The organism is Aureimonas endophytica (assembly GCF_014642635.1).
GTDB lineage: Bacteria > Pseudomonadota > Alphaproteobacteria > Rhizobiales > Rhizobiaceae > Plantimonas > Plantimonas endophytica.
In genome coordinates, this window is the sequence record NZ_BMIQ01000002.1 from 724986 (window position 1) to 811092 (window position 86107).

At 67.5% G+C, this 86107-nt stretch carries 74 protein-coding genes and 1 tRNA gene (1 of these 75 running past the window's edge); 37 read left to right on the forward strand and 38 right to left on the reverse strand.

All coding sequences use genetic code 11. The features are described 5' to 3' along the window. On the reverse strand, nt 1–355 hold the 5' portion of the coding sequence (locus tag IEY14_RS09760; protein WP_188907999.1) for a polysaccharide deacetylase family protein. The gene continues 479 nt to the left of window position 1, outside the view; 355 of the gene's 834 nt are visible here — the first part of the coding sequence; the start codon lies at nt 353–355; the stop codon falls past the left edge of the window. A 228-nt stretch (nt 356–583) separates the two neighbouring features. On the opposite strand from IEY14_RS09760, the gene IEY14_RS09765 reads away from it, so the two are divergent. Continuing rightward, nucleotides 584–1921 (forward strand): MATE family efflux transporter, encoded by a 1338-nt coding sequence (locus IEY14_RS09765; protein WP_188908000.1) that lies wholly within the window; start codon nt 584–586, stop codon nt 1919–1921. On the opposite strand, the gene IEY14_RS09770 is transcribed toward IEY14_RS09765, so the two are convergent. Both IEY14_RS09770 and IEY14_RS09775 read right to left on the reverse strand, forming a co-directional pair. Further along, on the reverse strand, nt 1918–3015 hold the full coding sequence (locus IEY14_RS09770; protein ID WP_188908001.1) for a quinone-dependent dihydroorotate dehydrogenase: 1098 nt from the start codon (nt 3013–3015) through the stop codon (nt 1918–1920). The two genes, IEY14_RS09765 and IEY14_RS09770, sit on opposite strands and share 4 nt — an antisense overlap. Beyond that, the gene (locus IEY14_RS09775) at nt 3012–3359 is read right to left on the reverse strand and encodes a DUF952 domain-containing protein (protein WP_188908002.1); all 348 of its coding nucleotides are present in this window, start codon (nt 3357–3359) and stop codon (nt 3012–3014) included. Before IEY14_RS09775 ends, IEY14_RS09770 begins: the two co-directional genes overlap by 4 nt. A gap of 137 nt (nt 3360–3496) precedes the next feature. Between IEY14_RS09775 and IEY14_RS09780 the strand changes: the two genes are divergently transcribed. From IEY14_RS09780 to IEY14_RS09795, 4 genes are all read left to right on the forward strand, one after another. Next, nucleotides 3497–3934: a hypothetical protein gene (locus IEY14_RS09780; protein WP_188908003.1), complete on the forward strand. Its 438-nt coding sequence runs from the start codon at nt 3497–3499 to the stop codon at nt 3932–3934. A gap of 125 nt (nt 3935–4059) precedes the next feature. Beyond that, nucleotides 4060–4515, forward strand: a complete 456-nt coding sequence (locus tag IEY14_RS09785; RefSeq protein ID WP_188908004.1) for a secondary thiamine-phosphate synthase enzyme YjbQ — start codon at nt 4060–4062, stop codon at nt 4513–4515. A gap of 144 nt (nt 4516–4659) precedes the next feature. Continuing rightward, the gene (mscL, locus tag IEY14_RS09790; protein WP_188908005.1) at nt 4660–5121 is read left to right on the forward strand and encodes a large conductance mechanosensitive channel protein MscL; all 462 of its coding nucleotides are present in this window, start codon (nt 4660–4662) and stop codon (nt 5119–5121) included. A 65-nt stretch (nt 5122–5186) separates the two neighbouring features. Next, complete coding sequence (locus IEY14_RS09795; RefSeq protein ID WP_188908006.1) at nt 5187–6353, forward strand: pyridoxal phosphate-dependent aminotransferase; 1167 nt, start codon at nt 5187–5189, stop codon at nt 6351–6353. A 24-nt stretch (nt 6354–6377) separates the two neighbouring features. On the opposite strand, the gene hemA is transcribed toward IEY14_RS09795, so the two are convergent. Beyond that, a complete protein-coding gene (gene hemA / locus IEY14_RS09800; RefSeq protein ID WP_188908007.1) occupies nt 6378–7661 on the reverse strand; it encodes a 5-aminolevulinate synthase in 1284 nt (427 codons plus the stop codon). 145 nt (nt 7662–7806) lie between these two features. On the opposite strand from hemA, the gene galE reads away from it, so the two are divergent. Then, entirely contained in the window at nt 7807–8796 is a 990-nt protein-coding gene (gene galE / locus IEY14_RS09805; RefSeq protein ID WP_188908008.1) for a UDP-glucose 4-epimerase GalE, read from the forward strand. A 3-nt stretch (nt 8797–8799) separates the two neighbouring features. Here galE and IEY14_RS09810 read toward each other — a convergent pair whose 3' ends face one another. Continuing rightward, nucleotides 8800–8973, reverse strand: a complete 174-nt coding sequence (locus tag IEY14_RS09810) for a hypothetical protein (protein ID WP_188908009.1) — start codon at nt 8971–8973, stop codon at nt 8800–8802. 37 nt (nt 8974–9010) lie between these two features. Between IEY14_RS09810 and IEY14_RS09815 the strand changes: the two genes are divergently transcribed. Beyond that, a complete protein-coding gene (locus IEY14_RS09815; protein ID WP_188908010.1) occupies nt 9011–9574 on the forward strand; it encodes a sugar transferase in 564 nt (187 codons plus the stop codon). Continuing rightward, a complete protein-coding gene (locus tag IEY14_RS09820; RefSeq protein WP_188908011.1) occupies nt 9564–10283 on the forward strand; it encodes an endonuclease/exonuclease/phosphatase family protein in 720 nt (239 codons plus the stop codon). Before IEY14_RS09815 ends, IEY14_RS09820 begins: the two co-directional genes overlap by 11 nt. A gap of 8 nt (nt 10284–10291) precedes the next feature. Here IEY14_RS09820 and IEY14_RS09825 read toward each other — a convergent pair whose 3' ends face one another. The 3 genes from IEY14_RS09825 to IEY14_RS09835 form a co-directional block, all read right to left on the reverse strand. Further along, complete coding sequence (locus tag IEY14_RS09825) at nt 10292–10690, reverse strand: response regulator (RefSeq protein ID WP_188908012.1); 399 nt, start codon at nt 10688–10690, stop codon at nt 10292–10294. After that, nucleotides 10647–12947 carry an ATP-binding protein gene (locus IEY14_RS09830; protein ID WP_188908013.1) on the reverse strand — a complete coding sequence of 767 codons (2301 nt, stop codon included), beginning with the start codon at nt 12945–12947 and terminating at the stop codon, nt 10647–10649. Before IEY14_RS09830 ends, IEY14_RS09825 begins: the two co-directional genes overlap by 44 nt. A 104-nt stretch (nt 12948–13051) precedes the next feature. Next, nucleotides 13052–13486 (reverse strand): MarR family winged helix-turn-helix transcriptional regulator, encoded by a 435-nt coding sequence (locus tag IEY14_RS09835; protein WP_188908014.1) that lies wholly within the window; start codon nt 13484–13486, stop codon nt 13052–13054. Between the two features lie 294 nt (nt 13487–13780). On the opposite strand from IEY14_RS09835, the gene IEY14_RS09840 reads away from it, so the two are divergent. From IEY14_RS09840 to IEY14_RS09855, 4 genes are all read left to right on the forward strand, one after another. Beyond that, nucleotides 13781–14899, forward strand: coding sequence for an ABC transporter substrate-binding protein (locus IEY14_RS09840; RefSeq protein ID WP_188908015.1), 1119 nt, complete (start codon nt 13781–13783; stop codon nt 14897–14899). A gap of 108 nt (nt 14900–15007) precedes the next feature. After that, nucleotides 15008–15901: an ABC transporter permease gene (locus IEY14_RS09845; protein WP_188908133.1), complete on the forward strand. Its 894-nt coding sequence runs from the start codon at nt 15008–15010 to the stop codon at nt 15899–15901. Next, complete coding sequence (locus tag IEY14_RS09850) at nt 15898–16680, forward strand: ABC transporter permease (RefSeq protein WP_188908016.1); 783 nt, start codon at nt 15898–15900, stop codon at nt 16678–16680. Before IEY14_RS09845 ends, IEY14_RS09850 begins: the two co-directional genes overlap by 4 nt. 31 nt (nt 16681–16711) lie before the next feature. Next, nucleotides 16712–17782: an ABC transporter ATP-binding protein gene (locus IEY14_RS09855; protein ID WP_188908017.1), complete on the forward strand. Its 1071-nt coding sequence runs from the start codon at nt 16712–16714 to the stop codon at nt 17780–17782. 4 nt (nt 17783–17786) lie between these two features. Here the strand turns inward: IEY14_RS09855 and gloA2 are convergent, their stop codons facing one another. After that, nucleotides 17787–18170, reverse strand: coding sequence for an SMU1112c/YaeR family gloxylase I-like metalloprotein (gloA2, locus tag IEY14_RS09860; RefSeq protein WP_188908018.1), 384 nt, complete (start codon nt 18168–18170; stop codon nt 17787–17789). Between the two features lie 153 nt (nt 18171–18323). Between gloA2 and IEY14_RS09865 the strand changes: the two genes are divergently transcribed. Then, on the forward strand, nt 18324–19967 hold the full coding sequence (locus IEY14_RS09865) for a peptide chain release factor 3 (RefSeq protein ID WP_188908019.1): 1644 nt from the start codon (nt 18324–18326) through the stop codon (nt 19965–19967). A 14-nt stretch (nt 19968–19981) separates the two neighbouring features. On the opposite strand, the gene IEY14_RS09870 is transcribed toward IEY14_RS09865, so the two are convergent. Further along, entirely contained in the window at nt 19982–20779 is a 798-nt protein-coding gene (locus tag IEY14_RS09870; protein WP_188908020.1) for an NAD(P)H-dependent oxidoreductase, read from the reverse strand. Between the two features lie 94 nt (nt 20780–20873). Here IEY14_RS09870 and IEY14_RS09875 point away from each other — a divergent pair, with 94 nt between their 5' ends. Further along, a complete protein-coding gene (locus IEY14_RS09875; RefSeq protein ID WP_188908021.1) occupies nt 20874–21791 on the forward strand; it encodes a LysR family transcriptional regulator in 918 nt (305 codons plus the stop codon). A 135-nt stretch (nt 21792–21926) separates the two neighbouring features. Here IEY14_RS09875 and IEY14_RS09880 read toward each other — a convergent pair whose 3' ends face one another. After that, complete coding sequence (locus IEY14_RS09880) at nt 21927–22370, reverse strand: DUF6481 family protein (protein WP_244639404.1); 444 nt, start codon at nt 22368–22370, stop codon at nt 21927–21929. Between the two features lie 197 nt (nt 22371–22567). Between IEY14_RS09880 and IEY14_RS09885 the strand changes: the two genes are divergently transcribed. The 7 genes from IEY14_RS09885 (at nt 22568) to IEY14_RS09915 (ending at nt 30899) form a co-directional block, all read left to right on the forward strand. Beyond that, nucleotides 22568–23044 carry an RrF2 family transcriptional regulator gene (locus IEY14_RS09885; protein WP_188908022.1) on the forward strand — a complete coding sequence of 159 codons (477 nt, stop codon included), beginning with the start codon at nt 22568–22570 and terminating at the stop codon, nt 23042–23044. 63 nt (nt 23045–23107) lie between these two features. Then, a complete protein-coding gene (locus IEY14_RS09890; RefSeq protein WP_188908023.1) occupies nt 23108–24124 on the forward strand; it encodes a sulfate ABC transporter substrate-binding protein in 1017 nt (338 codons plus the stop codon). A gap of 51 nt (nt 24125–24175) precedes the next feature. Beyond that, entirely contained in the window at nt 24176–25030 is an 855-nt protein-coding gene (gene cysT, locus IEY14_RS09895) for a sulfate ABC transporter permease subunit CysT (RefSeq protein ID WP_188908024.1), read from the forward strand. Beyond that, the gene (cysW, locus tag IEY14_RS09900; protein WP_188908025.1) at nt 25020–25916 is read left to right on the forward strand and encodes a sulfate ABC transporter permease subunit CysW; all 897 of its coding nucleotides are present in this window, start codon (nt 25020–25022) and stop codon (nt 25914–25916) included. Before cysT ends, cysW begins: the two co-directional genes overlap by 11 nt. A gap of 14 nt (nt 25917–25930) precedes the next feature. After that, the gene (locus IEY14_RS09905) at nt 25931–26971 is read left to right on the forward strand and encodes a sulfate/molybdate ABC transporter ATP-binding protein (protein WP_188908026.1); all 1041 of its coding nucleotides are present in this window, start codon (nt 25931–25933) and stop codon (nt 26969–26971) included. Nucleotides 26972–27101: 130 nt separating this feature from the next. Further along, nucleotides 27102–28073 carry a nucleoside hydrolase gene (locus IEY14_RS09910; protein WP_188908027.1) on the forward strand — a complete coding sequence of 324 codons (972 nt, stop codon included), beginning with the start codon at nt 27102–27104 and terminating at the stop codon, nt 28071–28073. 333 nt (nt 28074–28406) lie between these two features. Next, the gene (locus tag IEY14_RS09915) at nt 28407–30899 is read left to right on the forward strand and encodes a cation:proton antiporter (protein WP_188908028.1); all 2493 of its coding nucleotides are present in this window, start codon (nt 28407–28409) and stop codon (nt 30897–30899) included. Nucleotides 30900–31103: 204 nt separating this feature from the next. Here the strand turns inward: IEY14_RS09915 and efeO (IEY14_RS09920) are convergent, their stop codons facing one another. The 5 genes from efeO (IEY14_RS09920) to IEY14_RS09940 form a co-directional block, all read right to left on the reverse strand. Beyond that, nucleotides 31104–31925, reverse strand: coding sequence for an iron uptake system protein EfeO (efeO, locus tag IEY14_RS09920; protein WP_188908029.1), 822 nt, complete (start codon nt 31923–31925; stop codon nt 31104–31106). A gap of 15 nt (nt 31926–31940) precedes the next feature. Beyond that, on the reverse strand, nt 31941–33233 hold the full coding sequence (gene efeB, locus IEY14_RS09925; RefSeq protein WP_188908030.1) for an iron uptake transporter deferrochelatase/peroxidase subunit: 1293 nt from the start codon (nt 33231–33233) through the stop codon (nt 31941–31943). A gap of 2 nt (nt 33234–33235) precedes the next feature. Next, nucleotides 33236–34444, reverse strand: coding sequence for an iron uptake system protein EfeO (efeO, locus tag IEY14_RS09930; protein WP_188908031.1), 1209 nt, complete (start codon nt 34442–34444; stop codon nt 33236–33238). A 12-nt stretch (nt 34445–34456) separates the two neighbouring features. Then, nucleotides 34457–35308: an iron uptake transporter permease EfeU gene (efeU, locus tag IEY14_RS09935; protein ID WP_188908032.1), complete on the reverse strand. Its 852-nt coding sequence runs from the start codon at nt 35306–35308 to the stop codon at nt 34457–34459. A 577-nt stretch (nt 35309–35885) separates the two neighbouring features. Next, nucleotides 35886–36371 carry an acyltransferase gene (locus IEY14_RS09940; RefSeq protein WP_188908033.1) on the reverse strand — a complete coding sequence of 162 codons (486 nt, stop codon included), beginning with the start codon at nt 36369–36371 and terminating at the stop codon, nt 35886–35888. Between the two features lie 181 nt (nt 36372–36552). Between IEY14_RS09940 and IEY14_RS09945 the strand changes: the two genes are divergently transcribed. The 6 genes from IEY14_RS09945 (at nt 36553) to IEY14_RS09970 (ending at nt 44164) form a co-directional block, all read left to right on the forward strand. Next, a complete protein-coding gene (locus tag IEY14_RS09945; RefSeq protein WP_210318331.1) occupies nt 36553–37980 on the forward strand; it encodes an O-antigen ligase family protein in 1428 nt (475 codons plus the stop codon). A gap of 231 nt (nt 37981–38211) precedes the next feature. Then, a complete protein-coding gene (locus IEY14_RS09950) occupies nt 38212–38712 on the forward strand; it encodes a transglutaminase-like cysteine peptidase (protein ID WP_188908035.1) in 501 nt (166 codons plus the stop codon). Between the two features lie 173 nt (nt 38713–38885). Then, entirely contained in the window at nt 38886–40085 is a 1200-nt protein-coding gene (locus IEY14_RS09955) for a polysaccharide biosynthesis/export family protein (protein WP_188908036.1), read from the forward strand. A 70-nt stretch (nt 40086–40155) separates the two neighbouring features. Next, the gene (locus tag IEY14_RS09960; protein WP_188908037.1) at nt 40156–41034 is read left to right on the forward strand and encodes a hypothetical protein; all 879 of its coding nucleotides are present in this window, start codon (nt 40156–40158) and stop codon (nt 41032–41034) included. Between the two features lie 48 nt (nt 41035–41082). Further along, nucleotides 41083–43386 carry a polysaccharide biosynthesis tyrosine autokinase gene (locus IEY14_RS09965; RefSeq protein ID WP_188908038.1) on the forward strand — a complete coding sequence of 768 codons (2304 nt, stop codon included), beginning with the start codon at nt 41083–41085 and terminating at the stop codon, nt 43384–43386. An 85-nt stretch (nt 43387–43471) separates the two neighbouring features. Continuing rightward, complete coding sequence (locus IEY14_RS09970; RefSeq protein WP_210318333.1) at nt 43472–44164, forward strand: hypothetical protein; 693 nt, start codon at nt 43472–43474, stop codon at nt 44162–44164. A gap of 232 nt (nt 44165–44396) precedes the next feature. Here the strand turns inward: IEY14_RS09970 and IEY14_RS09975 are convergent, their stop codons facing one another. The 6 genes from IEY14_RS09975 to IEY14_RS10000 all read right to left on the reverse strand — a co-directional run bounded on the left by IEY14_RS09975 (nt 44397) and on the right by IEY14_RS10000 (nt 52556). Next, on the reverse strand, nt 44397–45431 hold the full coding sequence (locus IEY14_RS09975; protein WP_244639426.1) for a glycosyltransferase family 4 protein: 1035 nt from the start codon (nt 45429–45431) through the stop codon (nt 44397–44399). Between the two features lie 257 nt (nt 45432–45688). Continuing rightward, nucleotides 45689–46477, reverse strand: coding sequence for a metallophosphoesterase family protein (locus tag IEY14_RS09980; RefSeq protein WP_244639405.1), 789 nt, complete (start codon nt 46475–46477; stop codon nt 45689–45691). A gap of 193 nt (nt 46478–46670) precedes the next feature. After that, entirely contained in the window at nt 46671–47666 is a 996-nt protein-coding gene (locus tag IEY14_RS09985) for a glycosyltransferase family 2 protein (protein WP_188908042.1), read from the reverse strand. Nucleotides 47667–48180: 514 nt separating this feature from the next. Then, nucleotides 48181–49506 carry an HlyD family type I secretion periplasmic adaptor subunit gene (locus IEY14_RS09990; RefSeq protein WP_188908043.1) on the reverse strand — a complete coding sequence of 442 codons (1326 nt, stop codon included), beginning with the start codon at nt 49504–49506 and terminating at the stop codon, nt 48181–48183. Continuing rightward, the gene (locus IEY14_RS09995) at nt 49506–51263 is read right to left on the reverse strand and encodes a type I secretion system permease/ATPase (RefSeq protein ID WP_188908135.1); all 1758 of its coding nucleotides are present in this window, start codon (nt 51261–51263) and stop codon (nt 49506–49508) included. The genes IEY14_RS09990 and IEY14_RS09995 overlap by 1 nt, the downstream gene beginning before the upstream one ends. A 327-nt stretch (nt 51264–51590) precedes the next feature. After that, nucleotides 51591–52556, reverse strand: coding sequence for an NAD-dependent epimerase/dehydratase family protein (locus tag IEY14_RS10000; protein WP_188908044.1), 966 nt, complete (start codon nt 52554–52556; stop codon nt 51591–51593). 615 nt (nt 52557–53171) lie between these two features. Between IEY14_RS10000 and IEY14_RS10005 the strand changes: the two genes are divergently transcribed. After that, the gene (locus tag IEY14_RS10005; RefSeq protein WP_280515033.1) at nt 53172–53843 is read left to right on the forward strand and encodes a sugar transferase; all 672 of its coding nucleotides are present in this window, start codon (nt 53172–53174) and stop codon (nt 53841–53843) included. A 273-nt stretch (nt 53844–54116) separates the two neighbouring features. Here IEY14_RS10005 and IEY14_RS10010 read toward each other — a convergent pair whose 3' ends face one another. From IEY14_RS10010 to IEY14_RS10030, 5 genes are read right to left on the reverse strand one after another with little or no spacing between them, the layout of a single operon-like run. Continuing rightward, a complete protein-coding gene (locus IEY14_RS10010; RefSeq protein ID WP_188908046.1) occupies nt 54117–55922 on the reverse strand; it encodes a hypothetical protein in 1806 nt (601 codons plus the stop codon). 36 nt (nt 55923–55958) lie between these two features. Then, nucleotides 55959–56354, reverse strand: coding sequence for a hypothetical protein (locus tag IEY14_RS10015; protein WP_188908047.1), 396 nt, complete (start codon nt 56352–56354; stop codon nt 55959–55961). Nucleotides 56355–56392: 38 nt separating this feature from the next. After that, complete coding sequence (locus IEY14_RS10020) at nt 56393–57490, reverse strand: acyltransferase family protein (RefSeq protein WP_188908048.1); 1098 nt, start codon at nt 57488–57490, stop codon at nt 56393–56395. After that, nucleotides 57483–58631, reverse strand: coding sequence for a glycosyltransferase (locus IEY14_RS10025; RefSeq protein ID WP_188908049.1), 1149 nt, complete (start codon nt 58629–58631; stop codon nt 57483–57485). Before IEY14_RS10025 ends, IEY14_RS10020 begins: the two co-directional genes overlap by 8 nt. Further along, entirely contained in the window at nt 58631–59692 is a 1062-nt protein-coding gene (locus IEY14_RS10030) for a glycosyltransferase (protein ID WP_188908050.1), read from the reverse strand. Before IEY14_RS10030 ends, IEY14_RS10025 begins: the two co-directional genes overlap by 1 nt. Nucleotides 59693–59980: 288 nt before the next feature. On the opposite strand from IEY14_RS10030, the gene IEY14_RS10035 reads away from it, so the two are divergent. Further along, complete coding sequence (locus IEY14_RS10035; RefSeq protein ID WP_188908051.1) at nt 59981–60334, forward strand: hypothetical protein; 354 nt, start codon at nt 59981–59983, stop codon at nt 60332–60334. Beyond that, nucleotides 60331–61983 carry an SGNH/GDSL hydrolase family protein gene (locus IEY14_RS10040; RefSeq protein WP_188908052.1) on the forward strand — a complete coding sequence of 551 codons (1653 nt, stop codon included), beginning with the start codon at nt 60331–60333 and terminating at the stop codon, nt 61981–61983. Before IEY14_RS10035 ends, IEY14_RS10040 begins: the two co-directional genes overlap by 4 nt. Here the strand turns inward: IEY14_RS10040 and IEY14_RS10045 are convergent. After that, nucleotides 61977–62729, reverse strand: a complete 753-nt coding sequence (locus tag IEY14_RS10045; RefSeq protein ID WP_188908053.1) for an SGNH/GDSL hydrolase family protein — start codon at nt 62727–62729, stop codon at nt 61977–61979. The two genes, IEY14_RS10040 and IEY14_RS10045, sit on opposite strands and share 7 nt — an antisense overlap. Before the next feature lie 30 nt (nt 62730–62759). Beyond that, nucleotides 62760–63527 carry a polysaccharide deacetylase family protein gene (locus IEY14_RS10050; RefSeq protein ID WP_188908054.1) on the reverse strand — a complete coding sequence of 256 codons (768 nt, stop codon included), beginning with the start codon at nt 63525–63527 and terminating at the stop codon, nt 62760–62762. 168 nt (nt 63528–63695) lie between these two features. Between IEY14_RS10050 and IEY14_RS10055 the strand changes: the two genes are divergently transcribed. Next, nucleotides 63696–64793: an endo-1,4-beta-xylanase gene (locus IEY14_RS10055; protein WP_244639407.1), complete on the forward strand. Its 1098-nt coding sequence runs from the start codon at nt 63696–63698 to the stop codon at nt 64791–64793. Nucleotides 64794–64872: 79 nt separating this feature from the next. Here IEY14_RS10055 and IEY14_RS10060 read toward each other — a convergent pair whose 3' ends face one another. Then, a complete protein-coding gene (locus tag IEY14_RS10060; protein ID WP_188908056.1) occupies nt 64873–68349 on the reverse strand; it encodes a heparin lyase I family protein in 3477 nt (1158 codons plus the stop codon). A 393-nt stretch (nt 68350–68742) separates the two neighbouring features. Here IEY14_RS10060 and IEY14_RS10065 point away from each other — a divergent pair, with 393 nt between their 5' ends. Beyond that, entirely contained in the window at nt 68743–69294 is a 552-nt protein-coding gene (locus IEY14_RS10065) for an acyltransferase (RefSeq protein ID WP_373288941.1), read from the forward strand. Then, complete coding sequence (locus tag IEY14_RS10070; RefSeq protein ID WP_188908057.1) at nt 69291–70400, forward strand: glycosyltransferase family 4 protein; 1110 nt, start codon at nt 69291–69293, stop codon at nt 70398–70400. The genes IEY14_RS10065 and IEY14_RS10070 overlap by 4 nt, the downstream gene beginning before the upstream one ends. A gap of 87 nt (nt 70401–70487) precedes the next feature. Here IEY14_RS10070 and IEY14_RS10075 read toward each other — a convergent pair whose 3' ends face one another. Then, nucleotides 70488–74732: a heparin lyase I family protein gene (locus IEY14_RS10075; protein ID WP_188908058.1), complete on the reverse strand. Its 4245-nt coding sequence runs from the start codon at nt 74730–74732 to the stop codon at nt 70488–70490. Between the two features lie 552 nt (nt 74733–75284). On the opposite strand from IEY14_RS10075, the gene IEY14_RS10080 reads away from it, so the two are divergent. Both IEY14_RS10080 and IEY14_RS10085 read left to right on the forward strand, forming a co-directional pair. Beyond that, nucleotides 75285–76382 carry a hypothetical protein gene (locus tag IEY14_RS10080; protein WP_188908059.1) on the forward strand — a complete coding sequence of 366 codons (1098 nt, stop codon included), beginning with the start codon at nt 75285–75287 and terminating at the stop codon, nt 76380–76382. A 405-nt stretch (nt 76383–76787) separates the two neighbouring features. Next, the gene (locus tag IEY14_RS10085; protein ID WP_188908060.1) at nt 76788–78131 is read left to right on the forward strand and encodes an O-antigen ligase family protein; all 1344 of its coding nucleotides are present in this window, start codon (nt 76788–76790) and stop codon (nt 78129–78131) included. Nucleotides 78132–78449: 318 nt separating this feature from the next. On the opposite strand, the gene IEY14_RS10090 is transcribed toward IEY14_RS10085, so the two are convergent. The 7 genes from IEY14_RS10090 to cpdR form a co-directional block, all read right to left on the reverse strand. Then, entirely contained in the window at nt 78450–79916 is a 1467-nt protein-coding gene (locus IEY14_RS10090) for an oligosaccharide flippase family protein (protein ID WP_188908061.1), read from the reverse strand. Between the two features lie 352 nt (nt 79917–80268). After that, nucleotides 80269–80739, reverse strand: a complete 471-nt coding sequence (locus tag IEY14_RS10095; RefSeq protein WP_188908062.1) for a glycosyltransferase — start codon at nt 80737–80739, stop codon at nt 80269–80271. Further along, complete coding sequence (locus IEY14_RS10100) at nt 80736–81191, reverse strand: glycosyltransferase family protein (protein WP_188908063.1); 456 nt, start codon at nt 81189–81191, stop codon at nt 80736–80738. Before IEY14_RS10100 ends, IEY14_RS10095 begins: the two co-directional genes overlap by 4 nt. 1 nt (nt 81192) lies before the next feature. After that, nucleotides 81193–82359: a nucleotide sugar dehydrogenase gene (locus IEY14_RS10105; protein ID WP_188908064.1), complete on the reverse strand. Its 1167-nt coding sequence runs from the start codon at nt 82357–82359 to the stop codon at nt 81193–81195. 645 nt (nt 82360–83004) lie between these two features. Next, nucleotides 83005–83127, reverse strand: coding sequence for a hypothetical protein (locus tag IEY14_RS26125; RefSeq protein WP_280515034.1), 123 nt, complete (start codon nt 83125–83127; stop codon nt 83005–83007). A 502-nt stretch (nt 83128–83629) separates the two neighbouring features. Then, nucleotides 83630–83704, reverse strand: a tRNA-Val gene (locus IEY14_RS10110). A 95-nt stretch (nt 83705–83799) separates the two neighbouring features. Beyond that, nucleotides 83800–84165, reverse strand: a complete 366-nt coding sequence (cpdR, locus tag IEY14_RS10115) for a cell cycle two-component system response regulator CpdR (protein WP_188908065.1) — start codon at nt 84163–84165, stop codon at nt 83800–83802. 161 nt (nt 84166–84326) lie between these two features. Here cpdR and IEY14_RS10120 point away from each other — a divergent pair, with 161 nt between their 5' ends. Together IEY14_RS10120 and hisN are read left to right on the forward strand one after the other, a co-directional pair. After that, on the forward strand, nt 84327–85226 hold the full coding sequence (locus IEY14_RS10120) for an N-formylglutamate amidohydrolase (RefSeq protein WP_244639409.1): 900 nt from the start codon (nt 84327–84329) through the stop codon (nt 85224–85226). A 21-nt stretch (nt 85227–85247) separates the two neighbouring features. Further along, complete coding sequence (gene hisN, locus IEY14_RS10125) at nt 85248–86027, forward strand: histidinol-phosphatase (RefSeq protein WP_188908066.1); 780 nt, start codon at nt 85248–85250, stop codon at nt 86025–86027. Nucleotides 86028–86107: the final 80 nt, after the last annotated feature.

Sequence of the window (86107 nt, forward strand, 5' to 3'; positions counted from 1 at the left end):
TCGTCCACGGCATCGGGCCGTCGTCGAAGGTCAGGGCATATTCGTTCGGGCCGAGCCGGAAGTCGGTCGGCAGGTCGCCGCCGATGGTGGACAGCGTCCCGGTATCGACGGGGACGACCGCCTCGCTCGGCGGGCAGGCGATCGCCGACAGGTCGTCGCCGCCGATCGTCAGCGTCACGATATTGCCGGAAGGCGCCGGATCGACGGCGAGGAACAGCGCGAAGGGCACGGCGAGAACCACCGGGGCGAGAGCCACGACGATCCATCGTCGCCTGCCGCCGCCCTTCGGCGACGCCTCCACCGGCCGGCTCAGAAAGGCGAAAAGCGTTCGCGCGATCTTGGAAATCGGTTGCATGGAGCGAGTCGCATAAGTTGTAATCTTGCGGGCCGATGCATCCTATAGTGGTGGTGCCGCCGACGTAAAGGCAGTTCCGCCGGCGGCGGCGATCCTTCGCCGGCGGGGCGCGATACGCGGCTTCGTTCCGTTTTCCCGAAGCGCGTCCTTGGCCTCTCCCTCCGCCGTTGAAACGGGGATAAGGAAATCGGCGCCGCGAGCCTCGCCGCGCAGGAGTCCGGGCCGATCATGACCGACGCATCCCTCAGTCCGCCGCGCCCCTTCGAGGTGACGAATCGCGAGGTGCTGCGCATCGCCCTGCCGATGACGCTCGCCTTTCTCACCCAGCCGCTGCTCGGGCTCACCGACACGGCGGTGATCGGCCGGGTGGGGGACGCGACCATGCTGGGCGGCCTCGTGGTCGGCGCGCTCGTCTTCGACTTCGCCTTCCAGACCTTCAACTTCGTCCGGGCCGGCACGACCGGCCTCACGGCGCAGGCCTTCGGCGCCGGTGACGAGACGGAGATGCAGGCCGTGTTCTGGCGCGCCTTCCTGCTCGCCATCGGCATCGGCCTCGCGTTGGTTCTCGCCGAGCCGCTGGTCATGGCGCTCGGTCTCCTTGCCATCGCCCCGGAGCCGGGGGTGGCTGACGCGACGCGGATCTATGTCTTCTGGCGCATGCTGGCGGCGCCGGTCTCGCTGCTGAACTTCGCGATCCTCGGCTATGTCCTGGGGCGCGGGCGCAGCACGCTGGGGCTCCTGCTTCAGATCGTGATCAACGGCGCCAATATCCTGTTCTCGATCCTCTTCGGCCTCGTGCTCGAAGGCGGCATCGCGGGCGTCGCGCTCGGTACAGTGACGGGCGAGGCGATCGGCGCCCTGGTCGGCCTCGCCACCGTCCTCTCCGGCTTCGACCGCGCCCACCGTCCGGCGCTGCGGCGCGTCCTCGACCGGCGGGCCTTCGGCCGGATGATCGGCGTCAATCGCGACATCATGATCCGCTCCTTCTGCCTGCTCGGCGCCTACGCCCTGTTCACGCGGCTCGGCGCCGGGCTCGGCGCGCTGACGCTGGCGGCGAACGGCGTGCTCCTCAACCTCTTCATGGTCGGCGGCTATTTCCTCGACGGGCTCGCCAATGCCTCGGAACAGCTGGTCGGACGGGCGGTCGGCGCACGCTGGCGGCCGGCCTTCGACCGCGCCCTGGTGCTGAGCATCCGCTGGGGTCTGATCCTCGCCGGGGCGCTGACGCTGTTCTTCCTCGTCTATGGCGAGGCGCTGGTGGCGCTGCTCACCACCGACGCGGCGGTGCGGGCCGGCGCCGTGCCCTATCTCGGCTGGGCGGCCTCGGCCTGTCTTGCGGGAGCGCTCGCCTTCCTGATGGACGGCGTCTTCATCGGCGCCACCTGGTCGGCGACGATGCGCAACATGATGCTGGTCTCGACGGCGCTCTTCGCGGCGCTGGCGCTGATCCTGGTGCCGCGCTTCGGCAATCACGGCCTCTGGCTGGCGCTCGAAATCTTCCTGGCCGCGCGCGGCGTGACGCTTTTCGCCGCCATGCCGGCCCGGCGGCGCCGGACCTTTTCCTAGCCCGGCCCGTCGGCGAGCACGGCGTCGGTCCGCCGGTCGCGCAGCTCGGCGATATGCCCGGCGCCGTCGCGGTCCAGATAGGCGCTCATGCCGGCGAGGATGCGGGAGGGCAGCGTCCAGCCGCCATAGACGAGCCCGGTATAGAGCTGGAGGAGATCGGCGCCCGCCTCGATCTTGGCGATCGCCCGCTCGGCGCTGTCGATCCCGCCGACGCCGATCAGCGTCACGTCCGGGCCGAGCGCCCGGCGGAAGGCGGCCAGAACATAGGTCGAGCGGCGGAAGAGCGGCCGGCCGGACAGCCCGCCCGCCTCGTCGCGATGGGCGAGGTCCGCCGGCAACCCGTCGCGGGTGATCGTCGTGTTCGAGACGATGAGCCCGTCGATCCGGTGATTGGCGACCGCATGCGCGATCTCGGCGATGTCGTCGCGCTTCAGATCCGGCGCCACCTTGACGAAGAGCGGCTTCTTCGCCGTCGCGGTCAGGGCCGCGAAGCCGTTGCGCGCCGCGATGGCCGCCGCCAGCAGGCGGTCGAGATCCTCGCCGGTCTGGAGCTTGCGCAGGCCGGGCGTGTTCGGCGACGAGATGTTGATGGTGAGATAGCTCGCCACCGATTCGAAGCGGTTGATGCCGGCGACATAGTCGGCGACGCGGTCGGCCGAATCCTTGTTGGCGCCGATATTGACGCCGACGATGCCGGCTTTGCGCCGCCGCGCGTCGAGCCGCTCATAGGCGTCGGCATGGCCGTCATTGTTGAAGCCGAGCCGGTTGATCAGCGCCCGTTCCTCGACCAGCCGGAAGACGCGCGGCTGCGGATTGCCCTTCTGCGGCAGGGGGGTGAGCGTGCCGACCTCGGCGAAGCCGAAGCCGAGGCGCAGCACCGCGTCCGGCACCTCGGCATCCTTGTCGTAGCCGGCGGCGAGACCCAAGGGGTTGGGCAGCGACAGGCCCGCCGTCGCGACGCGCAGGCGCCCGTCGATCGGGGCGTCGACGCGCGGCACCAGCCCGTGCTTCAGCGCATGGATCGACAGGCGATGCGCCTTTTCCGGCTCCATGCGGAAGAGCAGCGGGCGGGCGAGCGAATAGGCGCGGCTCATGCGATCTCGTCCGGGAAGACATGGGCGCCGTCGGCGCCGAGCGGCAGCGGCCGGACGCTCGATGCCGCGGCGGTGGCAAGGGGCGCGTAGAGATGGGGAAAGAGGTCGCCGCCGCGCGAGGGCTCCCAGCGCAGCGCCGCGCCGAGCGCCGCTGGATCGACCGCGACGAGGAGGAGCCCGTCCTGGCCGGCGAAGTGGCGCCGCGCCGTCTCGCGCGCCTGCCGGGCCGTCGAGAAATGGATATAGCCGTCCGCGAGATCGACGGGCGCGCCCAGGAATTGCCCGGACCGCTCGGCGTCGCGCCAGAGTTCGGCCGGGACGATCTTATAGATCGGCGAAGTCATGGGCCGAGCCGTGCCAGAGGCCCCGCGCCCCGTCAATCGCCGGCCGTGCGGAAGCTGTGAGTCGCGGGAAGCGGCCCGATTGTCGCCGTTCTCCTCCGGCAGGAAGGAGCCTCTTCTCTCCAGCGAACGAGGCCGAGATGAGAACCGCCGCGACCCTCTTCCTTCTCTGCCTGGCCGCGCCGGCCGGCGCGCAGAGCCTGATGCCGGGCCCGGCCTCGCCCGGCCGCTACGAGATGCAGCCGATCGAGGGCGGCGTCGCCCGGCTCGACACCGTCACGGGCGAGGTGAGCCTCTGCCGGCTGGAGCGCGGCAACCTGAACTGCCGCCCGGCCGACGAGAGCGACGAGGCCGCGCCGTCCTCGCCGGAAGGCCGTCAGGCCGCGCCGTTGGAGGACAGCCGCCGCGACGACGAGGGCGACGATGCGAGGGATGCGAGGACCGACGCGGAGCTCGACCGCGCCATCGGCTGCGTGAAGCGGGTTTTCCGGGCCTTCCGCGATCTCGCCCACGAATTCGAGGACGAGGATCGAGACCGCCGGGGGACGGCGGACGAGCCGGGGCCGGATCGCACCTGAGCGAATTTAACGCGGCGGAACGGCGGCTTGCGCATTGTCGTGCGGGGAGGGGCGTGCCAATTGGCCCCTGGGGCGTTGGCGCGCGCGAACACCCCCCGAACCCGCTCTACCGTCCCGAGAGGCCGATGCAGTTCATCGAAACGCTGTCGATCCGCACCAAGCCGCGCTCGATGCTCGACATCTCCTCGACCGCGCAGGAACGGCTGACGGCCTTCGGCGCGGGCGACGGACTGCTCACCGCCTTCATCCGCCACACCTCGGCCTCGCTCACCATCCAGGAAAACGCCGATCCCGACGTCCAGGCCGATCTCCTCGACGCGATGGACCGCCTCGCGCCGGCGGGGCCGTTCTATCGCCATTCGGTGGAAGGGCCGGACGACATGCCGGCCCATATCAAGACCGTCCTGATGCAGACGAGCCTCGCGATCCCCGTGCTGCACGGACGGCTGATGCTCGGCACCTGGCAGGGCCTCTATGTGGTGGAGCATCGCGGCCGGCCGCATACGCGCGAGGTGCTCCTACATTTCTCCGGCACGCGGGCGCCGCAGCCGGGCAAGCCCTATCTGCCGAGCCGGGACTGAGCGACGGGCGCAAGTTTTCGCCCGGCCTTTCTGCTTCGCCCGCCGCCATCCACAACTTACCCGCCGCGCGGCGTTGCCGGACGGCGAATGTTTCCTATTCCTTGAACCTTGCGTCATCCGGCGCGGGCGACGGAGGAATTCTTCATGCTGAAGGAATTCAAGGAATTTGCCCTGAAGGGCAACATGGTCGATCTGGCGATCGGCATCATCATCGGCGCGGCCTTCTCGGGCCTCGTCCAGTCCCTCGTGCAGGACATCATCATGCCGATCGTCGGTCTGCTCACCGGCGGCTTCGACTTCACCAATCTGTTCTATCCGCTGTCGAGCCGGGTGAACGCCACGACCCTGACCACGGCGCGCGAGCAGGGCGCGGTGCTCGCCTATGGCAACTTCATCACCCTGGCGATCAATTTCATCATCGTCGCCTTCGTCCTCTTCCTCGTCGTCAAGGCGATGAACGCCCTGAAGCGCAAGGAGGAGGCCAAGCCCGACGAGGTGAAGGAAGTGCCGAACGAGGAGAAGCTGCTCGGCGAGATCCGCGACCTTCTCGCCAGCGGCCGGGGCGCCGTGCCGCGTGGGCCGACGCCGGGCGGCAGCCCGATCTGACCGATCCGGGTTGACGAGGCGGCGCCGACGGGCGACGTGCGGGGAAGAAGCTTCGGAGACCCCGCATGTCCCCTCTCGACCGTCTGCACGCGCGGGCGCTCTCGGCGCCCGAAAGCGGCATCGTCGCCGTGATGAACTATGGCCGCGGCCTCGACGGCGTCATCCCGCTCTGGGCCGGCGAGGGCGACCTGCCGACGCCGGCCTTCATCCGCGACGCGGCGGCGGCGAGCCTCGCGGAAGGCGAGACCTTCTACACCTGGCAGCGCGGCATTCCCGAACTGCGCGAGGCCCTGGCGCGCTATACCGAGACGCTCTACGGCCGGCCGAACCGGTTCGACCGCTTCTTCGTCACCGGCTCCGGCATGCAGGCGATCCAGATCGCCATCGCGGCGCTGGCGGGCGAGGGCGACGAGGTGCTGTTCATCGGGCCGGCCTGGCCGAACTTCGCTGCCGCGGTCGGCGTCGCGGGCGCGACGGCCCGCGAGGTGACGCTGGACTGGACGGAGGCCGGCTGGACGCTCGATCTCGACAAGCTCCGCGCCGCGATCGGCCCGAAGACGCGGGTGCTCTTCGTCAACACGCCCTCGAACCCGACCGGCTGGACCGCCTCCCTGGAGACGCTGCGGGCGATCATGGGCATCGTGCGCGAGGCCGGGCTGACGCTGATCGCCGACGAGATCTACAGCCGCTTCCACTATGCCGGCGGCCGGGCACCCTCCTTCCACGACGTGATGGAGGAGGACGAGCCGATCTTCTTCGTGAATTCCTTCTCGAAGAACTGGGCGATGACCGGCTGGCGCGTCGGCTGGATCGAAGCGCCGCCGCTCTTCGGCGGGGTGATCGAGAACCTCATCCAATATTCGACCTCGGGTGTCGCCGCCTTCATGCAGCGCGGCGCGGTCGCGGCGCTCGAAGGGGGCGAGAGCTTCGTCGCCGAGCAGGTGGAGCGAGCGCACCGGGCGCGCGACATCTTCGCCGGCCGGCTCATCGAGACGAACCGCGTGTCGCTCGTGCCGCCGGCGGGCGCCTTCTATGCCTTCTTCGCCATCGACGGGGTCGAGGACACGACGGCGGCGGCCTTCCGGCTCCTCGACGAGACGCGCGTCGGCCTCGCGCCCGGCACCGCCTTCGGCCAAGCGGCGCCGCGCTTCATGCGCGCCTGTTTCCACCGCCGCCTCGACCAGGTCGAGGATGCGGCGGACCGGCTGGCGGATTGGATCGGCAAGCTCTGAAGGCGAAGGGCCTTCGGCCGGCGGTCAGCCGCCGGCCGGCGAGACGAGCAGCGACAGGACCGTGTTCTCCGCCTCGCGCTTCAGCCGCGACTCGGCGCTGCCGAAGGGAATGCCGAGCGCCTGCCAGGTTTCCACCAGCGCGGCGCGCAGCGACTCCAGAAGGCGATCGTCATGAAGCGGCGTCGGCGTGATCCGCAGCCGCTCCGTGCCGCGCGGCACGGTCGGATAGTTGATCGGCTGGATATAGATGCCGTGCCGCTCCAGGAGCCGGTCGCTCGCCCGCTTGCAGAGATCGGCATCGCCGACGAGAAGCGGCACGATATGGGTGGCGGACGTCATGACCGGCAGGCCGGCCTCGGCGAGCACGGTCTTGGCGCGGGCGGCCTGCCGCTGCTGGCCCTCGCGCTCGGTCGCGCTCGCCTTCAGATGCCGGATCGAGGCCGTCGCGGCGGCGGCGAGCGCCGGCGGCAGGGCCGTGGTGAAGATGAAGCCCGGCGCATAGGAGCGCACGGCGTCGATCACCGCGCGCGAGCCGGTGATATAGCCGCCGAGCACGCCGAAGGCCTTGGCCAGCGTGCCCTCGATCACGTCGAGCCGGTGGGCGACGCCGTCCCGCTCGGAAATGCCGCCGCCGCGCGCGCCGTACATGCCGACGGCATGGACCTCGTCGATATAGGTCATGGCGTTGTAGCGTTCGGCGAGATCGCAGATCGCCGCGATCGGCGCGATGTCGCCATCCATCGAATAGACGCTCTCGAAGGCGATGAGTTTGGCGCGCTCGCGCCCCGCCGCCTTCAGGAGGTCCTCGAGATGGGCGAGATCGTTGTGGCGGAAGATCTGCTTCTGCGCGCCGGACTTGCGGATGCCCTCGATCATCGAGGCGTGGTTCAGCTCGTCCGACAGGATCAGGCAGTTCGGCAGGAGCTTGGCGATGGTCGAGATCGCCGCCTCGTTCGAGACGAAGCCGGAGGTGAAGACGAGGCCCGCTTCCTTGCCGTGCAGGTCGGCGAGCTCGCCTTCCAGCTCGACCAGCGGATGATTCGTGCCGGAGATGTTGCGGGTGCCGCCGGCGCCCGAGCCCATGCCGGCGGCGGCGGCGCACATCGCGCCGATCACGGCCGGATGCTGGCCCATGCCGAGATAGTCGTTGGAACACCAGACGGTGATTTCGCGGATGTCGCCGTCATGGCGCCAAAGCGCCTGTGGAAAACGGCCGGCGATGCGTTCCAGGTCGGCGAAAACGCGGTAGCGCCTTTCGGCGTGCAGAGCTTCGATGGCGGTTTCGAAGTGGCTCTGATAATCGGTCATATGCAACTCCTGACGAGAAGAATTCTAAAGTCTCGTCCAGGACAAGTCCATGCGTGTCGGCGACCGCCAGGTGCCGGCCGCGATTGATCGGCGGGCCGGCCATCTCGCGACCCGCGACGACGATCGTACGAAGGAGAGCAATCGGATGAGCGTGCTTGTGACGGGGGGCGCCGGCTATATCGGCAGCCATATGGTACTCGGTCTGGTTGATCGCGGCGAGGATGTCGTCGTTCTGGACAATTTCACCACCGGCTTCGACTGGCTGATCTCGCCGGCCGCCACCGTCGTCACCGGCGACATCGCCGATGGCGAACTGGTGGGCCGGATCGTCAAGGAGCATGCCGTCGACGCGATCGTGCATTTCGCCGGCTCGGTCGTGGTGCCGGATTCGGTGCGCGATCCGCTCGGCTACTACTTCAACAACACGGCGAAGACGCGCGATCTCATCGAGACGGCGGTGCGCCACGGCGTGCCGAACTTCATCTTCTCCTCCACCGCCGCCGTCTATGGCGAGGCGGGAACCGAGCCGGTCTCGGAGGACAGCCGGCTGGAGCCGCTCTCGCCCTATGGCCGCTCCAAGCTGATGAGCGAGATGATGCTGGCCGACGCCGCCGCCGCCCATCCGCTCTCCTATGCGGCGCTGCGCTATTTCAACGTCGCCGGGGCCGATCCGCAGGGCCGCACCGGCCAGTCGACCAGGGGCGCCACCCATCTCATCAAGGTCGCCAACGAGACGGCGATCGGCAAGCGCGCCGCGATCGAGATCTTCGGCACCGATTACGACACGCCGGACGGCACGGCGGTGCGCGACTATATCCATGTGACGGACCTGATCGGCGCCCATCTCGCCGCGCTCGACCATCTGCGGCGGGGCGCCGGCAATCTCGTCGCCAATGTCGGCTACAGCCGGGGCTTCTCCGTACGCCAGGTGCTCGACGTCGTGCGCGAGGTCTCGGGCGTCGACTTCGCCATCCGCGAGAGCGGCCGGCGCGCCGGCGACAGCCCGAGCGTCGTCGCCAATTCCACCAAGCTGCGCCAGACGGTCGGCTGGGTGCCGAAGCACGACGATCTGCCGGAGATCGTGCGCCACGCGCTCGACTGGGAAAAGCATCTCCTGAAACGCAATGCCGGCTGAGGCTCAGTCCTCGCGCGCCGCGTCCGCATCCGGATCGCCGGCCTCGGCCGGCGCGTCCTCGCCCGGCCTCGCGCGCCGGGCGCGGGCCTGTTCCTTCCGCCGGCGCAGGTTCTCGCGCAGCTCCTCCTCCAGCCGGGCGCGGCGCGCCTCGGCCCTGGACGGGGGCTCGCCGCTCACGTCCACCCTCCCGCCCCGTCAAGACGGCTGACCGCCCATGTCGCTCGCGCTGAAGCGGCTTCTCGATATCGTCGCAAGCCTGTTCGGGCTCCTCGTCCTCGGTTGGCTGGTGCTGCTGTTCGCCTGGATGATTCGGCGCGAAACGCCGGGCCCCGGCATTTTTCGCCAGGAGCGCGTCGGACGCAACCGCGTGCCCTTCACCTGCCTGAAGCTGCGCACCATGGCGGCGGGCACGGTCTCCGCCGCGACGCATGACACGCCGGCCAGCGCGGTGACGCCGCTCGGCGAAAAACTGCGCCGCACCAAGCTCGACGAGCTGCCGCAGCTCTGGAACGTCCTGAAGGGCGAGATGAGCCTCGTCGGTCCGCGCCCGAGCCTGCCGATCCAGACCGAGCTCGTCGCGGCGCGGTCGCGGCGCGGCGTCTTCGCGCTGCGGCCGGGCATCACCGGCCTCGCCCAGATCGAGGGCGTCGACATGTCCACGCCCGAACGGCTCGCCGAGCGCGACGCCCATTATCTGGCGACGCGCAGCTTCCTCGGCGATCTGCGCATCATCCTCGCCACCGTCTTCGGCGCCGGCCAGGGCGATCATGTCGCCTGACGGCGCCGGGCGGGAGGAAGGGGGAACCCTCCGTCTCGTCACCTGGAACCTTCATGGCGGCGTCGGCGCCGACCGGCGCTGCGACCTCGAACGGGCGCTCCGCGCGCTCCAGGGCTTCGACCCCACCGTCGCGGCCCTTCAGGAGGTCGACGGCCGCACCCATCTCGGCCGGCGCTCCCATGCCTTCGAGCGCGCGCGGGATCTTCTCGGCGGCCATTTCGCCGAGGCGCGGCTGACGGGCCGGGGCGCGACGGCCTATGGCCATGCGCTCTGGAGCCGCTGGCCCTTCGCGCGGCTCGACATCCTGCGGCTGCCCGGCGGCCGGATCGAGCCGCGCGCCGCGATCGACGCGCTCGTGGAAACGCCTTTCGGGCCCTTGCGCCTCATCGCCACCCATCTCGGCCTCGTGCCGGCCGACCGGCGGCGCCAGGCGGGCTTTCTCGCCGAACTTGTCGCCGCGCGCGCCGAGCCGACCGTCGTCCTCGGCGATTTCAACGACTGGCGGCTCGACAGGGGAGCGGTGCATCGCGCGCTGGCGCCGATCCTGCCGCGCGTCGCGGCGCCGAAAACATGGCCGGCGCGGCGCCCTTTCGTGCGGATGGACCGGATCTACGCCGCCGCCGCGCTCGGCCTCGAAGCGTCGCGGACGGCGGATGAGGCCGCCGGCCTGTCCGACCATCGCGCCCTCGTCGCGGAGCTTCGCCTGTAGAGCGTCCGTCAGGCCCCCTTGGCCGGACGCGGCGCCAGGATGGCGGCGATGAGTTCGTCGTCGTCGAAAGGCTTCAGGAAGACGCGCTCGGCGCCCCAGACCTCGGCGAGCGAGCTCATCGTCTCGATCGTCAGGCGCGGGCCGCCGCCGGTGACGCCGAAGACGCGCATCTTCGGCCGCGTGCCGCGAATCTCCTTCAGGAGCCGCAACCCGTCCATTTCCGGCATCCACATATCGGTCACGAGCACGTCGAATTCCCGCTGGCCGAGGAGGTCCAGCGCCTCGCGGCCATTGCCGGCGCTCGCCACCTCGAAGCCGGCATCCTCCAGCGCGATGGCGAGCGATTCGCGTACGGTCGGCACGTCATCCACGACCAGAACCGTCGGCTTCGGGCGGGAATTCTCCATTGTCTTCCTTTCGGATCGGAAACAGGATCGTGAAGGTCGTTCCAAGACCTGGGGTCGAATCGATCGCGATCCAGCCTCCATAATCCTGAACGATCTTCTGGACCACATAGAGGCCGACGCCGCTGCCGCGCCCGTCGGTCTTCGTGGTGAAGAAAGGTTGCAGGGCCCGGCGGCGCACATCCTCCGCCATGCCGGCGCCGTCGTCCGAGACGGTGAGGCGCGCCCCTTCCGGCGCGCCGGCCAGGGCGACGGTGACATGGCCCCGGCCGTCCATCGCATGAACGGCATTGGACAGGAGATTGCCGACGACCTGAAGGATGTCGCCGACCTTCACCGTCGGCTGCTCGACCTCGTCGGTCACGACATCGATGCGCACGCTCGCCGGCAGCGCCGGGCGCACCGCCTCGACGCTATATTCGACGGCGAGCGAGATCGGTCGCTGGATGTCACTCCAGCGCTGGTCGCGCGTCGAGCGCAGGAGTTCCGACACGACCTTGGCGGCCTGCCGGCTCGACAGGTCGATCAGTTCCACCAGCCGCATCGATTCGGCGTCGGCGATGCCGGCGAAGCGGTTGCGCAACCGCTTGGTGAGATTGACGATCGGGTGGAGGAGGTTGTTCACCTCGTGGGCGACGCTGCCGACGAGCTGGCCGAGCGCCAGGATCTGCTGCTCGACGGCGCGTCGGCTCTCGCGCTCGATCTCCTCGGTGACGTCGCGAATCACCCCGCGATAGGCGACGGCGTTCTTCGCGCCGGCATCGCCGATCGCCCGGCCGCTGAGACTGACCCAGACGTCGCGCTCGCCATTGGCGATTTTGATGCGCCGCTCGTCGAAGGGCAGCCCGTCGGCGACCATCTGGCGGATCGGCCGCGTGTAGTCGGCCGAGGAGAGCTCGGCGAGACGGTCGAGCAGCACGTCGCCGACCGCGAGGCGGGCGGGGCCCACCACCTGGCCGGACAGGAAGGTCAGGCGGCCGCTGGAGTCGATCTCCCAGAAGCCGTCGATCCCGATCTCGGCGAAGCGGCGGAAGCGCTCGGCCTCGTCCGCCACCTGGCGCAGCAGGCCGCGTTCGCGCTGGCGGATGTCGAGGGAGGCGAAGGCGGCGAACAGCGCGAAGGAGGCGCAAAGGCCGAAGAGGCTGCCATTGCCTTCCGCCAGATTGTCCGAGAAGGCGCGCGGCACGCCGATGCCGAAGCCTTCGAGCGCCATCGGCACCAGCGCCGGCAGCCAGCAGAGGGTGAAGGCGGTGGCGCGGCCGTTGCGCCGCGTCGCCGCCTTCGCCGCGAGAAGGGCGATGCAGGCGAAGCTCGCCACGGCGGCCGGCGCCGCGAAGCGGAGCGCCGGATCGCGATCGAACAGCGCGACGACGGCGAGCGCGCCGAAGAAGCCGATCGGCAGCCAGACGAGGCGGCCCCACCCTTCCGCGCAGCCGCGGATGCGCAGGAAATCGGTGGTGAAGCCGATCAGTGCCGCCTGGAGGGCGAAATCGGCGGCGAGACCGAGGCCGAGCGAGAGATGCACGGCGCCGGGCATGATCTGCGTCTCGAAGACCGCGCTGGCGCAGGCGATCTGCACGAGCTGCGCCCCGATCGCGGCGGCGAACCAGAGATTGGTCCCGTCCTCCAGCGTCGAGCCGAGGGCGAGCATGTAGATCAGCACCGCCAGAAGGAAGCCGATGGTGAGCGACAGGGTCGTCGTCTCGGCATTGTAGCCGCCGAAGAAGCTCTGGAAGTCCGACAGCCAGACCCGGCCCGTGAAGCTCCGCTCCGGCACGATGCGCATGAGAAGGGCCTTGCCGGCGATCGTCGCGGGCTCGACCACCACGAGCGGGAAGCGATAGCCGTTGCCGCCGAGCCGCCGGCTGTCCTGCCAGTCCCAGCTGCGGATCTCCAGACTGTCCGCGCCGAGGACGAAGAGATCGACGTGATGCACGGCGGCCTCCTTCACGACGAGCGAGAAGGTGCGCTGCCAGCCGGCCGACAGGAGCGTATCGACATCGGGCGTCGGGATGCGCAGCCAGAGCGCCGCGCCTTCGGGCAGGGACCCGATCGCCGCCGGCGGGGAGGGGGCGAAGAGGCTGTCGGCCCGGGCCCGCACCTCGTCGATGCCGAGCGCGCCCGTCGCGTCGACGAAGCTCGCCGTGCCCTTGCCGATGAAGAGCGCGTTGTCGTCCGTGCGTCCCGTGCAGCCGGACAGGAGCGCCGCCGCCAGAAGGGCGACGACGAGAAATAGCGTTCTCGGAGCGTCGCCGAACACCCTGTCGATCCCGAAAGCCCGTCGCGAAACCTCGCCTCGGCCTGATGCCGACGCGGTCCGCCGCCTCTTAAAGGCAAACGCGGTCGCTGAGAACGCCCCGGCGCCTATTCCTTCTGCGTTTCCGCCATCGTGGCGCGGATCGCGATCTCGAGACCGGTGGCGAGGCTTTCGCGCTCCGGCCCCGACAGCGATTCCAGCGCCTCGGCGATGTCGCGCAGCGGATCGCCGGCGAGCAGCGTCCGGCCGTTGTCGGTGAGATCGAGCTGCTCGGCGCGTCCGCGGCCGATCGTCCCGGCCTTCACGATGAGGCCCTTGCCGATCAGCGTGCGCACCGTGCGCGCGACCGCCCCGGAGGCGAGGCCCTGGAACCGGGCGAGGTCGATCGCGGTGCGCAGCTGCGGCGGCGCGGCATGAAGATAGCGGATTGCCGCCCACTGCGCTGGGAAGAGATCGGCGGCATAGCCCTGGCTGTGAATGCGCCGCGCCACCTGTTCGAGCAGGCTGGCGAGGGCGGAGGCGGATATGGCCTCTCTGGTCAAGGGTGAATCACTGCGGTTGCCGTCTCCTTCGAACCGGCTCCTCGGGCTTCCGGCGCAAGCCCCCGGCTCTTGGCTTGGAACTTACCCGCTCGCTGCGGCAAGGCAAGACGCAGGAAGCGACACAAGCGGCGCGCGAATGGTGGAAGGCCATGATTTTGACATGAAAAGTCGTTGCCGCCCAACGAATTCCAGGTGACATTGAACTGTCATCCAGCGGTGCTAGTCGCCGCGGCGCAAGCGGCTGCGCCGATATCCGACCCCCGCCGCACCGGTTTTCCCGAAGGATCGAGCCTCATGAACACATCGTTGCTGCGCGCCGCTTCCGTGATCGCGCTATCGGCCTTCGCGGTAAATCTCGCCGCCTCCGCCGCCGCCTCGGCCCAGTCGATGGACGAGCTCGTCGCTGCCGCCAAGAAGGAAGGACAGCTCACCACCATCGCGCTTCCGCACGACTGGTGCGGTTATGGCGCGGTGATCGACGCCTTCAAGAAGAAATATCCCGAGATCACGGTCAACGAGCTGAACCCGGACGCCGGCTCGGGCGACGAGATCGAGGCGATCAAGGCCAACAAGGGCAACAAGGGCCCGCAGGCGCCGGACGTCATCGATGTCGGCCTGTCCTTCGGCCCGACCGCCAAGGCGGACGGCCTGATCCAGCCCTACAAGGTCTCCACCTGGGACGAGATCCCGGCCGAGGCGAAGGATGCCGACGGCTATTGGTACGGCGACTATTACGGCGTCATGACCTTCATCGTGAACAAGGATGTCGTGAAGACCGTGCCGACCGACTGGGCGGACCTCCTGAAGCCGGAATATGCCAATTCCGTCGCGCTGCCGGGCGATCCGCGCACCGGCAACGAGGACATCCAGGCGATCTTCGCCGCCGGCCTCTCCACCACGAAGGGCGATGTCGCCAAGGCGGCCGAGGCGGGCCTCGACTTCTTCGCCGAGCTGAACAAGTCGGGCAATTTCGTGCCGGCCGCCGGCAAGACCAACGCGCTCGCCCAGGGCACGACGCCGATCGTCTTCAAATGGGACTATAACGCGCTCGCCGCCCGCGACACGCTGAACGGCAATCCGGAAGTCGAGATCGTGGTGCCGAAGACGGGCGTCGTCGCCGGCGTCTACGTCCAGGCCATCAGCGCCTTCGCGCCCCATCCGAACGCCGCGAAGCTCTGGATGGAGCACCTCTATTCCGACGAGGGCCAGATCGGCTGGCTGAAGGGCTATTGCCATCCGATCCGCTTCAACGCGATGTCGAAGGCCGGCAAGATCCCGGCCGACGTCCTCGCCAAGCTGCCGGACCCGGCCTCCTACGAGAAGGCGGTGTTCCCGACGCTGGAGCAGCAGAACCAGTACAAGGCCGCCATCGCCTCCGGCTGGGACAAGGTCGTCGGCGTCAAGGCGCAGTAAAGCCGATCGACGAATGGCGCGGCCCGGCCTTTCCGAAGGCCGGGCCGCAGATTGGGTCCGATCTTGCGGCAGGTGCGATTGAGCGCTCATCCCGTCGAAACAGAGATGATGCCCGTCGCCGCGATCGGCGGCCAGCGGCTGCCGCGCCTTCGCCTGCGCGGGGCGCCGCTCGCCTGGCTCGGGGTGATTCCCTTCGTGGTCTTCGCCACGATGTTCCTGATCCTGCCGACCCTCTACCTGCTCGTCGGCGCCTTCCAGGACGGCGAGGGCGCCTTCACCCTGCGCAATCTCGGCAATCTCTTCACGCCCTCGATCCTCGCCGCCTATCGCATCAGCATCGAGGTCTCGCTCGCCTCGGCGCTGCTCGGCGCCTTCTTCGGCTTCTTTCTCGCCTATGCCCTGTCGAAGGGCGACCTGCCGCCCTGGGTGCGCTCGGTGCTGACCACCTTTTCCGGCGTCGCCTCGCAATTCGCCGGCGTGCCGCTCGCCTTCGCCTTCATCGCGACGATCGGCCGGGTCGGGCTGGTGACGACGCTCCTCAACGATCTCCTCGGCTTCAACATCTATCGCTACGGCTTCAATCTCCTGAGCTTCTGGGGCCTGACGATCACCTATCTCTATTTCCAGCTGCCGCTGATGGTGCTGATCATCGCCCCGGCCATCGACGGCCTGAAGCGCGAATGGGGCGAGGCCTCGCTCGTGCTCGGCGCCTCGCGCTGGCAATATTGGCGCATGGTGGCGCTGCCGGTGCTGGCGCCCAGCCTGTTCGGCTGCTTCCTGCTGCTCTTCGCCAATGCCTTCGGCGCCATCGCCACGGCCTATGCGCTGACGGGCTCGTCGCTGAACATCGTGCCGATCCTCCTCTACGCGCAGATTCGCGGCGATGTCCTCCACGACGCCAATCTCGGCTATGCGCTCGCCTTCGGCATGATCGTCGTCACGGGCCTGTCCAACGGCTTCTACATCTGGCTGCGCAGCCGCGCGGAGAAGTGGCAGAAATGAGGACCTCCCGCCTCGGCCCCTGGCTCGTCGTCCTGTTCGGGGCGCTGTATTTCCTGCTACCGCTCGTCGCCACCTTCGAATTCTCGCTGCGTATGCAGCGCGGCCTCTATTCCTTCCGCGCCTATGAGGTCATCTTCGCCGATCCGCGCTTCCGCGAGACCTTCTCCTTCTCGGTGATGGCCTCGCTCGCCACCATCGTCGCCGGAACGCTGCTCGTGGTGCCGACCGCCTATTGGGTGCGCCTGCGCCTGCCGGGCTTCCGCCCGATCATGGAATTCGTCACGCTCCTGCCTCTGGTGATCCCGGCGATCGTCATCCTGTTCGGCTATCTCAGGATGTACAATTCCTCGTCCTGGCTGCCGCTGGCGGGCACCGAGGCGGGCACCAACGTCCTGCTCCTCTGCGGCTATGTCGCGCTGTCGCTGCCCTATATGTACCGCGCGGTCGATACGGGACTCTCGGCGATCGACGTCGCGACGCTGACCGAAGCCGCCGAAAGCCTCGGCGCCTCGAAATGGCGCATTCTCGCCAGCGTCATCCTGCCCAATATCCGCTCCGCCGTCCTGTCCGGCGCCTTCCTGACCTTCGCGATCGTGATCGGCGAATTCGTCTTCGCCAGCCTTCTCAACCGGCCGGGCTTCGGTCCCTATCTCCAGAATGTCGGCGCCAACCGCGCCTACGAACCGGCGGCGCTCACCATCGTCGCCTTCGCCGTCACCTGGGGCTGCATGGGCGCCCTCCAGCTTCTCGGCGGCCGCGCGCCGAAGCGGAGCCGGTGATGGACAAGCTGCTTTTCCGAGGAATCACCCGATGAGCTTCCTGACGCTGAAGGGCGTGCGCAAGAGCTTCGGTCCGCAGACCGTGGTCCACGACTTCGACCTCGAGATCGCGCGCGGCGAGTTCGTCACCTTTCTTGGCCCTTCCGGCTGCGGCAAGACCACGCTTCTGCGCATGGTCGCCGGCTTCGAGACGCCGACGGCCGGCACGATCGCCATCGACGGGCGCGACGTGACCCACCTGCCGCCCAATGCGCGCAAGGTCGGCATGGTGTTCCAGGCCTATGCGCTCTTTCCCAACATGACGGTGGCGGACAATGTCGCCTTCGGCCTGAAGGTGGCGGGCCGGCCGAAGAGCGAGATCAGGACGCGGGTCGAGGAGATGCTCGCCCTCATCAAGCTCGGCCATCTCGGCGCGCGCTATCCCTATCAGCTGTCCGGCGGCCAGCAGCAGCGCGTGGCGCTCGCCCGCGCGCTCGCCGTGCGCCCGCAGGTGCTTCTCCTCGACGAGCCGCTCTCGGCGCTCGATGCCAAGATCCGTCTGTCGCTGCGCCAGGAGATCCGCGACCTCCAGCGCAAGCTCGGCATCACCGCGATCTTCGTCACGCACGACCAGGAGGAGGCGCTGTCGGTCTCCGACCGGATCGTCGTGCTCAACGAGGGGAGGGCCGAGCAGATCGGCACGCCCTTCGACATCTACAACCATCCGCGCACGCGCTTCGCCGCCTCCTTCATCGGCACGCTGTCGCTGCTCGAAGGCGAGGCGGCCGGCGGCAACCGGATGCGCGTCGAGGGCCAGGAGATCGCGGTGCCGGCCGAGGCCCATCCGGCGGGCCGGCCGCTGACGCTGGCGCTTCGGCCGGAAGCCCTGTCGCTCGCCCCGTCGCCGGCGCGGACCAACCGGCTGGAAGGGACGATCGAGGATGTCGACTTCCTCGGCTCGGTCGTGCGCATGCGCGTCCGGCTCGGCCAGACGACGCTGCTGATGGACAATTTCAACGATCCCTCGACGCCGCCGCCGGAGCGCGGCGCGAAGGTCGCGCTGCATTTCGCGCCGGGCGACGGGCAGATCCTCGACGCGCCGCTCGCCGCGGCCGCCGAATAGGGCCTCAGCCGCGCTCGTAGAGTTCGAGCGGCAGCGCGTCGGGATCGGTGAAGAAGGTGTAGCGCCGATCGGTATGGGGATCGACGCGGATCGGCTCGACCGCGACGCCATGCGCTTCGAGATGGGCGACCGCCGCCTCGATATCCGCCACCTCGAAGGCGAGATGGCGCAGGCCCAGCGCCTCCGGCCGCGACGGGCGGGGCGGCGGGGCGGGGAAGGAGAAGAGCTCGATCTGCGCCGCGCCGACCTGGAGATCGCATTTCCACGACTCGCGTTCGGCGCGATAGACCTCGCGGATCACCGGAAAGCCGAGGATCTCCGCATAGAAGCGCTTCGAGCGCGGATAGTCGGCGGCGATGATCGCGATATGGTGGATCGCTTCGAACATGATCGATCTTCCTGCGGCATGAGGGGCGAATCGACGGGCCGCGAGCCGCGCCCGCGGTTGCGCTCGATCCCGTTTCGCATGATATGAGAGCCCGATGACAGAGCCGGGCACCGCGATGCCGGCCTTTTCCTGTTGCTTGTCGAGCCGCTTGCCATGGACGATCTCAATTCCGCCGTCGCCCTCGAAGGCGCGGGCGCCATCCGCGACGCCGAGCTCTTCTCCGCCGATCGCGGCCATCTGAAGCGCCGCACCTTCGCGATCATCTCGCACCCGGACGCCGGCAAGACGACGCTGACGGAGAAGCTCCTGTTCGAATCCGGCGCGATCCGTCTCGCCGGCCAGGTGAAGGAACGCGGCGAGCGCCGGCGCACCCGTTCCGACTGGATGGAGATCGAGCAGAAGCGCGGCATCTCGATCTCGTCCTCGGTGATGACCTTCGAATATGACGGGCTGGTGCTGAACCTTCTCGACACGCCCGGCCATGCCGACTTCTCGGAGGACACCTATCGCACGCTGACCGCCGTCGATTCGGCGATCATGGTGATCGACGCCGCGAAGGGCATCGAGGCGCAGACCCTGAAGCTCTTCGAGGTCTGCCGGCTGCGCGACATCCCGATCATCACCTTCGTCAACAAGATCGACCGCGAGGGGCGCGACCCGCTGGAGATCCTCGACGAGATCATGTCCTCCCTGGCGCTCGACGTCGCCCCGATCACCTGGCCGATGGGCATGGGCACCGATTTCCGCGGCATCGTGCAGGTGGCGGGGGAGGGGCCCGTCACGCTGACGCGCAACACGCGCGAGCGCGAGAGCTTCGACAGTCTCGAGGCCTTCGCCAGCGATCCGGCGCTGGCCGGCGATTCGGTCTTCGGACCTTCGATCGAGGGGCTGGAGATCGCGAGGTCCTCGCTGCCCGCCTTCGATGTCGAGGCCTATCGCGCCGGGCACCTGACGCCCGTCGTCTTCGGCTCGGCGATGCGCGAGGTCGGCGTGCGCGACCTCCTCCAGGCGATCGGGACTTTCGCGCCCTCGCCTTTGCCGCAGCCGGCGCTGCCGGCGCCGATCGAGCCTTCCAAGAAGGAAGTGTCCGGCTTCGTCCTGAAGATCCAGGCGAACATGGATCCCAATCACCGCGACCGCATCGCCTTCGTGCGCCTCACCTCCGGCGTCTTCAAGCGCGGCATGAAGCTGAAGAACGTGCGCACCGGCAAGGACATGAAGATCGCGAGTCCGATGTTCTTCTTCGCGCGCGACCGCGAGATCGCCGACGAGGCGGTGGCGGGCGACATCGTCGGCATTCCGAACCATGGCACGCTGTCGGTGGGCGACACGCTGACCGAGGGCTCGGCGCTCACCGTCACAGGCATTCCGAGCTTCGCGCCGGAACTCCTGCGCCGCGTGCGCCTGCCGGACACGATGAAGACCAAGCAGTTGCAGCGGGCGCTGAACGATCTGGCGGAGGAGGGCGTCACGCAGGTCTTCCGGCCGGTGATCGGCTCGTCCTGGCTGGTCGGCGTCGTCGGCGCGCTGCAGCTCGAAGTCCTCGTCTCGCGTCTCGCGGTGGAATACGGCGTCGAGATCATGCTGGAACCCTCGCCCTTCGACACGGCGCGCTGGGTGGATGCCGACGACGCGGCCGAACTCGACCGCTTCGTGAAGGCCAACCAGGGCGACCTCGCGCGCGACCGCGAGGAGCGGCCGGTCTTCCTCGCCCGCAATTCCTGGGAACTGTCCTACGCCCAGAAGAACTACCCGGCCGTACGCTTCTCCGCGACCCGCGAACGCCACGCCGCCTGAGGCGGGGTCTCGCCTCAGGCACCACTCCCGGCGGGCTCGCGCAGATGGACGGAGAACCCGGCTTGTCCGGGCTCGATCGACGGCTGCAGCTCCATGCTCGGAATGAGGTAATCGCCGCCGTTCTGATGGCGATAGGGCAGAGGGACGGTAGTGAAGAGGGTGCGCATCCGCTCTTCGAGCCTCTCCGCCGCCGCGTCGAAGCCGGCGGCGTCGAGGCGATCGGCGCGATAGGTGACGAAGGGCGGCAGAACCTCGTAGCCTGGATAGAACAGCATGCCGTGCTGGATCGGGAACAAAAGGTCGTCGATCGGTCCGTTGATCCCGCGCGGCCCGTAATGCGTTTCCCATCCGCCGGACGTGACCATCAGCATCGCCCGCTTGCCCGCCAGCATTCCTTCGCCGTAGCGATCGCCCCAGCGCCGGTCGCTATGTTCGCCGACGCCATAGGCGAAGCCATGGGAATAAACCCTGTCGATCCAACCCTTGAGGATCGCCGGCATCGAGAACCACCAGAGCGGGAAGGCGAGAATCAAAGCATCCGCCGCGCGGAGCTTCGCCTGTTCGCTCGCGACATCCTCGGTCAGCGTGCCGCTCGCGAACGCCTCCCCTGAGGCGGCCGGGACGCGCAGGCGCGTCTCGGCGGCGAGCGCGGGAAAGTCCTCGCGGTCCACGACAGCCTTCCAGCCGTCGGCATAAAGGTCGGTGACCATGGTTTCGTGCCCTTCGGCGCGAAGCGCGTCGACCGCGACACGGCAGAGCGAGGCGCTGAGCGACTGGGGCTCGGGATGGGCGAGAACGAAGAGGACCTTCATCAGGAGCTTCCGGTTTGCGAAAGAGTGGCCGTCCCTCTAGCAAGCATGCCGGTCTCTCGATATTCCGGCGGAATGGATATCAATCTGCCGAAACATGGATAAGTCGCTCGTTACTCTGGAGCGGATGCGCAGCTTCATGCGTGTCGCCGAGCGCGGAAACCTTTCAGCGGTGGCTCGCGAATTCGGTGTCGGCCAATCCACGATCACGCGCCAGCTACGCGAGTTGGAGGAGGGGTTGGGTGTGCGGCTTGTCAGCCGAACGACACGCAGCGTCTCGCTGACCGACGAGGGCGCCCGCTACCTTTCGGAAGTCGCGGAGATCCTCCGCCTCGTGGACGAGGCGAGCGACCGATTGTCCCGATCCGGCGGCCGGTCGGCGGGCCGGGTGCGCGTTTCCTGCACGGCGGCGCTCGGCGTGCGCCATGTCTGCCGACACATCTTCGCCTTTCAGGATCGCGAGCCCCAGATCGAGGTCGATCTCGGCCTGACCGACGAACGGGTCGATCTGGTGCAGGAGGGTGTCGATCTCGCGTTGCGCCTCGGCCCCCTGGCCGACAGTTCGATGCTGCGACGGACAGTGGGTTTGTCGCGCCGCGTCCTCGTCGCGGCCAAGGACTATCTGGCGGCTCATGGCCGTCCGACGACGGCAGCGGAACTGGCGGCCCATCAGGGAATCCGCATGACCAATGTCGCCGGCAGCGGCACCTTGGTTCTGGAAAGTCCCGACGGGCAGCGGCATTCCCTGGCCTTCGGCGGTCGGTTCCGCACGGATCACGGCCTTGCCGTGCGCGAGGCACTGGTCGCGCGGCGGGGCATCGCGCCGACCCATCTCTGGTTGGTGGACGATCTGCTCGCGAGCGGCGAACTGGAGGTGATCCTGCCGGATCATCGTCTGCCTCCGGTCCCGATCAGTCTTCTGATCGTGCCCGAGCGCAGTGCGGTCGCGCGCGTGCGGCTGCTGATCGATCATCTCGTCCAGGCCATCGCCGGCATCCCGGGGATCGAACGCTGACAAGCCGGCGACCGTCCGCGCCATGGTTCAAGTCGAGGCGCGAGCCAACACGAAAACCCCTCGCCCCGGTCGGGGAGAAGGGTTGACGCTTGATGCAGGTGTCCGGCGACGGGCGAGGTCGCGGGGGAGGCTGCCTTAGCGGCGGCCGCCGCGTTTGCGGGCGCCCATCAGGGCGGCCTGCTCGGCGATCATGCGCGCGATCGGGTCCTTGGCGAGCTGCGCCTGGCGCTCTTCCTCGGCAAGGCGCGCGGCCTCCTCTTCCTGGCGCTTGCGCTCGGCCTCGGCGGCGCGGCGCGCCTCTTCCTCCTGGCGCACACGCTCGGCCTCGAGGCGCTTGGCCTCCTCCTTGGCGCGCCGTGCCTCGGCGCGCGCCTGCCGTTCGGCCATGCGCGCCTGGACGGCCGGATCGGACTCGCCAGGCTTCGCCTTGAACTTGTCGAGCAACGCCTTCTTGGCATCGAGGGCCGCCTTGCGGCGCTCGTTGAAATCTGTGTCCTTCGGGGTTTTCAACACAAGCCTTGGTCGTTCGAAGTGGGGCGGTTCGTCGCTGCGGGATATAAGCATCGGGCGCGCCGCCAACAACGCGCGCGGATGCGGAAAGAGGGCATCGACGATGCCGCTCGCTTAGTCCGCCCCGGCGGAAAATGCAAGAACAAAGGCGCGTCATCCTTTCGAGAGCACGAAGACCTGTCGCGAGACTGGTCTCCAAGACGGGCTTCTGCTAAATACGACTGGATTGGTAGAATTAAGCGGCTTTGTCGCCGGCCTTGGATGGCATGATTTCCCAACGTTCGCGTTACGCGCTGCGCGCGCTTCTGTTTCTGGCGCGGGAGGGAGGGCGCTCCTTTCCCGTCGCCGAGATCGCCCGCTGCCAGTCGATTCCCCGGAAATTCCTCGAACAGATCCTCCTGGAACTGAAGCGCGAGGGCATCGTCGACAGCCGGCGCGGCAAGGCCGGCGGCTATGTGCTCCAGCGGCCGGCCGATACGATCACCTTCGGCGAGGTGCTGCGGCTTCTGGACGGCCCGATCGCGCCGCTGCCCTGCCTCAGCCGGATCGCCTATCAGCGCTGCGAGGATTGCGCCGACGAGGGCGCCTGCGAGATCCGGCGCGTCTTCGCCCGCGTCGCCAATTCCGCCCGCGATATCCTCGACCGCACCACCATCGCCGATGCCGGCGCGGGCGCGAACGGACGGGGGCCCCTAGATCTTCTCGACCTCTCCTCCACCTCCAAGGCGACGGAGGGCGCTTGACAAGCGCCGTCCCTCCGGTCGAGTTTAATCACGACTGAATTGGTCGATATTCGGAGGACAGGCATGATTGGTTCGCTTCGACGCCTCGCCGTCGCCCTCGCCCTGGCAATGTCCGTCGCCGCGCCCGCGCTGGCCGACCAGACCCTGCTCAACGTTTCCTACGATCCGACGCGCGAGCTCTACAAGGATTTCAACGCCGCCTTCGCCAAGCACTGGAAGGAGGAGGGTGGCGAGACCGTCACCATCCGCCAGTCGCATGGCGGCTCGGGCGCCCAGGCCCGCAGCGTGATCGACGGCCTGGATGCCGATGTCGTGACCCTGGCGCTCCAGGCCGATATCGACGCCATCGTCAAGCGCACCGGCAAGATCGACGCCAACTGGCGCGCCCGGCTGCCGAACAATTCCTCGCCCTATACCTCGACCATCGTCTTCCTCGTCCGCAAGGGCAATCCGAAGGCCGTGAAGGACTGGGGCGATCTCGTGAAGGACGGCGTCGAGGTGGTGACGCCCAATCCGAAGACCTCCGGCGGCGCCCGCTGGAACTATCTCGCCGCCTGGGCTTGGGCGGACAAGCAGAATGGCGGCGACGAGACCAAGGTGAAGGCCTATATGGCCGATCTCTTCAAGCATGTGCCGGTCCTGGATTCCGGCGCGCGCGGCGCGACGACGACCTTCGCCCAGCGCGGCATCGGCGACGTGCTCCTCGCCTGGGAGAACGAAGCCTTCCTGACGCTGGAGGAACTCGGGTCCGACCAGTTCGAGATCGTCGTCCCCTCGCTGTCGATCGTCGCCGAGCCGCCGGTCGCCGTCGTGGACAAGAATGTCGATGCCAAGGGCACGCGCAAGGCGGCGGAGGCCTATCTCCAATATCTCTATTCGCCGGAAGGCCAGGCGATCGCCGCCAAGCACTTCTACCGGCCCTTCAAGCCGGAATCGGCCGCGCCGGAGGATGTCGCCCGCTTCCCGAAGCTCGAACTCGTGAAGATCGACGATCCACTCTTCGGTGGATGGGCCAAGGTGCAGCCGCAGCATTTCGAAGACGGCGGCATCTTCGATCAGCTATACAAGCCCGCGAAGTAAACGAAACGTCACCACGGGCGCCATGCAGCACCGCCAGATGAAAGCGACTTGATGGCCGCATCGGCAAGGCGTGCCGTCTTTCGGCAGCCGAGCGTCGTCCCGGGTTTCGGGCTGGCGTTCGGCTTTACTCTGATCTACCTGACCCTCCTGGTGCTTTTGCCCCTGGCGGGTCTCCTCTTGCGGGCCTCCGGTATCGGCTGGAGCGAGTTCGTGGCCATCGCGCTCGACGCGCGCACCCTGGCGGCGATGCGGCTCACCTTCGGCGCCTCCTTCGCCGCCGCCACGATCAACGCGGTCTTCGGCCTGCTGCTCGCCTGGGTGCTGGTGCGCTACCGCTTTCCCGGCCGGCGCTTCGTCGATGCCGCGATCGACCTGCCCTTCGCCCTGCCGACGGCCGTCGCCGGCCTGACGCTCGCCGCGCTCTACAGCCGCGCCGGCTGGGTCGGGCAATATGCGACGCCCTTCGGCCTGAAGATCGCCTATACGCCGCTCGGCGTCGTGGTGGCGCTGACCTTCGTCAGCCTGCCCTTCATGGTGCGCACCGTGCAGCCGGTAATCGAGGAGATCGACCGCGAATACGAGGAAGCCGCCGCGACGCTCGGCGCGACGCGCTTCCAGACCATCACCCGCGTCATCCTGCCCTCGCTAATTCCGGCGATTCTCACCGGCTATGCGCTCGCCTTCGCCCGCGCCATCGGCGAATACGGCTCGGTGATCTTCATCGCCGGCAACCAGCCCTATGTCTCGGAAATCGTGCCGCTGCTCATCGTCTTCCGGCTGGAGGAATACAACTATGCCGGCGCGACGGCGATCGCGACGCTGATGCTCGCCGCGTCCTTCGCCATGCTCCTGGTCGTCAATCTCATCCAGGCCTGGAGCCGCAGGAGGTTCGGTCATGGCGCTTGAGAAGAGCTTCGAGGCCGCGCCCCCCGCCGGGCGCGCCGCCAAGCCGCGTCCCGTCACGTCCGAAACGGCGCTGACGCGCGGCCTCCTCATCGCCGCCGCGCTCGCCTTCCTCGCGCTCTTCCTGGCGCTGCCGCTCGTCTCGGTCTTCTACGAGGCGCTGCGCGACGGCTGGACCGGCTATTGGGAGGCGATCACCGAGGCGGACACCGTGGCCGCGATCCGCATGACGCTGACCGTCGCCGCCATCGCCGTGCCCTGCAATCTCGTCTTCGGCGTCGCCGCCGCCTGGGCCATCGCCAAGTTCGAGTTCAAGGGCAAGAGCCTGCTCATCACGCTCATCGATCTGCCCTTCTCGGTCTCGCCCGTCGTCGCCGGCCTCATCTATGTCATCATGTTCGGCGCGCAGGGCACCTTCGGCCCCTGGCTGGAGGCCCATGGCATCCGCATCGTCTTCGCGCTGCCGGGCATCGTGCTGGCGACGATCTTCGTCACCTTTCCCTTCGTCGCGCGCGAACTCATTCCGCTGATGCAGGAACAGGGCACCGGCGACGAGGAGGCCGCCGTCTCGCTGGGGGCGACCGGCTGGCAGACCTTCTGGCGCGTCACGCTGCCGAACGTGAAATGGGGCCTCCTCTACGGCGTCCTCCTGTGCAATGCCCGCGCCATGGGCGAGTTCGGCGCCGTCGCCGTCGTCTCCGGCCGCATCCGGGGCGAGACGAACACCATGCCGCTCCAGGTGGAGATCCTGTCCAACGAGTTCCCGGTCTCGGCCGCCTTCGCCGTCGCCTCGCTGCTCGCGCTCCTCGCCCTGGTGACGCTCTGCCTCAAAACCTTTCTCGAATGGCGCTATGCGGACGAGATGTCGGCGTCGCAGCCCGGACATTGACGAGTAGCTCGCCCATGGAAATCTCGGTCCGCAGCATCCGCAAGGAATTCGACCGCTATCCGGCCCTGCACGACGTCTCGCTCGACATCCGCTCGGGCGAGCTGATCGCGCTGCTCGGCCCGTCCGGTTCCGGCAAGACGACGCTGCTCCGCCTCATCGCCGGGCTCGAATTCCCGACGAGCGGCCAGATCTTCTTCGGCATGGACGACGCCTCGGCGAAGAGCGTGCAGGAGCGCAATGTCGGCTTCGTCTTCCAGCACTATGCGCTGTTCAAGCATATGACGATCGCCGAGAATATCGGCTTCGGCCTGTCGGTGCGCCCGAAGGCGACGCGCCCGGCCGCGGCGGAGATCCGGCGCCGCGCCTCCGAGCTCCTGGAGCTGATCCAGCTCCCCGGCCTCGACAAGCGCTTCCCGCGCCAGCTCTCCGGCGGCCAGCGCCAGCGCGTGGCGCTCGCCCGGGCGCTCGCCATCGAGCCTCGCGTCCTCCTGCTCGACGAGCCCTTCGGCGCGCTCGACGCCAAGGTGCGCAAGGATCTGCGCCGCTGGCTGCGCGAGCTGCACGACAAGACGAAGCACACGACCGTCTTCGTCACCCACGACCAGGAAGAGGCGCTGGAGCTCGCCGACCGCGTCGTGGTGATGAGCCAGGGCAAGATCGAGCAGGTCGGCACGGCGGACGACATCTACGACCGCCCGGCGACGCCCTTCGTCTTCTCCTTCATCGGCGAATCGAGCGAGATCCCGGTCATTGTGTCCGGCGGCCGCGTCAGCTTCGAGAACACGCTGCTCGGCATCGACGCGGAGGGGACGGCGGACGGCCCGGCGCGACTGTTCCTGCGGCCGCACGATCTCGAAGTCGTCGCCAACGGCGGTGGGGCGATCTCGGGCGAGGTGATGGTGGTGCGCCGCGCCGGCCCGGTGCGGCTGATCGAGATCGAGGTCGGCGCGGCGCGCCACCGCATCGAGATCGAGCTTCCGGCCGACGACGGCGAGCATCTCTCCGGCACCGTCCATGTCCGGCCGCGCCGATGGCGCCTGTTCCCGGCGGGATGATCCGCCGGACCGGGGAAGTCCCGTTCAGGAAGCGTTGAGCCTGCCACGCGATCCCGTGGTTTTCCGGTGCTCTCGCGCAATGCCTGTGGTATCGGCGCCCGGCCCAACCCTGGCTTGAGGAGCGTATGTCATGAGGACCCGCCACGTCATCTTCGATACCGATCCCGGCGTCGACGACGCGACGGCGCTGTTGTTCCTGCTGGCCGATCCGCAGATCGATCTTCTCGGCGTCACCAGCGTCTGGGGCAATGCCCATATCGAGACGACGACGCGCAACGCCTTGTTCCTGAAGGATCGTTTCGGCTTCGCCGCGCCGGTGACGCAAGGGGCGGCCGGCCCGATCACCGGCGCCGAGCCGGAGATCGATCCCTCGATCCACGGCGGGAACGGGCTCGGCGACATCGAGCTTCCGGGCGGGATCGCCGCGCGACCGGACCCGCGCCCGGCGCATCGCTTCATCATCGACACGGTGCGCGCCCGGCCTGGCGAGGTGACGATCCTGGCCGTCGGCCCGCTGACCAACCTCGCCCTCGCCCTGCGGGAAGACCCCGACTTCGCCCCCCTGGTGAAGGACGTGGTGATCATGGGCGGCGCCTTCGGCTTCAACGGCCATCTCGGCAATGTCACGCCGGCGGCGGAGGCCAATATCTGGAACGACCCGGAGGCCGCCGACGCCGTCTTCGCCGCCGACTGGCCGCTCGTCGCGATCGGGCTCGACGCGACCATGGAGACGATCATGCCGACGCGCTATCTCGCGGACCTGCGCGATGAGGCCGGCGCGATCGGCGAGTTCGTCTGGGACATCACGCGCGCCTATGCCGGCTTCTATCATAAGGTGATGGGCGTCGACGGCATCTTCGCCCATGATTCGCTGGCGGCCGCCTATCTGACGGCGCCCGAACTCGTCTCGACGCGCTCCGGCGCGATCCGCGTCGTGCTGGAGGGCTTCGCGCGCGGCCAGACAATCCAGCGCCCGGATTCGCGCAGCTTCGGAACGGACGGCTGGGAAGGGCGCCGGTCGCACACGATCGCGACGGATGTCGATGCCGAAGCCTTCCTGGAGTTCTACCGGCAACGGATGGTCGAACTCGCGCGCAAGTAGCGACGAGCAGTCGGAACAGCGCATGTCTCTCCCGGCAACGAGCGTGGTTTCCCGCGCTCGTGCCCTCGATCGTAGAGGGCTGGAAGGCGGGCGGCATGCCGGATCGTGCGGCCCGTGGCATCCGGCGCCCGGCATCCAGCTCCCGAGGTTCGGCGATCCGGCCGGGACGTGTGGCCGGGGCGGCGTCGTGGAACGCGGATAGGGAGAACGGCGCCAGTTCCTCCTTCGTCCGGCCGATCCTCTTCCCCCCCCATGGTCGGACCACGTCGACATTGCGTCGTGGCGCGGAGCTTTTTATCAAGGATTCCCGATCGTTCCCGGCCAGGGCTCCTCATGACGCTTCCGACCGCCGTCATTCTGTTCGTCGCGATCGTCGCACTCGGCGCCCTGGCGCAGCCGGCCGCCTTGCGCCTGCGCATTCCCGCCTCCGTCGTGCTCGCCTTCGTCGGCATCGTGGTCGGCTTCGCCAGCCATTACTCGCTCGCCCATCCGGGCGCGATCCTGCCGCTCGAATTCGCCGAGGCGATCACCAACCTGCCGATCGGCTCCTCGCTCTTCCTCTATGTCTTCCTGCCGACGCTGATCTTCCAGAGCGCGCTGCAGATCGACATCCACCGGGTGCGCGAGGATCTTCTGCCGATCCTGATCCTAGCCCTCGTCGCCGTGGTGGTCGCCACCTTCGGCGTCGCCTTCGCCATCGCGCCCTTCGCCAATGTGCCGCTCTTCGCCTGCCTGATCCTCGCCGCGCTGGTCGCCACCACCGATCCGGTGGCGGTGATCGGCATCTTCAAGGATGTCGGCGCGCCGGAGCGTCTGACGCGGCTCGTCGAGGGGGAAAGCCTCTTCAACGACGCGGCGGCGATCTCGCTCTTCCTCGTCTTCACCGGCGCGCTGCTGGAGCCCGGCGCCTTCCGCCTGTCGGAAGCGCTCCTGTCCTTCGTCGTCATGCCGATCGGCGGCGCGGCGCTCGGCTTCGTCCTGTCCTGGGCGCTGCTCTTCCTCCTCCGCTTCGTGCCGGACGACCGGCTCGCCGCCATTTCGCTGTCGCTGGCCGTGCCCTTCGTCGCCTTCTGGGTGGCCGAGCACGAGTTCCACGTCTCGGGCATCATCGCCCTCGTCGTCGCCGGCATCACGCTCGCCTCGCTGGCGCCCGGCCGGATGACGCCGGAAATCTGGCGCTATCTCCAGGACATCTGGGAGCAGCTCGCGGCCTGGTCGGCGGTGCTGATCTTCTTCATGACGGCGCTGCTCGTGCCGAAACTCGTCGCCGGGGCGCAATGGTCGGATTTCGGCCTTCTGGCGATCCTCTTCGTCGCGGCGCTCGCCGCGCGGGCCGTGATCCTCTACGGCCTGTTTCCACTCCTGTCGCGGCTCGACCTGACGCCGCCGCTCACCGCCCCCTTCCGGCTCGTGACGCTCTGGGGCGGCCTGCGCGGCTCGATGACCCTGGCGCTGGCGCTCGCCGTCACCGAGAACCCGGCGATGCCGCCCTCCATCGCCGCTTTCGTCGCGACGCTCGCCACCGGCTACACGCTGCTCACCCTCTTCGTGCAGGGCACGACGCTGCGCTGGCTGATCCAGCGCCTCGGCCTCACCGAACTGCCGGGCGTCGACCGGGCGGTGCGCGACATCGCGCTCGACGCGACCTCGGCGCGCGTCGCCGCCCTGTCGCGCGAGATGGCGGAGCGCTTCGGGGCGAAGAGCGGCGAGGCCTGCGCCGCACCCGAGACCAGCCTGGACGGGATGCGCGCCGATGGCGGGGCGGAGGGGCTGAGCGCCGAGGAGCGCGCGACGCTCGCCCTCATCTCGCTGACGGCGCGCGAGCGCGATCTCATCCTCAGCCATTTCGCCCGGCGCACCGTCTCGCCCTCCATCGCCCGCTGGCTCGTTTCCGACGCGCGCCGCCGGCTCGACGCCGTGCGCGCCTCCGGCGCCGCCGGCTATCGCGAGATCACCGCCGACGAGACCGCCTTCATCTGGCTCGACCGCGTCGCGGTGACGCTGCAGCGGCGCTTCGGCATCAACCGGCCGCTCGGCCGCCGCCTCGCGGCGCGTTTCCAGAAGCTGATGGAAACGGTGCTGATCCTCGACGATCTCCTGTCCTTCGCCGAGACCGGCGTCCAGCCGGTGCTGGGCGCCGAGGCGGCGGAGGCGGCCCGCGCGCTGGTCGCCGAGCGGCGCGAGCAGCTCGACCGCGAGATCGCGGCCGTGCGCCTGCAATATCCGCAATATGTGCGCGAACTGGAGCGCTGGATCATCGACCGCTCGCTCCATGCGCTGGAGCTCGCCGAGATCGCCGACATGCGGGCGACGGGCCTCATCAACCAGGAGGTCGAGCGCGATGCGCTGAAGGGGCTGAACGACCGGCGCGGGCCGGCGCTGCGCAGCCCCGATCTCGATCTCAGCGTCGATTCCCGCGAGCTTCTCGATCAGTGCAGCCTCTTCGCGCCGCTCGGCGAGGCGGACAAGACGGAACTGGCGCGCCTGCTTCGGCCGAGCTTCGAGGTGCCGGGCATTCCGATCATCACGCGCGGCGAGCGCGGCATGGACGCCTATTTCATCTCGTCCGGGGCGGTGGAGATCGATACCGGCACCGGCCGGCACCGGCTGGGGCGCGGCGACTTCTTCGGCGAGCTGGCGCTGCTTTTCGACGTGCGCCGCACCGCCACGGTGCGGGCCATCGCCTATTCCACCATGCTGCGCCTGTCGAAGGTGGATTTCGACGCCTTCCTCGCGACACATCCGGACCTGCGCAAGAGCATCGAGGCGATCGGCCAGAGCCGCCTCGCCGAGAATGCGCGCACCGATCCGGTGGCGGCGGAATAAAAACCGCGACCCGCCCTTGTGGTCTGAAAGAGGCGTTCCCATATCGGGTTCAACGCGCTCCGGCCCGCAAGGGTCTTGTCGAGTGCGATGAGTCCCCGATGCCGCCCGACCACGGATGTACTGGCGCGGCGAGGGTCGGGGACGAAGAGAAGCCGCCGGATTTCATTCGGCGGCTTTTGCTTTTTCCGGAGCGCTCCGTAGCGTTCAGTTGAGGCCGAGCTTGCCGCGCAGCGTCGAGAGATCCTCGGCCAGCGTGTTGACATTGGCGGCCAGCACCTTGCGGTCCTCGTCCGTCAGCTTGTCATAGGTGGCGAAGCCTTCGCCCTGGCGGTATTTGGCCAGCGTCGTGTCGACCGTCGTGAAGCTCGTATCGACCTTCGTCACGAAGGCGGCGTCGTTCTTCTCGATCAGCGGCCGGACGAGATCGAAGATCTTGCGCGAGCCGTCGAAATTGGCCTTGAAGTCCCAGAGGTCAGTATGGCTGTAGCGATCCTCCTCGCCGGAGATCTTGGTCGCCGCCACTTCCTCCATCAGAGCCGCCGCGCCGCCCACCACCTTTTCCGGCGGCAGAGCCAGCTCGCCGATGCGCGTCTCGAGATCGGCGACATCCGCCATCAGCTTCTCGGCGACCGGCGCCAGGCCCTCCGTCGAATTCTCGGCGAAGAGACCGTGCTCGAGCTTGTGGAAGCCGATGAAGCCCGGGTCCTTCTCCGCCTGCTCGTGATCGTCGGCGCGCGAGTCGATCGAGGCGTCAAGATCGCTGAACAGCTCGGCGATCGGCTCCACCGCCTCGTAGCTCATGCGCGTCGGCGCGAAGAGCGCCTTCGCCTGGGCCAGGTCGCCGGCCTTGACCGCATCGGTGAAGGTCTTGGTATCCTTCGTCAATTGCTCAAGTTTTTCGGCAACGTAGATCTTATATTCGGCCACCGGCTGGACGATGTCGAGCGGCGACACCTTGGCCATCGCCAGTCCGGGAAGCGCGACGAGGGCGAGGAGGGCGGTGCCCGTCTTCAGGCGCTGCATCATCGGCATAGGCTCCTTTCAGGATTTGGCCGCCGCCGCGTCGAGCAGCGTCCGGCCGAGGAAATCGGTCTCGTCCCGCACCCCGGGCAGGGTGAAGAAATACCCGCCGCCGACAGGCTTGATGTATTCCTCCAACGGCTCGCCATCGAGCTTCTTCTGGACGGCGATGAAGCCGGCCTCCAGATCGCGCTGATAGGCGATGAAGAGGAGGCCCTGGTCGAGCTGGCCGTTCTTCGTCACCCCGTTCGAATAGTTGAAGGGGCGGCGCAGGATGAGATGGCGCTCGGCTTCGGCGTTCCGCGCGTTGGCGAGGCGGATATGGGCGTCGAGCGGCGTCGCGGCCTCCGGCGGCTCGGCGGCATAGTCGGGCGCGTCCGCCTCGGTCCGGCCGTGGAAGGGGGCGCCGCTCGCCTTGCGCCGGCCGATGATCCGCTCCTGCTCGCCGAGCGGCGTGCGGTCCCAGCGCTCGACGAAATTGCGGATGATCCGCACGGCCTGATAGGTGCCGCCCGTCGCCCAGGCGGGTTCGGAGGCGTCGTCGCGCCCGACCCAGACGACGCGCTCCATCACGGCGCCGTCGGTCGAATCGGGATTGGCCGAGCCGTCGCGGAAGCCGAGGAAGTTGCGGGCGCTTTCCGGCGGCGCGCCGGGCTTGCGCTGCAGGATCGGCACCGCGCCTTCCTGCTTCCAGCGGATGACCAGGAGATCGGGCAGCGTCTTGATGATGTCGCGCAGCGCGTGGATCGTCGCGTCCGGCGTGTTGGCGCAGATCTGGATCGAGAGATCGCCGTGGCAGAGCTCGGCATTCAGCGCGTCGTTCGGGAATTTCGTCATCCGCTGCAACGTCGCCGGCTTCAGCGGCGCCAGCCATTCGCGGCCCGTGAAGAAGGACGCGCCGAGCGACAGGGTGACGGTGAGATTGTCCGGCGCGATCACCGGGCCGAGAATGCCGGAATCGGCGGGGGGCAGGCGGGGATCGGCCTCCGGCACCGGCCCGCCCGCCATCAGGAAGCGGAACCGCTCGGTCAGGCCGCGGAACAGCCGTTCCACCTCGGCCGGGCTCTTCGCCAGGACGTCGAAGGCGGCGATCATGCCGGCGGCGGGGCGCGGCGTCACGATGCCCGGCTGATGCTCGCCGAAGAAAGGCTGGACCCGCGCCGCCTCGTCGCTTTCCGGCGCGTTCGCCACCTGGCCGCCGCGCGGCGCGGCGGCGCCGGCGGGCCGAAGCGTCATTGCCGCCGCGCCGCCGGCGGCGCCGAGAAGCAGGCCCCGGCGGCTGGTGCGGAGCGGGGAGGGGCTGTCGGTCGCCATCGTCAGGATGCCTTGGCTTCGTCGCTCGACACGGCCTCGCCGAGGGCGGTCAGCGCGTCGGCAAGGGCGCGGGCCTTCTCGGCCAGCGCCGTGCGCCGGCCCGTGTCGATCGTGTCATAGGCGGGGAAGCCGGCGGCGCCGCGCAAGCCGGCGACCTCGGTCTGGAGCGCGGCGAGACGGGTCTCCACCTCGCCGAACTTCGCTGGCGCATTCTCCGCCGCCACGGGCTTCAGCAGCGCGACGATCTTGGCGACGCCGGCAAGCTCGGCCTCGAAATCGGCAAGGTCCGTCTTCGCATAGAGCGCCTCGCCGGCGGGGATGCGCGTTTCGGCGAGAGTGGCGAGAACGCGGACCGCGCCGTCGAACATGTCGCTCGGCGCGAGCTTCGTCGCGCGCAGCCGGTCCTTCAGGGCGGCGGCGTCCGTGATGAGCTTCGCGGAGACGGTGTCGAGGCCGGTGAGGTCGCCGGTGCCGAAGAGGCCATATTCGATGTGATGGAAGCCGGTGAAGCCGGCATCCGCCTCGCGCTTCTCGAAATAGGCGGCGACGGGATCGATGGCGTTCTCGAGATCGGCGAAGCGGGTGGCGACGGGCGCGAGATGGAGGAAGGGCGCGCGCGCCTCCGGATAGAGCGCCTTGGCCCGCTCGGCGTCGCCGGCCTTGATCGCCTCGCCGAGCGCCGCCGCGCCCTTCGCGAAATTGCCGGCCTCCCGCGCCAGATAGACCTGATATTCCGCGAGCGGACCGATGAAGGCGACGAGGTCGGGGCGCGCGGCATCGGGCGCGGCGGCGGAGGGCGTCACCGTCAGCGTGCCGCGCGGATTGCTGAGCAGGCCGCAAGTGATCGCATAGGTGCCGGGCTTCAGCTTGGCGCCCATCGCCTGGGTGAGGCCGGGCGCGATGTTCTCGCGCTCCTCCACCACCATCACGCCGTCGAGAATCTCCCATTCCACGGCGCGATCCGTGGCATTGACGATGCGGAACTCGGCGCGGCCGGCCGGCACGGTGAGCGCGTTCGGCTGGCAGGCGCCGTCGCGAAGCGTCACGGTGACGGCGCCTTGGCCGTCGCCCTTGGCGGCGCCCGCCTTCAGCGAGGCGAAATAGAAGGCGCCGCCGCCGGCGAGCATCAGCAGCGCCGCGCCCGCGACGGCGAGGCCCATGAAGCGGCCGGGACCGCGGCCCGCCGCGCCGTTCCGATCAGGAGAAGACATTGGCGATCGTCCTCAGCGCAGGGCCGGCGCGGGCGTGGCGGAGCGCGGCGCCGCGCTCTTCGCCGCCACCGGGCGCAGGAACAGGAACAGCGCACCCGCCAGGAAGGCGAGATAGGCGAGGACCTCGCCGAGGCGCGGATCGTCCATATAGCCGAAGAGGCCGGACAGGATCGTGCCGGCGGTGCCGTCTTCCGGCAGCACCGCGCTGAGATCGGCGACGACGGACTGGAGATGGTTCCAGAGCCCGGCCTCGTGCAGATGGCGGATCGAGCCGGCGAAGAGGCCGGCCGCGACGACGAGGATGAAGATGCCCGTCCAGCGGAAGAAACGGGCGAGATCGAGCCGGACGCCGCCGACATAGATGCCGTAACCGAGAAGACCCGAGACGGCGATGCCGGCGAGCGCGCCGAGCGGCGCCGCCGCGCCGGGGCTCTGCTGGAACAGCGCCAGAAGGAAGAAGACCGATTCCAGCCCTTCCCGCGCCACCGCGAAGAAGACGAGCCCGACGAGAGCCAGACCGCGCGTGCGCGAGCCGGACAGGGCCGCGTCGATCGAGGACTGGAGCTGCGCCCGGATGGAGCGCGCCGCCTGCCGCATCCAGAGGACCATGGAGGTGAGCATCGCCACCGCGACGAAGCCGACAATGGCCTCGAACAGTTCCTGCAGGCGCTGCGGGAACTCGGCGCTGACGAGCTGGAGCCCCGCGCCGACGAAGAGCGCCAGCGCCACCGCAAGAAAGATGCCGATCCAGACCATCGGCATCCAGTCGCGGCGGCCCGTGCGCGCCAGATAGCCGGCGACGATGCCGACGATCAGCGACGCCTCCAACCCCTCGCGGAGCATGATGAGAAACGGAACGAGCATGGAGGCGGCATCCACAACGGCGCGCGAGGACGACGAAAACTTGTTGCGGTTTCCTTAGTCTCTTCTCAAAAGACCAGCAATAACAATGTTTTAGAACATTTCTAAGTTATGCGTCGCGTCTGGAAAAGCTCAATGATTGCCGTATGTTGAGCAGAAATATCCGAATTTCGGCCCCGAGGCGGCCGATCGCGGCGCTCTGGGGCGGCCCGGATTTCGCCGGCCGACCCTGTGCACTGCACACCCAGCCTGGCGCCAGCCTGGAGGATCAGGATCGGCAGGATCGCAGCCGGAAGTTGATCGCAAGGCCGTGATTGGCGGAATCGGGAACCGATCCCGATATGGAAACGTAAGCATTTATCGAAAAATTCGGGGGCCGACCGAAAGTAAATCGCAATGGCTAGGATGCATTATCAGGGCTGGGACCACAGCCACAGGACATCGCACATGATCATGGCGCAGGAACATACGGCTTCCGGCGACCGTTTGACGGGAAGTGTGATCCGAATTGCGGCGGTGGCCTTTTGCGCGACCTTCTGGGTGGGCGTCGCCATGTGGCTCCTCTAAGGTCAATCGGAATTCACCATCCCGCTCTATCGGCTTCGGCCGTCGGTTCGGACCCTTCTTCCTGTGCCGTCGAGGGCGGGTTGAAGCGGCCATAGGGGCCGACGTCGATCCGCGACCGGATGACGCGGGCCGGATTGCCCGCGACGAGGCTTCGCGCCGGGACGTCCTTCGTCACCACGCTGCCGGCGCCGACCACGCAGCCGTCGCCGATCGTCACGCCCGGCAGCACGATGCTGCGCGCGCCGATGAAGCAGCATCGCCCGATGCGGGTATGGCCGTAGAGGCGCCGCGTCGTGTCATGCGTGAGGATCGCGGCGTCGAAGGCGATATAGCTCTCCGCCCCGACATGGATGCCCTGCGGATAGGTGCGGTCGAAGCGCGCCGCGAGGGAGAAGGTCGCCCGCGGATGGATGTCCATGCCCCAGAGGCGTGTCAGATAGAGCCGCTTCGCTTCAACGAGAACTTCCCTTACGCCAAGAAGGCGGTTCAGACTGGGCATCGGCGGCCTCGCGGAAGATGACGCGCCGCTTCGACGCCCCTCGCCGGACGGGATATAGTGGAGTCGGGCGTCGCGGCCCGCTCTCCGAAACGGAAGATTGTCGTGGCTTTTACGAAAATCCTATAGGACAAGCCCGACGTCCCGAGAAAGCGGGCGGGTCGGGTGTCGAGGCGGACGGCGTATGCGGACAGTTGAAGCGCTCTACTTGGAAGAGCGCCCGCGACCTTCGGATGTGTCCTGGCGGAAGTTCGGGCGTGGCGTCCTGCGTTTCTTTCTGTTCGCGGTGCTGCTGGTCGGGCTCGTGCCCTTCGGTGCCACCGGCCCCTTCGCCATGCCGATCATGGGCCTGTTCGCGGCGAGCGCCGCGCTTCTCTCGCTGCCGCTCGGCCATCCGGGTCGCCGGACCCGGCTCCTGGAACTGCTCGCCATTCTCGTCGGCGGCGGCCTTTGCTTCTATGCGATGCTGCAGGCAACGGGCTACGGTGCCGTGCTGGCGCCGCACCCGGTCTGGGCCGAGGCTTCGGCCGTGCTCGGCCGGCCGCTGGACGCGGTCGCGTCGATCGCGCCGTCGCTGACCTATTCCTCCCTGTCGGTCCTCCTCGCACCCTTTCTCATGTTCGTCGCCGGATTGCGGGCCTGCGGCAACGACGAGGACGCGCTCGCGATCCTGCGGGCGCTCGCACTGATCGGCGGCGGCGTCGCCTTTTTCGGCGTCATCCAGTTCGCGGTCGCGCCGTCCTCGCTGCTTCTTGTGGAAAAGACCGCCTATCTCGACAGTCTCACCGCCGTCTTCGTCAATCGCAACAGCGCGGCGACCTATCTCGGCGGCACGGCGCTCCTGGCGCTCGCGCTCATCCGCCACGAGCTGCGAGGGATCGGCCTGCGCGCCTCGCTGAGCGCCATCGTCGCGCCGGCGCGGCGGGTGCGCCGCAACTGGTGGCTGCTCGTCTATCTCGGGGTGCTCGGCTTCGCGCTGCTCGCGCTTCTCCAGACGAAGTCGCGGGCCGGTCTCGCCTGTTCGGGTCTGGGGATCCTCGCCTTCGTCACCATCGTCGCCTTCCGCAAGGGGCGCCGCCGCGCCGTCCTCGGCTCGTTCGGCGCGCTGATCCTCGGCAGTCTGGCGCTGGGCGCGCTCGTCGCCGTCTTCGGTCGCCAGACCTGGTACCGCATCGAGGTCAAGGGTCTGGACGACGCGCGTTTCTGCGTCTTCCCGAACATCTGGGAAGCCGCGCGGGCCGCCTGGCCTGTCGGCACCGGGCTCGGCACGTTCGAACTCGTTTTTCCCGCCTATCGCGATCCGGCCTGCGGCATCTACGAAGTCTGGGACCGGGCCCATAATTTCTTTCTCGAAGGCATGATCGTCCTGGGGGCCGCCTTCTGGGCCGCCCTGGCCGCGACGCTCGCGATCCTCGTCGGCGTCTTCCTCTTCGGTTTGCGGCGGCGGCGGCGCCTGCGCTTCGCTCCGGCTCTCGGCCTCGCGATGCTGCTGCTGCTCGTCGCGCATGACACGCTGGACTTCTCGCTGCAGATCCCCGGCATCGCGCTCAATGCCGCGCTGCTCTTCGCCGCCTGCTGCGCCATCTCGCTCCGCCGCCGAGTCGCGGCTTAGTATCCGAAGCAGACAATTCCCTTAAGATTTGTATAAATGGCGGGGGCCGAATCTTACGTCGCTTCAGGACGGGAGGGCTAGCCTTCCCTCATCGAGTGTTTCGGGCTTGGTGAGATGCCTTGGTCTAAATCAATTCTGCGCAGTTTCTGCGCCGTCGCGACGTTGCTTCCGCCCACGATCGCGGCAGCCGCGCCTGTCGGCCTGGAAGGGCTGCGCGCGGGACGGAGCCTGATGGAGGCGAGCCAGCCGACCCTCGCGCCCTTCGCCCATGTCATGTTCTGCAAGCGCAATCCCGCCGACTGCCAGGCGGACGGGCGCGGCGACGTTTCGGTTCAGGCGACGCCCCAGGCGCTGCAGACGATCCGCGCGATCAACGGCGAGGTCAATCGCGCGATCCGGGCGGTCAACGATCCGCCGGGTCCGCTCGGCGACGTCTGGACACTTGCGCCGAAGAAGGGGGACTGCGACGATTATGCGGTGACCAAGCGGCATCGCCTGATCGCGGCGGGCATTCCCGTCGCCGCCCTCCGGCTGGTCGTGGCCCGCACCCGCAGCGGCGAAGGCCATGCCGTGGTGCTGGTGCGCACCAACGACGGCGATCTCGTCCTCGACAATCGGACGAGCAAGATTCGCCCCTGGGGCGAAACGGATCTTACCCTGATGAAACTGCAGTCGGGCGAGGATCCGCGACGCTGGGTGGCCCCCGATCAGGCGCTCGCGCTGCGACGATAATCTTCGGTCTTATGACTCAGATGTTGAGCGAAGCCTGGATGCAACGCCGTGTCGTATTTAGGCAACATCCGTTTACCATTTTCGCTAAAATTCGCGGCTTCGGTTACGAAATCTGACACAATCCAGCTTCGCGACTGCTAAGAGGGCGACACTTAGGGGTTTGAGCGAGCATCATGGTCCTTGTGTCCAAATCTGTCACCGTCTCGGGTCTCGCCCTGCTGTTAGGGCTGGCGGGCTGCAGCACGCTGCCGCGAGCCGGGCCGGACGAGAGGGCGATCGAGAGTTCCGCCGCCATCAAGGTCGGCTACGGCCAGGGCGATGCCAAGAAGGTCGGGCTCGACTATGTCCTCGTCGACATGAACCGCCAGCTTCTGCCCTTCTTCCAGACGGCGCCGCGCAGCTCGATCAGCGAGGGTTTCGGCGGTCGCGGCGGTGCGCCGGACACGGTGATCGGCGTCGGCGACATCGTCCAGGTCTCGATCTTCGAATCGTCCTCGGGCGGTCTGTTCATTCCGTCCGATGCGGGATCCCGTCCGGGCAACTATATCACCCTTCCGTCGCAGACCGTGGACAGTTCCGGCACGATCTCCGTGCCCTATGCCGGGCGCATCCGGGTCGTCGGCCGCACCCCGCAGGCCGTGCAGGGTGAAATCGACAACACGCTGGCCAATCGCGCCATCGAGCCGCAGAGCCTCGTGACGATCATGGAGAATCGTTCGCGCCAGGTGGCGGTGCTCGGCGACGTGAACCTGCCGGCCAAGCTCGACATTAATCCGGCCGGCGAGCGCGTGCTCGACGTGATCGCGCGGGCCGGTGGCCTCGCGACCCCGGGCGTCGAGACCTATATCACGATGCAGCGGCGCGGCCGCGAGGCGACCGTTCTCTTCTCCGACCTGATCAAGAACGCCAAGGAGAACGTCTTCGTCGCGCCCGGCGATACGATCTATGTCAATCGCGAGCGGCGCACCTATCTCGCCTTCGGCGCCGCCGGCCTCAACGGCCGCATCGATTTCGAGGAATCGAACCTGACGCTCGGCGAGGCGCTCGGCAAGGCCGGCGGTCTGCTCGACGGCCGGGCCGACCCGGCGCAGGTCTTCCTGTATCGCGAGGTCGACCGTTCGACGCTGCGGCAGATGAATGTCGATGTGTCGCGCTACAAGGGCGATCGCATTCCGGTCATCTTCCGGGCCAATCTGCGCGATCCGGCGATGTTCTTCGTCGTCCAGCGTTTCCCGATGTCCGACAAGGACATTATCTATGTCTCGAACTCCGACTCGACCGAGGTCTCGAAGTTCCTCAGTATCATCACCCAGGTGACGGGTTCCGCGTCGACGGTGGCCAGTGACGTTACGGTCACACGGCGCGGGTTTTAACGAGTTCGTCTCGGCTGAGTAGTGGTCGAGACAAGTCGCGGTGGTCATATTGCGCCGCGATGGGAAATGGATGGTGTCGATGGTGGGAGACATGGGTCTGCATTCGTGCGTCCGGCATTACCGGTTCGGATGTGGTGCCGCACTGGCGCTGATGTTGATGGCGGGAACCGCTCTGGCGCAGGCTCCGGCGCAGCCCGAAGCTGCGGCGCCGAGCTCGGTTCCGATGGCGGGCGGCGGCGCTCCGGCGGCGAACGATGCCGCCGCCGCGCCGTCGGCCGTTCAGCCGGCTGCGCCGGCCGCCGGCGAATCGGCTGCGGCGGCGCCCGCCGCCGCCGCGACATCTCCGGCCGATCCGGCGCTGGCCGCGGCGCAGCCGTCGGGCTGTTTCGTGCCTCCGGCCAAGCTTTCGGATCGTGAAGTGTCGGATTTCCTGGCGCGTCCGGCTTCCGTCTTCGAGGATTACGGCAGCAATACGCTGAGCCTTTCCAATCGTTTCCGCGCGCTGGCCGGTTCCGACCGCCGGACGATCGATCCGATTATTGCTCTTGCGAACGGCGCGAGTGCAGTGCAAAAAGCAGCCATCGGGTCTGGTCTCGGTCGCGCCGCATTTGCGTGTTCGAAGGTCGACGCGGTCTATGCGGCGGATATCCAGTCGAAGGTTGCCGATATTAATCTGCCGGAATTGCTGACGGCCTTCGTGACGGCGTCCAACGACATCCAGGTCGCGGCGATCGGTGCCGGCGGGGGTGGGGCGGCGGCAGGCGCCTCGGGCCTTTCCGGGGGTGGTATCGCCGGACCCGGCTCGGCCGGACTCGGCGGCGACGACGTGGTGCCGACGACTTACAGTCTTCCGGGGCCGCGGAATGCGATCCAGTATATCCGCGTTGGGGACTCGGGCGGCGATTCATCGGATTCGAGCGTTCCGAGTCCGTCCAGAAGTGGTGGTTAGGCCGACGCCCACTGATTAGCGCGTCCGGCAAATGTCCGTAGAGGGTTCATGCTGCAAGACGCGCGATCCGTAGCCAGTCGCTCCTCTCAGGAAGCGGAGATCGCTGGGCCGGCGAGCCCCGAATTCATCGATTTCGATCGTTTGCTGGCCGCCGTCCGGCGCCAGTGGCGGCTCGTCGCCGTGCTCGGCCTCATCGGCCTTCTGCTCGGCATCGCCTATGTGATGACGGCCGTGCCCCGCTATACGGCCTCCAGCAACTTGCTGATCGACCAGGGCAGCAACCGTATCGTCGACGAACTGTCGACCAGCGGCGGCTCCATCGAGGATGAGTCCGGCATTCTCAGCCAGGTCGAGCTGCTGAAATCCGATCAGATCGGCAACAAGGTCATCGACGCCCTGCATCTGACGAGCGACGAGAGCTTCATGCACTCGTCGGTCTCGCTGCTGCGGCGCGTCAAGCTCGCCGTCGTGTCGGTGGTCGACATCTCCTCCTGGTTCCGCGCGCCGGAAGAGGAGGCGGACGACGAGGCCGAGAAGCGCCTGACGGCGCTGGCTCTGCTCGGCAACGATCTCGACGTGGCGCGCGTCGGGCGCTCCTATGTCCTCAGCATCTCCTATACTTCTCCCGATCCGGTGATGGCGGCGCGGGTCGCCCAGGCCTTCGCCAATGCCTATCTCGCCGACCAGCTGGATTCCAAGTACGAGGCGACGCGCCGGGCCAGCAGCTGGCTGCAGCAGCGCATCGACGAGCTGCGTCAGAAGTCGCTGGAAACCGATCTCGCCGTGCAGCGCTTCCGGGCGGAGAAGGGCCTGATCGCCGCCGACGGCCGTCTCGTCAGCGACCAGCAGCTGACCGAACTGAACAGCCAGCTGACGCTGGCCCAGGCCGATGTCGCGACGGCGCGGGCCAAGATGGACCGCATCCAGTCCCTGCTCGAAAGCGGCGACACGAACTCGGTCGTCAACGACGCGCTCGCCAGCACCGTGATCAACGAGCTGCGCACCAAATATCTCGATGCCGCCAAGCGCCAGGCCGAGATCTCAAACCGGCTCGGCAACGACCATGCGCAGGCGGTCCGGCTGCGCGCCGAAATGGAAAACTACAAGCAGCTGATGTTCAGCGAGCTCGGCCGCATCGCCGAAAGCTATCGCAGCGACCTGCAGGTGGCGCAGGCGCGAGAGGCCGCCGTTCAGCGCAGCGTCGCCGACGCGACGAGCGTCAGCGCCGGCGCCAACGAGACGCAGGTCCAGCTCCGCGAGCTCGAGCGCGAGGCCGAGACCTATCGCAATCTCTACCAGACCTTCCTCCAGCGCTATCAGGAAGCGGTCCAGCAGCAGTCCTTCCCGATCACCGAGGCGCGGGTCATCACCGATGCCCAGGTGCCGACCGCTCCGAGCAAGCCGCGCAAGCCGCTCGTGCTGGCCATCTCGCTGTTCATCGGCCTCGCCGCCGGCTCGGCGCTCGGCGCCTTCCGCGAGTTCCGCGACCGCTTCTTCCGAACGGGCGATCAGGTGCGCGAGGAACTCGGTCTCGCCTATCTCGGCTCCGTGCCGCACGTGAAGGATAAGGCGCTCGCCATCCCGACGCAGAAGGCCGGGACGGGAACGGAAGCCAGCGACCGCTATCTGCGCGCCAACAACGCGGTGGCCCGCTACGTGCTCGACCATCCGCTCTCGTCCTTCGCCGAGACGCTGCGCAGCGCCAAGATCGCGGCCGATCTCGCGATCAGCCACCAGAAGAAGATCATCGGCGTCATTTCCGTGCTGCCGAGCGAGGGCAAGTCGATGATTTCGGCCAATCTCGCCGAACTGATCGCCTCCCACGGCTCCAGCGCCATCCTGATCGACGGCGACATCCGCAACCCCGGTCTGACCCGGGCCGTCGCCCGTCACGCGACCGCAGGTCTCCTCGAGGCGGTGATGGACGAGCGGCCGCTGAAGGACTGCATTCTCGTCGATCCGGAAACCAAGCTCGCGCTGGTGCCGGCGGTCGTGAAGCATCGAGTGCCGCACACGGCCGATCTCCTGTCTTCGGTCAACATGACGACGCTTCTCGACGAGGCCAGCAACGCCTTCGACTATGTGGTGCTCGACCTGCCCCCGCTCGGACCGGTCGTCGATGTGCGGGCGATCGCGCCGCGGATCGACGCCTTCATCTTCGTGGTGGAATGGGGCAAGACCGCCCGCCGGGTCGTGCGCTCGACGCTGGCGGCCAATCCGCAGATCGCGGAAAAGACCCTCGGCGTCATCCTCAACAAGGTCGATACCGAGAAGATGAAGCTCTATCGCGACTTCGGCTCGGACGAATATTACACGTCGCGCTATTCGTCCTACTACCATCAGGGGAAGTGACCTGCTCCGCTGGCTGACGAGACTGCTCACGGGCGCGGCTCTCGCCGCGCTCGGCATCGTCGGATGTCTCGCCTCGGGCCGGCAGTTGCAGGAGGCGGTGGCGGCGGCGCATTTCAGCGGTCTCGCCGCCCGGATCGAACACGGCGAGCCTTTCAGCGCGGAGACGCTGGCGCGCCGCATTCCGACCGCCTGGACGGCCCTCGATCGGGTCTGTTCCGACGCCGTGGGGCGGGCCGCCATCACGCTTGCCCTACGCGACATGAACGATCGCAATCCGGCGGCGGATTTCGAGGGCTGGTCGACCGCGCTCGGCGGCACGGAAGCCCTCCTGCGCCGCATGGCCGCCTGCTCGCCGAGCGACGGCAATGTCTGGGCGCGTCTCGCTCTGATTGAGCGGGTGATCGTCATGCCGATGCCGGTGATCGTCGCGACGATGCGCCTGTCGGAAAAACTGTCGCCGGCCGAATACGGCCCCTTGCTGGCAAGGCTGGAAGTCGCGCGACTCGCCGATCCGGCCCTCGCGGCGGCGACGGCCGAAATCACCGATCGCGATCTCGATCGCTTTCTGGCACAGGCGCCGGCCTACCAGTCGTTGGATAGCTTGCGGTGGCTCCGGGCGCAGCCGCGTTTCGACTTCGACCGCCGCGTGGCGGCGCTGCCGCCGGAGCGCTACGATACGTTCAAACGGGCCGGCGTCTTCGACGAAGCGAAAAAGGACGAGGGCGACCCGAAGCTGTTTCAGCTTCCCGAAGCGCCGCCCCCCTGGCTCGGTCCCTGAGGGCCGGGGCCATCGCGCCTTTCACGGGAGGGGTGTCGGGCGAGCCGGCGATCGGCCTTTCCCCCGCGACCCGCCGAAGAAAGCCGATCGGGACGCGGGGCGCATCGGCTTGCGCGCCCGCCGAACATCGTTCCCGGCATCGATGACGTCATTCCGCCATGCGGTCGGACGCCGAGCGCTTCGCCCGGCGATCGCGGCGATCAACCGCCGCGGCGCCGACCGTCGCTATGCCCTATCGCGCGCATTCGGCGTAGAGCTGGGCCAGCATCGGCAGCACGACCTTGTCGCTATAGGCGGTCTCGACCCGTCGCCGCCCGGCTGCCGCAAGGCGATCGCGCAGCTCGCCGTCGCTCAGCAGCCGTCGCAAGGCCTGCGAGAGGGCCGATCTGTCGCCCGCGTCGAAAAGGAGACCGTGCTCCTCCGAGGTGATGAGTTCGGGAATCCCCCCGACGCGCGTCGTGACCACGGCTTGGCCGGCGGCCATGGCCTCCAGCACGCTCATCGGCAGTCCTTCGTTATGCGAAGGTAGGACGTAGACGGCGCTCTCGCGCACGAGACGCTGCTTGGCGGCGCCGTCGACCCAGCCGGCGAGCCGGATCACGCCGTCGAGCTGGAAGTCGCGGACGAGATCGCCCGCCTTCTCGGTCTCGCCATTGCCGCCGATCGTCAGACGCGCCGCCGGTTCGGCCGCCGCCACGTCGCGAAAGGCCTCGATGAGATCGAAGGCACCCTTGCGCTGTCCGACGAGGCCGAGAAACAGGATGCTCTTCTCGCTGCCCGGCTGCGGCTGAATCTCGGCCGGGACGGTGACGTAGTTCGGGACGACGGTGATCCGCGCGCGGGGCGCGATCGCCGAGACGAAATCCTCCCAGCTCTTCGACAGCACGACGACGCGCGTCGCCCGTTCGAGCCGTCCCCGGATCAGCCTCTGAACGAAGGGCTTCTGCGAATTGTAGAAGGTCTTCATTTCCGAGCCGTGGAGATGCAGCACGACCGGGATGCCGAAGCGGCGGGCGATGGCCGCGAAGAGACTCTTGCGCCAGAAGCTGCCGCGCATGGCCGCATGGCAGTGGACGAGCTCCACGCGGTTCCGCGCCAGGCAGAGAAGGAAGGCGAAGATGGCCTGGACGAGCACCCACTGGCGCTTCACGACGCCGCCATCGACATAGGAATGGATCAGGCGGACGTCCTGATCGGCAATGAAGCCGTCGCGCTCATAGGCTTCCACCACGCTGCGCATGCCGCCTCGGGCCGCGCACCAGATCATGACCTTCACATCGACCTCGTCGGTTGGACTGTGTCGTCGATCCGGCCGCGCCGCCTGTTCCGGCGCCGGCCTGCCGTCGTCCGGCGGAGGGGAGGGCTCGGCCGGAAGGCCCGCCTTCATGGCATGGCCGGGCGGACAAGGGAAGTCGAGGCTTCGCGCCTCGGCGGATGCGCTGCCCGAGCCGAGGCGTCCCGACGGGATCGCCGAACGGCGGGGGCGATCCGGCCGGGCGATGCCGCCGGCTTTCGCGAGAGCCGCTAATCCCGGCCGCGCGAGGTCAGGAACGAGAAGGCGCCGCCGGCGAGCCGCAGCGCGGTCAGCCGGCCGGTGATGAAGACGCCCGTGTCGATGCCGATCCGGCCATGCTGCAGGATCACCGCGTCGGTCGGACTATGGCCGTGCACGACGTTGAGCGGCAATTGCGGGCCGCGCGACAGGAAGGGCTCGCGGATCCAGAGAAGATCGCGATCGGTCTGGGCTTCCAGCGGCACCGAGGGGCGAAGACCGGCATGGACGAAAACGGTGGTCCCGCTATGTACAAGGGCCGGAAGCGAGCGGAGAAAGTGCTGGTGCTCTTCCGGGATGCTTTCCGCCAAATGGCGCCGCAAGGCGTTCCGGTCCCGGCGCGCCAGCCGATGCATATGGTCGAGGTCGATTCCGTAGGAGACCAGCGTCGCCCGCCCGCCGACATCCGGCCAATGGCTGTGTTCCGCCGGATCGTCCAGGTAGTTCAGCATCATCTCCTCGTGATTCCCGCACAGGCATAGCCGGTCGAAATCTCCGTCGAGGGGCTGGAGAAGATGGGCGATCACCTCGGCCGAGCGCGGGCCGCGATCGATATAGTCGCCGAGAAGAATCACGATCTTGCGGCCGTCATAGCGTCGGCCGTCCGCCAGGATCAGCTCTTCCAGCCGCCGGAACTCGTCGAAACATCCATGGATATCGCCGATGGCGTAGAGCACGCCCTCGAAGGTGCCGAGATCGATCCTCGGCCGGGGCGGCCCGGTCGGAGTCTGGCGGCGAAGGGGGCGGAGGATGTCGATCAAGGATGCAACTCGGTGAGAGATTGGCGCCCTGAAGCGGCTCACGCCATGAGAGATAACCGGTCTCGCGCCAAGCTGGAAACGGCGCCGCGCGGCGCGCCTTGCGGATCGAACGCCCAACGAGCCCGATCCGATGCGAGACCCGATCATCGGGCCGCATGGTTTCCATCCGGTTAAGACCGCGACGCGGGGCGTCTCACGCCCCGCCGATCAGGCTCTTGAGCCGCAATCCGAGCCGAGGCGAGAGAATGCAGACCAGGCGATACAAGGTCCAGCGGCTGAAGCGAGGCCGATCGTAGTGGCGGGAGAACAGGATCCGCAGCGCATCCCGGCGCCGGCCGGCCATCGCGGCGTCGAGCGCCGCGCCGGTCGCGATGCGGCGGAGCAGCCCGTTGCGCGCCTCGTCTTCCCGGCGCAGCGTCTCGTCCCGAGACAAGGACATGAAGAACATGTCCTGTCGGCGATTGATCGTGGGCGAGCGCGCGATCGAGCCGGGCGTCAGGCGATACTTGCAGATGAAGGCGTCGACGAACACGAAGTCGCCGGGGGCCAGCCCCTTGGCGGCCTCGATGATGAAGTCGGCATCGACGGCATGGCCGACCTCGCGCTCGTGCTTGTAGCCGATCTCGCGGGCGAGGCGGCTGTCGATCAGATAGCCGTCGTTCGGCACATGCTGCCAGAGCGCGGCGCGCAGCGGCGAGGGCTGCGGACCGGCATGGTCCGGCACGCGCCGGTCGCGTGCGTTCCACGCCGCCGACCGTTCCAGAAGCACCGTGCCGCCCGGCGCGATGACATATTGCAGGCCGTAGACGCAGCGCGCCGAGGGATAAGTCGCAAGCGCCGCGAGAAGGAGATCGAGCCCGCCGGGACACATCAGATCGTCGTCGTGGATCAACAGGAGATAGCGGCCCGCCGCACGGTGGAACAGACGGTTCACGTTGCCGGACTGTCCCAGCCGCTCGCGATTGCGCTCGTGCCGGATCACGATCCCTTCGGGCAGGGGAAGTGAGCGCACGAGATCCTCGGTTTCCGAGGTGCGCGAATCGTCGCCGATCAGGATTTCGATCGGCCGATGGGTCTGTGCGAGGCAGCTCGCGATGGTTTCTCGGATAAGTTGCGGCCGTTCGAATGTCGGTATGCAGATCGATACGAGCCCGTCGCTTCCCGCAGGCTCTTCTATGCCCCCCTCCAAGATCTGCTCCCTGATGGAATCGAAGTCCGTTCTTTTGCTTGAACGGTTCCAAGATTCCTATGGGTAATGCAACCTGCCGGAGCAGGTAAATATTTTTCCGACTGGAGGAACGCGGCAGCCTGCGGCATTTTGTCCACAGACTGTGCAATCGTATCGCCTCAGGATTGCTTTGCCGAGACTTACACTCGTAAAAGATGTAGTCGTCAGGCGCGAAAGGCTCACCGATTCAGAGGCGCCGAGGCTTCGATCTACATGCTGCGGACGGCATCCGACGACGGAACTCCGTCGTTACACGCCGCGCTCCGACCCAGTGAGGGAATGTTTCGGGCGGCGACGACCCTTCGCCGGCGGCGAGGCCGCGGCAGGCTCGATGGATGGGAGCGGTCGGTGCGAGAGGCGGCCGTTTCCGCGGACCCGGCGGCAATGGCCGGTCGCCCGCGCCGTTTCTCGGCGTGACGGAGGGCGGTCTAGGTCGCCGGATCCTTCCACGATCCGGCCGGCAGGGGGCGAGGGCCTATTTCTCGCGGAAGGCGCGGGCGATCTGATCGCTGAGCGGCTGGATGAGATAGGCGAGGGCGGTGCGGTCCTGCGTCTTCACGAAGGCTTCCACCGGCATGCCCGGCACGGGGCGCACGCCCTCCATCCGGTCGAACTGCGACTTCGGAATGACGATCCGCACCATGTAGTAGGAGGCGCCGGTGCGCTGCTCCTGCGAGATGTCGGCGGACACCTGATGGACGTCGCCGTCGAGTTCCGGCGTCGTCCGCGAATTGACGCCCGAGAAGCGCAGCCCCGCCGCCTGGCCGACATGGACGTCGTTGATGTCCTGCGGCGAGATGCGCGCCTCCACCACGAGTTCGTCGCCGAGCGGCACGATCTCCATGATCGTGTCGCCGGGCCGGATGACGCCGCCGACCGTATGCACGTCGAGCTGATGCACGATGCCGTCCTGGGGCGCGCGGATGTCGATCCTCGCGAGCTGGTCCTCGGCCGCCGTGCGCCGCTCGCCGAGTTCGGCGAGCTTGCCGCGAATGTCGGCGAGGTCCTTCGAGACCTCCGAGCGCATGTCGTGATCGACCTGGATGATCTGGAGTTCGGCCTCGGCGATGCGGCCGTGGGCGCCGGCGATGCTGGCGACATATTGGCCGCGCTCGCCGCGCAGCGCCGCCTTGTCGCGCTCCAGCGCCGCGAGCCGGGTGAACTGGACCAGCTTCTTCGTGAGGAGGTCGTTGACGCCCGCGAGCTCCTTGTCGATGAACTGGAGCTGCTGATCCTTGGCGGCGATCTGCTCCCCGAGGCCGTTCACCTCCTGGCGGAATTCGGCGATCTTCTCGCGCAGCTGCGCCTTCTGTCCCTCGCGCGCCTCGCGCCGGATGCCGAAGAGCTTGTCCTCGCCTTCCATGATGCGGGCGACTTCCGGATCGCTCCGGCGCCCGAGGAGATCCGCCGGATAGGTCACGGTCGTCGCGTCGGTCTGTTCGGCCTGTTCGCGGGCCTGCCGGGCGAGCAATTCGTCGATCTGCTTCAGGACGATCTGCAGATTGGCCTTGGCCTGCGTCGCGTCGAGCCGCACCAGCACGTCGCCGGCATTCACCCGGTCGCCTTCCCGAACCAGAAGCTCGCCGACGACGCCGCCGGTCGGATGCTGGACCTTCTTGAGGCTGGAGGCGACGACGAGCGTGCCATGGGCGATCACGGCGCCGGACAGCTTCGCGGTCGCCGCCCAGGTGCTGAGGCCGCCGGCGAGGAGGAGGCAGAGCGAGACGCCGACCGTCAGGTGCCGGCGGATCGAGCGCAGCGACGGCGAGACGGCGGCGGAGGCGAGCGGGACAGGGGGCATCAGGCGGCTCCGGCGACGGTCGGGGCGAGCTTCGGCGGCTGGCCCGCCGCCACGCTGTCATTGGTCGGCACGGGCCGCAGCAGCACGCGGCCCAGCACCTCGTCCTTCGAGCCGAAGGCCTGGACGCGGCCATCCTGCATCATCAGCACGAGATCGACGGCGATGAGGGCGCTCGGGCGATGCGCCACGACGACGGCGATGCCGCCGCGCTCGCGCACCGCGAAGATCGCCTTGGTCAGCGCGTCCTCGCCCTCGGCGTCGAGATTGGAATTCGGCTCGTCGAGCACGACGAGGAAGGGATCGCCATAGAGCGCGCGGGCGAGGCCGACGCGCTGGCGCTGGCCGGCGGACAGCGCTTGGCCCGCGTCGCCGACATTGGCCTCGTAGCCGCCGGGCAGGCGCACGATGATCTCGTGCACGCCGGCGACCTTCGCCGCCGCGATGATCTTCTCGGCCGTCGCCTCCGGGTCGAAGCGGGCGATGTTCTGGGCGATGGAGCCGGAAAAGAGCTGCACGTCCTGCGGCAGGTAGCCGATATGGCGGCCGAGGCGGTCGGACGTCCATTGCTGCAGCGTCGCGCCGTCGAGACGGACCGCGCCGCGCACCGGCACCCAGGCGCCGACCATGGCGCGGATGAGCGAGGATTTGCCCGACGCGCTCGGACCGATGACGCCGAGGCCCTGGCCCGCGAGCAGCCGCAGCGAGGCGTCCTGCACGATGAGATTGCGCCCGCTCGGCGCGGCGATGGCGACATTCTCCACCGTCAGCATCTTCTCGGGCGCCGGCAGGTCCAGAACCGCGCCTTCGGCGGGCAGGCTGCGCAGGACCTGATCGAGCCGCGCCCAGCTCTGCCGGGCGGAGATGAAGCCCTTCCACTGCGCGATCGCGAGCTCGATCGGCGCCAGCGCACGGGAGGTGAGGATGGAGCTGGCGATGATGATGCCGGCCGTCGCCTCCTGGTTGATGACGAGATAGGCGCCGACGGCGAGGACGCCGGACTGCAGCACCATGCGCAGCATCTTCGAGGCCGAGCCGAGCGCGCCCGTCACGTCGGCGGCGCGCTGCTGGGCCGATTTGTAGGCTTGGTTCACCTCGCCCCAAGCGCGGCCCATCCGGCCTTCCATGCCCATGGCGCGCAGCACCTCGGCATTGCGGCGATAGGCTTCGGCGAGGCCGTTGCGCTGGGAGGCGAGGAGGGAGGCCTCCTTCACCGACTTGCGCGTCAGCCGTTCGGTGAGCAGCGTCAGCACGACGAGGATGACGCCGCCGGCGATCGCCGTCCAGCCGATCGCCGGGTGGAAGGCGAAGCAGATCCCGAGATAGAGCGGCATCCAGACGAGATCGAACAGCGCCGTCGGGCCGAGACTGGACAGGAAGCCGCGCACCGTATCGAGATCGCGCGAGGGCTGGATGCTGTCGACATTGCCGGCGAGAAGCGGCAGCCGCGTCACCGCCTGGAAGGCGCGGGCGCCGAGCGCCTCGTCGATGGCGCCGCCGATCCGGGTGAGGATGCGGCCGCGCAGCGTGTCCACCGCGCCCTGGAAGAGATAGAGGGCAAGCGCGAGGATCGCGAGGCCGATCAGCGTCGGCACGCTGCGGCTCGGCAGCACGCGGTCATAGACTTCCAGCATGAAGAACGAGCCGGTGAGATAGAGCACGTTCAGCATGGCGCTGAGCAGACCGACTCCGATAAAGGCCGAGCGGCAGGTGGCGAGCGCCTGGCCGAGTTCGCTCTTGCCGTCGGGCGCGGCCGACATGCGCGGCGGATTCATCACGAATGTCTGCTCCAACTGACCCCAACGGATGACGCCGTCCCCTCTCGGCTTCGCAGCCGGCAGGGGGTGCCACGAGCCGTAAGCTAGCGGCAGATGCTTGAATAAATTGTCAAACTCGTGACGCGCGGACAGGTGCCGAATCACCGCGCGCGGCGAGCGCGCAAGCCGGCCACGCGCCGGCGGGGCCGGCTTCGCCGCATCTTCGCATGGCCGGAGAGGTCGGTCGAGACCGGCGCGATGGAGCTGGCAGCTTCGAACGATGCCGAAGGGCGGCGCGGCCGATGGCCGGGGCGCCGCCGCGCCCGCCCGTCACACCAGGGCGGGGCTTTCCGCGCGCCAGCGGCGGATGGCTTCCGCCAGATCCGTCTCGTAGCGATAGCCCGCCGCGTTCAGGAAGCCCGGCTCGACATTGGTCGAGGTGACGAGCTTGGCGATGCGCTCGCGATCGATGCCGTTGCGCAGCCCGAGCTTGGACACGATCTCGAAGGGCACGGCGGCCGTGTTCATCAGCGGGTGAGGCATGACGCCGCGCGGAGCGGGCAGGCCGGCGACCTCGCCGAAGGTGTTGCAGATGTCCTCGATCGTATAGTCGCGGGCATAGCAGAAATTATAGAGGATCGAGCGCTCCGGCATCGTCATGACGAAGTCCATCGAGCGCACCAGTTCGCCGACATAGCCGCAGCTCTTCACCGTGTCGCGCCGGCCCGGATACAGGAACATGCCGCGCTTCAGCGCCCCGGCGAGGCGGGTGAAATTGCCGCGCTCGCCCGCCCCGAAGATGACCGCCGGCCGCACGATGGCCAGCTTGCGCGCCCCGTCGGCCTCCTGCCACTCGCGGCGCACATGCTCGGCCAGAAGCTTCGAGCGGCCGTAGTCGGAGGTCGGCACCGGCGTCGTGGTCTCGAGCTTGCGATCCTCGCCCGGGCCGTAGACGGCGATCGAGCTGGTGAACAGCATCTCCGAGAGGTCGTTGCGCCGCGCGAAGGCGCAGGCGTTCACGGCGCCGGCGACATTCGTCTCGTAATATTCGTGCGGCTTGTGGCCGGGCGTCCGATGCACCGCCGCGAGATCGTAGATCCGGTCGATGCCGGCGGCGAAACGGTCCGGGATCGGTGTCCGGATGTCGTGGATCACATATTCGACCCCGGGAACGCTGACGCCCGGCGCCACGATATCGACACTGACGAGGCGGAGCGGGGCTCCGGACTCCGCCAGGGTCCGCAAGAGATGGGTTCCGATGAAACCCGCACCGCCAAAGACGATCGCACCCTTCACAAGACTACCTTATGCTTGCAAATCCACGCAGAACAGACAGTGACCGGGAATGAGACCGGCACCACCGCCGGCTCGTGCGGATTCATATCGGCGAGCGTACGAGTTCCGGTCAAGCGACAATCACCCCGCACTGCATCATACGAAATGTCGGATGTCCTTCGCAACGCAAAACAATTCGCTCCGCGCATTACCACGTTCTGCTCAGACGATAGTTGTATAGCTACCGGAGCGGAGGAAAGGGAATTCGAAAGCTCTGCGCATTTCGCGATGCTCCCATGCAAAAGATGCATGCCCCTGGGGCACGAATTCTCTTGCCGGGTATCGCGTAATGCCCGCTGCGAGTGCCTTTCCGCAGGATCGAGCGGAAGCCTGCTTCGCGAGCTGCTGGCTAAACCTCTGGAACGTCATCACATTTCACAATGCCTTCGCGTATTCGGCCATTCCACTTGCGGTTCAGCGAATTTTGTTCCCAGAATTTTAATCATCCTGTATCAATAACCATGACATCCGATTTACCTTTTTGAACAGGCTTTAACCCTATTTCGCGGTTGCACAAAAACGTGGACGGCGATATTCGATGACGTGCTTAAGGTCGGGTTAATGAGTGAGGCAGGAATGTCGGCGACTGAAGCCTATGTAAGTTCACCCTCGGTGAGCGAAAGCAGTTCGGCTCCGGTCGGTGGCGCTGCGAAGCGCGTCTTCGATGTGGTTCTCGCCAGCCTTCTGCTCGTGTTCTTCGCGCCCATCCTGATCGTGATCGCGCTGGCGGTCTGGATCAGCGATCCCGGCCCGATCTTCTTCGGCCACACGCGCATCGGCTATGACGGCCGGCGCTTCAAGTGCCTCAAGTTCCGTTCGATGGTGGTGAATTCCGCCGAGGCGCTGGAGAAGCATCTGGCGGCGTCGCCCGCGGCCCGCGCCGAGTGGGAACTGACCCACAAGCTGAAGGACGATCCGCGCATCACCGGCATCGGTCGTCTGCTGCGCGTGTCCAGCCTCGACGAGCTGCCGCAGCTTCTCAACGTGATCCGCGGCGAGATGAGCCTCGTCGGTCCGCGTCCGATCGTCCAGGAAGAGGTCGAGCGCTATGCCGACCGCATCAATTTCTACACCGCCAGCCGCCCGGGTCTCACCGGTCTCTGGCAGGTCAGCGGCCGCAGCGACACCTCCTATGCGCAGCGCGTCGAACTCGATTCCACCTATGTCCAGACCTGGCGCATGCGGAACGACGTGAAGATCCTGGCCCGCACCGCCGTGGTGGTGCTGAAGCGCGAAGGCAGCTGCTGATCCGACGATCCGGATCGGCGCCGGCCGTCGAGGTCGGACGATTGTTCAATAACGGGCGCGACGAGCGAAGAGCTCCGCGCCCGTCGTCATTTGCGGGCCCGGTTGCCGGCCCGCGTCGAAAGCGCCTTTCGGAAGGCTCGATCGGGCGACGCGGCGATGTGGTGAGGGCGAGGGCGGTGCTGCCGGCTGGTCGCGCCCTCTCCGGGGATTGCGACGACGGGACGGTGGTGGAAGGGAGCGGCGTCGACGCGCGGCCGGGCGGGGACATTCCCCTCAGCGCGGGGCGCCGAGCGCGGCGCGGACGGCCGTCGCCACCGGTCCGCGTGCCAGGTCGTTGCCGCGCGCGTTGAGATGCGTGCCGTCGACCGTGACGCGCCCGGCCGCGAAGGACCAGCAGGACGTCTCCTGCGGATAGCCGGCTTCCAGCACCGTGTTGACGTCGATGACACCGTCCAATCCGAGCAGCGGATGCCGGCGGCGGATATGGCCGTTGACGATGCCGCGGCGGGAATCGGCGCCGCCCCAACCGTTGCGCGGCGTCTGCGCCGGTCCGCTCCAGTCCTTCGCGGCGCTGTCGGAATCCGGCGTGATGCAGAAGCCGAGAAGCCGACCCGCCGGCAGGTCCGCCTTCAGCAGCGCGTTGAAGGCCGCCATCCGCGAAAGGCAGAGGAGCGCGCTGTAGTCGTCGCCCTTGCGGCCGTCGCCGACGAACTGCCAGCGGACATCCCCGTCGAGCGGCGGGATCTCCGTCTCCGCCGGCCTGTCCCGCCCCGAGACGCCGCCCGCGACGCAGGCATAGACCCGCCCGCCGAGGCGCATCGCATCGCCGGCGCGATAGGTCCTGCCTCCGGCCCAGCCTTCGACCGGCATCGGCTGGCTGATGTCGTTATGGCCGTTCATGTTCACCGTCAGCGTCGGCGCGGCGAGCTGGCGAAGGGCGCGGCGATAGCGCGAGGCGATCGGATCGAAGAGATATTTGTTGCCGTCCGAGCCGCGCCCGAGATTGACGAAGTCGACTCGGGCGTCGTGATAGAGGCCGGCGTCGAGCAGGCCGAAATTGCCTTCCGCATCGCCTTGCGTGTCGCCGAACGCGTCGCTGCCCGGGCCGCCGGAGCCGACCCCCTTGGCGATGCTGTCGCCATGGATCACCACGCATTCGCGGCTATCCTCCCCCTCGATCAGGAGCATGGCCGGGGTGAAGAACGGGATGGCGCCCGTCTGCCGCTCGCCGAAGCCTTTGATGGAGGAATTGGCCAGGGCGGCGTCGCTTTCGCCGCCAAGCGCGGCGATGCGGCTCGTCGCAGCATATTCGACGCCGCCATGGCGCTGGACGAAGCTGCTGCCGGTCCAGGAATAGGGAAGCGTCTTCTCCGCCGCTTCGCCGAGCCGTTCCACCGTGGTCCAGAGGCCGAGCTTCGCGCGCGGGGGAACCAGGAGGCCGAGATCGATCGGATCGGAAAGGATGTGGCCGACCGCCTCGTCCCAGCCCTCCCGCTTGTAGAGCGCGAAGTTCCGTCCCTCGAAGGTCACCGGAATGCGCGGGGCGATGCCGTCGAACGCGTCGCGGAAGGGGAATTCGATGCCGACCTGGAAAGCGAGGTCCGATCGCGGGCCGTCGAACAGCCGATCCACGATCGGCCGTCCCTCGGACGAGAAGACCGGCAGGACGACGCGGAGGCGCCGGAAGGCATGGTTGCTGAAATGGCAGCTGCGCGACGTGCCCGAGCGAAGCGCGCCGTCGACGAAGCCTTCGACGAGGCGCATGCCTTGGCCATGGCCGCGCCAGAGGCGGCGGGAGGGCGCGAAGGACACGGCGACGGCGGTCTCGACCCGCGCCGCGCCGTGCCGCTGGCGGATGAGCGCCTGCACCGTCTCGCCGCAGCACGGCGCGGAGCCGCGCACCAGCCGGCCGGCCGCATCGAGCGCGAGGGCGCCGTTTCCGCCGATCAGTTCGCGCGTCTCGCCGGGCGCGAGCGGCGCGAGGTCGAGGGCGAGCGCGCCGGCCTCGGCCTCGGCTGCGAGGACGCCGATGGTCGGGCCGGCGGCGAGAACGGCGAAAGGCGGAAGGAAGCGTGTCATCCCGAACCCGGTCGATCCGGCCGCGTCGCGCCGGCCTCAGTCGAAATGAACGAGCGGCGGCTTCTTGCCGCAGAGATCGACGCGGTCCTTATAGGCCGATTTCTCGACATATTTCTTCACCGGCACGGCCGTCGGCCGCTTGCGCTTGGGCGGCTGCGTGAAGACGGCGCGGAAGGTGAAGATGCAGCTGTTGTAGATGTCGTCGACCTTCAGATCGATCTGGTCGTTCGGCTTCAGCGGGGTGAGGATCGAGCTGTAGGTGCGCGGCACGAGTTCGGTCGGCCAGATATAGAGCTTGTAGATCGGATTGGACGTGTTGTTCTTCACCGAAACCGTGCGCGTCGCCGCCGCCGAGGCGTCCGACGCGGTCGCACCGAGGAGGGCGATCGCGAGAAGCGCGCGACCGAGTCCTCCGAAACGGCGATGGGTCATCGAAGCCTCCTCCGAACGTCCTGCCATGGCCGCGCTGTTCACGACCGGTCCGCGAGCCGCTTCGTCACCAGGCACGCCTTGGCGCAGCGGGCCCGCGTCGCCTCGACGATGCGTGCCGCGAGACGGGCGAGCGGCAGCTCGACCAGCCGATGATAGGCGAGACCGGCGCCGCCGGCGAGAGCGGCGAGCGCGATCACGACGACTTCCAGCGGAACCGCCGTCAGCCGGAGGGTGTGCGAGGCGATCTGCACCAGGAAGGACAGGGCGACCGGGTGAACCAGATAGATCGCGTAGGAGGCCGCGCCGAAGAGAGCGAGGCCGGGAGCGAGGCGGAGCGGATGGCGCCGCTCGATCTCGACGGTGCCGAAGACGAAGGCCACCGCCGCGCCGCCGAAGGCGAGCCGCGCGAGGAGCGGATTTTCTTGGATATGGACCGCGAAGAGGGTCAGCGCCAGGAAGGCTCCGGCCCCGCCGACCGCCAGGAGCCAGGGCGCCGGCATCGCCCGGCGGCGCAGCAGGAGCGCCGCGCCGACGCCCATGATGAATTCGAGATTGAACGGGCTGAGCACGAAGGAGAGCGGAAAGGGCAGTTCGCCCGCGCCGGAAGCGGCGAGGATGGCCAGCCCCCAGATCGGCAGCAGCCAGAGGGCCGGACGCCCGAACACGATCACCGCGCCGAAGACGGCATAGAAGAAGATCTCGTGCGTCAGCGTCCAGGCGACGCCCAGCACCGGCTGCACCGTGTTGGGCAGGAGGAGAATGGAGGTGACGACGTTCAGCGGATCGTGCTGGCTCGGGATGCCGGCCTTCGGGAAGAGGGCATAGAGAAGGATCAACGGCAGCACGACGCCCCAATAGGGCGGATAGATGCGCAGGAAGCGCTTCAGCGCGTAGCGCCCCAGCCGGGCGCGCGCGCCGATATCGGGCCAATGCACCCAGGCGATGATGAAGCCGCTGAGAACGAAGAAGAAGTCGATGCCGACATTGAAGTTCTCGAGATGGCCGCCGAAGGGCACGGCATCGAAGAAGCGCGGCTGCGCCACGATATTGCCGGCGTGATGCAGGACGACGAGACTGGCGGCGACGCCGCGGCCGATCTCGAGGACGCCGAATTTCAGCTTTCGTGCTTCAGCCATCGCGCCCCGCCTTCCTTTCCGACGCTTCGAGGACCGTTCTGAACAGATCGGCATATTGCGCTGCGCAATGGGCGACCGTGAAAGCGTTGCCCCGGGCCCGGAGCGGCGCGGGATCGCGCGGCTCCCGCAGCGCCTCCGAGAGAGCGGCGCCGAGGGCCTCGGCATCGCCCACGGGAACGAGGCGGCCATGGCGGCCGGCTTCCAGGATCTCGGCGGGGCCGTGCGGGCAATCGGTGCTGACGACGGGCGTGCCGCAGGCCAGCGCTTCCGCCACCACGTTGCCGAACCCCTCGAAGCGCGAGGAGAGGGCGAAGAGCCGCGCATGGGCAAGAGCGGCGAGAGGGTTGGCCGTGAAGCCCGGCAGGGCGACCCGCTCGCCGAGGCCGAGCGCGGCGATCTGCGCCTCCAGCGCGCCGCGCAGCGGTCCCTCGCCATGGATCACGAGGCGCGCGTCCGTCGCCGCCGCCACCTTCGCGAAGGCGGCGACGAGCGTCGCGAAATCCTTCTGGGCCACCAGCCGGCCGACGCCGAGCACCACCGGGCGCGCCTCGGCGAACCAGGGGTGCTCCGGACGGGCGCCCGCCCGCTCGGCGAAGTCCTCCGTCACGACGCCGTTGTGGATCACCGTCATGCGGTTCCGGTCGAGGCCGGTCGCCGCCGTCAGGTCGTCCGCCACGCCGGCCGAGACCGCGACGAGGCCGGCGACATGCGGCATGGCGAGGCGATAGACCCGAGGCAGCGCGCGCCATTGCCAGGAGGGCCGCTTGACCTGCTCGGAAAAGGCGTTGTGCTGCGTCGCGACGATGCGTGTCGGCACTTTGGCGAGGCGGCGCGCCAGCACCGCCATGACGTTCATGTGCTCCATATTGGCGAGCAGCACGTCGGGGCGCCCGCGCTTCAGGAAGGATACGAGCTTCGGCAGGGCCTTGATCTGGCGGTCGGCGCCGAGCGCCACGATCCGGCAGCCGGCCGGCACGGCCTCCATCAGTTCGCCCCTGGCGCGGTCGAGCAGCAGCGTCACCTCGAAGCCCTGGTCGAGGAGATAGGGCGCGAGCCGCACATGCAGCCGCTCCGCGCCGCCGCCGCTGAGATCCGGCAGATAGACGGCGAGACGGATCGGACGGTCGGACCGGCGCGTCATCAGCGCCGCCCCCGCCGCTGCCGTTCCTCGGCGGCGATGCGCATGATCTGCTCGGCACGGTTGCGCCAATTGTGCTCTGCCGCCGTCGAGCCGGGGTTGCGCCGCGTCGCCGGGTCCTGGCGAAGGCGGTCGATCAGGGGGCCGACCTCGGCCGGCGATGTCACGACATGCACGCTGCCGCCGAAGTCGCGGGCCTTCGGGATGTCGGTGGAGATCACCTCCATGCCGGAATTCAGGCAATGATAGAAGCGCAGCGGGTCGATGAAATAGGTGAGGCGGTTGTTGGTGCGATAGGGGGCGAGCGTCGCCGGATAGGCGCCGAGAATCGCCGGCAGGTCCTCGTTCACATAGGCGCCGCGATAGGAGACGTTCGGCGCGGCCGCCGTCAGCGCCTCCAGACCCGCCGTCACCACCGGATTGTTCTTCGACACATGGCCGAAGATGTCGAAGCCGAGATGCGGATTGGCCTTCGCCACGTCCCGCACGAAGTCGAAGTCGAACCGCCCGTCGAGGCTCGCCAGGATGAGGACGCGGCTCCAGTCCGGCGCCGGGCGCTCGATCGGCCCGAGCGACGAGGCGTTCGAGACGTGATGCGACGTGGGGAACAGTTCCTTCAGCGTCGGCGGCCCGTGCACAATGAAGTCGGCCCCGCCGAGAAGCGTCCGCTGGGCGATCTCGGCCCGCCGGCGGCGCCAGCCGGTCGCCTCGTAGAGGAGATCGTCATGCATGTCGAAGCACCAGAGCCCGCCGCACAACGCCCGCAGCACGCGGCTGAGGCCCGGAAAGACCAGATTCGTTGAATTGATGAAGAGGAGCGGATCGGCGCCGCGATAGGTCCGGCGCGCATGGCGGAGGAACCCCGGCAGCGAGAAGCTCCGCGCCTTATCAGGCGCGGACATCTCGACCACGGTCGGCCGGCGCTTAAGGAAGACATAGGACACGTCATGGCCGAGAGACTGCAACTCTTCGGCGAGGACGCGACGAAAGTCGGTCTTCGGATCGCGGCAGGTGAGCAGGACGATTCGCCAGCGCTGATTGAGATCCACCACGTCGGCCCGCATGCTCGTCCTTCGTCCGGCTTCTTCGGGGGAGCGTTGCATGGTCGCGCTTGCAATCGCAAGTGGTGTCGTCCGCAAAGCCCTGCCTGCCTCTTCATAACCGCTAAGCGGGCGGAAATGCCAGCCTTCGCGACGTTCATTTCGCATTTGCGAAAAAGTGAAGCCGGAGAAACGCCGCCTCCCGAAAGTTGACGTAGCGAGAGGATCGCGGCTCCGGCGAGGTCGCGGAAAACTTATCCCCGCCTTTCCCCCGGCTTCTACTCTGCCGTCGCGCAGCAAAAGGGGACCCGCATGCAGTACTTCTTCGAGACCTATCCCGACAACAACGGACGCACGCAATTCGCGCCGCCCTTTCCGGCCTATGTCGAGGACGTGGTCCTCGCGGCGGGCGTGCTGACGCGGCTCGCCGTTCCGGCCGGCGCGCGCTACGCGCTCTTCAGCTTCGACGGCGACGTGCGGGTGAAGCTCGGCGACGCCACCACCAGCTTCAGCCTGCCGAGCGTCACCGGTTCCGGCGGCGCGGGCAGCGAGCTCAACCCCACCGCCCGCCGCATCGCCGGCCTGCCGGGCTTCTCCGGCGCGACGACGCATCTCTGCCTTCTCGCGGGCTCGGCCTGCACCGGTTCGGTGAGCTTCTTCGGATGAAGACGTCCTTTTCCGGCTATGGCCGCCCCAAGGGCGGCGCGATCGGCCTGTCCGCCGCCGACGTGGACGAGACGGCGGCGCCGGGCACGGCGATCGGCACGCTTCTGCCGCCGCCCGGCAGCGGCTGGAGCTTCCGCCTCGCCGACGATGCGGGCGGCATGTTCGCCCTGTCGGGCGGCAGGATCGTCACCGGCTCGGCCAAGCTCAGCCACGACGCCGCCCCGTCGCCCAAGCTGCTCGTCGCCGCGACGAACGGCGAGCGGGCGAATGCCGCGCTTCTGCGCCTGAACGTCCGCCGGCCGCTCGCCGCGCTGCCGCGCCCGGCCGCCGCCCGGATCGCCGCCATCGGCGACAGCCAGATCGGCTACAACAACTATGGCGGCGTCAACGACGTCGCCGGGATCGCGGCGAACAAAGCCGTCTCCACCTTCGCCTACGGCTTCATCGAGCAGGCGCTCGCCATCGATCCGCGTTTCGACTTCGACAGCTGGTGGGATGCGGGCGAGCCGGGCGGGCGTGGCATCGCCGGCGCCAATCAGGGCATCTTCGGCGACCATCTGACCGATCTGCAGGGGGCGGGCATTCTCGGCCGCCTGCCGGCGGTCCTGGCGCGCCGGCCGGATCTTCTGATCCTCGAGGGCGGCACCAACTCGCTCAACAGCGGCGACGGCGGCAATGGCGTGCCGGCCGGCGCCGATTTCTGCATCGCCCAGCTCAACCGCGCCCTGGTCCTCTGCCGCAACGAGGGCGTGCCGGTGATCCTGACGACGCTCCATCCGCGCGGCGACTGGCCGGCGGGCGACGCGCGCTATCAGGCGCTGGCGCAGCTGAATGCCTGGATCCGAGCGCAGGCGGGGCGGAACGGCGTCGCCGGCATCCTCGATGCCGAGAGCCTGCTCGCGCCCGGCGGCACGCTCGACACGACGCTTTATTTCGGCGATCTCGTTCATCTCAACCAGCGCGGCGCGGTTCTCGTCGGGCGCGATCGGCTGCTGCCCTTGTTGCAGGCGGCGGTGGCGCCCGGGACGGTCTTCAATCCCGATCCGACCGTCGCCAATCTCCTGCCGGCCGGTCAGGCGAAGCTTCAGGGCGCGACCGGCACGAAGACGGGCGCGATCGTCAGCGGCGACGTCGCGGCGGGCGTGACGGTCACGGCCTCGCGCAACGCGAGCGCGATCCTCTGCTCGAAGGCGATCGTCGCCGACGATCTCGAAGCGCAGGTCCTGGACATCACCCCCGCCAATCTCGGCGGCACGAGCTATGGCGACCTCGGCATCACGCTGCCCTCGGCGACGAGCGGCCTGCCCAATGCCGGCTCCTGGGTGAGGGCGGGCCTCCTCCTCGAACTGAACGAGGTCGAGGCGCTGTCGATGGCGCGGCTGAACGTTCAGATCGCGCAGGGCTCGGCGACGAAGGCGCAGACCTTCGCGATGAACGGCTATTCGTCCGAGTTCGACAAGCCGGTGCCGGCCGGGCGCGGCTGGTGGATCGTGACCAAGCCGATGCAGATCCCGCCCGGCGAGACCTTCGACCGCCTGCGCTGGACGCTGCAGCTCTATTGGGCGAAGAGCGCTGCGCCGTTCCGGATGAAACTGTCGCGGCCGTTCCTGCGGGCCATCGCCGATCCGCGCGTCGCCTGGAACTACTGATCGACCCGGCCGGGGGCGCCCTGGTGCTCCCGGCCGGCCGGACAACGCCCCTCGGACAGGACCTCGACCAGACGCGGCACCATGATGGCGCTCGCTGCCTCCGGCTGCGGATGCGCGCCGTCCGGGATCATGCGGGCAAGGGCCGCGTCGCTGAACTCCGCCCAGAACGGCCGGAAGTCGATGAAGCCCTGCCCGAGGCCGGCCGCGATCCGCCGGTGCGCCTCCACATAGGAATCGAGAAAGGGCCGCATGAGGCCGCGCAGGCCGTGGATCGGGTTCATGGCCATGGAGAAGACGCGGGCGTCCGGCAGGCCCTCCCGCAGCCGGCCGAGCACCGCCGCCATCGCCGCGCGGCTGCGTCCGGGCGTCGTCAGGCGATCGAGCGCGGCATCGTTCACCGAGAATTCAACGAGCACGATGTCGGGCCTCGCCGCGACGACGGTCTCGACATTGGCCAGCGCCCAGGCGGAGGTCGAGCCGCTCCGCGCCACGGTGGTGATCGCGACGTCGCGGCCAAGACAGGCGGCCAGCGCCTGCCGCAAATCCGGCTGCCAGCCGCCGCGCGCCGTCAGCGACGTGCCGAAGGCGACGATATGGAGCGGCGGCGCTTCGGCCTTCGCCTCGTTCATGGCGGCGAAGGCGAGTAGGGCAAGGGCGAGGCGTCGCCGACCGCCGGCCGGTGCGGATGGGCGTCGCGGGGGCGTCGCGGCGGGCGCGATCCGGCGGAAATCCGAGCTTGGTCGCATCGAACCGTTCCAGGCAGGAGTTCCGCGCCGCTACTGCCGAAGCCGCGCGATCCTCGCGCCGCGCTTCTGCAATTCGTCGAGGACCATCGCCAGCAGGGCCGGGGTGTTCGACTGCCCGTCGTGGAAGACGATCACGCCGCGATCCTTCAGCCCGGCGAAGAGCCGCCTGAAGCTTTCCTGCGGCGGTCCGTTGCGCCAGTCCTCGGGGCTGAAGTCGTAGCCGGCGATGGTGAAGCCGGCCGCCTCGACGTCGTGGACGAGATCGTCCGGCAGGATGGCGGGCATGTTGGCCGAGCCCGGCGAGCGCACCATGCGCGGCGCTCCGGCCGGGCCGGTCTCGCCGACGGCGTCGGCCAGGGCCTTGGCGCCGCGCTTGAACTCGGCCAGCCGCTGCTCGGGCGTCATCGGCCCGAGATCGTGGTGGCTAAAGCTGTGCGAGCCGACGCCGTCGCCCTCGGCGAGAACCGCCTTGACGAGGTCGGGGTGCTTGCCCGCCTTCCAGCCGATGAAGAAGAAGGTGCCGGAAACGCAGCGCTCCTTGAGAATGGCGGCGAGCTTCGGCGTCGTCGCCGGCTCCGGGCCGTCATCGATCGTGATCACATATTCGTTGGCCTCGAGCGGCAGAGGGGACAGGCCCTGCACACCGCCGAAGCCGGAGCCGGCGGCCGGCACGGCGATGTCGCGGCCGGTGAGCGGTCCCTCGCAGGCCCGCGCCGGATCGGCGAAAGCGCCGGCGAGGAGAAAAGCCAGGGCGGCGAGCGCCGGGCGCGATCTGGCGGGGAGGACGGGGATCGGCATCGATGGCAGGCTCCGGCCTTGCGGGCGATTCGCAAAGGGTCATCCTGCGGACAAATTCCGGCGGAGAAAGGACCCGCCCGCAGCCGCGAAGGGGATAAGCTTGATTCGATCTCGGCCCAGCCCGTCCGATCCGTTCCGCCGATGCCGCCCCGCGACCGGGAGACGGGGATGATCGGCCGGCGGCAGTTCCTGGCGGGAGCCGGAGCCTTAGCCCTGGCGGCGGCGCGGCCATCGGCGGTGCCGGCGGAGGAAGACGGGGAGGCGAGCCTTGCGACGCGCGCCCGGCGCAAGGGGCTCAGCTTCGGCACCTCGGTGAGCACGGCCGAGCTCCGCCTGCCGGCTCTCCGGGCGGCGGTCGCGCGCGAGGCCGACCTGATCGTCGCGCAGAACGAGTTGAAGTGGTGGAACACCGAGGCGCGGCGCGGCCAGCCGACCTACGGCGCGGCCGACGCGATCATGAACGCGCCGGAATTCGAGGCCCTGACGCGGCGTGGCCATACGGCCGTCTGGTATCGCAGCATTCCCGACTGGGCGAAGGCCGAATTCTCCGCCGGGCGGGGCGAGGCCGCGACGCTGAAGCGGGTTCGTGACATCGTCGCCCATTATCGCGGGCGCATCGTGGAATGGGACGTGGTCAACGAGGCGGTCTGGCCGGCGGACGGCCGCCCGGACGGCTTGCGCGACACGCCGCTGGCGGCGGCCGGCGGCCTGGATCTCATGGCGGACTGTTTCCGCGCGGCGCACGAGGCCGACCCGGACGCGCGCCTCTACTACAACGACTATGCGGTGGAATATGCGAGTCCCGGCGAGGACGAGCACCGCGCCGCCATCCTGACCTTCCTGGAGGCGATGAAGCGCCGGAACGTGCCGATCCACGGCTTCGGCGTGCAGGGGCATCTCACCGTGGGCAATCGCTTCCGCGAGCGGGTCTTCGCCCGCTTCCTGGCCGATCTCGCCGCGCTGGATCTCAAGATCCGCATCACGGAAATGGATGTCAGCGACCAGCGCCTGCCGGCCGATTTCGCCTTGCGCGACGGCAAGGTCGCCGACCATGCGCGGCAGTTTCTCGACGTCGCCTTCGACCAGCCTGCGGTGGTCGGGCTCGTCACCTGGGGCCTCGCCGATCCCTCGCCCTGGCTCGACGCCGAACGCGCCCGGCCCGACCGGCTGCCGCAGCGCGCCCTGCCGCTCGATCGCGATTTCGCCCGCAAGCCGCTCTGGACGGCGATCGCGCGCAGCCTGGACGGCGCGGCGAAGCGCGGCTGAGGCTCGCCTTCCGGCAAAGGCGAAAGGGGCCGCGGCCCGGCGCCGCGACCCCTCGCTTCGGTTCGACGATCGTGCCGGCTCAGATATGCAGCACGTCGTGATGGAAGAACTTGAAGTCGGCCTCGGCGAGGGCTTTGGGAGCGACGTTCTTGATGAGGATCGTATCGGTTGGGGAAAGTGTGATGAGGGTATCGGCGCCCTTTTGGGTGATGAGGGGAAGGAGATGGGCGTAGTCGGCGACGAGGTCGGCCTCGATGGCGATGATGTCGTGACCGCCTGTGGTGCTGGCCTGGAAGCCTGAGACGGTGTCCTTGCCGAACTGTGCGGCGAAGACGAAGGTGTCGCTGGCCTTGCTACCGACGAGGGTGTCGGCGACGCCTTGATGGGAGGCGAGGGTGCTGCCGACGAGCGCGGTCTGGACGTGGGAGCCGTCGGCCTTGGTGAGGTCGGTCCACTGCTTGACGTTGTTGGCGCCGTAGTGGTCCTTCTGGACGCTTGTGGGGTCGGCCGCGCCCTGCGCCGTCGCCGTTGTTTTGGCGGCGAGGCTGGCGGCGAGGGCGGCCGGGGCGGTGGCGTAGGTGAAGGCGAAGGTGTCGCGCGAGCCGTCGCCGGCGACGAGCACGGCGGAGACCTCGCGGCCGGCGGTGTCGTAGCTGTGGGTTTCGGCGGTGCCGTCGCTGTGCACGATCTGGTCGAAGGCCAGCGTTCCGTCGGCATAGGCGCGCTTCATTTCCAGAAGCTGGCCTTTGGCGTCGTAGGTGGCGATCTGGGTGGCGTAGGGCTTGTTGGCGACGGCGTAGTTGGCCTCGACGCGGGTTTTGTCGGCGGCGATGGTGATGGAACTGGTTTCGAGGCCGGTCTTGGGATCGAAATAGTGCCATTCGCGCGCGCCGTCGGCCTTGCGCAGTTCGGCCGAGAGCTGGTGGCCGGCGGCGTCGAACTGGTCGATTTCGGCGGTGCCGCCGTTGGCGCCGAGCTTGGTGAGGGTCATGGTGCCGTTGCCGGCCCATTGCTTGACGATCTGGGAGCCGTCGGCGGCGACGGTCTGCTCGAAGGCGGGCTTGCCGTCGGCATAGGCGCGCTTCAGCGTCAGAAGCTTGTCGGCCGCGTCATAGGTGGCGTCCTGCGTCGCGTAGGCCTTGCCGCTCACCGCAAGGCTCACCTCCTGCCGAACCCCGTCATGCAGAAGCGTCTGGCTCACAACCTTCCCGGATACGTCGTAACGGTCCGTCTGCTGATTGCCGTTCGCGGCATAGGTGACGCGCTGGGCGATGCGGCCCGCGGCGTCGTAATCCTCCGTCGCGATCAGCTTGCCGGTCGCGCCGTACTTGTCGACATGCTGGTAGACGGTCTCCTTGCCGGTCGCGAACTTGACGACGCTCGTCGTGCCGTCGGCGGCCTTGATCGTCACGCCGATCTTTTGGCCGGACCCGTCATAGGCGTAGGTCTTCGTCTCGCCGGCGGCCGGCGGGACGCTCGGCTGCGTGCCGGGATCGGTGATCGTGTTGCCGGCCTTGTCGTAGAAGGCCTTGCCGGTCACGTTGCCCTTGGCGTCGTAGGAGATGGTCGAGGCGACCTTGTCGGTCCCGGAATAGACGGTCGCGACGGTCGAGGTCTTGTCCGCGAACTTGATCGTCCAGCCGGTCAGCGCGCCCTTGGCGTCGTAGGCGAAGGTCTTGACGGCCGCCTTGGCGCCGAAGGTCTCCTCGGTGAGGAGGTGGCCCGCGGCATCGTAGCGGTCGCGCGTCGTCATGGTGCCCGACGCGCTGGTATAGCTGATCTGCGACGTATAGCTCTGGCCGGTGATGCCGAGCACGCCATCGGCGCGGCTGCCGTCGGCGGCGATGAGGGTGAAGCCGGTCTCCACGCCCTTGGCGTCGTAGCTGTGGCTCGCGCTGCTGCCATCGGCCGCGAAGGTCTTGGCGAGGATCTTCGTCCCGGCATCGTTGAACCGCTCCTGCGCGATCATCTTGCCGGCCTTGTCGAAGGTGAAGGCCTGTTTCGTGTAGTTCTGGCCGGTGATCCCGAGGGTGGTCTCGACGCGCTCGCCGTTCGGCTTGTAGACCTTCGTGCTGGCGATGGCGCCCGCCGCATTGTAGTAGTCGAGCTCCTTCGTGCCGTCGGCCGCGATGGTCTGGACGAAGACGGTCTTCCCCTTGGCGTCGAACTGCGTGTAGTTCGTCGTCACGCCGTTCTTGATCTCGGAATAGTCCGAGGTGCCGTCCGACTTCCAGGTGCGCAGGGTGCGGGCCGTGTCGCTGAGGATCGTCTCGTCATAGATCAGCTTCGAGTCCGAGTAGCGTAGGCGCTCGGTCAGGATGCCCTTCGAATTGTAGGCTTCGTCGATGCGGTCGTAATACTGGCCCGTCACCTTGCTCGTCACGAGGAAGGAATAGTCGCCGGCGATCTTCGCCATCGTGGCGGCGTAGGACTTGTTGAAGATGTTCATCTGCGTCTGCGACGCGACGGTGAGGACGCTCGTGTCGGTCAGGACGATCGTCGCCAGGCCCGGGTCCTTGGCGATCGTCTCCAGCCGGGCGACGATGTCGGCCGCCGTGCTGATCTCGATGCGCGTCGGCACCGCGTTGATGCCGTCGCGCCCGGTCGCGTCGGTCGCCTTGACGCTGAGAAGATGGGTGCCGGTGCCGGTGCCCTGGATCTTCGTCTCGAAATGGCCGTTGGCGTCCACCTTCGCCGTGCCGACGACCTTGCCGTTCTCGGTGAAGGTCACGGTCGTGCCGGCCTTGGCGCTGCCGCTGAGGCTGACGGTGCGCAATCCGTCCTTGCCGGCGGCCGAGACCGCGTCGACCTTCACGACCGGGGCGTCGATGAAGCTGCCGGCGGCCGGGAACTTCACCGCGTCGCCCGTCTTGATCGTCAGATCCTTGTAGGTCGCCGCGATGGTCTCGGTGGCGTTGGAGTGGCGGTAGATGCCTTCCTTCCAGTAGACGCCGTTCTGCTGGACATAGCCGAGCGGCCCCGAATAATCGACCAGCGTGACGCCGTCGCGGGTGACGACCAGACGGCCGTTGCCGTTCGGATCGAAGACCGCCTTGACGTCGAGATCGTAGAAATGGCCGCGCTGGATGTCCGCGACATCGGTGAAGATGTTCTTCGAGACCGGATTGCCGTTGGCGTCGCTATAGCTGATGAAGACGCCGAAGCGCTCGCCTTCGAGCGAGAAGCTGAAGGGCGGGGCCCAGGGCAGGGCGCCGGGATAGTTGTCTTGGTGGAACTGGCCGAGCGCCATGAAATAGGCGGTGTTCGGCGCGCCGGGCTCCAGGTTGAAGCCGTAGTTCAGCTCGACCGCGGTGCCGTTCGGGATGACCTTCTTGTCGGAGAGTTCGGTGCGCTCGGCGGAGGAGCCGACGGAGGCGTCCCAGCCGAACGTGTCGCCGTCGCGCAGTTCGAAGCGGATGGCATTGTTGTCGGGGGAGGAGATGCTCCAGCTTTTATTGCCGGTTTGAATCTCGAACAATTCGCCAGCTAAGCTGATTGCAAGATTGCCCGGTGTATTCGGCTGCCATTCGTTAGGCTGCAGGACTTTGAGCGCCATGGGAAAGGTCTCGTGATCAGTTTCCGTGAGTATTCAATACCATCCCCCGAATTAAACGCCGCAAAATGGGTGGCCTACACTTTGTATCGTATGATCATAAGATCATCCGATCACGGGTATATGTTGATTAACCAACATTTCGTGAGGCTGGATCGATTGCGAATCTAGCCGCCTCCAACCTCCTGAAATTGCAGGACCTGAAATCTTAAGGTCTGAAATCGGGGATCGGTCGCCTCGGCGCTGGCCGACGGAGGGGCGATCGCCGCTCACGTCCGGGAAAGGGCATCGGGCTCGCCGGGATCGGCCGGTCGGTCCGCGCGGGCGTGCCCGCCGCGCCGGCCATTGCATTTATGTTGCAGTGCCAATAAGCATTTCGAAATTCGAAAGGTCCGGTTGAAGCCTCGCGATAAAGTCCGGTTCCACGTTATCGCAAGGATAGATGCCCGAATTCGGGGACGAGTCTTGGTAAACCTCAACAAATTCCTGAAGGTTCGCAGGTTGCTGGTGCGGGGAAAGTGGCTTGTCCTCACCCGCTTCTGGGGCATGGACATCGATCCCACGGTCGAATTTTCTCTGAGCGCGCGATTCGACAAGACCTTTCCGAAGGGTATTCATATCGGCCCGAAGACCTATGTGGCGTTCGACGCCGCGATCCTGGCGCATGACCGGACGCGCGGCTATTACAAGCACACCCGGATCGGCCGGAACTGCTTCATCGGCGCGCGCAGCATCATCATGCCGGGAATCACGATCGGCGACGAATGCATCGTCGGCTCGGGCGCCGTCGTCACCAAGGACGTGCCGTCGCGCAGCATCGTCGCGGGCAATCCCGCGACCGTCATCAAGAGCGGCATTCCGCTGAAGGAATACGGCTCCTACGAATCCGCCGACGAGACGCGGCGGCTGTTTTGGGAACAGGACGCGGCGAACGGGGGTGCGGCATGAGCGACGAGCCGGCGGAAGGCGTGATCCTGTTCGCGCAGGTCAATCGGTTCTCCAACACGAACGACGCCCTGGAAGCCGCGCTGAAGCGGCATCTGCCGGGGACCGAGCTGCGGATCTACCGGGCCTATCCGGCCATCCGGAAGAATCCCGTCCTCCTCACGGCCTGTCTGCTGGCGGTTCTGTGGTCTTACGGCCCGAAGGCGGCGTTCGACCCGAAGAGCATCAACCAGAGGCTGATCAAGACGCCGTTCTTCTTCTGGCTGGCCAGCCGTCTCGTGCGGCGGCAGGCGCGCGCGACGCCGGGCCTGCGCGCCGTCCTCCAGACGCAGGGCCTCTTCAACGGCAAGACCGACCGGCTGCCGCTGTTCATCTATACGGACAACACGCTGCTCAACCGGATCAACGGCGTGGTGACAAAAAGCCCGATCCTCGCGCAGGAAAAGGTGCTGTACCGCGATGCCGACTACATCGGCGTCAGCGCCTCGCATGTCGTCACCTCGCTGATCGAGGATTACGGCGTCGCGCCGACGGTGCCGGAGAACGTTCTCATCGGCGCCAACAGCCCGGTTCCCAAGGATGCCGGTGAGGCCCGCTATCGGAGCGGCCGGATCCTGTTCGTCGGGATCGACTGGGAGCGCAAGGGCGGTCCCGAACTCGTCGCCGCCTTTCGCCGGGTGGTGCGGAAATTCCCGGAAGCGCGGCTGACGATCGCGGGCAGCAAGCCCGAGATCGCCGATCTGCCCCAGGCGACGGCGCTCGGCAAGATTCCGCCGGAAAAGGTCGGCGAGCTGATGCGCGAGGCCTGCCTCTACTGCATGCCGAGCCATATCGAGCCGTCGAGCGTCGCCGTCGTCGAGGCGGCCTCTTCGGGTCTGCCCATCGTCGCGACGGCGGTCGGCGGCTTTCTCGACAGCGTCAAGGACGGCGAGACCGGGCTGCTCGTGCCGCCGGGCGATGTCGAGGCGCTGGCCGACGCGCTCGAACGGCTGCTGGCCGATCCCGAACTCTGCGCCCGCTACGGCCGGGCCGGACAGGCGCTGATGAAGCAGTTCCGCTGGGATACCGTGTCGGCGAAACTGGCCGCGGGAATGACGGCGCGGCTCTGAGCCGCGCCGCGTCCGCCTCCGGAAGCCGTCTCGTCGCTCGCGCGACCGTCCGGGCCCCGGCGGGGCCCGGCGCTCGTTCGCTTCGGTTCAGGCGCTGAGCACGTCGTGATGGAAGAACTTGAAGTCGGCCTCGGCGAGGGCTTTGGGAGCGACGTTCTTGATGAGGATCGTATCGGTTGGGGAAAGTGTGATGAGGGTATCGGCGCCCTTTTGGGTGATGAGGGGAAGGAGATGGGCGTAGTCGGCGACGAGGTCGGCCTCGATGGCGATGATGTCGTGACCGCCTGTGGTGCTGGCCTGGAAGCCTGAGACGGTGTCCTTGCCGAACTGTGCGGCGAAGACGAAGGTGTCGCTGGCCTTGCTACCGACGAGGGTGTCGGCGACGCCTTGATGGGAGGCGAGGGTGCTGCCGACGAGCGCGGTCTGGACGTGGGAGCCGTCGGCCTTGGTGAGGTCGGTCCACTGCTTGACGTTGTTGGCGCCGTAGTGGTCCTTCTGGACGCTTGTGGGGTCGGCCGCGCCCTGCGCCGTCGCCGTTGTTTTGGCGGCGAGGCTGGCGGCGAGGGCGGCCGGGGCGGTGGCGTAGGTGAAGGCGAAGGTGTCGCGCGAGCCGTCGCCGGCGACGAGCACGGCGGAGACCTCGCGGCCGGCGGTGTCGTAGCTGTGGGTTTCGGCGGTGCCGTCGCTGTGCACGATCTGGTCGAAGGCCAGCGTTCCGTCGGCATAGGCGCGCTTCATTTCCAGAAGCTGGCCTTTGGCGTCGTAGGTGGCGATCTGGGTGGCGTAGGGCTTGTTGGCGACGGCGTAGTTGGCCTCGACGCGGGTTTTGTCGGCGGCGATGGTGATGGAACTGGTTTCGAGGCCGGTCTTGGGATCGAAATAGTGCCATTCGCGCGCGCCGTCGGCCTTGCGCAGTTCGGCCGAGAGCTGGTGGCCGGCGGCGTCGAACTGGTCGATTTCGGCGGTGCCGCCGTTGGCGCCGAGCTTGGTGAGGGTCATGGTGCCGTTGCCGGCCCATTGCTTGACGATCTGGGAGCCGTCGGCGGCGACGGTCTGCTCGAAGGCGGGCTTGCCGTCGGCATAGGCGCGCTTCAGCGTCAGAAGCTTGTCGGCCGCGTCATAGGTGGCGTCCTGCGTCGCGTAGGCCTTGCCGCTCACCGCAAGGCTCACCTCCTGCCGAACCCCGTCATGCAGAAGCGTCTGGCTCACAACCTTCCCGGATACGTCGTAACGGTCCGTCTGCGAGGCGCCGTCCGTCGCGATCGTGGTCCGTGACGCGACGAGGCCGTCGGAGCCGACGAAGAAGACGACGATGCTCTTCGAGCCGTCGCTCGCGATATCCGTATAGCCCGTGGCCTCGCCGCTGGCGGGATCGTAGCGGGTGAGGCGATGGCCGCCGTCCGGCGCGGCGACGTCCGAGCCGACGAGCCTGCCATCCGCGTCGTAGCGATAGGTGCCGACATATTGCGCGCCGTCGGCGAGGGTCTGGGTATAGCCGCTGACGATGCCGCCCGCGCCGATGGCGAAGACGGTGTGCGAGCCGTCCGGATTCCAGGTCTCGGACGTCAGCAGCACGCCATCGGCGGAATAGGTGGCGAGCGCGACGAGCTTGCCCGCCTTGTCGACGACGCTCGCGCGGATGGCATAGGGCTCGCCGGTGATGCCGAAGACCGTCGTCCTGACCGAGCCGTCGGTGGCGGTGAAGACGGAGGAGGTCTCGACGCCCGCCGCGTCGTAGTAATGCGCCTCGCCGCTGCCGTCGGCATGCGAGCTCTGGGAGAAGAGCTTCACTCCGGCCTTGTCGAAGCGCTCCTGGAGGATCAGCTTGCCGGCGGCGTCGTAGCTCAGCTCCTTGCGGACATAGGACTGGTTCTGGATGTTCAGCGTCACCGCCAGCTTCGACTTGTCGGCATGGATGACGGTATAGCCGCTCTCGATCCCGGTCTTGGCGTCGTAATTGTGCTGGATGCCGGAGCCGTCGAGGCCGCGCTCCTCGCGATAGGTGACGATCCCGCCGATATTGACCTTCTCGACCAGCGCGACGCTGCCGTCGATGCGCAGGATCGAGATGTCGTGGCCGCCCGCCGCGTTGAGCGAGTCGATCCGCGACGTGCCGTCCTTGTTGAAGGTCTGGGTGAAGATCGCGGTCGAGCCGGAATAGCGGGTCCGCTCCGTCAGGAGGCCCGTCGAATCGTAGGCTTCCGTCTGGAGATCGTAGGCCTTGCCGGTCACCGGCACCTTTACGAGGAAGGAATAGGGACCCTTGATCGCCGCGAGCGCCGTCGCGTTGCTCTTGAGGAGGGCGTTCAGCTCGATCGCGGAAGAGAGGACGAAGACCGGATTGTCGGTGAGGACGATCGCGCCGAGCGTCGGATCGCGGGCGAGCGCCGTCATCTCGGGCAGAAGTTCCGCCGTCGTGCCGACGCGCACCTTCACCGCGTCGGCGAGCGCGCCGGTCCGCCCGCTCGCCTCGTCGACGGCCATCGCGAAGAGCGAGGAACTGCGGGCGGCCGCCGGCACGGCGACCTCGCCGGCATAATGGCCGGACGCATCGGTGGCGAAGCTGGCGACGAGCGTCTGCCCGTCATAGATCTGCACCACCGTGCCGGCCTTGGCGGTTCCCGACAGGCTGACGAGGCGCGTCGCCGCGTCGGCGCCGTTCGTCACGGCATCCACCGCGAGGCTCGGCTTGCCGATGAAATCCGCCTTGTCGGGGAAGGTCACGGCATCGCCGGTGGCGATCTTCAGGTCCGCATAGGTCGCCGCGATGGTCTCGGTGGCGTTGGAATGGCGATAGATGCCTTCCTTCCAGTAGACGCTGCTCTGCTGGCTGTAGCCGAGGGGGCCCGAATAATCGACCAACGTGACGCCGTCGCGGCTGACGACCAGGCGCCCGTTCTCGCCGGTCGGATCGAAGACCACCTTGATATCGAGATTGTAGCCGTGGCCGCGCTGGATGTCCTGCGCATCGACGAAGACGCGCTTGGAGACCGGATTGCCGTTGGCGTCGCTATAGCTGATATAGATGCCGAAGCGCTCGCCCTCGAGCGAGAAGCTGAAGGGCGGGGCCCAGGACGGGGCGCCGGGATAGTTGTCCTGGTGGAACTGGCCGAGCACCATGAAGTAGGCGGTGTTCGGCGCGCCCGGCTCCAGCGTGAACTTGTAGCTGAGATCGATCGGGACGCCGTTGGCGTAATTCGTCTGGCCGGCCACCTCGCTTCGCTCGGACGTGGCGCCGCTATAGCGATCGTAGGAAAAGACGTCCCGGTCGCGCAGCTCGAAGCGCAGCGTGTTCTCGTCCGGTGCGGAGAGGCTCCAGTCCTTGTAGGAATTCTGGACCCAGAAGGTCTCGTCCGCCGTCGCGATGAAGAAGTTGCCGTAGTGGATGGCGTTGGCATCCGCCGAAGTGCCGATCTCGAACTTGCCGGGATTGGCGGCGCTGGCCTGGAGGAATCCGGACGGGTCGCTCGACACGGCCGTCACCGAATGCGTTCCGAGCCCCTCCACCGGGACCTTGATCGCATAGGTGCCGTCGCTCCTGGCAAGGGTCGTGCCGACGACCGTGCCGTCGATATAGAGATCGATCTTCGACAGCGCCGCGGCTTTGCCCGACAGGGTGGCCGTGAAGGCGCCGGCGGCATCGGCATCGACATTGTCGAGCGACAGGGTCGGCTGGTCGATGAAGGCGAGCTTGGCCGGCAACGCCACCTGATCGCCGGTCTCGACCGTCAGGTCGTGATAGGTCGCCGCAACCGTCTCGCGGGCGAGGACCGGACGCGACAGGCCCTGATGCCAGCCGAGCTCCGCCTGGCCGTCGAAGCCGAGCGGGCCGGAATAGTCGCCGACGGTCCGGCCGTCGATCTTCAGAACCAGGCGGCCCGCGCCCTTCGGATCGAGCACCGCCGTCACGTCGATCGCATGGTCGCGGCCGCTCACGATGTCGACCGGGTCGACATAGATCTGCTTCTCGATCACGGCGTCGCCGACGCCCGCGTAGCGGATGCGTGCGACGAGATGATCGCCGACGAGTTCGAGGGAGAAAGGCGCGGGCGCGGCCGTGTCGGCCGCCGCGATCCGGCCGAGAACGAGGGCGGAGGCGTCGTTGCCCGTCGGCAGGTCGAGGCTGAGGCCGAAGGCGATATGGAGCGGGGTGCCGAGGGCGAAGTCTTCGTCGAAGGCCATTTCGGAGCGCTCGACCTGTCCGGCACCGGCTTCGGAACTGGCGGGAATGTCGCCGTCCCGCAGCTCGAAACGGAACGCGCTGTCGCCTGTGGTGGCGAAGCTCCAGTCCCGGCCGGCATTGTCCGTACTATACTCGTTCGTCTCAGACATCGCGAGCCTTCGGCCAGGAAGCCAAGCATCCTCGAGCGGATCGGAATACGCGGAGCGGCTGCCTGTCGCGACGGCTCTCGCCGCCGCTGCGGCAGCCTCGCGGGCATTCCAGGATTCGATCCGAGCGGACGCTCAACGACAGCTTAATCGTTTTCTTCGAATGCGATCATAGCGTCGCGTCCGGCGAGGGTCAAACAACCTACTGCAGTGCAACACAACTAAAGCGCGGACCCGGCGGGAGAATCTAAGGCGCAGCTGGTTTTTCCGCTGCCATGTGGACGAAGTGTCACAAGCTCTCGCTGAGGATTTCGCCGAGGGCGTCTCTCGTTGCCCTTCAACATTCCTTCTCGCGCCAGCCGATCGAGAAGAAGGCGGGGAAAGGCGGGCTCGGTTACTCGGGATCTATCACGTTATGCGTACAGATCGACAGTGTTTTCAATGCGCGCCGCTTGGTTTCGCGGGCTTTCTCCGACATCCGCCTTGCTGAGGCAGAGCAGCCGGGTGTTGTAAATCGGAACTGGCTGACGTATTGCGAAGAGCAACGCGTCTCCCATGAATCGCTCCGAGGTCCGATTACCGTCGGCCGCCAAGTCGTTTACAGTTTCAGCAAGGATTGATCGCGCGATGGATGCTCGTTCCAGGGAGCGAAGTCAGTTTCTCGTCGTCGTCAGGACGCATTATATTGACGAAGAACTGATCAAGTTCGTTCGGCGGATCGAAAGCGCGAACTGCGACATCGTCATCGCGGCCGAGGAAGGAAAGCACGAATGCATCGTGCCGGCGGACCTGCGGAAGGTGTCCCTCAACGCGGAAAGTCTGAGCCGTCTGAGGCTGTTCTTCAAACCAAATGCCGAGAACACGATCGGCGATGCAGGCTGGCGCTGCGGCGATTACAGCCTCTACGCGGCGCGCGAGGCTTTCCCCGATTATCCGCACTATCTGCTGATCGAACCCGACGTCGAGATTCGCACGGCGGATCTCGCGCAGTTCATGGACCGGCTGGCGCGACAGGCCGATCGGGACTTCATGGCCTGCAATCTTCGGCTCGCTCCGAAGCGGTGGTTCTGGGCGAAGACGATGGAGGCGTTCGGTCAGCCGGTCTGGCGCTGCATCTTTCCCTTCGTCTGGGCCAGCGCTGCGGCGCTCGATCTGGCACTGTTGCGGCGTCAGGAGCTTTCGCTGAGGGCCGCAAGCGACGAGACGATCGCCGAACATTGGCCGAACGACGAGGCTTTCGTCGCGACGACCCTCTGCAATTCCTCGCTGCAATCCGCCGATTTTTCCCAGATGGCGCCGCAGCCTTATGACGAAAGCACCGTCTCGTTCCATCGGCCCTTCTCGCGCGCGCTGCTGAGGAGCGGGCGGCCCGATGAGAAGCTCTACCATCCGGTCCTCGCGGACGAGCAGTTCACGCGCAAAGCGGAAAAGCTTCTGGCGGTGGCGGCAAGTCGAAAGCGGCTCGCGGCCTATCATATGTTCACGCCGGACTTCCACGCGGCGTTGCGTGCCGAATGTGGAGACGAGGTCGCGCGGGACTTCACGCGTCGGCTCGAAGCCGAGCTGCGCGCGATCGGTCGGAGCCGGACAATTCTCGCAGGCTTCCTGCTGGCTCGCAAACTCTACCACCGCGTCGTTCCTTCGGCGGAATAGCGCCACAGCCATCGCTCTTTCCATTCGGACGAGCCGGATTCGGCCTTTATCGCATCGCACATTCGTCGAAGCCTTCGACAAAGCGGGCGGTCGCCGTCGTAACGATCCTGGCCGGGAAGAGAGATGGCGGGCGGGTTCGGCCGCCGGCCCGGCCAGCGCTCTAGCGGCGGGAGCGCGAAACCGGGGCGCCAAACCGACGCCCCGGGCCGGAATGTCGGCGGCTTGCGCCATGGCCGTGGCGGGTTTTCACGGCCGGGCCGGTTCCGCAAGATTCCATCATTCCTTGAAATCGGCTAAAGCTCGACTCGGTGCGATAGCCGCCTCTTTTTGGCCGATAACGCAGTCCAGGGAACCTTCATGCTGTCGCTGCCAAGACCTGTTACCAGCGTTCCTCCGCCGACATCCTTGGAAAAGATCATCGTCCTTCTGATCATCACCTTCCCGGTGATGGGCGTGTTCTTTGCCCCGGAATCCTATTTCGCTCCGCAGGGTTACTCCATCGCGAATGTGAGCGGCAAGGAGCTGGGCTTTCCGTTCGGCCGCATCGCCTTCATCATCCTTTTGATTTGGCTCGTGCCGCAATATCTTCGAATGCCACGAACGATGGGGATGGCATTGCTGCGCTCGGGCCTGCCGGTCCTGTTCGTCTGCCTGATGGTGGTGAGCGGTACCTGGACGGCGGATCCCGGCCAGTCGATCAATCGCAGCTTCCGCACGCTTCTCCTTGTGCTGATGGCCGTCTATCTCATTGAGCGCTACGATTGGCGCGAGCTCTATCGGTTCTTCGCGATCGCGGGCGTGATTGCCATTGTGGGCTCGACTTTCGCGGCGCTCGCGATGCCGACATACGGCCTCAGCGATCTCGAAGGTTACCGCGATGCGTGGCGCGGCGCGCTGCAGCACAAGAATTCGCTCGGCGCCCTGATGACACTTCTGTTGCCGATCGCCTATCTCGGCTGGCGCGACGGCGCGTTGAAGCGGCCGATGGCGCTGTTTCTTCTGTTCGGCAGCGCCGTCCTCGTGGTCAAGTCGCGCTCGGCCACGTCCATCGTCACCTATGCCGCGACGGCTGGGCTGCTTGTCGCCATTCCCTTCTTCAACCGGCTGCACAGTCGGAGTGTGAAGCTCGGCGTCGCCTTTCTCGCGGTGGCCCTGGCCTATCCGCTGATGCAGATGAAGGTGCTTCTCGACGACTTCCTCGGCGCCATCGGCCGCAGCACCGACTTCACGGGTCGCCAGCCGATCTGGGACATCGTCAACGCGATGAGCGACCTACGCCCGGTCTGGGGCTACGGCTCCGGCTTCTGGGCGATCGACAGCCTCGATCGCGACTATATCTGGAGCGTGATGAACTGGGCGGTCCCGCACGCCCACAACACCTTTCTCGATATCCGCTTCCAGCTCGGCTATGTCGGCCTGGCGATCGCGGTCCTCTTCTTCGGCATCGCGGCGCTGCGCATGATACGGGGCTTCGCCTATGGCATGCCGACGCTGGCATTGCTCTGGCCCCTCATCATCATCACGACCTTCATTCGTGGCTCGACCGAGACCTATATCGTCGAGCCCGGCTCCGGCGGTCTGTTCTGGTTCGTGCTGTCCTATGCCGCGCTCGGCAAGCTCGCCGCCAACGCGCCGCAAACCGGCACGGTGCCGGTCACCGGTCTCGGCCGCTGGACCGGCTCGCCGAAGGTGCCGAAGCGCTTCGGCCGGACGATGCCGGAAGGCCCGTTGCAGCCTCGCCAGGCCTGAAGCGGCCGTCGCGCATCCAAGCGATCGGCCGCATCGCTCCGGAGGCGGCCGATCGCGCCCGGTTCGCGACCGGAGGAGCAAGATCACCCGGGCGCCGGCCGGCGCGGGGATGGCGCGGCATCCGAAGCCCTCGGCCCATACGAAACGAGAAAAGCCCGCGCGGGGGTCCCCGGCGGGTTTTTCTGCGTTCGGAGCCGTCTCGATGCCGGCGGTCGCGCCGGCCCGCCTGTCGGTTCGCGGCCGAAGATCCGGGATGCTCGGCGATCCGATGCCAGCCGATCGCCGGCGGGGCGATGCCGGCCGGCCCGTCCGGCGCGGTCAGCGGTCCTTCTTCACCAGGCTCTGGGCGAAGAGCAGGTTGTCCTTGGCGAGGTTCCAGCCGACGATCGCATAGGTGAGGACATAGCCGAGCACGAAGCTGCTGCCCATGATGATCGCGCGAAGGATCGTGTTGTCCGGCAGGGACGACACTTCGTTGCGCACCGCCAGGGATAAGGCGAAGCCGGCGATACAGGCGAGGAAGGGAATGCCGAGCGGCCGCACGACCGCCTTCCAATCGAGCTTCAGGCCGCGCAGCGTGACGAAGAAGTCGATGGGCGTGATCGCCAGGAGGCAGAGCGCATAGAAGTCGGCGGTCGCCGCGACGCTGTCGAAGCGGATGAAGTAGAGCGGCGGCAGAACGACGAGGGCCTTGACGATCGTGACGTTGAGCAGCGTCTGAGGCCGGCCGACGGCGGTGAGATAGGCGCCGTTGATCGACTGCGTGCAATGGATGCCGCCGATCAGCAGCAGGGGGATCATGACGCGATCGGCGCCGGCCCATTTCTCGCCGAACATCAGATGGTTCACTTCCGGCGCGATGGCCGCGAGGCCGACGAAGACGGGCGTGCCGAAGCTCGTGCAGATCGAGGTGCTGCGGATATAGAGGCGCCGCACCCGCTCCAGGTCGTCGGAGATCTTGGCGAGCATCGACAGGACCACGCTCGAAATGCTCGTCGACAGGAGCTGGAGCAGCAGGAGATAAAGGCGCGAGGCGACGGTGAAGAGGCCGAGCGCGGCGGCGCCGTAGACGACGAGGATGATGAAGTCGACGCTCTTGCCCGTCGCGAAATCGACCACGAACTTCGTCACGACGCGCGAGCCGAAGGCGCCGATCTCCATCGCGCTCTTCGGATGGAGTTCGAGCGAGGGCTTCCAGACGGGAGCGTGCCACACCCAGATCGCGCCGACGATCGTCTGGGCGGCGAACTGGCAGATCAGCGACCAGGTGCCGAAGCCGGCGAAGGCCATGCCGACGCCGACGATGCCGCCGACGATCGTGCCGAGAATGGTGCGCACCGCCAGCTGCCGGAACATCAGCGCGCGCCGATACATGAATTCCTGGAAGGAGGTGAAGGTCATGAACGGCGTGATCATCGCCGCGCCCCGCAGATAGGGGGTGAGGCCCGGCACCTCCATCAGGCTGGCGATCTGCGGGGCGAAGATCACCATGCTGGTCGCGAGCGTGGTCGAGATCGTCATCGCCACGTAGAAGGGCAGGTTGACATCGGCCGGGCGCAGGTCCCGGCGCTGGACGATCGCGTCGGAACAGCCGAATTCCGCGACGAGATTGAGCAGCGTCATGATCAGGAAGGCGGAGGAGGCGAGGCCGAAATCCGCCGGGTTCAGAAGCCGCGCCAGAAGGACGAAGACCAGAAGGCTGACGACGCGGCCGCCCCAACTCTGGATCGACGACCAGAGGAGCGCCGATGCCGCCCGGCGCCGAAGGCTGATGGAATCGCTCACGCGGGTTATCCTTCAAGCGGGCGCCGCGCCGCGCACGAAGCGCGACGGGGGCCAAGCGAATGAACGTGTGACGGCGAGGCCGGGCGGGAGCGGCGGGCGAGCCGGCGCCGGGCGCCGCGGGGAGATCCCGCCACGGGCCGCGGCCTGCTCGCGTCCGAAACGGCCTCGGTCCGTGCAGCCTTGTTCCATAGAGACGGGTCGGCGCTTTGACAACGCGCCGTCGCGCGGCGCGATCGCAGGCCGGCGGCGGAGCATTGCGCGCGGCCGGCGCCGCGAGGGACGCCGCCGGGACCGAATGCGCCGCGGACCGGCGCTGGCGCCCCCTCGCTTCGACGGGCGGGCGCCGCGCCCCTCAACCGAGTTGCTGTTTGACGAAGTCGAGGAGCTGGATGCGCTTCGCCTCGATATCCGGGGTCATGATCGCGGGCGCCAGTTCGCCGGCCAGCAGCGTCCGCAACTCGTCCTTGGTTTCGGCCGCATGGATGCCCGCGCGGTGGCGCAGCTGCGAGATCGTCGCGAGCTGATGATCGTTGCGGTGCTCGCCCAGCGCCGCCCGGCGCGGCACGAGGATGATGGGCTTGTGATATTTATAGGCCTTGAGGACGGTGCCGATGCCGGCATGGGCGACGATGACGCTGGCGTCGCGCATCAGGGCCTCGAATTCCTGCGGGCCGATATTGGCCTGATGCCGCACATTCGTCGGAACATAGCCGCTGATGCCGGTCTGGGCGAAGACGGGGGTCGAGAGCTCGGGCGCGAGCTCGTCGATCATCTTGATCAGGCGGTCGAACGGCAGCTGCGTTCCGACGGTCACCACGATCAAAGGAGTTCTCCGGAATAATGCGGTCCGCTCGGCTGGGCGAGATGCGACCATTGCGTCAGCCAGGTATCGGCGAAGAAGCGCGCCATCTTGCCCGACATCGACAGCTTCTCGACATTGGCGAAACTGTCGATCCAGATGGTCTTGGCGCCGACGAGGCGGCCGAAGGCGAGGCAGATGAGGCCGGGCGCGGCGCCGGTGGAGATCACCACCTTGGGGCGGATGGAGAAGACCAGCTTCGCGCATTGCCGGACGCATTGCATCGTGTCGCCGATCCGGTTGCGATTGCAGTCCTTGACCACGACGCCCTTCAGCCCGGCCTGATCCAGCAATCCCTGCTTGGTCGTGACGAAGAGCACCGTCTGGCCCTCGAAGGCGGCCGAAACGATTTGCATCTGTTCCCAATGGCCGCCGCCCGAGGCGACCGCGAGCACCGTATCGGATCGTTTCGCCATGTCAGTCCTGTCCGAACAAATCGCGCGTGAAGACCTTCTCGCGGACGTCGCTGAGCTCCGCCGACATGCGGTTGGTCACGATGACGTCGGAAACGCGCTTGAATTCCTCGAGGTCGCGCATGACCGGGGAGCGGAAGTACTGGTCCGCCTCGAGAGCGGGTTCGAACACGACGACCGGCACTCCCTTCGCCTTGATTCGTTTCATGATGCCCTGGATCGAGGACTGCCGGAAATTGTCCGAGCCATGTTTCATCGTCAGCCGATGGATACCGACGATTTGCGGCGAAAAACTCAACACCGCGTCGGCGATGAAGTCCTTGCGGGTGGAATTGGCCTCGACGATGGCGCGGATGAGGCTCTGCGGCACTTCGCGATAGTTCGCCAGCAGCTGCTTGGTGTCCTTAGGCAGGCAGTAGCCGCCATAGCCGAAGGAGGGATTGTTGTAATGGGTGCCGATGCGCGGATCGAGGCACACGCCGTCGATGATCTCGCGCGTGCTGAGATTGTGGGTCGCCGCATAGGTGTCGAGCTCGTTGAAATAGGCGACACGCATGGCGAGATAGGTGTTCGAGAAGAGCTTGATCGCCTCGGCTTCGCTGGAATCGGCGAAGAGGATCGGCGCGTCCTGCCGGATCGCTCCCTCGCGCAGGAGGTCCGCGAAGCGCCGGGCGCGCTCCGAATGCTCCCCGACGATGATGCGCGAGGGATGGAGATTGTCGTAGAGCGCCTTTCCTTCCCGCAGGAATTCCGGCGAGAAGATGACATTGTCGGTCGCGAGGCTGGCGCGGACGCTCTTGGTGTAGCCGACCGGCACGGTCGACTTGATGACGATCGTCGCCTTATCGTTGACCGCCATGACGTCGCGAATCGCCGCCTCGACGAGACGGGTGTCGAACGTATTGGTCTGCGGATCGTAATTGGTCGGTGTCGCGACGATCACGAATTCGGCATCGGAATAAGCCTCGACGCGATCCAGGGTCGCGCGAAGCATCAGCGGCCGGTTGGCAAGGTAGTCCTCGATTTCGGGATCGACGATCGGAGATGTCCTGGCATTCAGCATCTCGACTTTCGCCGGAACGACATCGAGAGCGACGACTTCATGATGCTGCGCGAGCAGAATTGCATTCGAGAGGCCGACATAGCCTAGTCCCGCCACTGCAATCTTCATCAATCCCACTCCATGCTTCACTGCGGGATCGTAGTCTTCCGATTCCTACCCATCATTACTTTTTTTGCGATGCAACATTCAAGGCCGGAAAGGTTGCACCAGCCGCTGCAGGCCGCCGCCGCGTCGCGGACGATCGGTTTCAAGGGCGGCCGGCGGACGCCCGGCGGCGTTAACGCGCTGGAAACAGACGGCTTCGGATCCGGCGTTCCAGGGACGGGCGGCCGCTGCGGGCGAGCACGATGCGCGGTCGAGGACGGTCTCGTCCGGCGCGTCGATGCCGCCTCGCGGCGAACCGGGGCCTTGTACGGCGAATCGGGATCTGGTGATTCGTTGGGGATGCCCAAGCCAATCTGGCGCTCGCGCTGGAGCGGGACGGCCGGCGGGGTCCGTCATTGGGGGCTATGTGGTCGCGGTCATGCCGACGAAGGCAGTGCGGGCATCCCCGCACCTGCCCGCTCGCCGGCTGTTGGACCGGCGCACCTATCGGCCGTTCCTTGCCGGTGCTTTTCGAGCTTCATGCCTTGGCGCAGTCGCATCGATCGCAGGCGAGTGTCAATCCGAAACACGCTCCGCTTGCCGCGACGGCCCCGGGGCGGGGCGACGAAGCGGCAGGGCGGACGGGACGGGACGGAGGCGCGACGAGTCTTACTCGTCGTTCTCGTCGATCCGGCTCGGCCATTGCTGACGGTCGGCCGCTTCCGTCAACCATTCGGCACAGAAGAAAGCGGCGATCGCGAAGACGACGAAGGGCGTTGAGATGATGCGCATCGGCGGATACCCAGTCGGGCGTGGAATTGCCCTACTATAATCGACGGAGTCCAATTATCGCACTAAACATATTGATCGATTTCAACAGGTCGTTTGATCACGCCCGCGTGACCGTAAGCGAAATGGATCTCCGATCCGGTAATTAGCCGAGTACGAAACTTGTGGTAGATTGCGGCTATCCATGCGTCATAGCGATCGGCGGGTTCGTGATGGTGGCGAAGCAAAGGGGGAGGGGCACTGGCAGGCGCTTCCCGGGCTTGGCTGGATTGGCGGAACGAGAAGGCTTCCGGCCGTCGGCGAGCGCGGTGAGCTCCTTGGCGCGGCGCCGATCGCCGCGAGACTGGGTGGCGAAGTCGGATCTCGTGACGTTGGAGTTCGGAGCGCCTGTCCGCGCGAAAGACAGCGCAAGCAGCCGAAGCGGCCGCATCAAGCAATCGATGCCGGCATCCATGATGCGGCAGACGATCGATCGCCGAGAAGGAAGGAAGATGGGAGATTCAGATGGTGGGCGTGACAGGGATTGAACCTGTGACCCCTACGATGTCAACGTAGTGCTCTCCCGCTGAGCTACACGCCCATCTGACGAGGCGGGATAGACCATATCCGCCGCGTCCTCGTCAAGCGCCTTTCTTGCGAAAAGCGCGGCGGCCATGCGGCCGCCGAAAGCCGCTGTCAGGCGGCGTCCTGCAGCATCTTGCCGACCTCGTCGACGAGTTCGCGCAGGTGGAAGGGCTTCGACAGGATCTTGGCATCCTTCGGCGCCTTGGAATCCGGGTTCAGCGCCACGGCGGCGAAGCCGGTGATGAACATCACCTTCAGATCCGGGTCGAGCTCGGTGGCGCGGCGCGCCAGTTCGATTCCGTCCATCTCGGGCATCACGATATCGGTGAGGAGCAGCGAGAAGGGTTCCTCGCGCAGCCGCTCGTAGGCGCTGCCGCCATTGTCGAAGGACACGACGTCGTAGCCCGCCTTTTCCAACGCCTTGGCCAGGAACCGGCGCATATCGTTGTCGTCTTCGGCGAGAAGGATTTTTGACATTTCAAGTTAACCCGGTTCCACGGCGGCGGGTCCGCCGCGCAAAGCTGGCCTATCGCCGCATTCCCTTAGCAGATCGCTTCACAATTGCCCATGTGGAATACATGGACCCGGCGCCTAGTTTGCGGCATGCTGAATGCCGGAAGACACGCGGACAGGAAGACTTGTCAGACCCTGCGACCCTTCAGACGCCGACCGGCCCGATGCCGGCCTTCGAGACGAGGGCGCCCGCGTTCCAGACGATCCCCTTCGTCTTCTGCTCGCCTCATTCGGGCCGCGCCTATCCCGAAAGCCTGCTCGCCGCCTCCCGGCTCTCGGCCTCCGATATCCGCCGCTCGGAGGACCTCTTCGTCGATCACCTCTTCGACTTCGTCCCGGCGATCGGCGCCCCCTTTCTCGTCGCGCATTTCCCGCGCGCCTATCTCGACGTCAATCGCGAGCCCTATGAACTCGACCCGCGCATGTTCCGCGAGCCGCTGCCGCCCTTCGTCAATTCCAGCTCGGTGCGCGTCGCCGGCGGGCTCGGCACCATTCCGCGCATCGTCGCCGAGCGCGAGGAGATCTATGCCGAGAAGCTGGCGCTCGCCGAAGGGCTGGAGCGGATCGAGCGCATCTACAAGCCGTTCCACCGCAGCCTCGAAAGCCTGATCCGCCTGACGCGGGAGCGCTTCGGCACCGCCATCGTCATCGACTGCCATTCGATGCCGGGCTCGGTGCGGGCGATGCCGGGCGGAAGGCGGCCGGATTTCGTCGTCGGCGACCGCTTCGGCACCAGCGCCTCCGGCGTGGTCGTCGCCCAGGCCATCGGCGCGCTCGCCGCGCTCGGCTACGACGTGATGCGCAACAAGCCCTATGCCGGCGGCTATATCACCGAGCGCTACGGCCGGCCGGAGGCCGGAATCCATGTCGTGCAGATCGAGGTGAACCGCTATCTCTATGCCGACGAGAAGCGATTCGAGCCCAACCGCAACTTCCTGGCCTTGCGGGACGACCTGATGCGCTTCGCGGTGACGCTCGCCGCCGCGGTGGACGGCGAATTCAACCAGAGGGCGGCCGCCGAATAGGTCGCGAGACGAAGCATGGCGATGAACCCGCAAGCGCTGCCGGATGCCGAATTCCTGTTCCGGCTGGCCGAGGCGGCCGATCGCGAGACGCTGCCGCGCTTCCGCCAGAGCGGGGTCGTGGACAACAAGCGCGCCGAGAGCTTCGACCCCGTCACCGAGGCCGACCGCGAGGCCGAGCGGGCGATCCGCGCGCTGATCGCGGCCACCTATCCCGAACATGCGATTCTCGGAGAGGAACATGGCGCGGTCGGCGAGGGGCCGCTGCGCTGGGTGATCGATCCGATCGACGGCACGCGCGCCTTCATTTCCGGCATCCCTGTCTGGGGCACGCTGATCGGCCTTCTGGTGGAAGGGCGGGCGCGGCTCGGCATCATGAGCCAGCCCTTCACCGGCGAGCGCTTCTGGGCCGACGGCACTGCCTCCTTCCGGCAGGACCGGACGGGGCGCCAGCGCAACGCGGTGCGCCCGACGACGCGGCTCGAGGCGGCGACCGTATTCACCACCTCGCCGCGCCTCTTCCAGGGCGCGCTGCTCGACCGCTTCCTCGCCATCGAGGCGGCGGCGCGGCTCACCCGCTTCGGCACCGACTGCTATGCCTTCGCCATGCTCGCCGCCGGGCAGGTCGATCTCGTGGTGGAAGCGGGGCTCCAGCCCTATGACATCGTCGCGCTGGTGCCGATCATCGAACAAGCCGGCGGCATCGTCACGACGTTCGACGGCGGGCGGCCGGAGAACGGCGGCCATATCGTCGCGGCGGCGACGCCGGAACTTCATGCCGAGGCCCTGCGGCTGATCGGCTAGAGCACGTCCTGTTTATTCCGGTTCGTAGCCTGCGGCGGCGAAGTAGTTGGCGCATTCGGTTGGCGTGAAGACGGGGACGA

Excerpts from the sequence above, each read along its gene's own strand:
- IEY14_RS10025 (WP_188908049.1), bottom strand. The coding sequence starts at position 58,631 with ATGACGCGCCGGTCCGACCGTCCGATCCGTCTCGCCGTCTATCTGCCG.
- IEY14_RS10050 (WP_188908054.1), bottom strand. The coding sequence starts at position 63,527 with ATGCCGATCCCCGTCCTCCCCGCCAGATCGCGCCCGGCGCTCGCCGCC.
- IEY14_RS09820 (WP_188908011.1), top strand. The coding sequence starts at position 9,564 with ATGTCGCCTGACGGCGCCGGGCGGGAGGAAGGGGGAACCCTCCGTCTC.
- IEY14_RS09915 (WP_188908028.1), top strand. The coding sequence starts at position 28,407 with ATGACGCTTCCGACCGCCGTCATTCTGTTCGTCGCGATCGTCGCACTC.
- IEY14_RS09945 (WP_210318331.1), top strand. The coding sequence starts at position 36,553 with ATGCGGACAGTTGAAGCGCTCTACTTGGAAGAGCGCCCGCGACCTTCG.
- IEY14_RS10055 (WP_244639407.1), top strand. The coding sequence starts at position 63,696 with ATGATCGGCCGGCGGCAGTTCCTGGCGGGAGCCGGAGCCTTAGCCCTG.
- IEY14_RS09765 (WP_188908000.1), top strand. The coding sequence starts at position 584 with ATGACCGACGCATCCCTCAGTCCGCCGCGCCCCTTCGAGGTGACGAAT.
- efeO (WP_188908029.1), bottom strand. The coding sequence starts at position 31,925 with ATGATGCAGCGCCTGAAGACGGGCACCGCCCTCCTCGCCCTCGTCGCG.
- IEY14_RS10100 (WP_188908063.1), bottom strand. The coding sequence starts at position 81,191 with ATGGCGAAACGATCCGATACGGTGCTCGCGGTCGCCTCGGGCGGCGGC.
- IEY14_RS09940 (WP_188908033.1), bottom strand. The coding sequence starts at position 36,371 with ATGCCCAGTCTGAACCGCCTTCTTGGCGTAAGGGAAGTTCTCGTTGAA.
- IEY14_RS09955 (WP_188908036.1), top strand. The coding sequence starts at position 38,886 with ATGGTCCTTGTGTCCAAATCTGTCACCGTCTCGGGTCTCGCCCTGCTG.
- cysW (WP_188908025.1), top strand. The coding sequence starts at position 25,020 with ATGGCGCTTGAGAAGAGCTTCGAGGCCGCGCCCCCCGCCGGGCGCGCC.
- IEY14_RS09785 (WP_188908004.1), top strand. The coding sequence starts at position 4,060 with ATGCAGTTCATCGAAACGCTGTCGATCCGCACCAAGCCGCGCTCGATG.
- IEY14_RS09905 (WP_188908026.1), top strand. The coding sequence starts at position 25,931 with ATGGAAATCTCGGTCCGCAGCATCCGCAAGGAATTCGACCGCTATCCG.
- IEY14_RS09845 (WP_188908133.1), top strand. The coding sequence starts at position 15,008 with ATGCCCGTCGCCGCGATCGGCGGCCAGCGGCTGCCGCGCCTTCGCCTG.
- IEY14_RS10045 (WP_188908053.1), bottom strand. The coding sequence starts at position 62,729 with ATGCGACCAAGCTCGGATTTCCGCCGGATCGCGCCCGCCGCGACGCCC.
- IEY14_RS09950 (WP_188908035.1), top strand. The coding sequence starts at position 38,212 with ATGGAGGCGAGCCAGCCGACCCTCGCGCCCTTCGCCCATGTCATGTTC.
- IEY14_RS10060 (WP_188908056.1), bottom strand. The coding sequence starts at position 68,349 with ATGGCGCTCAAAGTCCTGCAGCCTAACGAATGGCAGCCGAATACACCG.
- galE (WP_188908008.1), top strand. The coding sequence starts at position 7,807 with ATGAGCGTGCTTGTGACGGGGGGCGCCGGCTATATCGGCAGCCATATG.
- IEY14_RS09875 (WP_188908021.1), top strand. The coding sequence starts at position 20,874 with ATGGATAAGTCGCTCGTTACTCTGGAGCGGATGCGCAGCTTCATGCGT.
- IEY14_RS09815 (WP_188908010.1), top strand. The coding sequence starts at position 9,011 with ATGTCGCTCGCGCTGAAGCGGCTTCTCGATATCGTCGCAAGCCTGTTC.
- cysT (WP_188908024.1), top strand. The coding sequence starts at position 24,176 with ATGGCCGCATCGGCAAGGCGTGCCGTCTTTCGGCAGCCGAGCGTCGTC.
- IEY14_RS09775 (WP_188908002.1), bottom strand. The coding sequence starts at position 3,359 with ATGACTTCGCCGATCTATAAGATCGTCCCGGCCGAACTCTGGCGCGAC.
- IEY14_RS10070 (WP_188908057.1), top strand. The coding sequence starts at position 69,291 with ATGAGCGACGAGCCGGCGGAAGGCGTGATCCTGTTCGCGCAGGTCAAT.
- mscL (WP_188908005.1), top strand. The coding sequence starts at position 4,660 with ATGCTGAAGGAATTCAAGGAATTTGCCCTGAAGGGCAACATGGTCGAT.
- IEY14_RS26125 (WP_280515034.1), bottom strand. The coding sequence starts at position 83,127 with ATGCGCATCATCTCAACGCCCTTCGTCGTCTTCGCGATCGCCGCTTTC.
- IEY14_RS09890 (WP_188908023.1), top strand. The coding sequence starts at position 23,108 with ATGATTGGTTCGCTTCGACGCCTCGCCGTCGCCCTCGCCCTGGCAATG.
- IEY14_RS09995 (WP_188908135.1), bottom strand. The coding sequence starts at position 51,263 with ATGTCGGCCGCGCCCGACGGCAAGAGCGAACTCGGCCAGGCGCTCGCC.
- IEY14_RS10010 (WP_188908046.1), bottom strand. The coding sequence starts at position 55,922 with ATGACACGCTTCCTTCCGCCTTTCGCCGTTCTCGCCGCCGGCCCGACC.
- IEY14_RS10035 (WP_188908051.1), top strand. The coding sequence starts at position 59,981 with ATGCAGTACTTCTTCGAGACCTATCCCGACAACAACGGACGCACGCAA.
- IEY14_RS09865 (WP_188908019.1), top strand. The coding sequence starts at position 18,324 with ATGGACGATCTCAATTCCGCCGTCGCCCTCGAAGGCGCGGGCGCCATC.
- IEY14_RS09780 (WP_188908003.1), top strand. The coding sequence starts at position 3,497 with ATGAGAACCGCCGCGACCCTCTTCCTTCTCTGCCTGGCCGCGCCGGCC.
- IEY14_RS09960 (WP_188908037.1), top strand. The coding sequence starts at position 40,156 with ATGGTGTCGATGGTGGGAGACATGGGTCTGCATTCGTGCGTCCGGCAT.
- IEY14_RS10105 (WP_188908064.1), bottom strand. The coding sequence starts at position 82,359 with ATGAAGATTGCAGTGGCGGGACTAGGCTATGTCGGCCTCTCGAATGCA.
- IEY14_RS10020 (WP_188908048.1), bottom strand. The coding sequence starts at position 57,490 with ATGGCTGAAGCACGAAAGCTGAAATTCGGCGTCCTCGAGATCGGCCGC.
- hemA (WP_188908007.1), bottom strand. The coding sequence starts at position 7,661 with ATGACCGATTATCAGAGCCACTTCGAAACCGCCATCGAAGCTCTGCAC.
- IEY14_RS09870 (WP_188908020.1), bottom strand. The coding sequence starts at position 20,779 with ATGAAGGTCCTCTTCGTTCTCGCCCATCCCGAGCCCCAGTCGCTCAGC.
- IEY14_RS09965 (WP_188908038.1), top strand. The coding sequence starts at position 41,083 with ATGCTGCAAGACGCGCGATCCGTAGCCAGTCGCTCCTCTCAGGAAGCG.
- IEY14_RS10080 (WP_188908059.1), top strand. The coding sequence starts at position 75,285 with ATGAATCGCTCCGAGGTCCGATTACCGTCGGCCGCCAAGTCGTTTACA.
- cpdR (WP_188908065.1), bottom strand. The coding sequence starts at position 84,165 with ATGTCAAAAATCCTTCTCGCCGAAGACGACAACGATATGCGCCGGTTC.
- gloA2 (WP_188908018.1), bottom strand. The coding sequence starts at position 18,170 with ATGTTCGAAGCGATCCACCATATCGCGATCATCGCCGCCGACTATCCG.
- IEY14_RS10040 (WP_188908052.1), top strand. The coding sequence starts at position 60,331 with ATGAAGACGTCCTTTTCCGGCTATGGCCGCCCCAAGGGCGGCGCGATC.
- IEY14_RS09910 (WP_188908027.1), top strand. The coding sequence starts at position 27,102 with ATGAGGACCCGCCACGTCATCTTCGATACCGATCCCGGCGTCGACGAC.
- IEY14_RS10030 (WP_188908050.1), bottom strand. The coding sequence starts at position 59,692 with ATGCGGGCCGACGTGGTGGATCTCAATCAGCGCTGGCGAATCGTCCTG.
- IEY14_RS09990 (WP_188908043.1), bottom strand. The coding sequence starts at position 49,506 with ATGCCCCCTGTCCCGCTCGCCTCCGCCGCCGTCTCGCCGTCGCTGCGC.
- efeO (WP_188908031.1), bottom strand. The coding sequence starts at position 34,444 with ATGTCTTCTCCTGATCGGAACGGCGCGGCGGGCCGCGGTCCCGGCCGC.
- hisN (WP_188908066.1), top strand. The coding sequence starts at position 85,248 with ATGAACCCGCAAGCGCTGCCGGATGCCGAATTCCTGTTCCGGCTGGCC.
- efeU (WP_188908032.1), bottom strand. The coding sequence starts at position 35,308 with ATGCTCGTTCCGTTTCTCATCATGCTCCGCGAGGGGTTGGAGGCGTCG.
- IEY14_RS10005 (WP_280515033.1), top strand. The coding sequence starts at position 53,172 with ATGTCGGCGACTGAAGCCTATGTAAGTTCACCCTCGGTGAGCGAAAGC.
- IEY14_RS09855 (WP_188908017.1), top strand. The coding sequence starts at position 16,712 with ATGAGCTTCCTGACGCTGAAGGGCGTGCGCAAGAGCTTCGGTCCGCAG.
- IEY14_RS09850 (WP_188908016.1), top strand. The coding sequence starts at position 15,898 with ATGAGGACCTCCCGCCTCGGCCCCTGGCTCGTCGTCCTGTTCGGGGCG.
- IEY14_RS10015 (WP_188908047.1), bottom strand. The coding sequence starts at position 56,354 with ATGACCCATCGCCGTTTCGGAGGACTCGGTCGCGCGCTTCTCGCGATC.
- IEY14_RS09840 (WP_188908015.1), top strand. The coding sequence starts at position 13,781 with ATGAACACATCGTTGCTGCGCGCCGCTTCCGTGATCGCGCTATCGGCC.
- IEY14_RS09975 (WP_244639426.1), bottom strand. The coding sequence starts at position 45,431 with ATGATCTGGTGCGCGGCCCGAGGCGGCATGCGCAGCGTGGTGGAAGCC.
- IEY14_RS10075 (WP_188908058.1), bottom strand. The coding sequence starts at position 74,732 with ATGTCTGAGACGAACGAGTATAGTACGGACAATGCCGGCCGGGACTGG.
- IEY14_RS09770 (WP_188908001.1), bottom strand. The coding sequence starts at position 3,015 with ATGAGCCGCGCCTATTCGCTCGCCCGCCCGCTGCTCTTCCGCATGGAG.
- IEY14_RS09825 (WP_188908012.1), bottom strand. The coding sequence starts at position 10,690 with ATGGAGAATTCCCGCCCGAAGCCGACGGTTCTGGTCGTGGATGACGTG.
- IEY14_RS09795 (WP_188908006.1), top strand. The coding sequence starts at position 5,187 with ATGTCCCCTCTCGACCGTCTGCACGCGCGGGCGCTCTCGGCGCCCGAA.
- IEY14_RS09885 (WP_188908022.1), top strand. The coding sequence starts at position 22,568 with ATGATTTCCCAACGTTCGCGTTACGCGCTGCGCGCGCTTCTGTTTCTG.
- efeB (WP_188908030.1), bottom strand. The coding sequence starts at position 33,233 with ATGGCGACCGACAGCCCCTCCCCGCTCCGCACCAGCCGCCGGGGCCTG.